General features: G+C 42.1%; 94 protein-coding genes (2 of these 94 cut by a window edge). 51 read left to right on the top strand and 43 right to left on the bottom strand.

The annotated features are described in order from the left end of the window. Window positions 1-546 carry the 5' portion of an MBL fold metallo-hydrolase gene (locus tag J2W55_RS24610; protein WP_310102780.1) on the bottom strand. Its footprint begins 450 nt before the window's first position, so 546 of the gene's 996 nt are visible here — the first part of the coding sequence; it begins with the start codon at window positions 544-546; the stop codon falls past the left edge of the window. A 221-nt stretch (window positions 547-767) separates the two neighbouring features. On the opposite strand from J2W55_RS24610, the gene J2W55_RS24605 reads away from it, so the two are divergent. From J2W55_RS24605 to J2W55_RS24590, 4 genes are all read left to right on the top strand, one after another. Then, window positions 768-1865, top strand: coding sequence for a hypothetical protein (locus J2W55_RS24605; RefSeq protein ID WP_310102776.1), 1098 nt, complete (start codon window positions 768-770; stop codon window positions 1863-1865). A 32-nt stretch (window positions 1866-1897) separates the two neighbouring features. Next, a complete protein-coding gene (locus J2W55_RS24600) occupies window positions 1898-2968 on the top strand; it encodes a hypothetical protein (RefSeq protein WP_310102772.1) in 1071 nt (356 codons plus the stop codon). A gap of 321 nt (window positions 2969-3289) precedes the next feature. After that, window positions 3290-5227 (top strand): molecular chaperone DnaK, encoded by a 1938-nt coding sequence (gene dnaK, locus J2W55_RS24595; RefSeq protein WP_310103042.1) that lies wholly within the window; start codon window positions 3290-3292, stop codon window positions 5225-5227. Between the two features lie 311 nt (window positions 5228-5538). Further along, the gene (locus tag J2W55_RS24590; RefSeq protein WP_310102769.1) at window positions 5539-5922 is read left to right on the top strand and encodes a hypothetical protein; all 384 of its coding nucleotides are present in this window, start codon (window positions 5539-5541) and stop codon (window positions 5920-5922) included. Window positions 5923-5995: 73 nt separating this feature from the next. Here J2W55_RS24590 and J2W55_RS24585 read toward each other — a convergent pair whose 3' ends face one another. Together J2W55_RS24585 and J2W55_RS24580 are read right to left on the bottom strand one after the other, a co-directional pair. Beyond that, window positions 5996-6898 carry a nucleotidyltransferase family protein gene (locus J2W55_RS24585; RefSeq protein WP_310102767.1) on the bottom strand — a complete coding sequence of 301 codons (903 nt, stop codon included), beginning with the start codon at window positions 6896-6898 and terminating at the stop codon, window positions 5996-5998. A 78-nt stretch (window positions 6899-6976) separates the two neighbouring features. After that, window positions 6977-8092, bottom strand: a complete 1116-nt coding sequence (locus J2W55_RS24580) for a M42 family metallopeptidase (protein WP_310102764.1) — start codon at window positions 8090-8092, stop codon at window positions 6977-6979. A 278-nt stretch (window positions 8093-8370) separates the two neighbouring features. On the opposite strand from J2W55_RS24580, the gene J2W55_RS24575 reads away from it, so the two are divergent. Then, window positions 8371-9237, top strand: a complete 867-nt coding sequence (locus J2W55_RS24575) for a DUF6340 family protein (RefSeq protein WP_310102762.1) — start codon at window positions 8371-8373, stop codon at window positions 9235-9237. On the opposite strand, the gene J2W55_RS24570 is transcribed toward J2W55_RS24575, so the two are convergent. After that, window positions 9206-9640 carry a GNAT family N-acetyltransferase gene (locus J2W55_RS24570; RefSeq protein WP_310102759.1) on the bottom strand — a complete coding sequence of 145 codons (435 nt, stop codon included), beginning with the start codon at window positions 9638-9640 and terminating at the stop codon, window positions 9206-9208. The two genes, J2W55_RS24575 and J2W55_RS24570, sit on opposite strands and share 32 nt — an antisense overlap. A 236-nt stretch (window positions 9641-9876) precedes the next feature. Here J2W55_RS24570 and pruA point away from each other — a divergent pair, with 236 nt between their 5' ends. Next, window positions 9877-11514, top strand: a complete 1638-nt coding sequence (gene pruA / locus J2W55_RS24565) for an L-glutamate gamma-semialdehyde dehydrogenase (RefSeq protein ID WP_310102756.1) — start codon at window positions 9877-9879, stop codon at window positions 11512-11514. A 106-nt stretch (window positions 11515-11620) separates the two neighbouring features. On the opposite strand, the gene can (J2W55_RS24560) is transcribed toward pruA, so the two are convergent. The 5 genes from can (J2W55_RS24560) to J2W55_RS24540 all read right to left on the bottom strand — a co-directional run bounded on the left by can (J2W55_RS24560) (window position 11621) and on the right by J2W55_RS24540 (window position 16009). Then, on the bottom strand, window positions 11621-12277 hold the full coding sequence (gene can / locus J2W55_RS24560; protein ID WP_310102754.1) for a carbonate dehydratase: 657 nt from the start codon (window positions 12275-12277) through the stop codon (window positions 11621-11623). 19 nt (window positions 12278-12296) lie between these two features. Continuing rightward, window positions 12297-13046, bottom strand: coding sequence for a YoaK family protein (locus J2W55_RS24555; RefSeq protein WP_310102751.1), 750 nt, complete (start codon window positions 13044-13046; stop codon window positions 12297-12299). Between the two features lie 217 nt (window positions 13047-13263). Then, window positions 13264-13983 (bottom strand): carbonate dehydratase, encoded by a 720-nt coding sequence (can, locus tag J2W55_RS24550; RefSeq protein WP_310102748.1) that lies wholly within the window; start codon window positions 13981-13983, stop codon window positions 13264-13266. Window positions 13984-13992: 9 nt separating this feature from the next. Further along, a complete protein-coding gene (locus J2W55_RS24545; protein WP_310102745.1) occupies window positions 13993-15597 on the bottom strand; it encodes a SulP family inorganic anion transporter in 1605 nt (534 codons plus the stop codon). 79 nt (window positions 15598-15676) lie between these two features. Continuing rightward, window positions 15677-16009: a hypothetical protein gene (locus tag J2W55_RS24540; RefSeq protein WP_310102742.1), complete on the bottom strand. Its 333-nt coding sequence runs from the start codon at window positions 16007-16009 to the stop codon at window positions 15677-15679. Window positions 16010-16115: 106 nt separating this feature from the next. On the opposite strand from J2W55_RS24540, the gene J2W55_RS24535 reads away from it, so the two are divergent. From J2W55_RS24535 to J2W55_RS24520, 4 genes are all read left to right on the top strand, one after another. Continuing rightward, on the top strand, window positions 16116-17657 hold the full coding sequence (locus J2W55_RS24535; protein WP_310102739.1) for an acyl-CoA carboxylase subunit beta: 1542 nt from the start codon (window positions 16116-16118) through the stop codon (window positions 17655-17657). 76 nt (window positions 17658-17733) lie between these two features. Next, window positions 17734-18081 (top strand): MmcQ/YjbR family DNA-binding protein, encoded by a 348-nt coding sequence (locus tag J2W55_RS24530; protein ID WP_310102736.1) that lies wholly within the window; start codon window positions 17734-17736, stop codon window positions 18079-18081. A 108-nt stretch (window positions 18082-18189) separates the two neighbouring features. Beyond that, window positions 18190-18600, top strand: coding sequence for a VOC family protein (locus tag J2W55_RS24525; RefSeq protein ID WP_310102734.1), 411 nt, complete (start codon window positions 18190-18192; stop codon window positions 18598-18600). A gap of 175 nt (window positions 18601-18775) precedes the next feature. Further along, window positions 18776-19921 carry a redoxin domain-containing protein gene (locus J2W55_RS24520; RefSeq protein WP_310102731.1) on the top strand — a complete coding sequence of 382 codons (1146 nt, stop codon included), beginning with the start codon at window positions 18776-18778 and terminating at the stop codon, window positions 19919-19921. Between the two features lie 128 nt (window positions 19922-20049). Here the strand turns inward: J2W55_RS24520 and rpsJ are convergent, their stop codons facing one another. The 12 genes from rpsJ to sucD all read right to left on the bottom strand — a co-directional run bounded on the left by rpsJ (window position 20050) and on the right by sucD (window position 31945). Further along, complete coding sequence (rpsJ, locus tag J2W55_RS24515; RefSeq protein ID WP_022830652.1) at window positions 20050-20355, bottom strand: 30S ribosomal protein S10; 306 nt, start codon at window positions 20353-20355, stop codon at window positions 20050-20052. Window positions 20356-20489: 134 nt separating this feature from the next. Continuing rightward, window positions 20490-22601, bottom strand: a complete 2112-nt coding sequence (gene fusA / locus J2W55_RS24510) for an elongation factor G (RefSeq protein ID WP_310102689.1) — start codon at window positions 22599-22601, stop codon at window positions 20490-20492. 181 nt (window positions 22602-22782) lie between these two features. After that, entirely contained in the window at window positions 22783-23250 is a 468-nt protein-coding gene (rpsG, locus tag J2W55_RS24505; protein WP_090462876.1) for a 30S ribosomal protein S7, read from the bottom strand. Window positions 23251-23269: 19 nt separating this feature from the next. After that, window positions 23270-23683, bottom strand: a complete 414-nt coding sequence (rpsL, locus tag J2W55_RS24500; protein ID WP_002993550.1) for a 30S ribosomal protein S12 — start codon at window positions 23681-23683, stop codon at window positions 23270-23272. A gap of 266 nt (window positions 23684-23949) precedes the next feature. Then, the gene (locus J2W55_RS24495) at window positions 23950-24129 is read right to left on the bottom strand and encodes a hypothetical protein (protein ID WP_310102684.1); all 180 of its coding nucleotides are present in this window, start codon (window positions 24127-24129) and stop codon (window positions 23950-23952) included. Between the two features lie 187 nt (window positions 24130-24316). After that, the gene (locus J2W55_RS24490; protein ID WP_310102681.1) at window positions 24317-25045 is read right to left on the bottom strand and encodes a hypothetical protein; all 729 of its coding nucleotides are present in this window, start codon (window positions 25043-25045) and stop codon (window positions 24317-24319) included. Between the two features lie 78 nt (window positions 25046-25123). After that, complete coding sequence (locus tag J2W55_RS24485; RefSeq protein WP_310102676.1) at window positions 25124-25330, bottom strand: cysteine-rich CWC family protein; 207 nt, start codon at window positions 25328-25330, stop codon at window positions 25124-25126. A gap of 218 nt (window positions 25331-25548) precedes the next feature. Next, the gene (locus J2W55_RS24480) at window positions 25549-27921 is read right to left on the bottom strand and encodes a ribonucleoside-diphosphate reductase subunit alpha (RefSeq protein ID WP_310102675.1); all 2373 of its coding nucleotides are present in this window, start codon (window positions 27919-27921) and stop codon (window positions 25549-25551) included. A 47-nt stretch (window positions 27922-27968) separates the two neighbouring features. Then, on the bottom strand, window positions 27969-28334 hold the full coding sequence (locus J2W55_RS24475; RefSeq protein WP_310102672.1) for a four helix bundle protein: 366 nt from the start codon (window positions 28332-28334) through the stop codon (window positions 27969-27971). A gap of 47 nt (window positions 28335-28381) precedes the next feature. Continuing rightward, window positions 28382-29353, bottom strand: coding sequence for a ribonucleoside-diphosphate reductase small subunit (locus J2W55_RS24470; protein WP_310102669.1), 972 nt, complete (start codon window positions 29351-29353; stop codon window positions 28382-28384). Window positions 29354-29912: 559 nt separating this feature from the next. Beyond that, the gene (locus J2W55_RS24465; protein ID WP_310102666.1) at window positions 29913-30284 is read right to left on the bottom strand and encodes a methionine-R-sulfoxide reductase; all 372 of its coding nucleotides are present in this window, start codon (window positions 30282-30284) and stop codon (window positions 29913-29915) included. Between the two features lie 776 nt (window positions 30285-31060). Further along, entirely contained in the window at window positions 31061-31945 is an 885-nt protein-coding gene (gene sucD, locus J2W55_RS24460) for a succinate--CoA ligase subunit alpha (protein WP_310102663.1), read from the bottom strand. A gap of 191 nt (window positions 31946-32136) precedes the next feature. Between sucD and J2W55_RS24455 the strand changes: the two genes are divergently transcribed. Next, the gene (locus J2W55_RS24455) at window positions 32137-33150 is read left to right on the top strand and encodes a hypothetical protein (RefSeq protein WP_310102661.1); all 1014 of its coding nucleotides are present in this window, start codon (window positions 32137-32139) and stop codon (window positions 33148-33150) included. 330 nt (window positions 33151-33480) lie between these two features. On the opposite strand, the gene J2W55_RS24450 is transcribed toward J2W55_RS24455, so the two are convergent. Then, a complete protein-coding gene (locus tag J2W55_RS24450; RefSeq protein WP_310102658.1) occupies window positions 33481-34728 on the bottom strand; it encodes a dicarboxylate/amino acid:cation symporter in 1248 nt (415 codons plus the stop codon). Window positions 34729-35283: 555 nt separating this feature from the next. Between J2W55_RS24450 and J2W55_RS24445 the strand changes: the two genes are divergently transcribed. The 10 genes from J2W55_RS24445 (at window position 35284) to J2W55_RS24400 (ending at window position 44372) form a co-directional block, all read left to right on the top strand. Then, window positions 35284-35499 (top strand): hypothetical protein, encoded by a 216-nt coding sequence (locus J2W55_RS24445; RefSeq protein WP_310102655.1) that lies wholly within the window; start codon window positions 35284-35286, stop codon window positions 35497-35499. Window positions 35500-35557: 58 nt separating this feature from the next. Continuing rightward, window positions 35558-36322: an ABC transporter ATP-binding protein gene (locus tag J2W55_RS24440; protein ID WP_310102653.1), complete on the top strand. Its 765-nt coding sequence runs from the start codon at window positions 35558-35560 to the stop codon at window positions 36320-36322. Between the two features lie 137 nt (window positions 36323-36459). Next, on the top strand, window positions 36460-37557 hold the full coding sequence (locus J2W55_RS24435; RefSeq protein ID WP_310102650.1) for an ABC transporter permease: 1098 nt from the start codon (window positions 36460-36462) through the stop codon (window positions 37555-37557). Between the two features lie 166 nt (window positions 37558-37723). Further along, complete coding sequence (locus tag J2W55_RS24430) at window positions 37724-39229, top strand: TonB-dependent receptor (RefSeq protein ID WP_310102647.1); 1506 nt, start codon at window positions 37724-37726, stop codon at window positions 39227-39229. Window positions 39230-39280: 51 nt separating this feature from the next. Beyond that, window positions 39281-40003 carry a DUF2490 domain-containing protein gene (locus J2W55_RS24425; RefSeq protein ID WP_310102645.1) on the top strand — a complete coding sequence of 241 codons (723 nt, stop codon included), beginning with the start codon at window positions 39281-39283 and terminating at the stop codon, window positions 40001-40003. A 95-nt stretch (window positions 40004-40098) separates the two neighbouring features. Next, the gene (gene eno / locus J2W55_RS24420) at window positions 40099-41394 is read left to right on the top strand and encodes a phosphopyruvate hydratase (protein ID WP_310102642.1); all 1296 of its coding nucleotides are present in this window, start codon (window positions 40099-40101) and stop codon (window positions 41392-41394) included. A gap of 60 nt (window positions 41395-41454) precedes the next feature. Continuing rightward, window positions 41455-41775: a DUF7683 domain-containing protein gene (locus tag J2W55_RS24415; protein WP_310102639.1), complete on the top strand. Its 321-nt coding sequence runs from the start codon at window positions 41455-41457 to the stop codon at window positions 41773-41775. 65 nt (window positions 41776-41840) lie between these two features. Next, entirely contained in the window at window positions 41841-42380 is a 540-nt protein-coding gene (gene lspA / locus J2W55_RS24410; protein ID WP_310102636.1) for a signal peptidase II, read from the top strand. A 247-nt stretch (window positions 42381-42627) separates the two neighbouring features. After that, complete coding sequence (locus J2W55_RS24405) at window positions 42628-43950, top strand: DEAD/DEAH box helicase (RefSeq protein ID WP_310102633.1); 1323 nt, start codon at window positions 42628-42630, stop codon at window positions 43948-43950. 122 nt (window positions 43951-44072) lie between these two features. Continuing rightward, on the top strand, window positions 44073-44372 hold the full coding sequence (locus tag J2W55_RS24400; protein WP_310103039.1) for an FtsB family cell division protein: 300 nt from the start codon (window positions 44073-44075) through the stop codon (window positions 44370-44372). Between the two features lie 107 nt (window positions 44373-44479). On the opposite strand, the gene J2W55_RS24395 is transcribed toward J2W55_RS24400, so the two are convergent. Both J2W55_RS24395 and fabG read right to left on the bottom strand, forming a co-directional pair. Beyond that, window positions 44480-46561, bottom strand: coding sequence for a vWA domain-containing protein (locus J2W55_RS24395; RefSeq protein WP_310102630.1), 2082 nt, complete (start codon window positions 46559-46561; stop codon window positions 44480-44482). Between the two features lie 263 nt (window positions 46562-46824). Further along, window positions 46825-47568 carry a 3-oxoacyl-[acyl-carrier-protein] reductase gene (fabG, locus tag J2W55_RS24390; protein WP_310102625.1) on the bottom strand — a complete coding sequence of 248 codons (744 nt, stop codon included), beginning with the start codon at window positions 47566-47568 and terminating at the stop codon, window positions 46825-46827. Between the two features lie 249 nt (window positions 47569-47817). Here fabG and purH point away from each other — a divergent pair, with 249 nt between their 5' ends. The 6 genes from purH (at window position 47818) to rodA (ending at window position 55323) form a co-directional block, all read left to right on the top strand. After that, complete coding sequence (purH, locus tag J2W55_RS24385; protein WP_310102622.1) at window positions 47818-49344, top strand: bifunctional phosphoribosylaminoimidazolecarboxamide formyltransferase/IMP cyclohydrolase; 1527 nt, start codon at window positions 47818-47820, stop codon at window positions 49342-49344. A gap of 244 nt (window positions 49345-49588) precedes the next feature. Then, window positions 49589-50611, top strand: coding sequence for a rod shape-determining protein (locus J2W55_RS24380; RefSeq protein ID WP_310102619.1), 1023 nt, complete (start codon window positions 49589-49591; stop codon window positions 50609-50611). Between the two features lie 94 nt (window positions 50612-50705). Beyond that, window positions 50706-51539, top strand: coding sequence for a rod shape-determining protein MreC (mreC, locus tag J2W55_RS24375; protein WP_310102616.1), 834 nt, complete (start codon window positions 50706-50708; stop codon window positions 51537-51539). Then, entirely contained in the window at window positions 51532-52050 is a 519-nt protein-coding gene (locus J2W55_RS24370) for a rod shape-determining protein MreD (RefSeq protein WP_310102614.1), read from the top strand. The genes mreC and J2W55_RS24370 overlap by 8 nt, the downstream gene beginning before the upstream one ends. Next, window positions 52047-54059, top strand: a complete 2013-nt coding sequence (gene mrdA / locus J2W55_RS24365) for a penicillin-binding protein 2 (protein WP_310102613.1) — start codon at window positions 52047-52049, stop codon at window positions 54057-54059. The genes J2W55_RS24370 and mrdA overlap by 4 nt, the downstream gene beginning before the upstream one ends. Window position 54060: 1 nt before the next feature. Continuing rightward, window positions 54061-55323 carry a rod shape-determining protein RodA gene (gene rodA / locus J2W55_RS24360; protein WP_310102610.1) on the top strand — a complete coding sequence of 421 codons (1263 nt, stop codon included), beginning with the start codon at window positions 54061-54063 and terminating at the stop codon, window positions 55321-55323. Between the two features lie 54 nt (window positions 55324-55377). On the opposite strand, the gene J2W55_RS24355 is transcribed toward rodA, so the two are convergent. After that, window positions 55378-56394 carry a DUF8457 domain-containing protein gene (locus tag J2W55_RS24355; RefSeq protein ID WP_310102607.1) on the bottom strand — a complete coding sequence of 339 codons (1017 nt, stop codon included), beginning with the start codon at window positions 56392-56394 and terminating at the stop codon, window positions 55378-55380. Between the two features lie 72 nt (window positions 56395-56466). On the opposite strand from J2W55_RS24355, the gene J2W55_RS24350 reads away from it, so the two are divergent. The 3 genes from J2W55_RS24350 to J2W55_RS24340 all read left to right on the top strand — a co-directional run bounded on the left by J2W55_RS24350 (window position 56467) and on the right by J2W55_RS24340 (window position 58062). Beyond that, window positions 56467-57039, top strand: a complete 573-nt coding sequence (locus J2W55_RS24350) for a thymidine kinase (protein WP_310103036.1) — start codon at window positions 56467-56469, stop codon at window positions 57037-57039. A 159-nt stretch (window positions 57040-57198) separates the two neighbouring features. Continuing rightward, window positions 57199-57567 carry a response regulator gene (locus J2W55_RS24345; protein WP_310102603.1) on the top strand — a complete coding sequence of 123 codons (369 nt, stop codon included), beginning with the start codon at window positions 57199-57201 and terminating at the stop codon, window positions 57565-57567. Between the two features lie 303 nt (window positions 57568-57870). After that, window positions 57871-58062 (top strand): cold-shock protein, encoded by a 192-nt coding sequence (locus tag J2W55_RS24340; RefSeq protein ID WP_091145844.1) that lies wholly within the window; start codon window positions 57871-57873, stop codon window positions 58060-58062. A gap of 119 nt (window positions 58063-58181) precedes the next feature. On the opposite strand, the gene J2W55_RS24335 is transcribed toward J2W55_RS24340, so the two are convergent. The 7 genes from J2W55_RS24335 to J2W55_RS24305 all read right to left on the bottom strand — a co-directional run bounded on the left by J2W55_RS24335 (window position 58182) and on the right by J2W55_RS24305 (window position 70431). After that, window positions 58182-59042 (bottom strand): sigma-70 family RNA polymerase sigma factor, encoded by an 861-nt coding sequence (locus J2W55_RS24335; protein WP_310102600.1) that lies wholly within the window; start codon window positions 59040-59042, stop codon window positions 58182-58184. Window positions 59043-59351: 309 nt separating this feature from the next. Beyond that, a complete protein-coding gene (locus J2W55_RS24330; RefSeq protein WP_310102598.1) occupies window positions 59352-61808 on the bottom strand; it encodes an AsmA family protein in 2457 nt (818 codons plus the stop codon). Window positions 61809-61934: 126 nt separating this feature from the next. Further along, window positions 61935-62525: a DUF4202 domain-containing protein gene (locus J2W55_RS24325; protein WP_310102595.1), complete on the bottom strand. Its 591-nt coding sequence runs from the start codon at window positions 62523-62525 to the stop codon at window positions 61935-61937. Window positions 62526-62550: 25 nt separating this feature from the next. After that, entirely contained in the window at window positions 62551-64014 is a 1464-nt protein-coding gene (locus tag J2W55_RS24320) for a rubredoxin (protein WP_310102593.1), read from the bottom strand. 10 nt (window positions 64015-64024) lie between these two features. Continuing rightward, window positions 64025-67561 carry a molybdopterin-dependent oxidoreductase gene (locus J2W55_RS24315; RefSeq protein WP_310102591.1) on the bottom strand — a complete coding sequence of 1179 codons (3537 nt, stop codon included), beginning with the start codon at window positions 67559-67561 and terminating at the stop codon, window positions 64025-64027. A 6-nt stretch (window positions 67562-67567) separates the two neighbouring features. Beyond that, window positions 67568-68863 carry an MFS transporter gene (locus J2W55_RS24310; protein ID WP_310102590.1) on the bottom strand — a complete coding sequence of 432 codons (1296 nt, stop codon included), beginning with the start codon at window positions 68861-68863 and terminating at the stop codon, window positions 67568-67570. A gap of 26 nt (window positions 68864-68889) precedes the next feature. Further along, complete coding sequence (locus J2W55_RS24305) at window positions 68890-70431, bottom strand: alginate export family protein (protein WP_310102589.1); 1542 nt, start codon at window positions 70429-70431, stop codon at window positions 68890-68892. A 504-nt stretch (window positions 70432-70935) separates the two neighbouring features. Here J2W55_RS24305 and J2W55_RS24300 point away from each other — a divergent pair. Further along, the gene (locus J2W55_RS24300; RefSeq protein ID WP_310102587.1) at window positions 70936-71634 is read left to right on the top strand and encodes a Crp/Fnr family transcriptional regulator; all 699 of its coding nucleotides are present in this window, start codon (window positions 70936-70938) and stop codon (window positions 71632-71634) included. Between the two features lie 6 nt (window positions 71635-71640). Here J2W55_RS24300 and nirD read toward each other — a convergent pair whose 3' ends face one another. Next, on the bottom strand, window positions 71641-71991 hold the full coding sequence (nirD, locus tag J2W55_RS24295; RefSeq protein ID WP_310102584.1) for a nitrite reductase small subunit NirD: 351 nt from the start codon (window positions 71989-71991) through the stop codon (window positions 71641-71643). A 93-nt stretch (window positions 71992-72084) separates the two neighbouring features. Beyond that, window positions 72085-74574, bottom strand: coding sequence for a nitrite reductase large subunit NirB (gene nirB, locus J2W55_RS24290; protein ID WP_310102581.1), 2490 nt, complete (start codon window positions 74572-74574; stop codon window positions 72085-72087). Between the two features lie 277 nt (window positions 74575-74851). Here nirB and cobA point away from each other — a divergent pair, with 277 nt between their 5' ends. Further along, window positions 74852-75580, top strand: a complete 729-nt coding sequence (gene cobA / locus J2W55_RS24285; protein ID WP_310102578.1) for a uroporphyrinogen-III C-methyltransferase — start codon at window positions 74852-74854, stop codon at window positions 75578-75580. 28 nt (window positions 75581-75608) lie between these two features. Next, entirely contained in the window at window positions 75609-75965 is a 357-nt protein-coding gene (locus tag J2W55_RS24280; protein WP_310102575.1) for a DUF7009 family protein, read from the top strand. 7 nt (window positions 75966-75972) lie between these two features. On the opposite strand, the gene J2W55_RS24275 is transcribed toward J2W55_RS24280, so the two are convergent. Both J2W55_RS24275 and J2W55_RS24270 read right to left on the bottom strand, forming a co-directional pair. Next, window positions 75973-77820, bottom strand: a complete 1848-nt coding sequence (locus J2W55_RS24275; protein ID WP_310102573.1) for a chloride channel protein — start codon at window positions 77818-77820, stop codon at window positions 75973-75975. Between the two features lie 83 nt (window positions 77821-77903). After that, a complete protein-coding gene (locus J2W55_RS24270; protein WP_310102570.1) occupies window positions 77904-78596 on the bottom strand; it encodes a Crp/Fnr family transcriptional regulator in 693 nt (230 codons plus the stop codon). Window positions 78597-78898: 302 nt separating this feature from the next. Between J2W55_RS24270 and J2W55_RS24265 the strand changes: the two genes are divergently transcribed. After that, window positions 78899-80725, top strand: coding sequence for a chloride channel protein (locus J2W55_RS24265; RefSeq protein WP_310102567.1), 1827 nt, complete (start codon window positions 78899-78901; stop codon window positions 80723-80725). 23 nt (window positions 80726-80748) lie between these two features. Here J2W55_RS24265 and J2W55_RS24260 read toward each other — a convergent pair whose 3' ends face one another. Further along, window positions 80749-81105, bottom strand: a complete 357-nt coding sequence (locus tag J2W55_RS24260; RefSeq protein ID WP_310102564.1) for a DUF488 domain-containing protein — start codon at window positions 81103-81105, stop codon at window positions 80749-80751. A gap of 116 nt (window positions 81106-81221) precedes the next feature. Between J2W55_RS24260 and J2W55_RS24255 the strand changes: the two genes are divergently transcribed. The 4 genes from J2W55_RS24255 to J2W55_RS24240 all read left to right on the top strand — a co-directional run bounded on the left by J2W55_RS24255 (window position 81222) and on the right by J2W55_RS24240 (window position 84627). After that, on the top strand, window positions 81222-82286 hold the full coding sequence (locus J2W55_RS24255) for an LA_2272 family surface repeat-containing protein (protein WP_310102561.1): 1065 nt from the start codon (window positions 81222-81224) through the stop codon (window positions 82284-82286). Between the two features lie 107 nt (window positions 82287-82393). Continuing rightward, window positions 82394-82966 carry a porin family protein gene (locus J2W55_RS24250; protein ID WP_310102558.1) on the top strand — a complete coding sequence of 191 codons (573 nt, stop codon included), beginning with the start codon at window positions 82394-82396 and terminating at the stop codon, window positions 82964-82966. Between the two features lie 105 nt (window positions 82967-83071). Further along, complete coding sequence (locus J2W55_RS24245; protein WP_310102551.1) at window positions 83072-83647, top strand: RNA polymerase sigma-70 factor; 576 nt, start codon at window positions 83072-83074, stop codon at window positions 83645-83647. Further along, entirely contained in the window at window positions 83644-84627 is a 984-nt protein-coding gene (locus J2W55_RS24240; protein ID WP_310102546.1) for a FecR family protein, read from the top strand. The genes J2W55_RS24245 and J2W55_RS24240 overlap by 4 nt, the downstream gene beginning before the upstream one ends. Before the next feature lie 119 nt (window positions 84628-84746). On the opposite strand, the gene J2W55_RS24235 is transcribed toward J2W55_RS24240, so the two are convergent. Further along, on the bottom strand, window positions 84747-86573 hold the full coding sequence (locus J2W55_RS24235) for a peptidase associated/transthyretin-like domain-containing protein (RefSeq protein WP_310102543.1): 1827 nt from the start codon (window positions 86571-86573) through the stop codon (window positions 84747-84749). Window positions 86574-86854: 281 nt separating this feature from the next. Here J2W55_RS24235 and J2W55_RS24230 point away from each other — a divergent pair, with 281 nt between their 5' ends. The 3 genes from J2W55_RS24230 to J2W55_RS24220 all read left to right on the top strand — a co-directional run bounded on the left by J2W55_RS24230 (window position 86855) and on the right by J2W55_RS24220 (window position 88832). Further along, a complete protein-coding gene (locus tag J2W55_RS24230) occupies window positions 86855-87220 on the top strand; it encodes a DUF2200 domain-containing protein (RefSeq protein WP_310102540.1) in 366 nt (121 codons plus the stop codon). 134 nt (window positions 87221-87354) lie between these two features. Then, window positions 87355-88110 (top strand): glucose 1-dehydrogenase, encoded by a 756-nt coding sequence (locus J2W55_RS24225; RefSeq protein WP_310102537.1) that lies wholly within the window; start codon window positions 87355-87357, stop codon window positions 88108-88110. Window positions 88111-88247: 137 nt separating this feature from the next. Further along, window positions 88248-88832, top strand: coding sequence for a TetR/AcrR family transcriptional regulator (locus J2W55_RS24220; RefSeq protein ID WP_310102534.1), 585 nt, complete (start codon window positions 88248-88250; stop codon window positions 88830-88832). Here the strand turns inward: J2W55_RS24220 and J2W55_RS24215 are convergent. Together J2W55_RS24215 and J2W55_RS24210 are read right to left on the bottom strand one after the other, a co-directional pair. Further along, on the bottom strand, window positions 88829-89302 hold the full coding sequence (locus J2W55_RS24215; protein ID WP_310102532.1) for a CYTH domain-containing protein: 474 nt from the start codon (window positions 89300-89302) through the stop codon (window positions 88829-88831). The genes J2W55_RS24220 and J2W55_RS24215 overlap by 4 nt on opposite strands. A gap of 5 nt (window positions 89303-89307) precedes the next feature. Beyond that, a complete protein-coding gene (locus tag J2W55_RS24210; protein WP_310102530.1) occupies window positions 89308-90099 on the bottom strand; it encodes a CHAD domain-containing protein in 792 nt (263 codons plus the stop codon). Between the two features lie 447 nt (window positions 90100-90546). Here J2W55_RS24210 and J2W55_RS24205 point away from each other — a divergent pair, with 447 nt between their 5' ends. Then, complete coding sequence (locus tag J2W55_RS24205) at window positions 90547-93120, top strand: BamA/TamA family outer membrane protein (protein WP_310102527.1); 2574 nt, start codon at window positions 90547-90549, stop codon at window positions 93118-93120. A gap of 281 nt (window positions 93121-93401) precedes the next feature. On the opposite strand, the gene J2W55_RS24200 is transcribed toward J2W55_RS24205, so the two are convergent. Next, window positions 93402-96188, bottom strand: coding sequence for a substrate-binding domain-containing protein (locus J2W55_RS24200; RefSeq protein WP_310102525.1), 2787 nt, complete (start codon window positions 96186-96188; stop codon window positions 93402-93404). A 353-nt stretch (window positions 96189-96541) separates the two neighbouring features. Between J2W55_RS24200 and J2W55_RS24195 the strand changes: the two genes are divergently transcribed. From J2W55_RS24195 to J2W55_RS24170, 6 genes are all read left to right on the top strand, one after another. Continuing rightward, window positions 96542-97867 (top strand): sugar porter family MFS transporter, encoded by a 1326-nt coding sequence (locus J2W55_RS24195; RefSeq protein WP_310102523.1) that lies wholly within the window; start codon window positions 96542-96544, stop codon window positions 97865-97867. 10 nt (window positions 97868-97877) lie between these two features. Further along, window positions 97878-98792 (top strand): carbohydrate kinase family protein, encoded by a 915-nt coding sequence (locus tag J2W55_RS24190; RefSeq protein WP_310102520.1) that lies wholly within the window; start codon window positions 97878-97880, stop codon window positions 98790-98792. A 15-nt stretch (window positions 98793-98807) separates the two neighbouring features. Further along, window positions 98808-101912, top strand: coding sequence for a SusC/RagA family TonB-linked outer membrane protein (locus J2W55_RS24185; RefSeq protein WP_310102518.1), 3105 nt, complete (start codon window positions 98808-98810; stop codon window positions 101910-101912). A gap of 20 nt (window positions 101913-101932) precedes the next feature. Then, window positions 101933-103651, top strand: a complete 1719-nt coding sequence (locus J2W55_RS24180; RefSeq protein ID WP_310102514.1) for a RagB/SusD family nutrient uptake outer membrane protein — start codon at window positions 101933-101935, stop codon at window positions 103649-103651. Window positions 103652-103746: 95 nt separating this feature from the next. Continuing rightward, window positions 103747-105279: a glycoside hydrolase family 32 protein gene (locus tag J2W55_RS24175; RefSeq protein ID WP_310102511.1), complete on the top strand. Its 1533-nt coding sequence runs from the start codon at window positions 103747-103749 to the stop codon at window positions 105277-105279. A gap of 23 nt (window positions 105280-105302) precedes the next feature. After that, window positions 105303-106832: a glycoside hydrolase family 32 protein gene (locus J2W55_RS24170; protein WP_310102508.1), complete on the top strand. Its 1530-nt coding sequence runs from the start codon at window positions 105303-105305 to the stop codon at window positions 106830-106832. A gap of 66 nt (window positions 106833-106898) precedes the next feature. Here the strand turns inward: J2W55_RS24170 and J2W55_RS24165 are convergent, their stop codons facing one another. After that, entirely contained in the window at window positions 106899-107552 is a 654-nt protein-coding gene (locus J2W55_RS24165) for an RNA polymerase sigma factor (protein ID WP_310102505.1), read from the bottom strand. Window positions 107553-107706: 154 nt separating this feature from the next. Here J2W55_RS24165 and J2W55_RS24160 point away from each other — a divergent pair, with 154 nt between their 5' ends. The 3 genes from J2W55_RS24160 (at window position 107707) to J2W55_RS24150 (ending at window position 113917) form a co-directional block, all read left to right on the top strand. Then, window positions 107707-108849, top strand: a complete 1143-nt coding sequence (locus J2W55_RS24160) for a FecR family protein (protein ID WP_310102502.1) — start codon at window positions 107707-107709, stop codon at window positions 108847-108849. A gap of 214 nt (window positions 108850-109063) precedes the next feature. After that, window positions 109064-112369, top strand: coding sequence for a TonB-dependent receptor (locus J2W55_RS24155; RefSeq protein ID WP_310102499.1), 3306 nt, complete (start codon window positions 109064-109066; stop codon window positions 112367-112369). A 27-nt stretch (window positions 112370-112396) separates the two neighbouring features. Then, complete coding sequence (locus J2W55_RS24150) at window positions 112397-113917, top strand: RagB/SusD family nutrient uptake outer membrane protein (RefSeq protein ID WP_310102496.1); 1521 nt, start codon at window positions 112397-112399, stop codon at window positions 113915-113917. Between the two features lie 127 nt (window positions 113918-114044). On the opposite strand, the gene J2W55_RS24145 is transcribed toward J2W55_RS24150, so the two are convergent. Further along, window positions 114045-115343 carry the 3' portion of a vanadium-dependent haloperoxidase gene (locus J2W55_RS24145; protein ID WP_310102494.1) on the bottom strand. Its footprint extends 30 nt past the window's final position, so only the last 1299 of its 1329 coding nucleotides appear in the window; the start codon falls outside the window, past its right edge — the gene reads right to left on this strand; it ends in the stop codon at window positions 114045-114047.

Raw genomic sequence — 115343 nt, 5'->3', positions numbered from 1 at the left:
TACAATATCATTACCTATCATTATGCTGTCGCCCCAATCCATTTCGGTAATATAGTTTTCAATAATGCCCCATTTGCGCAGATATTGTCCTACGCCAATTGAGCAGTAAAAGGGGATGGTTGACCCTGCAAAGTATTTAATGGTATCCCTGTCAAAATGGTCATAATGATCATGTGATATAATTACTGCATCCAATGGCGGCAGTTCGCTTAACAAAAGCGGTGGTTTAAAAAAGCGTTTAGGGCCCATGAATTTGGAGAACGAAGCTCGTTCGCTCCAAACCGGGTCAGTTAATATGCGTTTTCCATCAATCTCTATCAATATGCTGGAGTGCCCTATCCAGGTAATGCGCAAACCGCTTGCTGGTGGCTTTTGATAAATTGTAGTATCGGTTTTAAAAGGGCCTAATGTTTTCTTTGGTGTATTTTCGGCTTTATTGTTAAGGTATTCCCGTAAAATCGGGACAATTTTGCCAAAGCCTGCCTCGTCTGTGGGTATTACATTGATGTATTTTTTTCCTTCTTTTCGTGATCCTTTCAAACTCATAATAACAATTATAGTACTATATTATTCAAATAGATATATGCAGCACTAAAAAGTTACGATGATTAACGGGGGTTGGTTTTAATTGACACAGGGATGATGTATCATCGTAAAAAACCTGTGAGGGCTATACTTTAAATAAACTGGTTCGGCTGGATAAACCCGAACGATGCATATGGCAATGCCCGGTAATATTGTGTTATAACCTTTATATTCTCATTGTTATGACACAAAAATCTCATTCACACGCTTTAGCCTGCTTTATGGCGGGTATTGTTGGCTCAATTGTAATTATGCGCATTGGTCATCGGTTTTTAATTAACTGGATACCTTTTGTGGTGCAAATAGCCATAGCTGCTTTTTATTTTACAGGTACGCTGGTTTACATATTCATCTGGAAAAGAAAAGCGGCCCGGCAGCAGATCGACTCGGGGGCTGTTTTAGGTTTCTGGCATGGAGTACTCCGATATTTTATAGCCCTTGACCTGTGCATGTTTGGCTTTCAAAAGATATTTCATTTGCAGTTTGCTATTCCGCTGGGAATGCTCGACAATCCTTTCAGCAGCCTTTCGGGCGAGGAGATGATGTGGGCTTTTTTTGGCCATTTTTATGCTTTTACGGTAATTATTGCGTGCCTGCAGTTTATGGGAGCAATTATGCTGCTGTTCCGAAAAACCAGGCTCCTGGCAGTTATTTTTCTTTTGCCATTATTGTTTAACATCCTCCTGCTCGATTATTTTTATAATCTGGGCATGGTAGTAAATGTATACATCACCATTTTAGTGATCGCCATGATCTATTTGCTGCTGCTGGATTATGACCGGTTGGCTGAATTTTTTCTTAAGGCGAAGGATAATGCGCCAGTACTGAAACTTAAAAGCCCTCTGTTAAAAAATGTTATCCGGCTTTCAATTTTTTATATCCCTTTGTTACTGTTAGCCGGTTATAAATTCCCTAAAAGCTATCCTCGAATAATGGGCAAGTATGAAGTGAAAAGTGTGCTTGTTAATAATACCGATCAAAAATTAAAGCCTTGCCGCGACAGTTTATTAACCAAAATATTTATTGATAATTATGATTTTGTGATGGAATACAATAACTATCAGGCACGATTAATTGGCAGCTACCAATATAATGAGCAAACGCGGCAGCTTAAAGCTATATGGCGGTACCCGGTGAATATGCATGACACGCTTAATGTACACGTTGCAGATGGTAAAATACCCGGCAGCCGGATAATGAGCGGGCGTATGGGCAAGGATGTTATTAAGATTGATATGCAAAAGGTAAATCCGAACGATGCATATGGCAATGCCCGGTAATATTGTGTTATAACCTTTATATTCTCATTGTTATGACACAAAAATCTCATTCACACGCTTTAGCCTGCTTTATGGCGGGTATTGTTGGCTCAATTGTAATTATGCGCATTGGTCATCGGTTTTTAATTAACTGGATACCTTTTGTGGTGCAAATAGCCATAGCTGCTTTTTATTTTACAGGTACGCTGGTTTACATATTCATCTGGAAAAGAAAAGCGGCCCGGCAGCAGATCGACTCGGGGGCTGTTTTAGGTTTCTGGCATGGAGTACTCCGATATTTTATAGCCCTTGACCTGTGCATGTTTGGCTTTCAAAAGATATTTCATTTGCAGTTTGCTATTCCGCTGGGAATGCTCGACAATCCTTTCAGCAGCCTTTCGGGCGAGGAGATGATGTGGGCTTTTTTTGGCCATTTTTATGCTTTTACGGTAATTATTGCGTGCCTGCAGTTTATGGGAGCAATTATGCTGCTGTTCCGAAAAACCAGGCTCCTGGCAGTTATTTTTCTTTTGCCATTATTGTTTAACATCCTCCTGCTCGATTATTTTTATAATCTGGGCATGGTAGTAAATGTATACATCACCATTTTAGTGATCGCCATGATCTATTTGCTGCTGCTGGATTATGACCGGTTGGCTGAATTTTTTCTTAAGGCGAAGGATAATGCGCCAGTACTGAAACTTAAAAGCCCTCTGTTAAAAAATGTTATCCGGCTTTCAATTTTTTATATCCCTTTGTTACTGTTAGCCGGTTATAAATTCCCTAAAAGCTATCCTCGAATAATGGGCAAGTATGAAGTGAAAAGTGTGCTTGTTAATAATACCGATCAAAAATTAAAGCCTTGCCGCGACAGTTTATTAACCAAAATATTTATTGATAATTATGATTTTGTGATGGAATACAATAACTATCAGGCACGATTAATTGGCAGCTACCAATATAATGAGCAAACGCGGCAGCTTAAAGCTATATGGCGGTACCCGGTGAATATGCATGACACGCTTAATGTACACGTTGCAGATGGTAAAATACCCGGCAGCCGGATAATGAGCGGGCGTATGGGCAAGGATGTTATTAAGATTGATATGCAAAAGGTAAATTGAAAAACTCTGCCCGATGCGTTGTACAGGTATTTGACTTTGGAGGAACAGGCATGTAATCTGTAGTTATAAACTACAGGCATAGTCGTTCGAAGTCTGAGACTTCGAACAGCGCGGTCTCTGACTTAAGATGATGCGGTAACCAATGCTTTTCTCCGTTGACAAGCCTTCACCGGCAACTTTTAATGCAATCATTTTTTACAAAATTCTGCCAACCTGTCACCAACATGAATGGTTTTCCTGACGTGATATTTGTCATCCTGACTATAATCCTGCCAAATAGATATTGGCACAAACGTTGATAAATAGCTGATGTAGTAAAATATTAAATCAAGAAAACACAATCATATGTCTAAAATAATTGGAATCGACTTAGGAACAACAAACTCCTGCGTAGCTGTAATGGAAGGTAATGAGCCTGTAGTTATAGCAAACAGCGAGGGAAAACGTACTACGCCGTCCGTAGTAGCTTTTATTGACAACGGCGAGCGTAAAGTTGGCGATCCTGCAAAACGCCAGGCAATCACTAACCCTACAAAAACCATTTCGTCAATTAAACGCTTTATGGGTAACCAGTTTAACGAAGTTACAAGTGAAGCCGCCCGCGTACCTTACAAGGTAGTTAAAGGCGATAACAACACTCCGCGTGTTGAAATTGGCGACCGTAAATACACTCCGCAAGAGATATCAGCAATGATACTTCAGAAAATGAAGAAAACAGCTGAAGACTTTTTAGGAACCGAAGTTACGGAAGCTGTTATTACAGTACCTGCTTATTTTAACGATGCGCAGCGCCAGGCAACTAAAGAAGCCGGTGAAATTGCGGGTTTAAAAGTACGTCGTATCATTAACGAACCTACTGCTGCTGCCCTGGCTTACGGCTTTGATAAAGCGCACAAGGATATGAAAATTGCCGTATTTGACTGCGGTGGTGGTACTCATGACGTATCTATCCTTGAATTAGGTGACGGCGTTTTTGAAGTAAAATCAACTGATGGTGATACTCACCTGGGTGGTGACGACTTTGACCAGGTAATTATTGACTGGTTGGCCGACGAATTTAAAAGCGACGAAGGCATTGACCTGCGTAAAGACCCAATGGCTTTACAACGTTTAAAAGAATCTGCCGAGAAAGCTAAAATTGAGTTGTCAAGCTCTGCTCAAACAGAAGTTAACCTGCCATATATCACCGCTGCCGATGGTATGCCTAAGCACCTTGTTAAAACTTTAACACGTGCCAAGTTTGAACAACTGGCTGATAGCCTGATCAAACGTACCATTGAGCCTTGTAAATCAGCATTGAAAAATGCAGGTTTAAGCACTTCTGATATTGACGAAGTTATCCTGGTAGGTGGTTCTACACGTATCCCCGCCATACAGGAAGCTGTACAGAAATTTTTTGGTAAAGCCCCTTCAAAAGGTGTTAACCCTGATGAGGTTGTTGCAATAGGCGCTGCTATACAAGGTGGTGTATTAACCGGCGAGGTTAAAGATGTGTTGTTACTGGATGTTACCCCGCTTTCATTAGGTATTGAAACCATGGGTGGCGTAATGACCAAACTGATAGAGTCAAACACAACTATCCCAACAAAAAAATCAGAAACTTTCTCAACCGCATCTGACAGCCAGCCGTCTGTTGAGATCCACATATTACAGGGTGAACGCCCAATGGCTGCGGGTAACCGTACTATAGGTCGTTTCCACCTGGATGGTATACCACCAGCACCACGCGGTGTGCCACAAATTGAGGTAACTTTTGATATTGATGCCAATGGTATATTGCATGTATCTGCTAAAGATAAAGCAACCGGCAAAGAACAAAAGATACGTATCGAGGCTTCATCAGGCTTAACTGACGAAGAGATCAAGAAAATGAAGGACGAAGCTGAAGCCAATGCTGATGCTGACCAAAAGGCAAAAGAAGAAGTTGAAAAACTGAACGCTGCTGATGCCCTGATCTTCTCGACCGAAAAACAATTGAAAGAGTACGGCGATAAAATTTCGGCTGACAAAAAAGGACCTATCGAAGATGGCCTTAAAAAGTTGAAAGAAGCTTATGCATCTAAAAACTTAGCTGAAATTGAAACCGCTCAAACTGAACTGAACGCTGCATGGGCTACAGCATCTGAAGAGATGTACAAAGCATCAGCCGAAGCAGGTCAGGCTCAGCCAGGTGATGGTAACCCAGGTGCAGGTCCGCAGGATCATGGCGATACCGTAACCGATGTTGACTTTGAAGAAGTAAAAGACGATACAAAATAATAAGTGTTGTTTATAAATTAAAAAGCCCGGTCAGGATTTCCTGAACCGGGCTTTTTTGTGTTTTATGATACTTTGAGCATTGATTTTCCTCCTAAGATCGACGAACGGCAAAAATTTACCTGCAAACAGCCAATAATAAACTACAAGAGCTGTAATGTGTTGATTATTAGCTAATTTATTGGTTTGGCGATTGCAATTGCTCTTTTGTCTACATAAATATGGCGGTGGTCTAATTGTTTTTTTTGGCGTTTAAAAATGTTGTTTTTTTGATTGAAAAAAAGAATTCAACAGCATTTTTAAATTAAAATATCATGAAAAATTCAATAAAATTGTCGGCATTATTTCTTTTGTTAAGTTTCGGTGCTTTTGCCGCGAAACCTGTAAAAGCTAAAGAAGACCCTGCAAAATCCAAAGACGTTATTACTTTATCTGCAATGAAGGAGAACCGGGGCGTTTATGTAAATGTTTTAAAAGCGGGCTCCCGTAAACCTTATGTATTGGTTTATGACAGGGATTCCAATATGCTCCTGAAAGATGTATTACCTAATAAGCCGGAGGTTACAAAAGGATATGTTTTAACCAATCTGGATAATGGAAATTATACCATCATGGTCATCTCAAACAACGAGGTGGTAAGGAAGCAAGTTCATGTTTACGAAGAATACAATCAAAAAACATTTTTCTTCATTAACTGATAACAGCCTTATATAAAACGAAAAGATCCCGCCTTCTGGCGGGATCTTTTCGTTTATAACAATTGGGTTTCAATTAGTCCCAAAGCTTTTCCGGATAGACGCCGTTGGCCACCAGTTCCGAAATGCTTTTTTGTACAATAGGTTTATCTTCTTTATAAGTTACACCAAACCATTTTGATCCGGTTGGGATCACTTTAAATGATGCTGTTCCAGCTTTTATAAGCTCGTCGGCAACCAAAGGAATAAAAAATTCCGATTTAGGGTTGGTTTCATTCGCTTCAACAAAAGCCCTGAACATGTCTTCGCTTTGCTTAAACACAGCTGGGGTAAAGCCCCAAAAGTTCATGGATACACGGGTATCGTTTGGCAGGGGATGTTCGCCGGTCGCATCCTTGTAAGCTACGCTGCCGTCTTCTTTAAAGTAAACTTCAGTACGCTCATTAATTTCAACCATATTGCCTTCGTCATTAACCTTGCAAACACCACGCGATACGGAACCATAGTCAGACAGGGTCCTGTCAATCTGGTAACCTATCAGTGAATAGGTATCATCAGCTACTTCAGTGGTTAAAAATTTGGCCATTTTTTCAAATGAATCATAACCATAAAAGTCATCGGCATTAATAACGCAAAAGGGTTCGTTCACCTGGTTGCGTGCGGCAAGCACAGCATGTGCAGTGCCCCATGGCTTGGCACGTTCAATGGTTTTATTGATGCCAAATGGGGTAAGGTCAAAACTTTGAAAAACATAATCGGTTTCAATGCGTCCCTTAAGCTTTGGCTCAAAAATAGCTTTAAAATTGTCAGCAAATTCTTCGCGTATAATAAAGCTTACCTTGCCGAAGCCTGCTTTTATAGCATCATAGATAGAATAGTCAATAATTGTTTCGCCGTTGGGGCCAAAGCCGTCAACCTGTTTCATGCTGCCATAACGGCTGGCCATACCAGCGGCCAAAATAAGAAGTGTTGGTTTCATAGATATATGTGGGGGTATTTGTTAATAACTATATGCCTTGACATAATTAATTTACAACCAATTTGATTAAAAGTCCGGTTATTTGATGTACCTGAAATCCTGACCGGCTTTAATATTTAGCAAAGCCTGGTAAATAAGACGTATCACGTTGTCAACATCTTCTTTATGGATCATTTCAACAGTAGTGTGCATATACCTTAATGGTAATGAGATCAATGCCGATGGAACACCGTCGTTTGAGTAAGCAAAAGCGTCGGTATCAGTACCTGTAGAGCGTGATGACGCCTGCCGCTGAAAAGGGATATCTGCCTTTTGCGCTGCTTCAATAAGTAATTTGTTGAGGTTATTTTGAACTGCCGGCGCATAAGATACCACCGGGCCCTTACCGCAAGCCAGGTCGCCCTGGGTTATCTTGTTGATCATTGGGGTTTGGGTATCATGTGTAACATCTGTTACAATGGCTACATTGGGCTTTATCTTATGGGCTATCATCTCGGCCCCGCGCAATCCTATCTCTTCCTGTACGGCGTTAACAATGTATAGGCCAAACGGTAATTTTACTTTGTTCTCCTTAAGCAAACGGGCAACTTCGGCTATCATGAAACCACCTGCGCGGTTATCAAGGGCACGCCCTACATAATACCGGTCATTGAGGATCATAAACTCGTCCTCATAGGTAATTACACAGCCTACATGGATGCCCAGTTTTTCAACTTCTTCTTTGGAGGTACAACCACAATCTAAAAAGATGTTTTTCAGGGTTGGCGCCTCTTCTTTTTCGCCTCCCAGGCGGGTATGAATGGCCGGCCAGCCAAAAACTGCTTTTACAATACCGTTATCGGTATGTATGTTAACCCTTTTTGAGGGGGCTATCTGGTGGTCTGATCCGCCGTTGCGTATCACATATATTAAACCATCATTGGTAATATAATTTACAAACCATGAAATTTCATCGGCATGGGCCTCAATAACTACCTTGTAATCAGCTTTGGGGTTAATTATCCCAACTGCGGTACCGTAATTATCAACATAATGCTCATCAATGTAAGGTTTCAGGTAATCAAGCCACAACTCCTGGCCTTTCCATTCAAAACCGGTAGGAGAGGGGTTGTTAATATATTTCTCGAAAAAAGATATGGAGGCGTCGTTTACAACAGGAATATGCGATGGTGCGTCAGATTTTTTTTTAGCCATGTTTTATTGAGCAAACTATAATATGCAATAAAGCAAATATAATAAAGTAAGTGGTAAACCCCCAATATAACCTGCCAAAATGGAAATAAAAACATGTTTTTATTATTAATTTAATACTAAGGTTATAGTATTAGCGTTTTTTTTTCAAAAATGCAAAATTTTGCCCCCTTGGTTAATTAGTTGTGATTAACTGTAAGTTTTACATTAAACATGAATTGTTCATTTCAAATTCATTGTTGTTTGTTAATTTTGTATTATTTATAATTTACTCCACTGCCGTGAAACTGTTTAAGCTTATTTTTATACTATTAATAGCCGGTTTAACCTCGTGTAATGTATTGCAATATGCTACAGTACCGGTTGATTATGCCCCCAAACTGGTTTTTAACGCTGATACCTCGCGTATCCTGTTAGTTAACAGACTTACCTTTGATTCAACCCGCATAAATAAGCGAAAGATACAGGCGCTTAAAAGTGCTGCATATAGCGCTGTGGCCGGTGCCGAAAAGGAACTGAAGTTGCTGCCCGGTGTTAAAGTTTCAAGCCTTATAGACTCTATACCTTTTAATGTCAATAAAGACTCGGTAAAGCATCTTGCTGCCAAATACAAAGCAAATTATGTTTTAACGCTGGATGACTTCAACGCAGGGGTGGTGCTTGATAATGTGGCGTATGATGGCAATGCACAAGTGGCTTACTACAGTACCAAGGCAACGGTTATGTTTACCCTGTATGAAAGTAATGGTATTTACTTTAAAAAATTAAAAGGACAGGCTACTGAACCGCAGGACGGCAGAGCTGGGTATTCCATTTATAATGTAGCCCGAAACGCTGCTTTAGATGCTTTAAAAGATTATTTACCATATACTATAACCAATTACCGGCCGCTTTATAACCAGTCTGACGCGCTGAAGATATCAGTACGGCACATACTGGCCGGCCGATTTGATTTGGCCTACAAAATATTAAACCCGCTAATTGATGGCGCCGACCGTAAGCTGGCCAGCAGGGCAGCCTATAACCTGGCTGTAGTTTATGAGGCGCAGGGCGATATTGACGAGGCACTTGAACTGGCTAAAATATCAAACCAAAAGCAGCAGAATGACTATGCTACTACGTTAATTGCGGCGCTAATAAAGGAGTGAGGTTTTTTTCAAGAATCTCATAATCAAAGCCCTGCCGGGTAAAAAACTGACCGGTATGCTCAAACCCGGCCTTAAGGTAAAACCCCACGGCGGAGAGGCGTGCATTGCACCACAGCCGTTTAGCACCATTTGTTTTTGCAAAAGCGGTTATATGGTCAAGCATTTGTTTACCTATACCCGTACCCTGCAGGCTATCATCAACCGCGAACTTGCGGAACTGGTAATCATCACCCTTGGCAAAAAGTGATATTACCGCAACAATGGCATCGTTTTTAAAAGCGGCAAAGTGCAGGCCATGTTCATCTTCTTCCATCACCATTTCATACAGTTTTTGTTCCGGATATAAAACTTTTTGCCTCAGGCGCCAGGTAAGTTCAGGTCGTATTTGTTCGATGTGGATCATGGGATCGTTCAATTTCAAGGAGTCAAGCAACACTTAATCGCGGTATGCTAAGCTATCCATGCGGGGACTTAGTTACTTTTATCTTGATACAAAAATATACTTTTGGTGCAACAAAAGTAAAAGGCACCCGCGGCCATAGCGGTATTGAACTGTTTTAGCGTCCCATATTTTTGACATTCACTCAATTTCCCATCCCTGTAAAATCCCTATCTTTGCGGCAACATAAATCACCATCTATGCTTAAAGGATTTTTTAATGTTCCGGTACCGCAAAACGAGCCTGTTTTAAACTATGGCCCGCGCAGTTTGGAACGTGCAGCCCTTAAGGCCGCTTTAGAGCAGGCCCGGGCTCAACAACTGGATATACCTATGTACATCGGCGACAAAGAAGTACGTACCGGCAATAAGCTGGAGATCCGTCCGCCACATGATCATAAACATTTACTGGCCACTTTTTCTGAAGGTGACGCCAGCCACGTTACTGCTGCTATTGATGCAGCCCTGGCTGCCAAAGCCAATTGGGAAAACTTACCCTGGGAACAGCGTGCCGCCATATTTTTGAAAACTGCAGATTTACTTGCCGGTCCGTACCGGGCAAAAGTAAACGCGGCTACTATGCTGGGCCAGTCAAAAAACGCTTACCAGGCCGAGATCGATTCTGCCTGTGAACTGATTGACTTTTTGCGCTTTAATGTGCAATACATGACCGAAATTTATCAGCAGCAGCCCCCAATATCAGGCAAAGGTGTTTGGAACCGTGTGGAGCAACGCCCACTGGAAGGCTTTATATTTGCCTTAACCCCGTTTAATTTTACCGCTATTGCAGGTAACCTGCCAACATCCGCCGCCATGATGGGCAATGTAGTGGTTTGGAAACCAGCTTACACACAAATTTACGCTGCAAACGTACTGATGCAGGTGTTTAAAGAAGCAGGCGTACCTGATGGGGTTATCAACCTGATATATGTTGACGGCCCTGTTGCCGGCGAGGTAATTTTTAACCATCCTGACTTTGCCGGTATCCACTTTACCGGATCAACCAAAGTGTTCCAGAATATCTGGCAAACCATTGGTACCAATATCCATAAATACAAAACCTATCCGCGTATTGTTGGCGAAACCGGGGGTAAGGATTTTGTACTGGCCCACCCAAGCGCTGATGCCGATGTGGTAAGTACCGCGCTTGTTCGCGGCGCTTTTGAATATCAGGGGCAAAAATGTTCGGCAGCTTCCAGGGCTTATATCCCTGCTTCGTTATGGCCGGCGGTAAAAGCCAATATGCAGCGCGATATTACTTCATTTAAGATTGGTCCGGTTGAAAATTTTGAAAATTTCATCAATGCCGTCATCAGTGAAGTATCGTTTGATAAGCTGGCTAAATATATTGATGCAGCCAAGGCCGACGATGGTGTTGAAATTGTTGCCGGTGGCAATTATGATAAAACCAAAGGCTGGTTTATTGAGCCTACGGTATTAAAGGTTAATGATCCGTACTACGTAACCATGTGCGAGGAGCTATTTGGGCCTGTATTGACCATTTACGTGTACGAGGACGCTCAGTTTGATGAGGTGCTTAACATTGTTGATAAAACCTCCATCTACGCGCTTACAGGCTCTATCATATCACAGGACAGATATGCTATTGCCGAGGCAACTTATCGTTTACGTAACGCGGCCGGAAACTTTTATATAAATGATAAACCAACCGGCGCGGTAGTTGGACAGCAGCCCTTTGGCGGCGCCAGAGGGTCGGGCACCAATGACAAGGCCGGATCTATGATCAACCTGTTGCGTTGGGTATCGCCCCGTACCATTAAAGAAACCTTTGATCCGCCTAAGGACTACAGATACCCATTTTTGACAAAGGAAAGTTAGCCCCACAGCTCCCTCAAGGGGAGTGCCTAAAATAAAAAAGCGATGAATTATACTCATCGCTTTTTTTATAAAATCATATTTTTAAACTCCCCTCAGGGGGCTGGGGCTATTTAAATTTAAACACCTCATCCATATTTTCATTATTGAGGGTACTCACTTTCATATCGTTTATTAGTCCGGTACTCAAGCTATATACCCAGCCGTGAACGCCCAGTTGCTGCCCGTTTTTCCAGGCATTTTGAACAATGGAGGTTTTGCACAGATTGTAAACATTCTCTATTACATTAAATTCTACCAGGCGGTTGGTGCGCTCCTGCTCATCTGCAATGGCATCAAGTTCTTCGGCGTGCAGGCGGTATACATCCTTAATGTGGCGCAACCAGTTATCAATAAGGCCAAACTGTTGGTTGCTCATGGCTGCTATAACGCCGCCGCACCCGTAATGACCGGTAACTATCACATGTTTTACTTTTAAAACATTAACCGCATAATCCAGCACGCTCAGCATGTTCATATCAGAGTGAATCACCATGTTGGCAATATTACGGTGTACAAATATTTCGCCCGGTGATGTATTGGTGATCTGGTTGGCTGGCACACGGCTATCCGCGCAGCCTATCCATAATACAGGCGGTTTTTGGCCGTTGGCCAGTTTTTCAAAATAATTGGGGTCTTCCTTTAATGTATCGGCAATAAACTGTTTATTACCTTCTAACAGGCTTTGATAAGTGATATGGCTGGTGTCGTGAATTTGAGAACTCATATTTTTAAAGATTGATGTTTTAAGATGCAGTTTGGCGTTTGCCCGATGCAAACATACGGCTTAGTTTATGCAAAGCAAGCGGCGAAATATCATAATACATAATGGTGAGCAAAATTATCGGGATAAAATAAAAAATGGCAAACTCGTACAGATTAAAGAAGTAACCGCCCGCTAATCCTCCAAAAAGGTAAAAGCCAAGTACCGTGCACCTGATCAGTATTTTATTACCCGCAGTCTCGGTATTTTTAGTTTTAGGATGAAACCATTCGGCCACTTCACTGCCCAAGTCAGTAAACAGGCCTGTTAAGTGGCTCGATTTAATCAGTCCCCCCGAAATATTTGAAACGAGGCTATTCTGCAAGCCCATTGAAAACAGGATGGCGCTGATCACTATCTCACGCTCTGTATCGGTTTCCTTGTAAAAATTATGTCCGTAAATTGCTACAGCCAATAAAACAAGCGCCTCAATGATCATTGGAATTGAATTTGCCCGCCACTTGCTTTTATCCTCAAAAGAGCGAACAATAAAACTGGATACGAAAGCCCCTGCAAAGAACATCATCAGCCAAATCAAAAAAATGATCATCTGATGGTAGTTTTGTTCAACAATGTGCTTTGCAAGGTTTGCCACATGCCCGGTAATGTTTGATGTAAAAGCCAGAAAGGCCAGCATTCCCGCTACATTAGTAACTCCGGCCACAAATGCGGTGGATGAGGCCAGCATTAAATTTTCTTTTAAGGTACGTTCTTCTTTTACAGCTTTCAGCATGATGTATTATTAGTAGTACTCAACACTAAAAATAAAATAAAGTTTATAAAAGCTAAGGCTTTGGCAACTTAATGTGATAAGTGCCGGAACCGTAGTAACAATAAAAGTCAAAATTATCCGGCATAAAAAACCCCGGCCATTTTCATGAACCGGGGCAATCAAACATAAACCTCTCCATGCATGTAGCAAAGGGAGACTTTGGTATTAGCAGGGGTTATTAATGTGCTAAAGCTGCAACGTTATTAAACTCATATACGTAACCTAAATTGTGCGGACTGCTGCTGGAAACCTTAAGATCCTTGATCAGGCCGGTGCCCAGGTCAATCACCCAGCCGTGAACTTCCAGGTCATGACGTTCCATCCAGGCGTTTTGAACAATGGAGGTCTTGCACAGGTTATATACCTGTTCGCTCACGTTAAGTTCTACCAGGCGGTTTTGCTTCTGAGTTTCGTCGGTAATACGGTCAAGTTCATGACTGTGCAGGCGGTAAACATCTTTAATGTGCCTTAACCAGTTATCAATAAGGCCAAATTGCTTATTGCTAAGGGCAGCGGCTACGCCGCCGCAACCGTAATGGCCGGCTACAATAATGTGTTTTACTTTTAAAACATTCACCGCGTAATCAAGCACGCTCAGCATGTTCATGTCAGAGTGTACCACCACGTTGGCAATATTGCGGTGAACAAACACCTCACCTGGTTTGGTGCCGGTTACTTCATTGGCAGGCACACGGCTGTCTGAGCAGCCTATCCACAACACCTGCGGGCTTTGACCTTTGGCCAGTTTCTTAAAATATTCAGAGTCTTCTTTTAATTTAAGCTCAACCCACTGGCTGTTGCCGTGCAATAATGCGTTATAGCTATCGCTTTGTGCCAGTTTTAAATTATTGGTATCAATGGCTGGTTTGCCATTCTTTTTATCATCTATTAAAGTCATGTTTTTTTCTTAATTAGGATTATACATTAATTCTTTTAAAGGGGGTACATCGTACTTTTCCTTTATATCATGTAATTGCACAATAATACCTTTGGTATACGCATTGTGCTTGTAATTATGGATGATCTCTATCACATCAGGGTCAATATACCGCGAGTTGGAGCCATCAATGATTACATCAGTGCCTTTTGGCAAGCTGGTGAGGGTAATTTGTATGGCGGCTTTATTTAAAAACGAAACCTCTTCGGCAAGCCTTATCCTGATCACCTTTTTATCGCCATTGTGGGTTATCTGGTAAAAATATGGGTTGCGCAAATTGGTGCGTAGTATATAAAATATACCAACCAGCATCCCAATGCCTACACCTATCAGCAAATCGGTTAATACAACCGCAACAATAGTTACCACAAATGGAATAAACTGGCTTAGGCCCAGCTGCCACATGTGTTTAAATAAGCTGATACGGCATAGTTTATACCCCGTCATGAGCAGTATGGCTGCCAGGCACGACAGCGGGATGTGATTTATAAGCGCCGGGATGCAAAGCAATGCCACCAGCAGCAGTGAGCCGTGTATTATAGCGCTCATTTTGGTACGGGCACCAGCATTAACATTGGCCGATGAACGTACAATTACAGCTGTCATTGGCAGCCCGCCTAACAGGCCGCTGGTGATGTTGCCAATTCCCTGGGCTACCAGTTCGCGGTTGGTTGGCGATATACGCTTTATCGGATCGATCTTATCAACAGCCTCTAAGCTGAGCAAGGTTTCTAAACTGGCAACTACGGCTATAGTGAAGGCGGTAATCCAAACTTGTTTGTTGCCAATAGCACTAAAATCTGGCGATTTAAACAGCGCGAAAAATTCGTTGCTGCTGTTTACTATTGGTATGCGTACAAACTGTTTATCCAATAACGCAAAACCTGTACCTGCAAATGCAAGGCTTAGGCCAATACCTGCCAAAACAACCAGAAGCGGAGCAGGCACTATTGCCAGCTTTTTAAACCTTGGCCAATAAATAAGCAGCAGTAAAGAAACCACGCTGATAATAATAGCCCCGTAGTTAACCTTGGCAAATGCGCCCAGTATTCCCGAAAAAGTATTGTGATCATCCGTTTGATTAAACCTTTCGTCGCCTTCGTAATCGGCGTCATATCCCACAGCATGCGGAAATTGCTTCATGATCAGGATGATCCCGATAGCGGCAAGCATACCCTCAATAACCGCAGAAGGGAAATAGTTGGCAATGGTACCTGCCTTTAATATACCCAGCAACATTTGAAAGATACCGGCCAGGAAAAGAGCAAGCAAAAATGTTTCATATGTTCCAAGTCCGGTTATGGCGTTTAATACAATAACGGTTAAACCGGCTGCAGGTCCGGCTACGCTAAGCTGCGAACCACTTAATGTACCTACTACAATACCTCCAATAATGCCTGTTAACACCCCGGCAAACAACGGGGCCCCTGATGCCAGCGCAATGCCCAAGCATAGTGGCAGTGCTACCAGGAATACAACAATACTTGAGGGAAGGTCCTTTTTTAAGTTTTTGGATAAAAAATATTTTTTCAGGTTGAGATTGCCCACAGCAAAACCACCTTGCTTAATTTGCATAAGATCGATAATTTGAATAAAAAATTTAAATGAATTGTAAAGCGGTAACATCCGGATAGGGAAGTATCCGGTTAATCATTTAAACGTTGGGCGGGGGAGTGGGGACAACAGGATGATATACCTGTTTATATAAATTATGTTCGAGGTTATGGAGTACGTTGGTTTCTACAACAAATGTAAGGAAGGCTACACTGTGCAGATCATATTCATCAAAGACTTTTTTCTCCTTAAAAGTATCCTTATCAGGCGTATCCTTCTCGGTTTTAGTTTCCTGTTCAAGCTGAAGGATAACCGCGCTTACGGTTTTATTATCAAGATATAAAAATACAGGCGCTAATGATATGGCCATCTTTAATACAAAGACACCCATAAACAATACCACTATCAGTATTTTAAAATTCCTGATCCTCATTATTACAAATATATAAAAAATAGGTCTTAATAAGCATCGGCATGTAGTTTTAAGCTAATCTTACAATTTAATTACTATTTTTAACCTATTACAAACAACCTGAATTGTGAATAAAAAGCTCGGATTACTAAGGGAAAAGCGCCAGAAAGCGTTTGAAGGCGGCGGCACGTTACGTATTGAAAGTCAGCATAAAAAAGGAAAACTTACCGCGCGCGAGCGCATACATTTTCTGATGGATGAAGGCTCGTTCCAGGAGATAGGGATGCTGGTTACACACCGCTCAACCGACTTTGGCATGGAAAAGGAAAAATATCCGGGCGATGGTGTAATAACCGGTTACGGAACTGTGAACGGCCGTTTGGTATATGCTTTTTCGCAGGATTTTACCGTTTTTGGCGGTTCCCTGTCAGAAACCCATGCCGAAAAGATATGTAAGATCATGGATCTGGCTATCAGGAACGGCGCCCCGATGATCGGGCTCAATGATTCGGGCGGCGCCAGGATACAGGAAGGAGTGGTATCATTAGGCGGATACGCCGATATTTTTTACCGCAACACCATGGCATCAGGCGTTATTCCTCAGATATCAGCTATAATGGGTCCCTGTGCCGGCGGGGCGGTGTATTCGCCTGCCATAACCGATTTTATTCTGATGGTAGAAAACACTTCCTATATGTTTGTTACCGGCCCAAATGTGGTAAAAACGGTTACTCATGAGGTGGTAACTTCGGAGGAACTGGGAGGAGCAACTACACATGCTACCAAATCGGGCGTTACTCACTTTGCCTGCGCTAATGAAATTGCGGCCATTCAAAATATTAAGGACCTGCTGAGCTATATGCCGCAGAACTGCGAAGACAGGGCGCCGGCACTGCCTTATGATACACAAAACGAACTAAGGCCCGAACTTAATACCTTATTGCCCGAAAACGCCTCGACACCCTATGATATCCGCGAAATTATTGACCACGTAATTGATACAGGCTCGTTCCTGGAAGTGCATAAAGATTTTGCCGAGAACATTGTAGTAGGTTTTGCCAGGCTTGCAGGGCGCAGTATTGGTATTGTAGCTAATCAGCCCGCTTTTTTGGCTGGTGTGCTTGATATCCACTCGTCTATTAAGGCAGCGCGTTTTGTTCGCTTTTGCGATAGCTTTAATATACCGCTGTTGGTGTTTGAGGATGTACCCGGATTTTTGCCCGGTACCGACCAGGAATGGAACGCTATTATAACCAACGGCGCTAAATTGCTTTATGCTTTTTGTGAAGCCACCGTACCGCGCATTACCGTGATCACCCGGAAGGCCTATGGCGGTGCCTATGACGTGATGAACTCCAAACATATAGGCGCTGACATGAATTTTGCATGGCCATCTGCAGAGATTGCCGTAATGGGCGCCAAAGGGGCGGCCGAAATTATTTTTAAACGCGAAATAAATACTGCCGAAGATAAGGAAGCCAAATGGAAGGAAATGGAACAGCTATACTCAGACATATTTGCCAATCCTTACCGTGCAGCGGAGCGTGGTTTTATTGATGAGGTAATTGAACCTGCAGAAACACGTACTAAGCTGATACAGGCCTTTAAAATGCTGGAAAATAAGGTGGTGAATAACCCCAGGAAAAAACACGGCAATATGCCGTTGTGATTTTAGGATAGAAGACCTGGGATAAAGAATTTAGTAGCTTTGGATGGCGCAGTCTAACATTTTAGTTATTACATGAATGACCATTGAGGATATACAAAGCATTTGTTTGCAGTTACCGGGTGTAACCGAGGAGTTTAAACTTGGCGATCATTTGTGCTTTAATGTGGGTGGCAAAACATTTTTGTTTACGGGTCCTGACAGTGTGCCGCCAACTGCCTCGGTAAAAGTTCCGGATGATGAGTTTGAGGGAACGCTGCAAAAGGAATGTTTTTCGCCCCAGGCATACATAGGCCGCTATAAATGGGTGCATATTGCCAATATCAGCTGTCTTAATAAACAGGAATGGGAGTTTTATATCAAACAATCATACCGCCTTATTGCAGAAAAACTTCCTGCTAAAATTAAAAAACAAATAGGGTTATAAGCCCGTGAGCACCGCAGGTATAATTTGCCCTCAATTTGTCGTTTTTACACCCGCTGCGGTTCAGGTAAAGCCTTTATGTTTGTGTCATAAATCAAAACGAAAAACATTATGGCAACTCAAATTTTTGTAAACCTGCCGGTTAAAGACCTGAACAAATCAATTGAATTTTTTACCAGCCTTGGTTATAGTTTCAACCCCCAATTCACCAACGAGCAGGCGGCATCATTGATTATTAGCGATAACATATTTTTTATGTTGCTAACCGAACCTTTCTTTAAATCATTCATCAAAAAAGACATGGCCGATGCTACTAAAGTAGCCGAAACCATCAATTGCATTTCATTAGACAGTCGCGAAGCGGTTGACGAAATGATTAACAAAGCCGTAGCTGCAGGCGCAACCACGCCAAACGAAAAGCAAGATCATGGCTGGATGTACGGCTGGGGTTTCCAGGATCTTGACGGTCACCTTTGGGAATTTGTATATATGGATGCAAGTGCTGCGCCCGGGCAGATGTAAGCAACAGCGCTAAAAGAGGAGCTTTTGATCCTTGTTTTTGTATAGGGAACTAACATCTCAGGATAGCAAAACAACGCCGGCCCCGCCCATTACAAAGAGCGGGGCCGGCGTTGTTTTATATGCTACCACGTATTATTATATATAATAAACAATTATATTTATTAAAAAAAAGGAGATGAAAAAGCTTTGTTTGTTTATATGCTGTTTACTGCCCATGTGGTTAATGGCGCAGGATACATTTAAAATAAACGGTAGGGTAAAAGGTTTAAAGAACGGCGATAAAGTTTACCTCTTTTACCAGTTGGGCGATCAAATAAAAAGCGACTCTGCCAATGTGCAGAACGGTAGTTTTTATTTTACCGGTGCCGTAACTAATCCCGTGCAGGCATCGCTTTACCTTAACAAGAATCCTTTAGTGAGCAAAGCTGTTAAAGGTGAGAAACTGGATATATTTCGTTTTTATGTAGAAGCCGGTAAATTAACCCTTAATGCTGCTGATTCCCTTAAGCACATCAAGGTTACCGGATCGCCTATAAATAAAGACTATACTGAATGGAAAGCTTTACGCAAGCCTGCTGAAGATAAACTTGATGCCTTAGACAAAGAATTTGCTGCGCTAACTGATTCGCAAAAAAAGGACAAGCAGATTTTTGACGGAATGGTGGCTAAGGAAAAACAATATATGAAGGAATTAAATACCGCGGGCCTGGAATTTGCGGAAACTCACCCCAACTCATATCTCAGCCTTATCACTTTAAAGCAGGCCGCTGCCGAGGGGGAAACGGCTGAAGCGGCAGCCCAGGCATATCATAATCTTTCGGCTCGATTAAAAAATACAGAGATCGGGAAAAGTATCCCTGTTTTGTTGGCTTCATCGTCAAAAACTAAAATTGGCAGCCCGGCCATTGACTTTACACAAACTACTCCCGATGGCAAAGCAGTAAAGCTGTCTGATTTTAAAGGCAAATATGTACTGATAGACTTTTGGGCAAGCTGGTGTGGCCCTTGTCGTGATGAAAACCCCAATTTAGTTGCCGCTTATAATAAGTATAAGGATAAAGGTTTTACCATATTGGGCGTATCACTTGATAATCCGGGCAAAAAAGATGCCTGGGTAAAAGCAATAGCCGACGACAAGCTTACATGGACACAGGTTTCTGATTTGAAAGGCTGGGATAATGCGGTTGCACTGCAATATGGGATACGGGGAATTCCCGCCAATTTCCTGGTGGATACTGCCGGAAAGATCATTGCCCGGGACCTCAGAGGTGATACCCTGAATAGCAAACTTGCTGAACTATTTGACGCATCAACAAAGTGAAATTTAATATTCAGGAAAGACTTACAATTTTTAAAACTTTGTAAATCTCTTCAAACAAAAAGACCATCCGGTTACCGGATGGTCTTTTTGTTATGTTGTCCCACACCTTTCAGTGGGCCGGTCGTCTATCAAACTTTGATCTCAACTTCAACACCGCTTGGCAATTCAAGCTTCATCAGGGCATCAACAGTTTTTGAATTTGAACTGTAAATGTCTAACAAGCGCTTGTATGAGCATAATTGAAATTGCTCACGTGCTTTTTTGTTTACGTGTGGTGAACGTAATACAGTGAAAATTTTCTTTTCAGTTGGTAACGGAAGTGGTCCGCTAACTACAGCGCCTGTTGGCTTTACTGTTTTTACGATCTTCTCGGCAGATTTATCTACCAGGTTGTAATCGTAAGATTTTAATTTGATCCTGATTCTTTGGCTCATGTTAATTTGATTTTAAACCACCCTAAGAGCTATTTATTAGGGCAATTATTGATTTATTAATTTATTGAATTACTGAACCGGCTTTTTTGTGTTCTTGATTCACGCAATCGCTAATTCAGTAATTCAAAATTGTTTTATGCGTTAGCAGCAGCTTTTTTGCCTCTTGCTTTGGCAACTACTTCGTCCTGTACGTTACGTGGTGCTTCAGCATAGTGATCAAACTCCATGGTTGAAGTAGCACGGCCAGAAGTAATGGTACGTAACTGGGTTACATAACCAAACATTTCTGAAAGTGGTACAGTAGCTTTAATTACCTGTGCACCTGCGCGCGAGTCCATGCCCAAAAGCTGGCCACGACGACGGTTCATGTCACCGATAACATCACCCATGTTTTCTTCAGGGGTAAGGATCTCGATCTTCATGATCGGCTCAAGCAATACTGGTTTACATTTTGGTAATGCCTCACGGTAAGCCATCTTAGCAGCTAACTCAAAAGAAAGCGCATCTGAATCGACCGCGTGGAATGAACCATCAATTAAACGAACTTTTAAGCTTGTTAATGGGAAACCGGCTAATACACCGTTTTGCATTGAAGCTGCAAAGCCTTTTTCAACAGATGGGATAAACTCACGTGGGATAGCACCACCGCTAATTTCATTTACAAACTGTAAACCTTCTTTACCTTCGTCATTTGGCGACAAGATAACTTGTATATCAGCAAATTTACCACGGCCACCGGTTTGTTTCTTGTATGTTTCGCGATGTTGAATGGTACCTGTGATTGATTCTTTGTAAGCAACTTGCGGAGCACCCTGGTTAACCTCAACTTTAAACTCACGTTTTAAGCGGTCCATGATGATATCCAGGTGAAGCTCGCCCATACCTGAAATTACAGTTTGGCCGGTTTCTTCGTCAGAATTTACACGGAAGGTTGGATCCTCTTCGGCTAATTTACCTAACGCCATACCTAATTTATCTACGTCGGCCTGTGTTTTAGGCTCAATAGCTAAACCGATAACCGGGTCAGGGAAGTTCATCGATTCAAGAATGATCGGGTGTTTCTCGTCGCAAAGGGTATCACCAGTTTTGATGTCCTTAAAGCCTACTACCGCAGCAATATCACCTGCACCTACATTAGGGATAGGGTTTTGCTTGTTAGCATGCATCTGGAATATACGTGAAATACGCTCTTTGTTGTCTGAACGCATGTTATGTACATATGAACCGGCCTCAAGGTTACCTGAGTAAACGCGGATAAAGCACAAACGACCTACGAACGGATCGGTTGCAATTTTAAATGCCAAAGCAGCAAATGGCTCTTTAACATCCGGTTTACGCAGTATTTCTTCGCCAGTATCAGGGTTAGTACCAACAATACCTTCAACATCCATAGGTGAAGGAAGTAATTCCATCACATAATCAAGCATGGTTTGTACACCTTTGTTTTTGAAAGATGAACCGCAAACCATAGGAACTATCTTGGCATCTAAAACAGCTTTACGTAAAGCATCAAGTACTTCGCGTTCAGTGATAGTTTCAGGAGCATCAAAGAATTTTTCCATCAGGCTTTCGTCATACTCAGCTACTGATTCCAATAATTTCTCTCTCCACTCGGTTGCTTCTTCAACCATATCGTCAGGAATAGGCACTTCAGTAAAGGTCATACCTTTATCATGCTCGTTCCAAACAATACCTCTCCAGTTAATCAGGTCAACAACACCTTTAAAATGCTCTTCAGCACCAATAGGTAACTGCAATGGCACTGCGTTGCTGCCCAACATGCTTTTTACCTGTTTTACAACATTTAAAAAGTCGGCGCCAGAACGGTCCATTTTGTTAACGAAACCTATACGGGCAACGTTATAGTTGTTGGCAAGCCTCCAGTTGGTTTCAGATTGTGGTTCAACACCATCAACCGCGCTAAAAAGGAAAACCAGACCATCCAGTACACGTAATGAACGGTTTACCTCAACGGTAAAGTCCACGTGTCCCGGGGTATCAATGATGTTCATGTGATAGTTGTGGCCTCTGTATTTCCAGTTTACTGTTGTAGCAGCAGATGTAATGGTAATACCACGTTCCTGCTCCTGTGCCATCCAGTCCATTGTTGCGGCACCTTCGTGCACTTCACCAATTTTGTGGCTAACACCGGCATAATAAAGGATACGCTCGGTTGTTGTAGTTTTACCGGCATCAATGTGAGCGGCAATACCTATGTTTCTTGTATATCTTAGATCTCTTGACATTTTAATTATTGAGTTGTTGAATTATTGAATTAGTGATTGAACCGAATTTTAGAAGTAATCTTAGTAATTCTCATTCATTAATGAATCCACCGATTGTTACCAGATGAATTGACGAAATAATGAATTATTGATTAGTATAGTGTTACCAAATCAATAATTCACTAATTCAATAATTCGCTAATTAGAATCTAAAGTGTGAGAACGCTTTGTTGGCCTCGGCCATTTTATGCGTATCTTCTTTTTTCTTCACTGCTGCACCTTCACCTTTAGCTGCTGATATGATCTCGCCGGCTAATTTCTCCATCATGGTTTTTTCACCACGACGACGGGCATAGCTGATCAGCCATTTCATACCTAAAGCTATTTTACGCTCAGGACGAACTTCTGTTGGCACCTGGAAGTTTGCACCACCTACGCGACGCGATTTAACTTCAACTGCAGGCATTACATTGTTTAAAGCTTTTTTCCAGGTTTCTAAACCGTTCTCGCTGGTTTTCTTTTCAACAATGTCAACAGCATTATAAAATATAGAGTATGCGGTTGATTTTTTACCATCATACATCATGTTGTTAACAAACCTTGTTACCAAAGTATCATTGAACCTTGGATCAGGAAGGATAATTCTCTTTTTTGGTTTTGACTTTCTCATTGCTATCTATCCTCCTTAATTATTTCTTTTTACCTTTTGCAGGGGCAGCAGCTGCTTGTCCTGGTTTAGGGCGTTTAGTACCATATTTAGAACGACGTTGATTCCTGCCGGCAACACCTGATGTATCCAATGCACCACGGATGATGTGGTAACGTACACCTGGTAAATCCTTAACACGACCACCGCGGATCAAAACGATAGAGTGCTCCTGTAAGTTGTGACCTTCACCCGGGATATAAGCATTTACTTCTTTTCCGTTGGTTAAGCGCACACGGGCAACTTTACGCATTGCTGAGTTTGGTTTCTTAGGGGTAGTGGTATACACACGGGTGCATACGCCTCTTCGCTGTGGACAGCTGTCCAACGCTGGCGACTTACTCTTGTCAACCAGAGCTACTCTACCTTTTCTAACTAATTGCTGAATAGTAGGCATTTTTCCTTTTTTGTATTTACAGTTTTATCCTTATTTTAAGGACTGCAAAAGTACGGACTTATTTTTTGATTTTCAAGCGGTTGTGTAAAAAAGTTTTTGTAATGTGTTGATGGAGTGCGGGGCTTAAGGGAACAGCCGCGAATTTTGCCTCAAATAAATTGATAATTAGGAATATATTTGATATTGTACAAACAAAAAAAGAGCGGTGATCACACTCACCGCCCTTCCATCATTTATCAAATCAATCAACTCACTTTTGTTAAAAATTAATAATTACGGTCATGGGTACTGTCATGATAATGGTCATAACCATTGTTATAACCGTTATGGTACCTGTCATGATGGTACCGGCGGCTGTAACTGTATCTGTCATGAACCACGCAGCCAGACGTTACCGATACGATGGCCGCTAATAAAAACGCGTATGCAAGAAATCTCTTTTTCATGGTTTTAATCTTAATCATACATCTAACTAAAAGACGTATACCTGTTTGACTTGATAAAAATGAAAAGGATTAATTGAAGCTCAGAAGACTACAGGTATAGTTATTCGAAGTCAGCCACTTCGAATGGCCTGGGGGTGTCTTATATGGGATTATCTGTAAAAGATGGTATTGGCCATTGGCAAATATCTTACAGCGAGGGTGGCAGGGTAATAGAAACAAGATTGTTTTGCTCATAGCCATAAAGGGTATCGCCACGAAGAAAATGAGGCGAACGATAATTAAACAAATGATTAAACAAAGCATTGTATAAAGTGGAGTCTTCACCAATGCTGTCCGGCGTTTTAAAATCCTTTATATAATGCATTGCAGTACGAAAAGGTACAAACGTATAGTCCTTAAACTGTTCTTCTATTTTATTTTGCAGGTAGTTAAAGTCTTTTTCAAACTCTTCATAAGGCGATACAGTAGCAACGTTTATTGCATTATATGACCTTTTAAGTTCGTCGTTTTTTTCTTTAATAAACGTTTCATCTATTCCACATATTGAAAAAAATGGACCTATCAAACTTATTGCAAAGGATATCTTTTTTATTCTGACGAGCGATTCATCCTCATATTTCTCCAGTATAAGGTCTGCGCTAAAACCTGGCACAAATCCGTAAGTAGTACTAAGGATGGTTTTATCTAACTGTTGTTCCAGTTCGTTTATGAATGAACCCCATCTTTCCTGATAATTATTGGCATTCGCGATGTTTTCATTTATAATATCTCCCCTTTTTATATAGCCGGGTTGCTGGTGATACTCGGGCAAGTCCGGATCAAAACCAATAGGATAGTATTTTTCAATGGCCTGTCCAATATCATTCAAAAGCTTACTTCTTGAAGGATCAAACTCTAGCGAGAAATAATATTTCATAAGGAATGGATAATAAACAGTGTACTATAAAGATAATTTATTTGTCTTATTGCACCAATGTTATCACCAAATATTGGCCTACACCAACCCCATACTCACCCTATATTCCTGTTGAATAATCAGCAGGCATTTAGCGCACAGGCATCCTTCATACAGTTCGCTTACGTATTGCACCTCGTTGAGGCTAAGCTGCACGGTGCTGCACTGGCACTTCGTGAATGAATTGGCTTTACACTCAAAAGGGGCCTCGCAGCGTTCGCAATGGATGATCTCGTGTTTGGTCATTTTTAGTTAATGGTACGTAGTTGATTGATCACAGTTTTATTTAGCTAAAATAGCGAAAGTTTGCTGAGAGGGGGTAACACCAGTCATGTGTATAAAGTAAAACCTCAATGTCATGGAATAAAAAAGTCCACAAACCGCAGTTCATGGACTTTAAATCATTGTCTTTTATCCTTTAGTCCTTCGTCCCGTAGTCCTCAGGTCCTAAGAGATCTAAAAAATTATGCCGAGCAGGTTACGCAGCCTTCTTCCATTGAGCATGATGGGCCAGCAGGTATCTCGTCAGCCACGGCATCAACTACTGCAGGTATTACAGGTTCCATGTTTGAACCGCCCTGGTTTTCAACCGTAAACTTAACGGCTTGCGATGCTGCTTGTGTACGCAGGTAATACATGCCGGTTTTTAAACCTTTTTTCCACGCGTAGAAGTGCATTGATGTTAGTTTCGATGCGTTTGGCGAATTGATGAACAGGTTTAATGATTGCGACTGGCAAACATAAGCACCCCTGTCGGCAGCCATATCAATAATGTTGCGCATTTTGATCTCCCAAACAGTTTTGTACAGTTCCTTGATATCGGCAGGTATTTCGGCGATATCCTGAATTGATCCGTTTGCCGAGATGATCTTATCTTTCATGGCCGGGGTCCATAGGCCAAGGTTAACCAAGTCGCGCAGCAGATATTTGTTTACTACAATAAATTCACCGCTTAGTACACGGCGGGTATAAATGTTTGAGGTATATGGTTCAAAGCACTCATTATTACCCAGTATTTGCGAGGTTGAAGCGGTTGGCATAGGTGCTACAAGCAGGGAGTTACGTACACCATGGTTCATTACATCCAGGCGCAGATTTTCCCAGTCCCAGCGGGTGCTGGCAGGTGATACGTTCCACAGATCGAACTGGAACTTGCCTTTTGACAGCGGCGAGCCTTTAAATGTCTCATACGGGCCTTCGGCAATAGCCAGATCTTTTGAAGCCGTCATGGCCGCAAAATAAATGGTTTCAAATATTTCTTTGTTCAGTTGCTTAGCTTCTTCGCTTTCAAATGGCATGCGCAGCTGTATAAACGCGTCGGCCAAACCTTGCACACCTAAACCGATAGGGCGATGCCTTAAGTTAGAGTATTCTGCCTCGGCAACCGGATAGTAATTGCCATCAATAATACGGTTAAGGTTAATGGTAGCCTGGTAAGTCACCTCGTACAGTTTTTGATGGTCAAAAACACCGTTGATCACATAACGCGGCAATGCTAACGAAGCCAGGTTACAAACCGCAATTTCATTGGCATCGGTATATTCCATAATTTCGGTACAAAGGTTTGAGCTTTTTATAGTACCTAAATTTTGCTGGTTTGATTTGGCGTTTGCGGCATCTTTGTATAACAGGTATGGCGTACCGGTTTCAACCTGGGCATCAAGTACGGCAAACCAAAGTTCCTGGGCTTTGATGGTTTTGCGTGCACGGCCTTCTTTTTCATATTTAGTATACAGGGCTTCAAACTCGGCGCCAAAACAATCGGCTAAGCCGGGTGCTTCATGCGGGCAAAACAGGCTCCAGTCTTCATTGGCCTCAACACGCTGCATAAACAGGTCTGATACCCAAAGAGCATAAAACAAGTCGCGGGCACGCATTTCTTCTTTACCGTGATTTTTACGCAGATCCAAAAATTCAAATATATCGGCATGCCATGGCTCCAAATAAATAGCAAAGGCGCCTTTACGTTTACCACCGCCCTGGTCAACATAACGGGCAGTATCATTAAATACGCGCAGCATAGGGATAATGCCATTGCTGGTGCCGTTTGTGCCGCTGATGTATGAGCCTGTGGCCCTTACATTGTGTATGCTTAAGCCAATACCGCCGGCGCTTTGCGATATTTTGGCGGTTTGTTTCAACGTGTCATAAATGCCGTCAATGCTGTCATCTTTCATGGTGAGCAAAAAGCATGACGACATTTGTGGTTTTGGCGTACCGGCATTAAACAGGGTAGGTGTAGCGTGGGTAAACCAACGCTCGCTCATTAAATGGTATGTTTTAATGGCGCTGTCAATATCATGTTTATGAATACCAACCGATACACGCATAAACAGGTGCTGCGGGCGCTCGGCTATTTTGCCGTTAATTTTTAACAGGTATGATTTTTCAAGTGTTTTGAAACCGAAGTAATCAAAACCAAAATCGCGGTCATAAATGATGGTACTATCCAGCAGCTCGGCATTGGCCTCAATAACTTCCCATACGTCATCAGCAATTAACGATGCATCCTTACCGGTTTTAGGGTCAATATAGTCATGCAGTAAGCGCATGGTTTCTGAAAACGATTTGATCGTATTTTTGTGCAGGTTTGATACTGCTATGCGCGAAGCAAGCAAGGCGTAGTCAGGGTGCTTTGTTGTTAACGAAGCCGCGGTTTCGGCAGCAAGGTTGTCAAGCTCGGAAGTGGTTACACCGTCAAACAAGCCTTCAATAACCTTTTTGGCCACATCAATAGGGTCAACTAAATTAAACCCATAGCACAGTTTTTCAATACGTGCTGTGATCTTGTCGAATTTTACGGATTCTTTTCTACCGTCTCTTTTTACTACGAGCATATTAGTGAGTTGTGAATGGTGAGTAGTTAGTGTTAATTGTAAATTTGTTAATTGATTCTGATTGAACTAATAAGAGCACTTAGATATTTAAAGCACTTAACCAGTATCTCGCCAAGTGTGCTTAAACTTTCAGCTGAACAATATCCTAAGTCTGAAGCTACATCAAATGCAGCGTCAACTTCAATAATTGATCCTCTGGCTATCTCATAATATCTTTTTCTTTCAATATCAGATTTTCTTGAACTTCCTTCTGCCGGATTTAAATGGACAGAAAGGGCGGCTCGTTTTATTTGTTGTGTTAAATTAAATTTTTCTTCGTGGGGGAATTGACTTACAGCTAAATAACATTCTTTTATGAATTGTCTGGTAATCGTATAAGCATCTAACTTAGTGTGCCCTAATTGTAAAAACATGCTCGCGATTATTAATAACTCACTGCTGCCAACTCACCACTCACTATCTAAAAGTCTTCGTCCAGTGAAAACGCTTTGCTTTCGGCGTTGTTCATTACACCGCTTTTCTGGTAATCGCCTACGCGTTTTTCAAAGAAGTTGGTTTTACCCTGTAATGATATCATTTCCATAAAATCAAACGGATTGCTGGCGCCATAATGTTTTTCGTAACCCAATTCGCCCAACCATCTGTCGGCCACAAATTCAATATACTGGCTCATCATTTTGGCGTTCATACCAATAAGGTTAACCGGCAGGGCATCAGTAACAAATTCCTTTTCAATCTCAACCGCGTCGGTAATGATCTTGGTAACCTGTTCGGCGCTTAAGCGGTTTTGCAGCATTTTATAAAGCAGGCAGGCAAATTCGCAATGCGAACCTTCATCGCGCGATATCAGTTCGTTGCTAAAGGTAAGCCCGGGCATCAGGCCGCGCTTTTTAAGCCAGAATATAGAGCAAAAGCTGCCCGAGAAGAAGATGCCTTCAACCGCAGCAAAAGCCACCAGGCGTTCGGCAAAATTGCCGTTATTTATCCAGCGAAGGGCCCATTCTGCTTTTTTACCTACGCATGGTACGGTATCAATAGCGTGAAACAAGCGGTCCTTTTCGGCAGGATCTTTTATGTAAGTATCTATAAGCAGGGCGTATGTTTCTGAGTGAATATTCTCCATCATGATCTGGAAACCATAAAAACAGCGTGCTTCGGGTAACTGAACCTCGCTCATAAAGTTTACAGCCAGGTTTTCATTCACTATACCATCGCTGGCAGCAAAAAAAGCCAGGATGTGCGAAATGAAATGTTTTTCGCCCGAGTTAAGATTTTCCCAGTGTTTCATATCGTCCGAAAGATCGATCTCTTCGGCGGTCCAAAAACTGGCTTCGGCTTTTTTATACATTTCCCAAATGGCGGGGTACTTAATAGGCAGTATCACAAACCTGTCTTTGTTCTCTCTCAGTAATATTTCATCTTCCTGTTTCATAGATACTATTTTTTATATCGTTTTTTCCTTTACTTAACCTCACCGGACACGAAAGCCAGCCTTACTAAAAATAAAGCTTTATTGTTTTTGTGATTAGCTTGACCAATCACTTGTGTTATTGTATAACTTACTGACAGACAAGTTGTTGAATGTTGGATGATGAATACATCCCGCTGTCTTTCGAATGCCTTGCACAACAAAGTTAATGTTTGAGTACTTAAGATTTTAGTGTTAGTTTTTAACAAAGGGGTAAGTTATTAACACTTTGCACGATTATTTTTAATGTGGCTTAAATCATATGAAAATTAATGAACTTGATTACAGCTAATTAAAAAACACCTGAAAAAGTAGCGGCCTAAATACTTGCAAAAAACAATAATTTAACATTACAAATTACTTGACTTAACACCGACAATTGTTGCAAATAGCATAATGTGTTTGCTAAGTGCTGATTAAAATTTGGAAATTTGGATAAAAAATGAGGCCGGATTACCCGATTGTGGAAAACAAAACATCCTGAAAACCGGCCATCAATTAAATATTCTTAAAAGTTGTTGTTTTATTTTACATCGCCGGCCGGTACAAATTTCATTGATACCGAATTAACACAATGGCGAATGTTTTTGGGTGTCAGGTATTCTCCCTCAAATACATGGCCCAGGTGCGCCCCGCAATTGGCACATACAATTTCCACACGGCGGCCATCGGCATCCGGTACCCTTTTTACGGCACCCGGTATCTCGTCGTCAAAGCTTGGCCAGCCACAATGCGATTCAAATTTTGATGCAGATGTGTACAAGGGAGTGTCACAACGTTTACACACATATAAACCTTCGGCCTTATTGTCAAGCAAAGCGCCGGTAAATGGTCTTTCGGTTCCTTTATATAATATTACCCGTTCTTCTTCGGGCGTTAATTGATTGTATTCCATTAATTATTGAGTTATTGAATTAGCGAATTATTGATTGAGGATTATCCTTTTATTTACTTAAATATACGACATTTTACCGGCATGGATTGTTTTAAAGGACAGTGTTTACATTGATTTGACGCTATTAGGAGCTGGCTAAAATCTTTTTTTTTTACTCATAGTTTAGTTTCGATGAAGTTCAGGCAGGCTACGTCGTTTATAGGATTTGGATCACCAGAAGTAAAAGTGCTGTTTGACTGTATGTATGCCGGCGAATAGATGCTTCACTACGCATAGCATGACAGTTTTTTTTATTTTGTCATCCTGAGTTTTAAAAACCGCGGACTTTGAAAGTGGAATGACACAAAAAAGGGCTGTCATCCTGAGCCTGTCGAAGGATAGCGGGGAAAGGCCTCTGCGCGCGCCCTTCGACGGGCTCAGGGTGACAGGCCCGTCCGTCTATGGGTAGCCGGCGTTTAGCAGGACCAAGAAGATCCTTCGCTATCGCTCAGGATGACATATGTGAGTAAGAATGTGTGAGTAAGACCGTCATTGCGAAGTACGAAGCAATCGCGAACTACACAGGGCTGCCCTGTAATGCCGGATTGCCACGCTGTCGCCTGCAATGACATAAAAGCAAGCCGTCATGGGTAGCATAGCGAAGTATCTTCTTCAACATTCAATGCCGCAGAACAGATGCTTCACTGTGTTCAGCATGACAAACAAAAAAATCCCGGCCAATCAGACCAGGATTTCCTATATATTTTCCAGTTCCCCTTTTTGGGGATTAGGGAGCTTTAAGCTTTAACCAACTTGGCTATTTCCTCTGCCATGGCAGCGCCAATTTCGGCAGGCGATTCCACTACGCGGATACCGCATTCGGCCATGATCTTCATTTTAGCAGCAGCAGTATCGTCCGCACCGCCAACAATGGCGCCGGCGTGGCCCATACGGCGTCCCGGAGGCGCTGTTTGGCCTGCAATAAAGCCTACTACAGGTTTGGTTCCGTTAGCTTTGATCCAGCGCGCAGCGTCGGCTTCCATGCTTCCGCCTATTTCGCCTATCATAATAATGCCTTCGGTTTCAGGATCGTTCATCAGCAGTTCAACAGCTTCTTTGGTAGGCGTACCGATGATCGGGTCGCCGCCAATGCCTATAGCAGTAGTGATACCTAAACCAGCTTTAACCACCTGGTCAACCGCTTCATAAGTTAAAGTTCCTGATTTTGATACTACACCCACATTACCCTTTTTAAAGATAAAGCCTGGCATAATGCCAATTTTGCTTTCGTCAGCAGTGATAATGCCCGGGCAGTTAGGGCCAATAAGGCGGGCGTCCTTATCAGTAAGGTATTCTTTTACCTGTATCATATCCTTGGTAGGGATACCTTCGGTAATGCAAACGATAACTTTTATACCGGCTTCGGCAGCTTCCATAATAGCGTCAGCAGCAAAAGCAGGAGGCACAAATATGATAGATACATCTGCACCGGTTGCTGTAACGGCATCTTTAACGGTATTAAAAACTGGCCTGTCCAAATGGCGCTGGCCGCCTTTACCAGGCGTAACACCACCAACCAGCTGGGTTCCGTACTCAATCATTTGTGTAGCGTGGTAGGTACCTTCGTTACCTGTAAAACCCTGTACTATAACTTTAGAATCTTTATTTACGAGAACACTCATTGGCTTTTTTCGTTTAGTACGGCAAAGCTAAAGTTTTTGCGCAAATGTCAAACCCTTAAACCCGCTAAAGGGCCAATAATTTTACATGTTAACAAAAACGTGACTTTTTATTAATCAAAAACTCTAAGCGGAGATTAAATAATTTACCTCAAATTTAATTAATTTAGCAGCACACTGTATACCTGCCTTTTATGAAAAAAATCAACAAAAACCTTATCCTTGGCCTTATAGCCTGTCTGTTTTATACAACCGCCGCACAAGCTCAATTTGGCGGTTTCGGAAAAAAATTGCTTGACAAAGGCACCGAAATGGCTTCGGGAGGCGGCTTAAACAAGATCCTGAAACAGCCTCAGGCTATTACCACCAATTTTAAAGATGTAAACAAAACCGGCTCAAAACCACCGTCGTTTATGGAGGGACAAACACCTGAGCCTTTATATCTTTTACCAAAAACTCCCGAAGGCGCCTACAAGCTTTGCGCCGGATTTTATGAAATGACCAACAAAAGCTATTGCCTGCACGCCGGTACACGCGGACCCAGCACCGGCGATGGCTATATGCTTGCGCCCGTACTTGGCCCAAAGCGCGATGTGGTGATACTGATATTAAAACATGCAGAAACCCATCCCGATGTTAACCAGCGCAGCATACAGGTATTATTATGGGCTATAATTGCCCGTACCAAGTTTGCCGATTTTGGTACCGATATTAAACTAACCGCCACAAGGCTGTTATCGCCAAACGAACTTTTGATGCTGGAGGGCGGGGCATTAGGCGTATTGCCCGCCAGTTTAATGGAAAAAGCAAAGAACCAGTTGCCGCCTGCCGCGCAAAGCGTTTTTGAGGCCGAAAACAATATCCGTCAGCTGGCTGCGTCGGGCAATGCCTCCTACGAGGAAATGGAGAAATATGCCATGCTTGCCGGTTTGGCTCCCGCTCCTGATCCGGAAGTACCGTCGGGGATATGGTCGCTTCACCCGGATGGATATTATATAAGGTTTTACCCGCATGGTTATTCACAAACCACCACGCAAATATATGTACCGAAAGAACTGGTAGATGCTAAACCGGGTTTAACTTATGATGGCCCCAATGGCATTGCCTGCCCGGCCAATGTAGGCGCGCAACGGCTGGCCCAAACCAACGAGCCGCTAAATCCGGATCATACTAAGAAATTGAAAACGATTTGCGCCCCGGCCCCCTGAAGCGGGAGCTTTTGATCAAGCATACTGATATATTTATGCAGTCACCCGGCCGAAGCCGGGTGACAATTATTACCAGGCTAATGTTTTATTGCATGACAATAAGTATCGGCTGAACGCGGCGTAATAATGTTTTGTTTTAATGCTGTATAAGTAATTGCCTGATTATTAACGTGTTCATTTGCGTTCACGGTGTTCACGGCGCGTGAACGTGAACATCATGAGGTTTTCTGTTACACCCCGGGGCCAACGCCTATGGGCTGGAACCGGGTAATGGCATGAGACTGTGGATTTGTGCGATTCGTCCTTAAGAGAAAAAAAAAGCAGGTTTAGCTAATCCAAAAGCTCCCCCTTCGGGGAGGCTGGAGGGTGGAACTCTTTTTCACTTTTAGCAACAACAATGGTGGCCACGCCATTGCCTATTACATTGGTAATGGCCCGCGCTTCGGACATAAACCTGTCTACACCCAGCAATATCGCCACACCTTCAACCGGTATAACCTTAATGGCAGCCAGTGTACTGGTAAGTACTATAAAGCCGCTGCCGGTTACGCCTGCCGCGCCTTTGGACGTGATCATGAGGATGCCGATAATGGTAAGCTCCTGATAAAGGGATAAATCGATATGGAATACCTGCGCCAAAAATATAACCGACATGGACAGATAAATAGTAGTGCCATCCAGGTTAAAGGAATAACCCGTAGGGATAACCAACCCAACAACCGATTTGGAGCAGCCGAATTTCTCGAGCTTATCCATCATTCCCGGCAGGGCCGATTCTGAGGAAGAAGTCCCCAATACAATCAGTATTTCCTCCTTAATATGCCCGAGATACCGCCAAAGGCTAAATTTAAACAGGTAACAGATGAGGTTAAGCACCACAAAAATAAACAGGAACATCGTAAGATAAACCGAGCCCATCAGCATGGCCAGCGGGGCCAATGTTTTTAACCCGTACTTGCTGATAGTGAACGCCATGCCGCCAAACGCACCTATTGGGGCTACCTTCATTACTATCTTCATAATATTAAAGAACACCTTTGACAGCTTATCAAACAACTGGATAACAGATTGGCCGGTATCGCCCATGCGGCTAAGGCCAAAGCCAAACAGTATCGCAAAAAATAGTATTTGTAAAATATCGCCTTTGGCAAAAGCATCAAATGCGTTGGCAGGGATAATGTGCATAAAAAAATCGCCCCAGTGCATTTCCTCTGCTGCTTTTTGGTAGGTGGCCAGTTTGCTGGTGTCAACAGCGGTATGGTTCACAAAACCTGCGCCGGGTTTTATAATGTTTGCAACCGTAACTCCTATAATGAGCGCGAAAGTGGTCACCACTTCAAAATAAAGCAAAGCCTTGCCGCCAACACGGCCCACCTTTTTCATATCGCTCATGCCCGCAATGCCCAAAACTATGGTGAAAAATATAATAGGCGCTATCAGCATAGTGATCAGGCTGATGAACATTTTGCTGATCATTTCGGCAGTTGGCCCAAAGGTTTTAAAATTCAGCCCCACAATGATACCCAGGGCAATAGCAACAAGTACCTGGAAAGTTAGGTTTGATAAAAGGCGTTTCATTAATCAATGATACGGTTTTACGTTTAGGATACAAAGGAACGTTTTAATAGTGATCTTCTTTCTGCTACCTCTTCTGCCCCATAGATGAAATATTTTACCCGGCGTTTTCTGCCATTCACCGAAAATTTCCTGCGCTTGGTCAAAAAGCTTTGTCAACTATAAGCCCTGCGCCGCAATTTTGAAGAAAACAACACGGCTATGAAAACATTAATTACTTCCATTATATCATTGATAGTTTATCTGCAGGAGCGTTCGCCCCTGTTTACGCAGCTGATAGGAAGCCTGGTCACTTAACAAACAAGTTTGCCGGTAAGCCCGAAAACGCACAGCTAAAGCGGTGCATTCATCGGGAATTTCCCGCTGTTTACCGGAAGTTTGGCCGCCTTCGCCTAAAAGCATTGTATAAAAATTTATTCTGTTAGCATTTTTGAATTGTAAAACCACCAACATCATGAAAACTTTACTTGCCATACAAATTGTTCACCTGCTAATGAAAGCCGCAGAATATGCCGAATCATTATTGCACTCTATTGGCCATCTTGTAAAATAACTATTATGAGGTACCTTTTGTTAATATCAGTACACTCAACCTACTTCATCGTGAAAAGCGGCGATGCTGTAAATGTGGGTAGGGGAGACTTTACCAATGAAAATGAAATTGTAAAAAAACAAAAGGAACCTGCTGATAAGATGATAAAAAGGGCCAAAGCTAAGCCCAAAGCCCAGGAGGATCACAAAGTTTATGAGTTTGAACCAGATGTTAACTGGTGAAAATCTACAATACAAAAAAACTCATTGTTAATTCATTATTGTAACGCATTTTTACTGTATGACAAAACAACCCATCATCACTGTAAATGACCTGGTAAAAAACTATGGCGATTTTGCAGCCGTAAAAGGCATTAGTTTTGAAGTATATGAGGGAGAAATTTTTGGATTGCTTGGCCCTAACGGCGCCGGCAAAACCACTACCCTTGAGATTATTGAAACCCTGCGCGAAAAAACATCAGGTCGGATCATTGTTGATGGCTTTGATATTGAAACCGATGCCGACGATATAAAAAAACGTATAGGCGTGCAGCTGCAGGCAGCGGGATATTATCCTAACCTTAACCTTTCTGAACTTATTGTGTTGTTTTCGGGTTTGTACGGAATTGATAAAAGCCCCATGGAGATGCTTGAAAAAGTAGCTTTGACAGATAAAGCCAAAGCAAAGTATAAAGACCTTTCGGGCGGCCAAAAGCAGCGTTTCTCCATCGCTACAACTCTTATAAACAACCCCAGGATCATTTTTTTGGATGAACCAACCACTGGTCTTGATCCGCAGGCCCGCCGTAACCTCTGGGATCTGATCCGCGGGATCCGGGACCAGGGCACAACCGTTGTGATAACCACACATTATATGGACGAAGCCGAAGTGCTGTGTGATCGGGTAGCCTTTGTTGATGGCGGGCACATTATCGGTATCGATACCCCGGATCACTTTATTGACCAGCTGGTTGCATCGGGCTTTGAACGCAAAAAGCAGGTAAAACTGGCCAATCTGGAAGATGTATTTATTAGCCTTACAGGCAAGGAATGGCGGGAAGGATAGGGCGTAATTCAAACCCCTCCAAAAAGGAGGACTTTAAATAAATATTTTACCTTCTTGAATAGTAGCTTTTAGTAAATGAAACGCTTTATCTCCCTTGCATTTGAAAGGGGGGGCGAGGCGGCTAAACAACTGAACTAATGAACCAAAAACCATACAGCAACACCAAAGCAACCCTGGCCATAGCCAAAGCAAGTTTCCGGTCAATACTGCGCAGTCCGTCGGCAGTGGTATTTACATTGGCTTTCCCTTTAATATTTATTATTGTTTTTGCCAATATTGGGGGTGGGGGCGTTACTGTTGACGTGGGTGTGGCTAAAACCAGCGATACTATAGGGCCGTTTTATCAGGCCTTGAAAAATATAAAGGTTGTACACCTGATACAGGATCAAACAACCGCCGAAATGAACGCCAACTTATCAAAAGGCAGCATTGATGCCATAATCAATATACAGAAAAACAATAGCAGGCCACCATTTACGGTTAATGTTCAGTATACAAAAGCCTCGGCCGAAAAAGGGAATATACTGAGGTCAGTACTCAGCAATATTTATTATAATATCAATAACCGGTCGCTGGCTGATGCCCCGCCGGTAGCAGAGATCAGGGAAACCACCATACAAGGCCGCGAATATAAATATATTGATTTCATACTGCCCGGGCAGTTGGGTTTCTCATTACTTAGCAGTGGTGTTTTTGGTACAGCTTTCGTATTTTTAAGTCTCCGTTTAACCCTGGTTATAAAACGATTTTTTGCCACACCGGTTAAGCGTTACAGCATTGTATTGGGCGAGGCGCTGGCCCGGCTTACTTTCTCGCTGTTAGGGTCATTGTTTATAATATTGGTTGGTCATTATATGTTTGGCTTTACTTTGGTACACGGGGTGGTTACGGTGCTCAATATGCTTGTCCTCTCGGCCATCGGGCTTATTATTTTTATGGGTTTTGGTTTTACCATATCGGGCATTGCCAAAAATGAAAGCACGGTTCCGCCATTGTCTAACATCATTACACTTCCCCAGTTTTTATTATCCGGAACTTTCTTTTCTGTTACAGCTTTCCCCAGGTGGCTGCAAGGCATAAGTAACGTATTACCGCTCACTCACTTAAATAATGCTATGCGTAAAGTAGCTTTTGAAGGTGCGGGCCTGGGCGATGTTACCCATCAGTTGCTTATTCTGTTAATATGGTTTGTTATAATATATGCAATAGCGGTTAAAACCTTTAAATGGGAGTAAGCACCAAGAGGGAATAAGTTTAAATCAATATGCATTTTATATAAACTTAAGGATAATTTTCCCGCTTTCTTGCTAAGCAATCCACCGTATACTTGAAAAAGTCGTATTTTTGGGGTATGTTATCAGATCGTGATACTGGCAACGTTAAACTATAAATAATTGACTTATGAATGTGATTCATAATAAAGATATCGGGACCAAACAGAAAGCGCTTGCCATTAATCTGGATCCTTCCATTTACGGCTCATTTGCCGAAATTGGTGCGGGGCAGGACGTAGCTGCCAACTTTTTCAAGGCGGGCGCTTCATCAGGCACCATTGCCAAAACCATGTCGGCTTATGATATGATATTTTCTGACGCCATTTATGGTGCACTGCCAGGCCGGCGTTACGTAAGCGAACCACGGCTTATATCAATGCTTGAACATGAATATGGCTTGTTAATTGAACGCCTGGCTGCACAGCGTGGCGATACAACAACTTTCTTCGCTTTTTCTGATACCGTTTCTGCGCTTAACTACCACAAAACAAACGAAGGACATGGATGGATGGGTGTACGTTTTCAGTTAAAGCCGAACGGGCCGTTTAATGATGTAGTGCTTCATGTTAAGCTATTAGATAACGATAATAATTTACAGCAGCAGGCGGCGGGAATTTTGGGTGTAAACCTGATATATGCCTGCTTTAACTATTATGAGATACCCCCTGTGTTTTTACTTTCGTTGATGGATAACCTGTCGCGGGATAGGATTCAGATAGATATGATCCGGTTTGAAGGGCCCGATTTTAGTAAAGTAGATAACCGGTTGATGAGCTTGCACCTGGTAAAATATGGTTTTTCAGATGCGGCGCTATTTGGCCCCGACGGTAAAAACCTGCAGCCTTCAGAAGTTTTGTATAAAAAACATACTGTGGTGGTACGTGGTCGTTTTCGCCCTATCATCAATGTACACGCAGACATGCTTAACAAAGGTGTTAAACAGTTTTTACAGGAACCTGATGTCGATAAAACAAATGTAATAGTGCTTGCTGAGCTTACATTGCAGTCATTGAAAGAAAGAAATGCCAATTTAACCGATGAAATTGATGAAAAGGATTTTCTTGACCGTGTAGACATTCTTTGTTCGCTCGGACAAACGGTAATGATCTCTAACTTTCATGAATATTATAAATTGGTGGCCTACCTGTCAAAGATCACCAAATTGAAACTCGGTGTGGTTTTAGGTTATCCCAACCTGGAATACATTTTTGGAGAGGAGCATTATCAGGACCTTCCCGGCGGTATCCTGGAGTCTTTCGCCACATTGTTCAGTCGAAAAGTAAAGCTTTTTATTTACCCTACCTTGCGCAATGGCGTGATTTGGAATTGTTTAAAATTTTCGCCGCCACCGCACTTGATCGATTTGTTTCGGTATTTGATCGCTAATAACAAAATTGAGGACATCAGGCATTACAACGAGAATAATCTTAATGTAGAAACCGATAATGTATTGCAACTTATAAAACAAGGTGCAAAAGGATGGGAAGAATACGTGCCGACCGAGGTGGCTGCCATAATCAAAGAGCGGTGCCTGTTCGGATTTCCGCGTTCAACAGATGATACGGCCGACCAAAAGCTGGCTGTTCCGGGTGAAGATCCGGGTATGGAGGATCAAAACAAAATAACACTTTAATTTCATGTTAAATAATGGCACATTTGCGGCTTAATTTAACAATGAATTATTATGTCAAAAATTTACCGCCTTTTAACGCTGTTAATGCTTGTATCGTCAGCCGTTTGTGCTCAGGACTCCAAGACCGGTACATGGGGCATCGCTACTGTAGTGTTACCCGGCGATAGCAGTCATAAATGGGGTGGTTACTCCGAACTGCAATTACGTGCCAACGGTGCCTTTAGTCAGTTTCAATATTATGAGGCCAAGGCGGGCATAAGTTATGACCTTGACAAAAATTTTATTGCGTTATTTGGAACAGGTACATACCACACTTATGATTATACCGACCTGAGCGCCGGACCAACAACCAACGAATTCAGGATATGGGAGCAAATGACCGTTAACCAGTTTTTGTACCGCCTCAAATTTGAACATCGTTACCGCATTGAACAACGATGGGTCAATGGTGATTACCGCAACCGTTTCAGGTATAGGCTAAATATGTTTATTCCGTTAAATAACACTAAAATAGTAGCCAAAACCTGGTTTATATCTGTTTTTGACGAAGTGTTCTTTAATAATAAAGCGCCTAATTTTGAACGTAACCGCATATCCGCAGCGTTAGGTTACCAATTTGACAAAAAATGGATTTTACAGGCTGGTTGGATAAACCAGCGTAACTACACTGTAACCCAAAGCAGTGGCAAAAATAATATTATGTTGATGCTCATGTACCGGATAAACCGCAAAAATGCCGGGGAAAGTGAACATATTCCAACAACAACCGATTAATAATCATTACAAATCAAAAATTCTAATTGCGATTTCCTGATTTTGCTGTTAACTTAGCCCGCGGTTTACAAATTACAAATATCTGACAATAAACTATGAGCTTAATAATTGACGTACACGCCCGCCAGATTTTAGATTCGCGCGGTAACCCCACTGTGGAAGTAGAAGTTTTAACCGAAAACGGCGCTTTAGGCCGTGCAGCTGTGCCATCAGGTGCTTCAACCGGTGCACATGAAGCTGTTGAGCTTCGCGATGATGATAAATCAAAATACATGGGTAAAGGCGTTTTAAAAGCGGTTGCCAATGTAAATGACATAATAGCACAGGAACTGAAAGGTATTGATGTATTTGAACAAAATAGCATTGATGCGCTGATGATAGAGATCGATGGTACAGAAAACAAGGGCAAACTTGGGGCTAATGCTATTTTAGGTGTTTCTTTAGCAGTTGCTAAAGCAGCAGCACAAGAAAGCCGCCAGCCTTTATACCGTTATATTGGTGGTGTAAATGCAAATACATTGCCTATCCCCATGATGAATATCATTAATGGTGGTTCACACTCTGATGCTCCTATTGCTTTCCAGGAATTTATGATCATGCCGGTTGGCGCTCCATCTTTTTCAGAGGCATTACGCTGGGGTACTGAAGTTTTTCATAACTTGAAAAAGATATTGCATGACAGAGGCCTATCTACCGCCGTAGGCGATGAAGGTGGCTTTGCTCCAACTTTTGATGGAACCGAAGATGCAGTTGAAACTATTATTAAAGCAATTGAAAAAGCGGGTTACAAAGCTGGCGAAGATATTTTCTTAGCGTTTGACTGTGCTGCATCTGAGTTTTACAAAGATGGTAAATACGACTACACTAAATTTGAAGGCGACAAAGGCGCGGTACGTACAAGTGCAGAACAGGCAGAGTACCTTGCTCAATTATCTCAAAAATATCCTGTTATTTCCATAGAAGACGGGATGGCTGAAGATGACTGGGATGGCTGGAAAATATTAACCGATAAGATTGGCGATAAAGTTCAGTTAGTGGGCGACGATTTATTTGTTACCAACACTAAACGTTTACAAAAAGGTATCAGCGAAGATATTGCCAATTCGATCCTTGTAAAAGTTAATCAAATAGGCTCGTTAACCGAAACTATTAACGCGGTTAGCTTAGCCCAAACCAATGGTTATACTTCTGTAATGAGCCATCGTTCTGGCGAAACTGAAGATGCGACTATCGCTGATCTTGCTGTAGCATTAAACTGCGGTCAAATCAAAACCGGTTCGGCTTCACGTTCAGACAGGATCGCTAAATACAATCAGTTACTTCGTATTGAAGAGGAATTAGGCAGCAATGCCAAGTTCATTGGTAAGGATTTTAAATTCTACAAAAAATAATTTCAAACTTAAAAAAGAGCCATCCGTGTAAAAACAGATGGCTCTTTTTAATTGATGCAGATGGGAAAGAACAAACAGCCAGAGTGGTTAAAGCGCGAAATACAGTACTTTAACAAAGCTGATGAATCTTTGGCCGGCAGAGCTGAGCTTACTCCTATCGAGCTGTCCATACTGCAAAACTATTTTGAAACAGACCAGGACGATCCCATATTTGATATGTATCAGATTGAACCTGTTGATGCTACTTTTTTAAAACCATACACCAGCCTGCAGTTTGATTTTGAAACATATGATTACTGGTTGGCTGCCTATACTGATAACTGGGAGCAAACCAAACGTGATAAGGGGTTTATGGGGCAATATCCGCCACCTAAGCAATGATCCCTTAATAATCAAATCATACCAACCCACGTTATTATTATAACAACAACTGACAAAATATATTGATGAATAGAAAAGGGATCGTAAGAAGCCTGTCCATATTATTTATCTTAATTATAGATATAGGATTTGACCGGATTACAAAAAATTATATACGCAGCAATTTTCGATATTATGAGGAGATACTGCCCTTTAAATACAATTATCATTTCCTGATTACCCGTACAGAAAATACCGGCGCATTTTTAAGTCTTGGCGAATCCCTTACAAACCCCTGGCGGTTTATGCTCCTTACCCTTATGCCAGCAGCGGTGCTCCTGTTTGGGCTCATATATATATTGCTGAAAACTAACCTGCACAAATTAACCGTGCTGGGAGTAATTTTGGTACTTGCAGGTGGTATGGGCAATCTTTACGACAGGTGGGTATATAACGGTGTAACCGATTTCATGTTCATTAAATTTAAATGGTTTCAAACAGGGGTGTTCAACGTTGCCGACGTATCTATAGTGATTGGCGTGGCGTTGCTTTTGATCCAGTCATTTTTAAAGGATAAACATAAAAATGAAAACCCAAAAGATAGTGAAGAAAAGATAGAGGTATGATTCGGCATGTATTGCGTTATGAAAGCAAACCGCCATTTGCGATGATGAGCCTGATTTCCGTTATATCGTTTTCAACCGGTAAATTTCCTTCCTAAATAATCCAACAAAATACTCGTTCCTGCACATCTGATATAAAAAACATATCTTTGCAGAAAAAATACTCATTCGCCTACGGTTTTGATCACCGAAAATTCTTCAGATCCGCTTATGCTTTTGGCGACAGCACAATATATATTACAATCATTACATGTCATTCGAAAATTTAAAATTAATTGAGCCCTTACTCAAGGCCTTAAAAACTGAGGGATATACCACACCTACACCAATACAGGCCCAGGCCATCCCTATTATATTACAACGGCAGGACCTGCTGGGCTGCGCACAAACCGGTACCGGTAAAACAGCAGCCTTTGCCCTGCCTATTTTACACTTATTGCACCAGGACAGGATTGCGCATAAAGAGCAAAAAACCATTAAAGCGTTAATATTGACCCCAACCCGCGAACTGGCCATACAAATTGCCGAAAGCTTTACGGCTTATGGTAAACATACCGGCTTAAAAAACCTGGTTATTTTTGGCGGCGTTTCACAAAACCCACAGGTTGACGCTTTAAGACGTGGCGTTGATATTTTGATTGCCACCCCCGGTCGTTTACTTGATTTGATGAACCAGCGTTACGTTCATCTTGAGCATATTAAAATGCTGGTGCTTGACGAGGCCGACCGTATGCTTGATATGGGTTTTGTGCATGATGTTAAAAAGATCATCAGCAAAGTACCTGCAAAAAGACAAACATTGTTTTTTTCGGCTACCATGCCCAAAGAGATCCAACAACTGGCCGATACCATATTAACCAACCCCGAAAAGGTAGAGGTTACTCCCGTATCATCAACGGCCGACACTATTCAGCAGTCACTTTTTTATGTTGATAAGGGCGACAAAAAATCGTTGCTTATCCATGTATTAAAGGATAAGAACATTAAAACCGCACTTGTATTTACCCGTACCAAACATGGCGCCGATAAGGTAGTGAAAGACCTGGTACGTGTAGGCATCACCGCTGAAGCTATCCACGGTAATAAATCACAGAACGCGCGTCAGCGTGCTTTAACTAACTTTAAAAACCGCACCACACGAGTGCTGATAGCCACTGATATTGCTGCCCGGGGTATTGATATTGATGAGCTTACCCATGTTATTAATTACGAAATTCCGAACATTCCTGAAACCTATGTGCACCGTATTGGCCGTACAGGCCGGGCCGGGGCAAATGGGATAGCATTTTCATTTTGCGATGAAGAAGAGCTGGAATTTTTAAAGGATATCCATAAGTTAATTGCTAAAGAGATCCCTGTAGAAGAGGGGCACCCATATCCAATGAGCCCTGTTGCTATGGCGGCCAAACTGGCATCATCACCTAAAAAAGGCGGTGGCGGCGGCAATCACCGTGGTGGTTCGTCATCAAACAGAAATGGCGGCAACAGGCGTAATGGCGGTGGCGGCAAACACGCTGGTGGCGGTAGCGGCCTAAGCGGTGTAAGCCGTTCATCGGGCAGAAACAGGCACTGATTATCTAACCCTTCCCAAACGGGAGGGGTTAAACTAATTTCATTGTTAATAAGTTAATAAGCATATTTGTACCTCTAAATTTTTTTAAATAGTTTTAAATGAAATTCACAGAGCTTATATCAATGAAACGCCTCATTAACCTTTTAAAGAATAAGTTTTTTTTGGCTACCCTTGCCTTTTTGGTGTGGATGATATTTTTTGATAAGAATGATCTTTTCTCGCAATACGAATATCGTAAACAGGTAAATAAACTGAAACAAGAACGTGATTTTTATAAAAAGGAAACCGATCAGGTTAACAAAGAACTTGGTGAGCTAACCTCAAACCCCCAGCAGCTGGAAAAATTTGCCCGCGAAAAATACCTCATGAAAAAAGACAATGAGGATGTTTTTGTAATAGTGCATGAGAAGAAAGATAAATAGTTTTTGAGAAGAGGCAAGACTATTAGAAATAAAAAAGATGTTTATAGAAGCGACGAGTTTAAATTTGTCGCTTTTTTTAAATAAAGTAAGAAGCCCAAAGCCCAAGCCTAAACTTCGCCCTCTCTTTTTCTCAAAAACCACTCACCTGACAACAACAATAGTATCAATACAAATAACCATTTTACATCAATAATATCACTGTAATGTTTATCTTCATAAACCACAGTTTTAATATTATCGTTTTTACGGATCAGATTAGCCAACTGGCCAATCTGTGTGGGGTATAGCATTTTACCGCCGCTTTGTTTGGCAATAGTATTTAGCAGTTGATGATTGGCAGCACTTTGACGAGTTTCAAGGTTGAGTGGCTTCACAGTTAGCTGTCCCGAGGCTTGATATCGCTGCGGTCCGTTTTGAATATTGGCGGTGTAAGTATATTCGCCAACAGGCAGAGTACCTGCATCCAACTGGTAGCTTTGACCATTACGGCTAAATAAGAAACTGTAGTTTTTACCAGCCTGATTTTTAAGCTCTATCTTTACATCAGGAGTGTTGATCAGCTCAAGGGCATCATTATAAAATTCGGCATTAAGTATTACATTTTCGCCTTCGTCAAACACATTGTGCGCCGGATATACGCGAAAGCGCTGTCGGTTGGCATTGGCTGTTAAATATTGTACGGTTTGGCTTAGCAATTCGTTGGTGGCATTGCGGTTGCTATAGTTTTGATATTCGGCCAGTTGCCACCGCCAAAGGCCTTCGCCTGTTAATACTGCGATGCGCCGGCCAGCATCATCTGCGAGAGCAAGTAAGGGATAAATGGTGGCAACGGCGCCTATTTTTTGCTTTAATAGAACAGCGGTATTGGCTGATGTGCTATAATTACCAAATGGAGCCAGCAAAGGCGGTAGCAATGCAATTTTTTTACGCGAAGAATCGGATAAGGTGAAGGCCGGAAAACCGGCTTCGGGCAGGGCAAATACTTCCTGAGATTCTGTTCTGCCGGCGTTGATCTTTACATTGTTTTGTTCCGCGTTAAATGCCTGCAGATCGGTTTGCGAGCCCAATATATACCAAACGGGCGTTTTGCTTTTGGCAATGAAGTTTTTTAAATTGACTGAACTTGCGATCGAAGTCTGGTAGAGTACCATCAAGCTATAATCGGCCAGTTTAATATTTGTTATATCAGCTAACAGGCTGGTTTTTACCTCGAAATTCTTATTGGTTTCAATAGCCTGCTTGATAACTGTAATATCCGGGTGCGGACTTTGGTATATCACTAATATTTTTTGCCGGGCATCCAGCACATCTACATAAATGGTTTCGGTATTGTTTTGGGTTGATAACTCATTTTTAACAGGAGCAATGCTGATATTATATTTTCTTAACCCCTTTTTATCAGCGGTCAGTTTAATGGGGATAACCTTTTTTAAGTCGCCTGCGGTTACCGGTATAGTTTGAGTGTGCACTTGTTTGTCATCTTCAGTAACAGAAAGGCGTATGTTTTCCCCCTTTCCCTGGTAGGCCGCGGCTAAAACTTCTATCTCAAAATCGTTACCCAAAAAGGCAGTTTTGTTATAATTCACGTTACCAATCAGCAGGTCGCGTTTGGCAACGGTATCACCAAGGGCAATAGTATAAATACTGGTTTTAATGTTTTTGGCTTCATATTGTGGATCATTACCCTGATTATACAAGCCATCGGTGGCCAGCACCAATGCGCCTATGTTTTGATTTACAAACCGATTGTTCAACTGCTGCAGGGCCCCTGCAATATCCGTTTGTTTACCGGCAAACTTGTATGATAGGCCATTGCTCAGGTCCTTGCTGAAGTTAAATTCCTGAACATCATATTTGTCTCCAAGTTCCTGCTTTAAGCTGGCAAGATCGTTTATGAACCTTGTGGTGTTAAAGCCCGTAGGTTTGAATGTGTTAACAGATGATGAATTATCCTGTGCAATTAAAACCAGGGGCTTTTGAGGTGAGTACTTGATTGTTTTTACCAGTGGCGAAACCAGCAGCATGGCAATAATAAATATTACAACAGCCCGGATAACGGCCAGCCATAACCTGAATTTTTTTTGCAGGTTTACCGGTTGCCGGTACAATAGCCAGGCATATAGTATCCCCAGTATTAAACAAACAGGTACCCACCATCCGGAAACTGACCCCCAGGTTATTGAAAACATTTTCTTGTACGTTGTAAATAATACTTAATACGTTCAGTCGCAAAATGCGAAATTATTGTGAAATAGGCGGAACAAGTTTTATCCCGAATAGAAGGAAAGTAAATAAGGCCAGCTTTTGCTGGCCTTATTTACTTTATATTTTATTTGCCGTGCCGACCTTGTTTCAACAGCCTACATGCAAAAGTATGCAGCTTGCTGCATACTTGTTCTGTGAGATCCTGAAACAAGTTCAGGATGACCGCACTTTCGTTTTTTGACTTGTATTACAACATCCCGCCATCAACAGGGATCACCTGACCAGTGATATAAGCGGCCATGTCAGATGCAAGGAAAACGCAGGTATTGGCCACGTCTTCGGGCTGCCCGGCGCGTTTAAGCGGAATGCCAGCCTCCCAACCTTCAACCACTTTAGGGTCAAGTACCTCGGTCATCTCGGTTTTGATGAAACCCGGCGCAACAACGTTGGTACGTATGTTACGCGAGCCCAGCTCTTTAGCTATTGATTTGGAAAAACCAATGATGCCTGCCTTTGAAGCCGCGTAATTGGCCTGACCGGCATTTCCCTGTACACCCACAACCGAACTCATATTGATGAACACGCCATTGCGGTTTTTCATCATAATTTTAGAGGCAGCTTTGGTAACATTAAATATTGATTTAAGGTTTACTTCTAAAACCGCGTCCCAGTTTTCTTCGGTCATACGCATCAGCAAACCATCTTTAGTAATGCCCGCATTGTTAACTACTATATGTAAAGTGCCAAAATCTGCTATAATATCATTGATCAGTTTTTCAGCCTCGTCAAATTTGGAAGCATCTGATCGATAGCCTTTTACCTGGGTTCCAAAGCTTTGCAACTCCTGTTCCAGAGCCTGGCCTTTTTCAACCGACGATAAATAAGTAAACGCCACGTTGGCACCGTGCTCGGCAAATTTTTCTGCTATTTTACGACCTATCCCTTTTGACGCACCAGTGATAAGCGCTGTTTTTCCTTCTAATAGTTTCATAATCTGAGTATGAGTATATGATTTCGGGCGGTGAAGTTAGTTAATTAGTGTGAAAGTGCATAGATTTTAGTCTTAGCCAATGGTTCATTAGTCCCCGATAAAAATGCCGACAGGCGGGAATCATTGCTGCTTCGCAATCGTTATTGGAATATCAGCTATAGTCTGCTGGCTTTCCATTATTTTCCTCCAGAAAAAATTAATCAATTCACTAAATATCACTACCTTTGCGGCTCAAAAAATTACGTGTGCATGAGCCAGTCTGTTCAAATAAAAAATGCTTTAATTTCAGTTTACTATAAAGATAATTTAGAGCCAATTATTCGGGAGTTAAACCGCCTTGGTGTTAATATCTATTCAACCGGTGGTACCGAAACTTTCGTTCGCAATTTAGGCATTGATGTTATACCTGTTGAGGATCTTACATCTTATCCTTCTATTTTGGGCGGACGTGTTAAAACCCTGCATCCCAAAGTGTTTGGTGGTATTTTGGCCCGCAGGAGTTTTGATGGTGATGAACAGCAACTTGCACAATATGAAATCCCTGAAATTGATTTGGTAATTGTTGACCTTTACCCGTTTGAAGAGACTGTAAAATCAGGCGCCGCTGAGGAAGATGTGATCGAGAAGATCGATATCGGAGGTATTTCCCTGATTCGCGCCGCGGCCAAGAATTTCAAGGATGTAGTAATTATTGCCTCAAAAAATGACTATGGAACGCTTGAAAATATCCTGAAAACCCAGGAAGGTGCAACCACTATTGATCAGCGCCGCTCATTTGCCCATAAGGCATTCAATATATCATCACATTATGACAGCGCAATATTCCAGTATTTTAACCAGGAAAACCCGCTGCCGATGTTTAAACAAAGTATACAAAGCAGTCAGGTTTTGCGTTATGGCGAAAATCCGCATCAGGCAGGTGTTTTCTACGGCAATTTAGATGCCATGTTTACCAAACTGCATGGTAAGGAACTATCTTACAACAACCTGGTTGATGTAGACGCCGCTGTTGCCCTTATTGATGAATTTACCGAACCAACTGTTGCTATATTAAAACATACCAATGCTTGCGGCATAGCCTCACGCTCTTTTATTAAAGAAGCATGGATTGATGCCCTTGCCTGCGATCCGGTTTCTGCATTTGGCGGAGTGATCATTGCTAATGATGAAATTAACGCTGAAACAGCAACCGAGATCAGCAAAATATTTTATGAAGTGCTGATAGCGCCGGCTTATACCGACGAGGCTGTGAGTATATTACAAGAGAAAAAGAACCGTATAATTTTGGTTCGCCAGCCGGTAGCTTTACCAACAAAACAGTTTAAAACCTTACTAAATGGGGTTATTGAGCAGGATAAAGATGCTGTTATTGAAGGCCCTGCGCAAATGACGCCTGTTACCAACAGGCAACCCACAGAGCATGAACTGCACGATCTTTTCTTTGCCAACAAAGTTGTAAAACACACTAAATCAAATACCATTGTGTTTGCTAAAAACAACCAGTTAATGGCAAGCGGTGTAGGGCAGACTTCAAGGGTTGACTCACTAAAACAAGCTGTTATTAAAGCTAAAAGCTTTGGATTTGACCTGAATGGCGCGGTAATGGCATCTGATGCTTTTTTCCCGTTCCCTGATTGTGCTGAGCTGGCTGCCGAAGCTGGTATAACTGCTATATTGCAACCGGGTGGTTCTATAAATGACAAGCTGTCTGTAGCCATGTGCAACGAAAAAAATATTTCGATGGTGGTTACAGGTGTCCGTCATTTTAAACACTAAATATTAACATAAATTGAGCTAATTAAGGCGTATTTTTTTACTTATTTAGCTCGAATTTTGTTAAATAATGCCAATTTTAACAAAAAAAAGAACGGAATAGAAAATTGGAGAGTACGAATTATTAAAAATAAGAGTTATTAGTACTTATTAGTTTTAATTCGTGAAATTAGTAGCCGGCTGACACATCAGTGGAAGTTTGGATGCTATATTATTAAATTGCAGATTATTTGAAAGAAACATATAGATGGGTTTATTTAATTTTTTTACGCAGGAAATCGCTATCGATTTAGGTACCGCAAATACCCTCATTATACATAATGATAAAGTTGTTGTTGACGAACCGTCTATCGTGGCGTTCGACAGAACTACCAACAAAGTTATCGCCATTGGCCGTCAGGCCATGCAAATGGAAGGTAAAACACATGATAACATCCGCACGGTACGGCCGCTTAAGGATGGTGTAATTGCCGATTTTAACGCCGCCGAGCACATGATACGCGGCATGATCAAAATGATTAACCAGGGTAAAGGCTGGTTTTTTCCATCGCTGCGTATGGTGATCTGTATCCCGTCGGGCATTACCGAGGTGGAGAAACGTGCCGTGCGCGACTCGGCCGAGATTGCCGGCGCTAAAGAGGTTTACCTGATACATGAGCCAATGGCTGCCGCGGTAGGTATTGGTATTGATGTGGAGGAGCCAATGGGTAACATGATCATTGATATTGGCGGTGGTACAACCGAAATCGCGGTTATAGCCCTGTCGGGTATTGTTTGTGATCAGTCTATCCGCGTGGCGGGTGATAACTTTGACTCTGACATTGTACAATACATTCGCCGTCAGCATAATATTATGATAGGAGACCGTACAGCCGAGAAAATTAAAATTGAGGTAGGTGCCGCGTTGCCTGAGCTTACAGACCCACCTGCTGATTTTGCGGTTCAGGGCCGCGATCTGATGACCGGTGTGCCAAAGCAAATCATGGTATCTTATACAGAGATTGCACATTGCCTTGATAAATCTATTTCAAAAATTGAAGAGGCTATTTTAAAGGCCCTGGAAATTACCCCGCCCGAGCTATCGGCAGATATTTACCAAACCGGGATTTATTTAACCGGCGGCGGCGCTTTACTGCGCGGGCTTGATAAACGTGTGGCTGCTAAAACCAAACTGCCTGTTCACGTAGCCGAAGATCCTCTGCGTGCCGTAGTGCGCGGAACCGGCACCGCCCTAAAAAATATAGGTAATTTTAAATTTTTAATGCAGTAGTGACAATTATTGAATTACTGAGTTATAGAATTGGTGGTTTTAATATCATCTTCATTCAATAATTTAGTAATTCACTAATTCAATAAATAAGCCAATGCGTAACCTCTTGATTTTTATCACTAAGTATAACGCGTTTTTTTTATTTCTGATTTTTGAGGTAAGCTCGCTGCTCATTTACGTAAAATACAATTCTTTTCAGAGGGCCACTTTTATCAACTCAACCAATAAGGTTACGGGCACCCTGTACTCGCAGGTTAGTCAGTTTTACGGGTATTTGTCGCTGAAAGAAGTGAACGACAGCCTTGCGCGCGAAAACGCGAATTTACGCGGCATGCTAAAATCGTCCTATTACATTGATACCGTTGAAAAGCACAAGGTTGTTGACACAACCTATAAACAGCAATACACGTATATTGTAGCCAGGGTGATCAACAATTCTACCAACAGGCGCAGCAATTATATCACCATAAACCGCGGGAGTAGAGATGGTATTGCTAAAGACATGGGGGTAATTTGCGGAGCCGGCGTAGTAGGGCAGGTAATTGATGTTTCGGAGCATTTGGCTATCATACAATCGGTGCTGCATAAAAATACCCGGTTTAGCGCTATGCTGGTTAATAATAAAGAAATTGGCTCATTTGTATGGGGTACTGATCTTGACCCTACTAAAGGTTTACTGATTGATATACAAAACAACGCCCAGCCCAAACTGGGCGAGCAGGTGGTTACATCGGGCTATTCACTTTTTCCTACCGGCATACCATTTGGTAAAATAACAAACTTGCATGCCAAAGGCGGGGGCTTGCTGCTAAACGTGGAAGTTGCCCTTGCGGTTGATTTTAGCAAGCTGCAATATGTTTACGTGGTGAACAATAAGTTTGCCCAGGAACAATCGGGACTGGAGGCCGTGCAAAACAAAAATGAGTAGAACTATTTTAGTAAACATTGTAAGGTTTTTGGTTTTGGTGTTTATGCAGGTTTTTTTATTAAAAAATATAACCTTTTACAACCTGTCAACCCCGTACCTGTACATACTGTTTATTTTGCTGCTGCCTTTTGAGGTACCCAATTTGTTATTGTTTATACTGTCATTTATATTGGGTTTAACCATTGATGCCTTTTATGATACACCGGGCCTGCACGCGGCCGCATGCGTGGTGCTGGCCCTGGTACGTGTGCTGTTTATAAGTATAACCGTGCAAAAAGAAGGGTTTGATAACGAACCCGAACCAACCTTAAGTATTATGGGTTTCAGATGGTTTTTTACCTATGCCCTGGTACTCACCTTGTTTCATCATTTTTTCCTGCTTAATTTAGAAGTTTTTAGTTTTTCTGAACTTCAATACACACTAAGCCGTGTTGTTTTGAGTTCATTATTTACAGTATTTTTGATGCTGATATCAGGACTGCTATTTTTCAGAAGGAAAGAACGTAAATGAACAGGTTTTTTGAACGTCGCTACGTTATTACAGGTATTTTCATTACTATTATCCTTATGCTGCTGGCAAGGCTTTACTATATCCAGATAGTTGATGACCGTTACCTGCTGTATGCCAATAAAAACGTTATCCGCCAGTTTGTACTGTACCCCGCGCGCGGCCCGATATTGGATCGTAACGGCAAAATACTTGTTCAGAACGAACCTATATATGACATTACCGTTAACCCAAAAGAGGTAAAACCTTTTGACACGCTGGCCTTTTGTAAATTAATAGGGATTGATAAGGCCGGTTTTGATAAACGTTTCGCTAAAGCGGTAAGATACTCGCCCAACCGCGAATCGATATTTGAAAAGCAATTATCGGTTGAGCTTTACGCCTCGTTTCAGGAAAGACTATTTGAATTTCCGGGATTTTATGTACAGCCCCGTACGGTACGTGCCTATCCCGACTCGGTAGCGGCGCAGTTTTTAGGTTTTATTGGTGAGGCGCAGGACCGCGATATTAAACGATCAGGCGGCTATTACCGTCCTGGCGATTATATAGGCGTTACCGGTGTTGAAAAGGCCTATGAGGAGGTTTTGCGCGGACAGCGGGGCGTGAAAAATATGATGGTTGATTCGCGCGGCGTACCAAAAGGATCTTACGCTAATGGCGCCTTTGATACGGTTGCGCGTTCGGGCGAGCGGCTTACCTCGTCACTTGATATCGACCTTCAGAAACTGGGCGAAAAGCTGATGAAAAACAAGCTGGGAAGTATTGTAGCCATTGAACCATCAAGCGGCGAAATACTATGCTATGTAAGCAGCCCAACGTATGACCCTAACCTGATGGTTGGCAGGGAGCGTGGTAATAATGCTGCCAAAATGTATAATAATCCGTACAAGCCGTTCTTTATAAGGCCTATTCAGGCGCAGTATCCGCCAGGATCATCATTTAAGCCTTTAAGCGCTCTTATAGCTTTACAGGAGGGGATTATCAACCCGCAGGTTACTTATTATTGCACAGGCCATTACAGGGCGGGGAATCGTTTGGTGCCCTGTAGCCATGGCGAAGCGCATGGTTTGGTTAACCTAAGCAGCGCGGTAGCGGTATCATGTAATGGATATTTTTCAATGGTTTTTCAAAAAATAATTGACCGGAGCGGGGCTAAGCGCACCGAAGCCGCTTTTGAAGATTGGCGAACCAACGTTACCAAATTTGGATTGGGGACACGGCTTGATCTGGATATGCCTGCTGAAAGCCGGGGAAACGTGCCTACTCCTTTGCATTATGATAATGTTTATAAAAAAGGCGGATGGCGCTCAAGCACCATTATATCATTGGCCATTGGACAGGGCGAACTTTTGGCCACCCCATTGCAGCTGGCCAATCTTGAATGTACCATAGCTAATCATGGGTTTTTTTATAAGCCGCATTTAATTAAAGCCATAGGAACTGAAAACGTAATTAAAAAAGAATACACCCAAAGAAACTACGTTGGTATAAATTCGGAATATTTTGAACCGGTTATTAACGGAATGCAGCTTGTGGTTGATAATGGTACGGCCAGGCGATCAAAAATACCCGGCATTGTAATGTGCGGTAAAACCGGAACAGCGCAAAACCCGCGCGGAGAAGATAACTCGGTTTTTGTAGCCTTTGCTCCGCGCGAAAATCCGAAGATAGCGATAGCCGTAGTGGTTGAAAATTCTGGTGAGGGCGCGCATTGGGCTGCTCCTATTGCCAGCTTTATAGTTGAAAAATATTTAAAAGGGAAGATCACTCCGCGTGAATCGGGAATTACGGTAGATTATTACGCAAATGCCAACCGCCTTCCTGATTTGAGTATTTATCAACACGACTTGCAAAAAGAGCGGAGAAGAGATAGCATCCGAAGCGTTAGGGCCGATTCGATAAACAAGATCAAAGCTGATTCAATAAAGAAGGCCGCCCAAACGAAAACGGCAAAAAATAACAAACCGGGCAGTTTGGCCGATCTTTTAGCAGGCAGGAGGACTGGCAAATAACATGCATAACCAACGCAGTTTCTTTTTTAATGTAGATTGGGTAACCGTACTCCTTTACCTGGCGCTGTGTATTATTGGGTGGTTTAATATTCATGCCGCCGTGTTTGATGAAAAGCACCCCAGCATTATAGATGCATCTACCAATTACGGCAAACAGTTTATTTATATCAATGCATCAATTGTAATAGCCATTATCATATTGCTGCTCGAAAGCCGCTTTCTTACAGCGCTTGCGCCGGCTTTTTATGTGGTAACCATATTGCTGCTGATATTGGTGCTGGTGGTGGGCCGTAACGTTGGCGGTAACCAGGCCTGGATAAACATAGGAGGGGGATTCAGGCTGCAGCCATCTGAGTTTGCCAAGTTTTCAACCTGTTTGCTGCTTGCCAGGTACCTGAGCTCTGTTAATGTAAAGGTTACCGAGGTAAAATCATTTGTAATAGCCGCGGGTATCATATTATTGCCCATGGTGCTTATAAAGCTACAGCCCGATGATGGGTCAACACTGGTATTTTGCTCGCTTATATTTGTGTTATACCGCGAGGGCTTGTCGTCGTACTTTTTAATAACAATAGGGCTGCTGGTGACGCTCTTTTTAACATCACAGGTATTTAATGAATTTTATATTATAGCGGTAATAGCCGTAATTGCCGCTTTTTTTGCCATTACCATAAAAAGGAACCGCCCGCTTGTTTTTAAAATAATTGCCGGGGCAGCAATAAGCATAGCTTTTGTACTGATAGCTAAACCGCTTTACAACCACGGACTAAAATCGCATCAAAGGGCGCGGATAGATATTGTGCTGGGACTTACAAAAGATAACAAGGGGGTTGGCTATAATCAAAATCAATCCAAAATAGCTATCGGCTCGGGCAGGCTATGGGGCAAAGGTTATTTGCAGGGAACCCAAACCAAATATTCCTTTGTTCCTGAACAAAGCACGGACTTTATTTTTTGTACCGTTGGCGAGGAGTGGGGCTTTGCCGGCTCGGTAGTGGTATTAGGGCTATACCTATTTTTAATTTTGCGTATTGTTATGATTGCCGAAAGGCAGCGGGCGCCATTTTCGCGCATATATGGCTATGGCGTAGCCTCCGTATTATTTTTTCACGTGGTGATCAATATAGCTATGGCCATTGGTGTAATGCCGGTAATAGGTATCCCATTGCCATTTATAAGCTATGGCGGTTCATCATTACTTAGCTTTACCATACTGCTGTTCATCCTTGTTAAGCTGGATTCCAACCGGATGGGGATCGTTTAATTTTAAGCTTTTATTGGAGCTGCCGGGAAATATAATGCGGTATACCGCTTTATTTTAACCGGTGGGATACCTGCGTTTGAGCAAAGCGAAAAACTTCTCGACTGTGGCCTGTTTGCTTTCCCAGTTGTTTTTTACAACATAATTGCTTTTCAAAAAGCGTTCGGCTTCGTCAAACGAATTAAAGCGGTTCAAAATTTCAATAGCTTCGCTGTAAGCCAGGCTGTAACCGTTAAAAAGATCTTTTATATAAAGCAGCTTATCATTCAGGTTAATGGCCGATTTAAGGTCAGTAACAGGCAAAACATTTGCCGGCGAGGTTGCGGCTTTTTCTTTTTCGGCCTTGAGCGCTGATATTTTTTGATTAATGGTAAGCACTTTATTTTCGTCGCTCGCTTTGGTATCATTTGCATCAGCTGCAATTTGCTCTGCCGGTGCTTGGGGTGGTAACGGTTCGACCGAAGGTGCGGTTTCTGCAACCTGGGCAGGCAGTTGTTCAGTTAATTCTTCCTGTTCAAACTGATCGCCCTCATCTTCCCATTCGGCGGCCTCATTAATTTCCAGTTCCTGTTTTACCGGTTCTGGTTCCTGCCGTTCAAACGAGTAGGTGTCGCCTGAGCTGTCAGCACCCAGGTCAATCAGCGGAACCGGTTGCTGTTCTTCTGCCTGAGGAATAATTGGTTCAACCTTAGCCGGGTTATATGGAGCCTGAACCGGAGGCTCCACTTCGGGCGTTAGTTCAAGTTTAGTTTCGGCAGCAGCTTTTTGCTGCACAACAGGTTCAAAGTATCGTTGTTCATGTATGGGATCCTGTCTTTTTTCGGCAGGTGAGGGCTCGCTTTTTTCTGCAGGTGTATGAGGTGTTTCGGCAGGCGGCAACTGCAAAGGCAGGGCGCTGCGTTCATGCAGTCTGCGCAGTATTTCGGCATGGTCCTTTAAAAAATGAGCATTGGCAACAAAAAGCTCAAGTTCAAGCTCATTTAGTTCACTGCTTTCGGCTTCAAGGTAATCATATTGGTCATTAAGCTCTTTTAAAATACCACCTATCTTTTTAAATACATCCATTTGCTTCATGGCTTCAATGTTAGAAAAATGCTTACCAAAAATAGGATTAAATTCTGATATTTGCCCTCCATAATAGTTAGAATGGTATTTAGCGAGGAAGTTTTTAAAAGGAAAAGTGAGTTTGGCGGAAGCATTGAACTGATCTGCGGGTCGATGTTTTCGGGCAAAACAGAAGAGTTGATCAGGAGGCTTAACCGTGCCCGTATTGCAAAGCTGAAAGTTGAGATATTTAGCCCCAAAGCTGATACGCGCTTTATGGAAGACGCCCTTGTATCACACAATTCCAACTCCATACCTTCAACACCGGTTGACAGTGCTTCGGCCATACTATTGCTTTGTAACGGTGCCAATGTTATTGGCATTGACGAGGCCCAGTTTTTTGACGATGAATTGCCCGATGTGTGTAATGCTTTGGCCAATAAAGGTATACGGGTAATTGTTGCCGGTTTGGATATGGATTTTAGAGGCCGTCCCTTTGGCCCTATGCCGGCTATTATGGCCATTGCCGAATCTGTTACCAAGTTGCAGGCCGTTTGCGTTAAATGCGGTAACCCGGCCCTCTACTCTTATCGCCTGGTGCCTGATAGTGCTAAAATATTATTAGGCGAAAAGGAAAGCTACGAGCCCCGCTGCCGTATCTGTTACAACAGTTAAGCTTGTTTTAAATAATATTTTAATCAAGTTGCTGTTTTTCAAAACAAAAGGACATACTCTGAGTGTTTATGCTTAAGAACGGGTTAAGGTAATCTGTAATTGAATATTATAATTATAAATTAAACTTTAAGCTTATTTTGTACTTAAGTTAAGCATCTTATGTCAAAAAAAATTTTAGTGATTGAGGATGATACTGACATCCGGGAAACCATTGTTTATGTTTTGGAAGAGGAGAATTATGAGGTGCTTGCCTCAGATAATGCCAGGATACTAAAAAAAATAAATGAGTTTAACCCCGATCTGATATTGCTTGATAACTGGCTTACCGACTGGGTAAGCGATGCAAACGGGCAACAGTTAAGCAAAGCTTTAAAAAATGACCCGGTTACCAGTCATATCCCGGTGATTATAATTTCGGCTGTTAACAATATAAAGGAAATTGCTGAAGCCGGCGAGGCTGACGGTTATTTAAAAAAACCATTTGATTTAACCGAATTGCTCAGTGTGGTAAAACAGTATACCCAATAGTTTTACAAAGCTCGTGTTGCCTATACAGCCGTGGCCAGATAAAATGCCCGGCTCCGGGGACATATTTGTACGCCGGATAAAATATTTAACATTATTATTTGATAATTAACCGTATGATTTTGGTGGTGTTCTTTTTACACTATCGGTCATGCTAAAAGCTTTGTGGCAAGGCCATCAGCCCTGTTTTGTAGGGCATTTTTAAAAGTTTTTTTGAGGCTGTTATTTTGTATTTGAAACTTAATTGCCTTATTTATAATTAATTGTTGATTATTAAGTGTACCTTTACTTAATTAAATAAAAATTATAATGCAAGGAACAGTAAAATTCTTCAATGAAAGCAAAGGTTTTGGATTTATTACACCAACTAACGGTGGAGCCGAAGTTTTTGTACACGCCTCAGGCCTTATTGACACTATCCGCGAAAACGATAGCGTTACCTACGATGTAGAACAAGGCAAAAAAGGCTTAAATGCGGTAAATGTAAAAGTAGGTTAATAACTCTATTATTATAATCGTACAAGCATCTGCACAACGTGCAGATGCTTTTTTTATGCAACAAAAAACGCGGATGGTTTACCATCCGCGTTTTGATAAGTTGTTATATCAATCGTCAATTAGTTCAGGTACGATTGTAACAGATTTGATTTTGAATTGTGGCGTAAACGCATCAACGCTTTATCTTTTAACTGGCGTACACGCTCACGGGTAAGGTTAAATTTTTCGCCAATTTCTTCTAACGAGTGAGGGGCGTAACCACCCAGCCCAAAGAAAAGGACGATAACCTCGCGGTCACGTTCGGCAAGCACGCTCAACGAGCGTTTTATTTCCTGCGACAATGAATCAAGCATCAGGTCGGTATCAGTTGCAGCATCGGTACTTTGCAATACATCAAGCAAAGTATTTTCTTCGCCCTGGATAAAAGGAGCGTCCATTGATATCTGCCTGCCGGCATTACTCAATGAATCAGATATTTTATCAACTGATACTTCAAGGTCTTCGGCCAACTCCTCAGGTGTTGGTTGCCTTTCAAATTCCTGCTCTAATTTTGAAGCAGCTTTGTGTATCTTGCTCAATGAACCTATTTGGTTTAAAGGCAAGCGCACAATGCGTGATTGCTCAGCTACGGCTGAAAGTATTGACTGGCGGATCCACCATACGGCGTACGAAATGAATTTAAAGCCCTTGGTTTCGTCAAAACGTTTGGCGGCTTTAATTAAGCCTAAGTTGCCTTCATTTATAAGGTCGCCTAAGGTTAGGCCCTGATTTTGATATTGTTTTGCTACCGATACCACAAAGCGAAGGTTAGTTTTTGTTAACCTTTCCAGTGCGGCCTGATCGCCCTCACGTATCTTCTGCGCCAGGATCACTTCTTCCTGCGCGCTGATTAAATCTACCTTGCCTATTTCATGCAGATACTTTTCAAGCGACTGAGACTCGCGATTGGTAATGGATTGGGATATTTTAAGTTGTCTCATTTTTTTGAATAGATTTTTTTCAAGCTAATAAACAGTCCGATAAGATTTTGTCCGGTTGGTTTAACCGGCTGATATAAAAAATAAATTAAATTAAACTTTGCTTCTGTAATTTTTCTATACCCGGATAGTTAAAATGAGGGTTGGCTAATGCTGTTATTGCAGTACGAAGCGTGGTGTTAGTAACCAATAATTGTTTAATCAATATATGATCTCTTAAATGGATGGACAAAGATACACAATTCAATGCCATTATTGTGTCACAAATACATGGCATTGTTATTTAAATATATAACGTTCTTGTAATGGTTTTTAATTAACAAATTCGGTTGCGGGTTTGTTTTTTTTACCATGATTTTTATTCCATTTAATTTTTATTTTGCCGTCTTCGCCATCAGTTGCCAGTATATGCAGTACAATACCGCGCATCCTCTTTTTATTCCGTTCGGCCAGATCAACTATAGCTGTATCTTTTTTAGGGTTGCGGAGCGGGATATCCAGCGCAATATTTGTCCCTGTTGACAAAGAGTAAACACCGGCAACATCCATGTTAAGTACGCTGGAATTAATTTGCATAGGGCTGATAGTTATTTTGTCGCCATTGATGTCAAACCTGCCTTTAAGGTTTGAAAAAGTGATATTGTCAAGGTCACGGAAAGGAAATGCAAATTTACCCACAAGTTGGATAGGCGAAAAATTAACCAGCGCGCCTTTTTTCAGGTCAAACGTTGTTACTCCGTTTATTGACCGTGGCACCAGGTTGCCCTCATTGTTTATGCTGCCTGTGATATGGGCCTGGGCCGACAGAAAACCCTTTAAATTTTTATAAGTGAAACTCTGCAGTCCGAAATTATTAAATGAGTAAAAAAAGTTACTGGTATTTACATTATCAATTTGAGTGTTGAGCAAAAAAGTATTGACAGCACCTTTCTGAATAATATTGCCGGCTAACTTTAATGAACCTCCCGCATGTTTTACACTCACATTTTTAACCCGTATGCTGTTATCGGCTAATAATAAATCGGCATTAGCATTAGTGGCCAAAAACTTTTTGTAGTAAACTTTATCAACATGCAGGTGAAGCTCCGCCTTTCCTTTATCAAAGGCGGTGTTCAGCTGGTTATTTAAATTGGTCTTTCCGTTCCGGGTTTTAACCGGCGCTTTGCCTCTCCGGGTATTCAAAAACCCCAAAAATTCGCCTATATGCAATTGCGGACTGTGTATTTGCCAGCTTATCAGTATTTTTTCAGGATCGGTATAATACAGGTTTAAAAAATTGTTTACACGGCCTTCCATATACACTACGCTCTGGCCGGTTTGCAGCCGTATGTCCTTCATCAGTAAATCATTCTCCGTAAGTTTTAAGGAGATGCCGGTATTTTTAAAATGGAGGTTACGCGGCAAGTAACTTACATCGGCATTTTTAATAATTACAGTTCCGCTTAGTTTTGGTTTATTTAACCGGTAATTCACAAGGTCGGCTTTATAGGCAAGCTTAAGATCAGCAGTGCCTTTGGTAAACCTGAGGCTTTCTTCGCCAATTACTGAATTGAGGTTATCAACATTAAAATGCGATTTAAACACGCCTGTTGCCACGGGCACATTTAAGTTATTAATAAAAGCGGTATCAACAGTAAACGGTAATTGCTTGTAACTTCCGTTAAAATGATAAAGTTTTATTATCGAGTTATCGTCATTTAATCCTTTGCCATTAATGTAATTATTGGAGAACACACCGTTAAAGCTGCAATGCTCAACCTTGGCGCCAGGGATAGTGACAGTATTGTTTTTTACATTGCAGGTAACCAAAATCAACGGATCGCCTGGTCCAAAGCTGCCTTTCAGATCGCATTTTACCGCTATCGGATCGTCAATATTAAACATGTTCAGGCTTTTGGTAATGTTTGGGGCAAGCAGGTTTGCCGCACTTTTCCAAAGGATATTATCATTCACAATATTCAGTGTAAAATCTACCGGATCAGTGGCCAGGTTAAATTTGCCGCCAATGGTAAAAATGTCATCGCCAATATGAAGCTTGTTAGGTGCAACAACAATAAGTTTGCTTTTATTATTGTAATTAATGTCAAATGGCCCCTGGAGTAACTTGTCTTTCAAAAAACTTCCCTTTTTTGTATTAAACGAAAAGCTTTTAACCAGTGTTTTTAGTTGGAGATGCGTATTCCACCCGGTAGCAGGGTAATCCATTTTACCTTTAACATCGTTCGCTTCAAACTTAAATAGCTTCTGCGCTCTCCTGTCGTCAACAACAAATTTAACATTACTCAGCTCAAAACGCTTAATTTGTGTTGGTGAATCGGCATTTGTTTCGGGTGTTTTATTTGTTTTGCTTTTACCTTTAAAAACAGAGGTATTGCTATATCCGGTACTGTCAGTAAACAGATCAATACTGGCGTTGCGTATCTCAATTTTGTTGATCTCTACCTTGCCTTTCATCAGGGCCATGGCATTTACAGAAACGTGAAAATCTTTTGAATCCAGCAACGTGTGGTGATGCGTTGCCCACAGCTTATCTTTGATCGTCACGTTTTTTAACGTTACCGAAACACCCGGAAAACCGCTGAAAAGGGTAGGGTCAATGTTGCCGATAGACAGTGTGCCGTTCAGGTTTTTATTAAGTTCGGCAGTGATCAGGTTAAGTACTTTTTGCTTATTGTAAACTACATATATGGTTATTGCAATAAAAGCTACTATAACTAATGCTATAATACCACCTACTACTTTTAACAATATTTTAACCCATTTAGGCATTTCTGATAATTTACCAATAAAGGTTTAAATAGCCTAATTGTTTGTGTATAAAGCCTGTGGTTGTTAAAAGTTTCTGATTTGTTACAATAGCAGGAGGTAGCGCAATTGAACGGATATGTATTAAAATTATTTATTTAAAAGCTTCAAAGCCTCTTTAATATAATATAAACCCGTTTCTGAATAGGTTAAGCCCAAAGCAAACTGGTGGCCGTGTGCGTCCATTTTTAACAGGGATTTTTTAAGGATATTGATCACCTTATCGGGTTCGTATTTAGGATAGAAGTCCTCATACTGGAATTGCAGAAAAACCAGGCACAACGCGTTTTCCATAGTCTGCACGTCATGGTCAACCTTGAGCTTTTGTTTAAGTAGTATCTGTTTTACTCTTGCAATTTGTTCCGGACCGTAACCAACCTGTTCCATAATAGCACCCGCTTTTTCGGCATGATATTGGGCAAGATCCTTGCGCCACTTTAAATAAGCTTCCCTTCCTTCGGGATAAGTATTGCGCGGTATTTCCCAACGGCCAATATGCTGACTTCTGGACGCCAGCAACAGTTCTTCGTCGGCATCAGGATTGAGTTTTTTAACCCAGTCATACAGTTTTATGGCTAAAAAATATTCCTGTGGCCAGGACGAGCCATCCCAAACAAGGGTATTCGGATCTTTTTGGTTGTAGGCATCAAAATGCTCAAAGGCGGCGCTTAATTTACTCATGGTTATAAATCAGCGTAAATATAATTTATTTAAAGGTGGTTATCCTGTTTTCGATTAGTATAAAATTGTCCTTTGACGATTCGCAAACCGGACAGCAATAGTTAGCGAGTGTTTCAAAGTCAGTGCCCGGAGCAATACCGTTCACCATATCGCCATAAGTCTTATCATAAATACTGAAACAGTTTTTGCATTGGTAAACATGGTGTGTTTCCTTATCCACGTTTTTATCGTCAGCTTCAACGGATAAAACCGGTAATGCTACGTTGTCGTCAATCAAAATGCCATAAAAATAATCGCACAGTTCAATTAAACATTTACCCAGGTCGGTAACCTGTACGTTTTCTTTGTAAACGACATAATCTTTTGAGTTAGGATTAAAATCAACCGTGTGCAACACATCAAACACACCGGGTGCCTGTTTTTTGATAATGATGGAACCGGGCAAACCTGTTTTAGGTTGCATTTTAATGGCAAAACAGAGCCGGTAAGTACGCAGGTCATATTCCTCAAACTCACGTACCAGTTGCTGCTTTAATTCCAGGCTTTCGCTGTTTAGGTTTTCCAGCTGCCAGTTCAGCTCATTAGAAGCATGCCTTACGTTTATGCGATATTTATTTAGTATGATGCCCCATTCTTTACGGTCGACTTCATTAATGCCTTTGATCAGTATTGATTTCCAGGGTGTGGTATATAATTGTCCGATGCGGTTTTTGAGGCAAATGGTACAAATATCCTTCATAAATGCCAGCGGGAACAGCTCATTGCGGCGGTATATGCCCAGCCAGTATTTATTGTTAACATACCGGTTTAGGCCTTCATAATAAGGAAGCTGAAAATCCGGTAATTTTAAAGGCTCGGATATGGGCTGGTCAACAAGGTCACTTTTCGTTTTCACCAGGTTGTAAAACCGGGTATGATCTACCTGCAGCTGGTCGTAAAACAAAGCCTTATGATGCATAATCACCTCTTCGGCTGTTTTACTCAGCGTTGGGATATCATCTGAATAAACCAGCGAAGGCCAGCAATAAATTTCGTTTGTTTTAGGGAAACGGATATACAAATACCAGTAATTGCTTATATCTGATGTGATAAAATTAAAATTACCGCTAAAAAAAGGTATAAAAGTTTGGTTTTTGTCGACCAGGTTAACTTTTAACTTTGGTTTAAAATTAAACAGGTCAAATATATCCTTGTAAACCCCTTCCTTTATCCAGCTTTCGGTATTGAAAATAGCATCTGTTACATAAGAGCTAATGATGTTTGGAAATTCATCCTCATTTATCTCATAACTAATCTCGGCGCGCAACATATCCATTTCCATATCTTCCAGGCTACCCGCCTCAATACAGAAGAACAATTGCTGCCTGTTACCGATACGGATGGCTTTGGCGCCCGCGTTTTCCGCGATCAGCAATAGTTCATATAAATCGCCGGCAGATATTACGCCACCCGGCAAATTAACTTTGATACAATAGGTTTTCGTTTCCATTTGTAGCCTCTTATTTTACTAAAACATCTGTTCCCAGCATCTCTTCCAGCAGGCGTTTTACCTCGGGCCTGCATGATCCGCAACCGGTGCCTGCACCGGTTGTATTGCACAGGTCTTTCAGGTTATTGCAACCCGATGCTATTTTATTACGGATATTGTCGCTGCCTACATTATTGCAACTGCAAACCAGCTTACCCAGTACTGGTTCGGCCTTGTTGCCGCTACGCAGGAGTTGTATCCTCTTTTCGCTAAGTTCGGTCTTGTTGGCTATCAGTTCCCTAAACTCGTTGAATTCGCTTTTATCACCAATCAGGATAGTGCCTACCAGGCGGTCTTCATGGATAATGCACTTTTTATAATAGCGCTTGGCCTTATCAATAAACACAATCTCTTCGTAATTTTGATTGTCAGGGCATTCTGACAGACCAATGCTGCAGAGGTCAAACCCATGTATCTTGATGATGTTCATGAACAATGTGCCTTTGTAATAGCTGGCAATATCGCCGTTCATGTATTTGGCCATTACCTCGGCTTGTTGCTCGGCGGCCGCGGTAATTCCGTACATGGTGCCTTCAAATTCCGCAATTTCACCAATGGCATATATATCCGGGTCGCTGGTTTGCATCCGTTCGTTCACTATAACGCCGCGCTTGCATTCCAGCCCGCAATCTTTGGCAATTTCCAGGTTGGGGGTAGTGCCAATGGCCAGTATCATGGCATCACAGTCTATTTTGTTGCCGCTTTTTAAACCAACCCCGGTTAATTTTGAGCGACCGTAGAATAACTGCACCTCATCATCATAATAAATATCACAACCCTGGTCGGCCATCTCCTCGGCCAATAGCTGACTGCCCAATACATCTAACTGACGGTTTAAAAAGCGCGAAACACGCTGAACAATAGTGATCCTTATGCCAATTTCGCGCAGGGAAGCGGCCATTTCCAAACCCAGTAAACCGCCACCTACAATAACCACGTGGCCTCCATGCGGCACATGTTTTATAAAACTATCGGCATCGTTGCGGCTGCGCATGGTAAAAATACCCGGCAACGACGGCACATTTTTAGGAACCGAAGCCCGGCTGCCGGTTGCCAGCAGTAAAACATCGTAAGGGGTTTTAACCCCTCTTGAATCGGTAACCTGTTTGTTGGCGCGGTCAATTTTATCAATACTTACGCCACGCAGCATTTTTATTTTGTATGCAGGCTCTTCCGAGTCCTTCATTTTTACCAGTTGGTCCCATGATTGCTCACCGCTGATATAGTCAGGCAGCATAACACGGTTATAAAAAGGGTAATTCTCTTTGCTGAATATCGTGATCTCATCATCAGGATTCAGCTCCCGGTATGATTTTACAAAGCCATATGCCCCCGCACCCGCGCCTACCACCACAATACGTTGAAATGGCTTTTTATACTTTTGCAGGTTTACTGCACAATATTTAAAATCGGGTTCTTTTGATATAGGGTCAACCTGATCGCTGGTAATGTTATTGGCACGGTTAAGATCGTTATTTAAAATTTTACCCCAATGCATGGGCAAAAACACCACACCGCGTTTTATCTGGCTTGTTAATTTGGCCTGTACCTGTACTTCACCTCTTCGTGAGGTTACCACGGTAATATCGCCGTCATTAAGCTGCAATATGATGGCATCATCCGGGTGTATCTCTAAAAAAGCCTGTTTATAATGCTGATTAAGTTTATTTACCTTGCCTGTTTTGCTCATGGTATGCCACTGGTCGCGTATGCGACCGGTAGTCAGTATAAATGGAAAATCATCATCTGGCTTTTCGCTGGTCAGGGTATCCTCAACCGGGCTGATCACCGCTTTTGCTGAAGGGGTATAAAACTGCTTATCGGTAAATAAACGCGGCGTACCTTTTTGGAGACTTTTCTTTTTATAAGGCCATTGTACCGTTTTTTGCTCTTTTAAAATTTCATAATTCAGTCCGCTTATATCAATATTGGTTTTGGCGGTTAGCTTTACATGTTCAGCGTATATAGCGGCCGGGTTTTCAAAATCGAACCCTTTATAACCCATTTTGCGGGCAAACCTGCAAATGATCTCGGCATCGGGCAGCGCTTCTCCCGGCGGGTCAATGATCTTGTTCAGGTAGCTGATGCGGCGTTCAGAATTAGTCATGGTGCCTTCCTTTTCGGCCCAGGCAGCAGCAGGTAATATCACATCTGCATAAGCTAAAGTTTCGGGCTTGTTGCTTATCTCCTGTAGTACCACAAACTTCGCTTTCTTTAGGGCTTCCTCGGCCAGGCGTACATTTGGCAAACTGGTTAGCGGGTTGGTGCACATGATCCAGATAGCTTTTAACCGGCCATCATTAAGGGCCTCAAACATTTCGGTAGCTGTTAAGCCCGGTTTGGGCTGAATAGCGGTACCGCCCCAGAATTTTTGTACCTCCTCGCGGTGCAGCGGATTATTGAGGTTGCGATGGGCCGGAAGCAGATTTGCCAGGCCGCCAACTTCCCTGCCGCCCATTGCATTGGGCTGCCCGGTTAATGATAGCGGGCCCGATCCTGGTTTGCCAATATGGCCGGTAATTAAATTTAGGTTAATGAGGCTTAAATTTTTATTTACCCCTATGGCACTTTGGTTAAGCCCCATGGTCCACATGGTAATAAAGCCTTTTGCTTCGCCAATGTACTTGGCAGCAAGGCGGATACTGCTTTCGCTTAACCCGCAAATATTTGCAGCTTCGGCCAGTGTTTTTTGGAAAACTATGGTGCTGTATTGTTCAAAACCTTCGGCATGGTTATTAATAAAGTCAATATCAATATCGCCGTTCTCAATCAGTAACCGGCCAATGGCATGGTTAAGGGTAATATCGGTACCCGGATTTATCTGCAGATGCAGATCTGCAATGGCACAGGTATCGGTAACCCGCGGGTCAACAACGATGATCTTTGCATTGGGGTTTGCAGCTTTGTGTGCCTCAACTCTTCTCCATAAAATGGGGTGGCACCAGGCCGGGTTACCACCCATAATATAAAAGCAATTGGCAAGTTCAATATCATCATAACAGAGCGGAACGCTGTCTTCGCCCAAAGCGGTTTTATAAGCCACTACCGCACTGCTCATGCATAGGCGCGAGTTGGTATCGAGGTTATTGCTGCCGATAAACCCTTTCATTAGTTTGTTAACCACATAATACTCCTCGGTTAAGCACTGTCCCGATGCATAAAAAGCCACGGAGTCGGGCCCGTATTTGTCAATAAAAGTTTTAAAAACAGCGGCGGTACGTTCAAGCGCCTCATCCCAGCTTACCTGCTGCATGGGCATGCTTTTGTTATAACGCATTTGCGGATAAAGCAGGCGGTCGCTTTTGTCATTTACGGTATAATGCAAATTCATCCCTTTGCTGCAAAGCATTCCCTTATTTACTGGATGCTCTGCATCGCCCTGCAGTGTAATGGTTCCGTTTTTTTCTTTGTTTACCACAACGCCGCAACCCACCCCGCAATAACAGCAGGTGGAGGTTACGGCATTGGCGGTAAACCTGTTTTTAGATGTTGATGCTTTTACGCTCATGATTTATTATGCCATGCTGCCTGCTATTACAGGGTCAGTTTCTTTACTGGGAACTGATTGTTTGTAAAAACGGGTTATGAAAACAATGATGGATACCGCAATAACGGTGTAGCCTATATAAGTAAATGCCTGTACGTAAGTAATGGAATCAGACTTGAACAGGAAGCCGAATAACATGCCGCCGAAATTGCCCCCGGCACCAACTATACCGCTTACCAGGCCTACATTTTTGGTATTCACAAATGGTACTATACCATAAGTAGCACCGTTTGCCATTTTAAGGAACAGCGCGAATGAAAGCATAGAAACAATAGCGGCCAATAACGAGCCTGATTGTGCAAATAATATTAACAATGCGCCTTCACATAATAAAACACCGGCAAGTAATAAGCCTTTACCCCGCATACCGAATTTGTTGCCAACCTTGTCAGATACAATGCCACCCAAAGCGCGGGCAAATATGTTCATGAAGCCAAAGATTCCGGCCCAAAAGCCAGCAGAGCTTTGTGAAAGATGAAAGGAGTCGACAAAATGAAGCGAGGCCACGTTGTCAAAAGTGATCTCCATACCAAAGCACATGGCATAGGCCATAGTTAAGGCCCAGATACGCCAGTCGGCCAGCACGCTCCAGTCTGTTTTTGATGACTTGCCCTGGGTATAACCAACCTCGTCATAGTTTCCGTTAGGGGTATCTTTCGTGTATTTTGAATATAAAAAAGCAATAACCAGCATCATTACGCCGGGAACAATCATAGCATAACGCCATGCCTCGGCTTTGGTATAGCCAAAACCTACAATAGCTGCAAATATTAAAGGCATTACCATGTTAGTTACGCCGCCGCCCAGGTTGCCCCAGCCACCGGTTACCGCGTTTGCAGTACCTTTTAATTTTGGCGCGAACATCATGGAAGTATGGAACTGTGTAATTACAAACGAAGCCCCAATAACCCCAATAGCCAGCCTGAACAATAAAAAGGTGGTATAATCATGTGCCAGTCCTACAAAAAACACCGGCAATGAACCCACCAGCAAAAGCCTGATGGCTGTTTTGCGCGGCCCCCAGGTATCGCAAAGCTTACCGATGATAAGGCGGGCTATAATGGTTGCCGATACTGATGCTATAATAATATTACCTATTTGCCCTTTGGTAAGGTGAAGTTCCGCACGAATGGTAGGCATTAAAGGCGCCAAACCGAACCATCCGAAGAAACAAACAAAAAACATGAGCCAGGTGATGTGAAATGTGCGCATTTGAACACCTTTCAGCGAAAATATGTTGAGTTTGGTGAGTTGATTTTCCATGGTTCTAAATTTTTAATGTAAGGGGTTTATTTATTTAAAAATTCGGGTTTAATGTTTATCTGCAGGTAAGCCCATACTGGTTTTAAATTGGCAGTGCCAGGCGTTATATTTTTGGCGTACTCCATGCTGTGCGTGGCCGCCATGTATGACAGGCCAAGATCAAGACCTGTAAATTTATTGAGCTTGTAGCCGGTAGTAAGGTCAAACTCGGTACCGAGGTATTTGCCTACTGGCTTGCCACTAATGTCTTTTTGATTCTGTGCCAGCATAAAATAATGGTTGGCAAGTTCTGTTGTGAAGCGGTTGTTGGCCGACGCATACTTTATTTTTAAGTATGGGTTGCTTAAACCTCCTGTTGGCGAGCCGCTTACTGCATAAAAATAATCCATGTATCCCCAAAACTTATGCGGCGTGCCATATAAGGGGTCAAAGCGGTGGTTGGTTTTTGATGTTGAAAAAGCGTCATTACCCGACAAATAATCCCAACCTGCCGCGTAGCTTATAGTACTGGGCTTATAAGTTATGGATGTAGTAATGGTATAGGCGCTTAACGATAGCCCATCGCGATCATGACCACCCTGGTAGTAAAAGCCACCGGTTAATGCCAACTGGTTTTTATCGCCAAAGGCTGGATTTACCAATAAGCCTGTGGTATACCTGGTATTTACCCCGGTTTGATTAAAACGTTTGCCATATAAATAGCCAACCTCAGTTCCGGAAGTATTTTTAACCGAGTCTAACACGTATTTGCTAAACTGGTCGGCCAGGAACAGACCTGATATTTTGGTTTTGTTGAATTTTTTTGCGGCGTATAAATACTCCAAAGCCTTGTAGTTTTGGGTTGACGCGTTGGAGCCGGGAGGGTTAAGATAAGCCGGACTTCCATTTTTAGCACTGATACCGGCAGCATTAATAAGCGGAATAAAACCTGTGGGTGTGTTTATGAGGTTGCCCTTGCTGTCTTTTACAGTAGCAGGTACGTTGGCCGGTGTGTAATAGGTACCATTATAATTAATGGCGTCGGAGTTTTGATTAAATGCCGCGCCAAGATCAAGCTGCCAGCCATTTTGTAACATTTTTAGTACAATGGCGTCATGGCGGCGCCCCTGCTGTGTCCAGTCTAAGTTACCAAGCAGGCGCTCATCATCATAAACCAGTTCCTGGCGGCCAATTTTAACGGCAAAATAATCAAGCGGCGATGATTTAAAAGAAGTGTCTTTTTTGTTGGATAAAATAATTTCGGCCCAAGCCTCGTGCAACCCTAATTTATTACCATCGGCAACAGTTGTGGTTGATGCGTCCTGTCCCCATAGGCGAACATCCTGAACGGCTGTGTGGAAAATAAGTTTACTTGATTTGTAATCAAGCGTTAAACGCGTTCGTTGCGACACGAAAGCTGCATCTTTGTACCCCGTGGTTTGAAGGGTACCATAACCATCCCTTAATTCACCCCTTGTTCTTAATTGTCCTGAAAAAGTTACCTGGGCATCTGCATGTAAAGAGGAAAAACTGAAAACAATGAATGCAATAAAAGGAATAGTGTATTGGTTTAATACATTTTTGTACATTTGAGATAGTTTTTTATTTGTTAAAGCAATGAAAACTGTTTAACCCTGTCTGGGAATGCGACCTCCCGGCAGGGCTTTTTTATATCTTATATTTAAAGTTTCTATCCATAGGCATCTAATTTCTATTTTTTTCAGATTATTTGACTTTCATTGTGATAAATATATCTAAAATGGCATTATATATCAATAATTGCGCAATCATTTGTGTCTTTTTATGATTTAAATCATGGAAACTCCATTTTTTTATTAAATCATCAATTTTATAACGGCTTAAAACTGATTAAATAACATATTTATAATGTAAAAAGATGATTATGTTAATTTTTATTGTTAAAAAAACAATTTATGTTCATTTAAAATGCAGTTTTATCACTTAATTTCTGTTCAACTACGATAAAACTGCATAAATTATGACATTTATCATGCTATTGTTATGTTTAATTTGTGATATTTATTAATTAATATTGCAAAATGTGTTGTTTTGGAAAGTAAAAAATGACGTTGATGAAAAAAAGTCAAAATATTTGTGATAATAAGAGTTGTTTTTTATGTAAAAACAGTTTAAAGGAGTGGTTGCCCGCGATTGCAGCGCATAAAACCAATTTTAAAGTAAAAAAGGGAGAGGTTATTTTTAAAGAAGGCGATCCCGTGACCGGAATTTATTTTGTTAACTCCGGTAAGGTAAAAGTTTATAAAAAATGGGATAAAGATAAAGAGCTTATTGTGCGGTTTGCTAAAGAAGGCTCTCTTTTTGGCCATAGGGGGCTAGGAAAAGGCGGTAATTATCCTATATCGGCTTCTGCACTTGAACCCACAGTTGTTTGTTATGTAGATATTGCTTTTTTTGAAGCTTCATTAAAAGTTAATCCTGATTTTACTTACGAGCTGCTTATGTTTTTAACCGAAGAGCTAAAGCAATCAGAAAGAAAAATGCGTAACCTGGCCCACATGCCGGTTAAGGGCCGTGTGGCCGAGGCGCTGATCTCGCTTCAAAACCAGTTTGGCACCACTGCCGATGGTTTTATTAATATTGACCTCAGCCGGCAGGATCTTGCTTCATACGCCGGGGCTACCTATGAAACCGTTTTTAGAATGATGAATGAACTTGTAAGTGAAAAACTGATCAGTTTATCTGGGAAAAGCATTCGCCTTGTTAATCGCGATGAGCTTTTAAAGCTGGCCCAGGATGTTGTTTTTCTTTAAACGCATTTAAACAATACCTATGTAAACCTTCCCGTCGGTTACTTTTACCGGATAAGTTTTAATTTGGTACTCTTCGCCGGTCAGGCATTCACCGGTTAAAAGCGAAAATGATTTTTTGTGGAACGGACAGGCTACTTTGGGGTTGCAATCCTCACCGGTGCTGCCTATCATTCCGCGCGAAAGCACCATCTGTTGCTTATGCGGGCAAAGATTTTGTGTGGCGTACCATTCGCCGCGGCGTGAAAAATTAAATAAAGCTATTTGCTCATCTCCATGTTTTACACAGGCTCCTCCATTTTCGGGTACATCATCTGTGTAGCAAGCTAAAACCCATTGAATATCTGCTATTGTTTCCATGTTTTTATATTTTTTACTTTATCATTCTGAGGGCCTGATTTTAAATCAGGCAGTTACATTCGGTACAAAAAGCGTTTTTAATTATAAATTATATTACCACTGTGCTTTTACCTGCTCGCGCATGGTTTCAAATTTTATAGAAGGATCTTTCTCTTCCGGGGCGTTCACAAAATGGGCAAAGCGTTTGCGCAGGTTAGGGTTTTCAACCACCTCTTTCCATTCGCAATGGTAAGTATCTACCAGTTGCTGCATTTCTTCGTCTAGTTTTTCGGCAATTCCCAGGCTGTCATTAATAATTACATTTTTCAGGTAGCTCATGCCGCCTTCCATTTTATTTAGCCATGTAGCTGTCCTGGTTAATGGATCGGCTGTTTTAATATAAAACATCAGGAATCTGTCAATGTATTTAATGCAGGTAGCGCTGTCAACATCGGTAGCCAGCAATTGTGCATGCTGTGGTTTTGAGCCGCCATTGCCGCAAACGTACAGGTTCCAGCCTTTTTCAGTAGCTATTATGCCAAAATCTTTTGATTGGGCTTCGGCGCATTCGCGTATGCAGCCACTTACGCCGCCTTTAAGTTTATGTGGTGCACGAATGCCTTTGTATCTTTCTTCAATTTCAATGGCAAATGATACGCTGTCATGTAAGCCAAAGCGGCACCAGGTGCTGCCTACGCAACTTTTAACAGTACGCAGCGCTTTACCATAGGCGTGGCCGCTTTCGAAGCCGGCGTCAATCAATTCTTCCCATATTTCGGGCAGGTCATTTACGTGGGCGCCAAACATATCAATACGCTGGCCTCCGGTTATTTTAGTATAAAGCCCGTATTTTTTTGCAACCTGACCTATTACTATCAATTTATCAGGTGTTATTTCGCCACCCGGAATACGCGGCACAACCGAATAGGTTCCGCCTTTTTGTATGTTGGCCAGGTAGCGGTCATTGCTATCCTGAATGGTATCCTGTTTTACGATCACATCATTCCACAGGCTTGATAGGATGCTGGCTACCGCGGGTTTACAAACCTCGCAGCCATCGCCTTTGCCAAAATGATCAAGCACCAGGTCGTAGTTTTTAACCTTGTTTATTTTTACAAGGTCATACAGTTCCTGGCGCGAGTATTCAAAATGCTCGCATATTACGTTTTTAACATATTGTCCGTTGGCCTTCATAGTACCTGCTATCAGGTCTTTAACCAACGGAACACAGCCGCCACAGCCTGTGCCGGCTTTTGTGCATTTCTTGATCTCGTCAATGCCGCAGGCCCCGTCGTTAACAGCCGAACAAATGGCTGATTTGCTTACCGCTTCGCATGAGCAGATGAGAGCGTCGTCGGGTAAATTCATTACACCGGCGCCTTCGTTCGCTTCGCCACCCCTGGAGCCCAGTATCAGGTCTTCCGGGTTTGGTGGCAATGCTATCTTGTTGTTAACGGTTTGCAGCAGCATATTATAAGCATCGGCATCGCCAATTAAAATACCGCCAAGCAGGTATTTGCCATCGTTGGTAATGTTGATGCGTTTGTATATGCCTTTATGGGTGTCTTCAAATACAATGGTACGGCAATCGGGTTCGGTAATAAAAGCATCCCCGAAGCTGGCTACGTCAACGCCAATTAATTTGAGCTTGGTGCTCATATCGTATCCATAAAAGCCTTTTTCGCCACCTGTTAAGTAAGAGGCTACAATATCAGCCATTTCATATCCCGGGGCAACAAGTCCATATATCATACCTTCGTATAAGGCACATTCGCCTATGGCAAAGATGTTCTCGTCGCTGGTTTGCATCCTTTCATTTACCACAATGCCGCCACGGGTGCCGGTATGCAGGCCTGCCAGTTTTGCAAGTTCATCCCTTGGGCGTATGCCGGCCGATATTACCATTATATCAATAGGCAGGCTGGTATCATCATTAAAGCGTAATGCTTCAATCTTGCGTTCGCCAACAAAGGCTGATGTGTTTTTATTAAGATGGATATTTAGTCCGAGGCTTTTTAATTTGGAAAGGAGCATGCCGCTGCCTGCCGAATCTATCTGGCGGGGCATCAGGCGAGGTGCAAATTCAATTACATGAGTTTCCTGTATACCCAGGTCAATCAGTGCTTTTGCAGCCTCAAGACCCAGAAGGCCGCCTCCCATTACAGCGCCTACTTTGGCATTTGTAGCATATGACTTGATCAGGTCAAGATCTTCAATGGTGCGGTAAACAAATACGCCCTCTTTTTCAACGCCCGGAATATCAGGCACAAAGGCTGATGATCCGGTAGCGAGCACCAGATAGTCATATCTGATGGTAACGCCTTTTAAGGAATGAACTGTTTTTTCGCCGCGGTTTATTTCCTGAACTGGATCATTAAGATGTAACTTTATCCCGTTGTCGGTATACCAGGAGGCGGTAGAGAGTGATAGGTCACTTGCTGATTTGCCATTAAAATACTCACTGAGGTGAACCCTGTCATAAGCTATGCGGGGTTCTTCGCCAAAAACAATGATATTGAAATGAGATGATTTGGCTATTAGTTTTTCGCAAAACTTATAACCTACCATTCCATTGCCGACAACTACGATGGTTGGTTGAAACATATCTTAATTTTTTAAATGTTAAAGCAAAAACTGTATTTACAATGCATTTAGTTGCGACCTCAAAGCATTATGGTAACAATATTAACCAAATAAATCAGTATTTGCAATATTTGACACTGATAAAAATTAAAATTTTGGTGATTTTTATGATATTTATAATATTTAATGATGTTTTGCCTTTAATTTTTAGATTATTTTATGACTTGTATTGTTTTTAAACCATTCGAATTGATTATAATTGGCAATAATTAAGTTTTTTCTGAAATTTAACTGATATATGGATAACAAAATACCATTTCCGGAATTGTTTGTGCTTGGTGCCGGTCCTGGCGACCCGGAATTGATAACTTTGAAGGGCTATAAGATATTACAAGAGGCAGATGTTATATTATATGACAACCTGGCTAACAAAAGTTTATTGGATATTGCCAAAACCGACTGTGAAAAGGTTTATGTAGGCAAACATCCTTATGGCAGCTACACCCCGCAGGAAACTATTCATGAAATGATAAAGCATTATGCTTTTACCAGGGGCAAAGTGGTACGTTTAAAAGGCGGGGATCCGTTTATATTTGGCCGCGGTTTTGAAGAGATCATGTACGCGAGAGAGCAGGGTATAAAAACACATTACATACCGGGAATAACCAGCATGCAGGCTTCGGGTTTTTTGGATATACCCTTAACCCACCGGGCTATGAGCGAAGGGGTTTGGATAATAACCGGTACCAAAAAAGATGGCACATTATCTGCCGATTTAAAACTGGCCATGCAAAGTAATGCTACTGTGGTTATTTATATGGGCATGAAGCAAATTGCCTCTATTGCCGAAACCTATATATTGGAAGGGAAAGGAGAGATGCCCGCGGCAATTATTCAGCATGCGTCGTTGCCGCAGCAAAAATCGGTTAAAGGGTTGGTAAAAGACCTTCCCCAAATGGCAGCTAAAGATCAGTTTACTCACCCCTCCATTATTATTATAGGTGAGGTTGCTGGTTTATCTGTATGATGTGCATACCTATTATATATATAGCATTATGAAAATTAGGATAAAAGGGAATTCGTTAAGGTACAGGCTTACCAAAACCGATGTTGAGCGCTTTTTAAACAATGGTTATTTGGAAGAACAAACGGTTTTTGGCAGCAGCGTACTAACATACGCAGTGAAGGTTTATAATTCAAGCCATCTTTCGGCAAGTTTCGACGATAATAAGATTACCTTGTTCATGCCTGAGTCAATGGCTAATGAATGGGTTTCAACAGATAAGGTAGGATTTGAAGAAAACAACGGCCAGCTTTATTTATTGATTGAAAAAGACTTTAAATGTTTGGATAATGTGGCCGAAGATCAGAGCGATAATTATCCAAACCCGCTATCTGGCAAAATTGTTTAGTTGTGAGTTAGCTTGAATATTCTTTCAATAATTGGCGGTATTGATTTAGTATAGCTGATTTTGAAATAAAACCAACAAATTTATGGCCGTCAACAACGGGCAGGTTCCAGGTATTGGTTTCGTCAAATTTTTTAACTATTTCGCGTACATCGTCGTCAACATCAATGATGGCGGGCGGTGTAATCATTACCTTTTGAACGTTTAACTCATCGTGCAGGTCTTTGTTAAACATTACCGGCCTGATGTCATCAAGCATGACAATGCCTTCCAATACATGGTCATCATTGGTTACGGCGATGAAGTTCTTCTTCCCCTTGCTGATCAATTCTATCAGCTCATTGAATGATGCATAGATACTTATCTCCTGCACATCTTTATCAACCAGTTGAGAGGTATGTAGTAAAGAGAGCAGGTTTTGGTCATGCTCACGGGTGAATATCTTGCCTTCCTGCGCCAGTTGTTTCAAATCGGGCGATATAGATGAAAATCGTTTGGCTATCAGAAACGATACTACAGAAACTATCATGAGCGGAATAAACAGATCATACCCTGAGCTTGATTCGGCTATAAGAAATATTGCTGTCAGCGGGGCGTATAATACACCGCTCATTACGCCGGCCATGCCCACTATTACCATATTGGTTACCGGTACATTCGGAATCCCTAATTGTGTACATAATGTGGCAATAAAATAACCTAAGGTTCCGCCGGCAAACAGCGCAGGGGCAAAATTGCCGCCATTGCCGCCTCCATAAATAGTAATTGAAGTAGCAAAAGCTTTTAACAGGCAAATAAACCCCAAAAATAACAGGATGAACCACTGGTGAAAAGTGAAATACTTAAAAAAGCTCACTGCCATAATGCTCTGCACATTGCCGGTAGCCCAGCCTTTAACGGTAGAGTAACCTTCGCCAAACAACGGAGGGAATAATACACAGAGCAAAGAAAGCAATGCTCCGGCTATAAGGGCTTTTTGTAAACGGCTTCTTTTTAAATGTTTAAACTGGTGCTCAACCCACTGTGATATAACAACAAAATAACGAGCGTATAAACCACAGGCAATACCCAGTACAATATAAAATGGTATATTCTTATAATTAAAGGGGTTTCTTGTCGTAAATTGAAACAAGGCCTCTTCATTAAGGATTATTCGTGATATAAGGCTGCCGCAAACGGCTGCAACAACCAACGGAAGAAAGTCCGTGAATACTACACCGGTAAGCAATATTTCAAACGCAAACATCATACCTGCAATAGGTGCGTTGAAGGCCGATGCGATACCGGCGGTAGCGCCGGCAGCAAGCAAAAGGGTGCGGTCTTTATAATCCAAGTTATAGGTTTTGGCAAAGTTTGAACCTATGGCTGATCCGGTTACCGCAATGGGGCTCTCTAAACCTGCGGAGCCGCCCAGACCTACGGTGATGGCGCTCTGTACAATTTGAGAGTACATTTTTACAGGTGATACCAGACTGGAATTTTGGGCAATTTCATACAATATGGCCGGGATTCCCTTGCGGTCGTTGCCGCGATAAATATATAATACAACCAGTGTAGTAAGCACAATGCCTAATAATGGAAATACGATGTAAAAAACAATTTGTTGTTCGAACTGGAATTTGGAAGTTATAAGATAATGGATATAATGCACCAGCATTTTTAAAACTACGCCGGCAAGACCAGCTGTGCAGCCAACCAGGATGCCTGATAATATCAGGAAATGGGTATGTGAAAGATAACTGCGTACCCAAAGCAGGATGATCTCATAGCTTTTAACTTTTTGTACGCTATTGGCCCTAAAATCTCTTTGAAATTTAAAAAAATTATGAAAGCGTTTTAATTTACTGTATTTGCTCACTTTGAACCTCCGCGTGCAATTTAAGCATAAATTAAGTGTGATGTTTTAAAAAGGCTTATTTGTAAATGTTAAATGCAGATCTGCTATTTCCGGTCAAGCGTCATTTCCTTCAGGGCATCTTCATTTAAGAGCTTAAAATTTTTGCCGTTAAATTCAATCACCTTGCTTTGAGTAAATTCCTGCGTTACCTTAAAAAAGGTTTCATAAACCACACTGGCATATGATGATATATCCTGCCGGGTCAATTCTATATCCACATAACCATCGGGTTTTAAACCAAACTGGTACCGGAGCGATAACAGTGCCTGCGCTATTCGCTCTTTTACCGGCATGTGAGCAAGATTGCGCATCCTTTTTTCAGATTCCTGAAGCTCATTGGCAAAAAATTTCATCAGTTTATACGTGAGCTGACTATTGACGTTGAGCGATGACTCAAAAAAATCCATCTTAACATAACAAACCACTCCTGATTCAATAGCCGTTGCCGACACAGGATATGTTGAGGTATCACCCAACCCCAGGTGGCCAAAAATGTCACCGTCTTTGGCAAATCTCAGTATCAGGTCTTTTTCCTGCCCCCATTGTTTATGCACTTTCACAATGCCTTTATACATAAAATATATGCCGGTAACCGCGTCGCCTTCTTTAAATAGCGATTGTCCTTTTTTTAATATAAAATTCTCTTTATTGACGCCGATGGCCGGTAACCAGTCTTTTAAACAGTTCCGGCACAAAAAGCAGGTGTTAAGATCGCATTGGTGCGTAGTTTTTGTCATAAAATGTTTGCTTGCGGTAACATTGCAATATTAATTATTTGCCTATAAACCCCAGTTTGAATGCGGCACAAGTTAACAAATTAAATCTTTATGAAACTGATTTATATTGTTTGTGTAATATAATTTATTACTTAAATCTTATATATATAAGATTTAATATTGTTTATACAATATAATAATTGAATTTTCACTTCTTTTTAACACTAACAATCCTTAGCTTTGCAACCCGAAAAGCAGGCTATAAATTAGCCGTATAGAAAAAGATGAAAAAAGCAATTCCCCTTTCGCCCGCATTAAATTACATGCAAACTCCACCTGATAGTTCTAAAAACAGCAAGTTTTTAAAGCAACGATTGGTAATTATTTCTTGTTTATCAGTTGCGGTGGCTTCGGCAATTAGTGTTGTGGCCAAAATTCTTATTTATCTTATCAACCTGGTTACCAATGTCTCTTTTTACGGTTCATTCAATTTAAATTTTCATTCACCAGCAAATAACCACCTGGGCGCATGGGTTATTGTTATACCTGCAATAGGAGGGGTGCTTGTTGGAATTATGGCTTTTTATGGCTCAAAGGCTATAAGGGGGCACGGCATCCCCGAGGCTATGGAGCAAATATTGGTTAATGAAAGCAATATCAAACCATCAATTACCTTTTTTAAACCTATATCATCGGCAATAGCTATTGGTACAGGTGGCCCGTTTGGCGCAGAGGGCCCTATTATAGCAACAGGCGGGGCATTAGGTTCAACCCTCGGTCAGTTATTCCGGATAACGGCCAATGAGCGTAAAATTATTTTGGCAGCGGGAGCAACAGCGGGCATGGCAGCTATTTTTGGTACCCCTATAGCCGCGGTATTCCTGGCCATTGAATTATTGTTGTTTGAGTTTTCTCCTAAATCAATATTGCCCGTAGCTTTAGCTTGTATTACGGGTGCCGCGGGGCATCATTTACTATTTGAACAAGGCCCGGTATTCCCCATGCCTGATCTGCTTACTCCATCTAATCTGGCTTTAGGAATTTATAGCTTTATGGGTATCGTCATCGGGTTTTTATCTTTGGGCATTACCAAAATAGTATATTTTATTGAAGATAGTTTTGAGAAGTTGCCCATTCACTGGATGTGGTGGCCGGCCATTGGCGGCCTGGCGGTAGGAGTAATCGGTTTTTTTGCACCGCACACCCTTGGTGTTGGTTATGATAATATAACAGGTTTGTTATCAGGTAAATGGCCGTTAACGCTCATTTGCAGCCTGCTGTTTTTAAAGTTCCTGTCATGGGCCATTGCTTTGGGCAGCGGTACATCAGGCGGAACGCTGGCGCCTTTATTAACTATGGGTGGAGCGGCTGGTGCCCTCACAGGTACTGTAATATTGGCTTTGTTCCCTAATTCGGGTGTGAATATACCTATGGCCGCGCTGGTTGGTATGTCGGCTATGTTTGCAGGGGCTTCCAGGGCTTATTTGACCAGCATAACCTTCGCGTTAGAAGCTACTATGCAGTCACATGCTTTACTTCCTTTACTGGGTGCCTGCACGGCAGCCTATATGGTTTCGTTCTTTTTGATGGAAAATACCATCATGACCGAAAAAATTGCCCGTCGCGGGATTTTTACACCAGATTCTTTTGAGCCTGATCTTTTGCAAAAAATGGTGGTTTCGCAGGTGATCCGTGAGGAAGGTACTGTGATTAATGTTAACAACAGCATAGCCGACGTGAGAAGCTGGGTTAATATCAACAATATTCATGACAACCATTTTATTATAGTTAACAATGACGGTGAGTTTAGCGGCACTTTAAAATTAACGGATATTTATAGCAGCAACCTTGATGAGACATCGTCTTTACAGGATCTGCTAAAAAAAGAGCTTGGTGCTTCGGTTAGCAGTAATGATACACTAAGGTTTGCTATGGAAACCATGTCAAACGCCGACGTTGAAGTATTGCCGGTATTGTCGTCTGACCTTAAAGTAATTGGAATATTATCTTACCTGGATATTATATCGGCCTTCAAAATTGAAGCTGATAAAACCCAACAGCCTTATGTTAAAATTTCGCTTAAGCGTCAGCGCATGAAAATGCTGGTAAGGGGCCGTAAATTGGTTAATGTTAATACTGCCGGTAAATAGTTTAATTTACGATTCTTAAAAGTTTATTTTTTCTCCTGTAAAAACTGCTTTAATATCAAAGCATGATTATGTTCCTGATTATTGGTCGCATATAGTAAGGTAACAACCTGGTTGTTTTTCACCAACTCGGCCAGTTCCTGAACGCTTGCTTGCGCTTGCCGTAATTCTGCCAGATAGTCGTGCTGAAATGCCGCCCAATTTTGCGGGTTTGCATGAAATTGCTTACGCAATTCGGTCGACGGGGCAACTTCCTTCATCCACCGGTATAGTTGGGCGCGTTCCTTTGTTATTCCCCGTGGCCATAAGCGGTCAACCAAAATCCTTATGCCATCTGCCTTATCAACAGGATCATATATTCGTTTAACAAGTAAGTGTCCCATGGTTTTGTCGGTTATATTACCAAAGATAAGATAGCGGGCTTATTTTTTTAAATAACAGTAAGGGTAAAGTTCATATAGCGTGTTACAGCTCCAAATACACGATAAATATCATACATATGGACTTAAAAGAATACCAAAACAGCATCTTATCTATTATCTTAAAAATCTGGACATTTTTTTTAATAGTGTTTGCAAGCACCAATATTTACGCGCAGGATAGCGGCCGGGCCAGAACAAATGTCGGTTTGGTTTACCCCTTAAGCAGTAACTGGACAAATGCGCCGAAGGATACCAATAGCTTTTCGCTGAACCTGATAGCCGGGGTATCAGCAGCCGAACGCGGCATTAGCCTGGCAGGCATATCAAATATTATTCGGCATGATGCAAGAGGTTTGCAGATAGCCGGTTTTTCAAATCATATAAGTAAAACAGCGGATGGAACCATGCTTGCCGGGTTTCTGAATACTTATGGTAGCGGCCGCGGGGTGGCAATTGCCGGCTTTGCCAACATAGCCGGCAGCAGCAGCGGTGCCCAGATAGCGGGATTTATGAACAAGGGCGGCGATGTTTCTGCTTTACAGCTCGCCGGCTTTATGAACCTGGCCCGCGATATGAAAGGTACGCAAATAGCCGGTTTCATGAACCTGGCCAAAAAAGCTAAAGGCGCTCAAATTGGTTTTATAAACATTGCCGACAGTGCCGGTACGCAGATAGGCATTGTTAATATAGCCAGGAATGGTGAAAGAAGTATTGGTGCTACTATTGATGAAAATCAAACCACGCTGTTAACCTTTCGCTCGGGAGGTAAAATATTTTATGGCATAGTTGGCGTTGGTTATAATTTCAACAATAAAAAACAAAAATATGCTTATGAAGCAGGTTTTGGCGCGCATGTGTTAACCATCAAATCGTTCCGCTTAAATACAGAGTTAGTTAACGGCGGTTTAGAAAGTTTTAAAGGCGGCGAGTATGAGAAATCGTCATTAAGGTTATTAACTGCCTTCAAAATTACGCGCTCTGTTGAACTATTCGGAGGCCCATCCTTCAACTACGTGAATACCAATACAGAAGATGGTAAAAAGCTCACTACAAAATATGTTAACAGCTGGACCCGGAATAATGGCCGTGACCTTTACGGATTTTATTTTGGTTATACCGCCGGTGTACAAATAGGCTTTTAATCAACAATAATTTTTTAAAGTACAGTAAGGGTAAGGCCCATGCTGCGTGTTATAGTAGCAAAATGATATAGAACGATTAATAGAACAATAACAAACAAAATCAACAAATGAAAACAATTAAACTATTTGCAACCGCAATCCTGTTTACGTTAGGAGTAGGTTCAGTAAAGGCTCAGTCGTCACCTGATCTTGAATTCGGTATTAAGGCCGGGGTCAATTTTTCAACCTTAAAAACAGGCTTAAATGCCATTACCGATAAGTCGGGAAAAATAGGGTTTAACGCCGGGGTATTCGCCCGGGCCGGTAAAACGCTATTCTTTCAGCCCGAACTTAATTATGTTACCTTCAGCGATAAATACCGTTTTAACTCAAATTCATACGAAGCTAAATTCAGACAACTGAACGTTCCTTTAATGGTTGGTTACAAAATATTGAATACCGAAGATCTGATCTTCAGGGTATCGGCTGGTCCCGACCTTTATTATAACCTTAAAAAACCAATTGCTCCGGGTGGCTTTAAATATAAAGACTTTACCGCCGGGGGAGTTATCAACGCGGGTGTTGACATAGGCAGCTTAACTTTTGACGCGCGTTACAGTTTAGGGTTAAGTAAGTTTAATAAAGAACTTGGACAAAAAGCCAATATCTTTAGCCTGGGAGTTGGTTTTAAATTTCAATAATAATTAAGTTTGATAAAGCGGATAGCTATAAAACAGCTATCCGCTCTCTGAAAAAGATCAGTTATATCGATTATACATTTACCTTACCGAACCCAATAACCGATAATGGATAATAAAGAGACGGCGACCGATTTGATCAATGAAAGTGAGGTTGTTTTTGAGCAGCTGTTCAAAAAACATTTTAGGGAACTACACGCGTATGCCTTTTCTTTATTGAAAGACTGGGATGTGGCCGAGGAGATTGTACAGGCCCTGTTTCTTAAACTTTGGGAAAAAAATGAATGGGCGCGCATACAAAGTTCCATAAAATCATATCTCTACAAATCGGTATATCATGACAGCCTTAATTATATAAGGCGGCAAAAAGTTCAATTAAAATATCAAACCACAACCGCGTATTCCATGAAAAATCATACAGACGATGCTGCCGGTAAACTTAAGCTGGGCGAACTGGAACAGCATCTGGAAAAGGCGCTAAGTAAGTTGCCTGAAAAATGCCGGGCTATATTTCACCTGAGCCGGTTCGAGGAATTAAAGTATCAGGAAATAGCCAATCAGCTTGATATATCTATAAAAACAGTAGAAACGCATATGGGAAAAGCTTTACGCATATTAAGAAAAGAGATGAAGGAATTTTTACCATTAATTGCATTGATGTTATTTAATATGTTTAGATCATGAAACAGGATATGAGCGAAGATATACTGATCAAATATATTCTTGGAGAGGCAAGCCCATCCGAAGTGCAGGATGTTGAAGCCTGGGTGGGGGTAAGCAGTGCTAATGCCAAAAAATTTGAAGATGTAAAAATTATCCTGGAAACCAGTAAGCTCCTGGCGCAGGTTAGCCCGCTGAACGAAACCGAAGCCTGGGAAAAGTTCAAGGAAAAAAGAGCAGCCGCGAAAGCCGAACCAACTCGTATTGTATCTATTAACCGTAATACAAGCTGGTTGCGTATAGCCGCGGCTGTGGTGTTTTTAATAGGAGGCAGCTGGATAGCATACCAGTTATATCAGCAAAGCAATACATCGACACAACTGGTAAGCATCAAAGCCACAAATACGGTGCGCGTAGATACTTTGCCCGATGGCTCCATAGTGCACATTAATAAAAACTCAGGCATAAGTTACACAGGCAACTTTAAATCGAATAGGAACATCCGGCTTACCGGCGAAGCCTTTTTTGAAGTTAAGCATAATGAGCAAGCACCATTTACAGTGCATGTGAATGATGTTGTTATCAAGGATGTTGGTACCGCGTTCAATGTGAAAAGCGCGCGGCAAAGTACCGAGGTTATTGTTGAAAGCGGCATAGTACAGGTGAGTAAAAGCAATAGTTCGGTAAGGTTGAACCCTAATGAAATGGTGAGAATAAAGCCTGGAGATAAGCAGCTTAAGGTTGAAGTGAGTACTGATATGTTATACAACTATTACAAGAATAACATATTTAACGCTAACAATATACCGCTGGGACGCCTGGTTGGCGTACTTAATGAAGCTTATAACGCTGACATTAAAATTGAGAACACCGCTTTGCGCAACATACCGATCACAGTAACTATTAAGTGGGACGACCCGCTTGATACCATATTGGGTGTAATAAAGGATACTACGCCAGAGATACACGTAATTAAAACTGATCACGGCATAGTAATTAAATAAACACCATCCGCAATGATGCTAAAAAGCCGCTTCATACAAATTATGAAGCGGCTTTTTGCTTTGAACAAATAAAAGAGAACATCATATACCCCGCGGTTTTTATGGGGTTTCCGGATAAACTACCACACAAATTGCAGCCCTCCGGTTATGCCAAAGTTCAAGGCCGTCATTTTGTTGTTGCTGATATGTCTGTTAAGTATCCAGCCATTGATTTTTGCGTCATCGCTTACGTCGGCAGACGTAATATTAAAGGTGGGGCCGGCATATATCACTAACAGTTTGTTGAGCTTATAACCCGGCAACACCCTGAACGAACTGATTTGATAAAATTTCTTTTTTAAATCTGTGATCATTTGCTCTACATATTCTCCGTTTAAAGAAAAGCGGCGACTATTAACAACATGGGCGCCAAAACCTACGTTAAGCGCGTATTTTGCCTGCGTATTATTATCAAATTTATATCCGGCGCCTATCAATCCATATAGCACCCTGCCACCCGATCGGTAATCTAAATGAGTGAGGAGTGTTTCATCTGTACTTAAGGAAAAGCTTTTTTCGCCATTTTTAATAAAGTTGATGATCCCTATAGGGTAATCACTGCTATCGGCTACATTTACCAAACCAAATTGAAATTTTTTTACTTTTTTTGATACATTAAAAAGCGTTGCAAACTGCGCTCCCGATTGCTCAGTTGACCAATTAAAAAGACCAGCAAGCTGAAACCCCTTTGATTTTTGCCCTGCGTTAAATACGCCCGCTATCTGCACGCCGCCGTTAAAACTTTCAACATTGTTAAATACACCTGCTATCTGCACACCACCATTGAAGTTATCAACGCTGTTAATTACCCCCGCTATCTGTAACCCGCTGGCTTGCTCATCAATATTGGCCACACCCGCTGCCTGTAGTGCACCGGTAAAATGGTTTGTTTTGTTTAATACTCCGCCGATTTGCACGCCAGTGCTGTTATTAAGTACATGGTTGTAAATGCCTGCTGCCTGGAAACCGCTTACACTACCACCAACCACATTAAATATGCCTGCCACCTGGAAAAAGCTGACATTCTTACGGTTAATATTGAACAAGCCGGCTGCCTCAAACCCTTTAATGCCGGCTGTGTAACCGCCCAACAGGTTAAGCGAAAAATGATCAATTACCTGGCTGTTATACATGCCCTGTGAGCTTAAACCCGGAGTAAGCGAGATTTGGTAGGGATTGGAAGCGAAGAAGTTGCCCAGGTTCATACCCTGTATCAATTGTTTTGAGCTGATAAAAAAACGGGCGAAGCGACTATGCTCAACACCGTTCTCTGATCCTTCATCAGGATAGTATTTATATTTTCTGTTATTATGCCTGGCATCTACGTTAACTACAGGCAGTACATAAAGGGATGTATCACGGTAGTTTTCCTTGGTCACTGAGATTAAAAGTGAGCCATTCCAGTTTTTTAATTTAAGTTCAAAATATCCCCTGTCGTCCGTGAGGGTTGATATCAGCAGGTTTTTTTCATAAACACTGGCCTGTGTTAACTCTTTCTGCGTTAAAACATCCTTTACATAGCCTTTTATCACGGTTTGTTTCCCCGGGTCCTTATCAACTTCAACCGTTATGTACAGTTTGCCCGGCGCGTGCCTTAGCACAATGTAGCCGGGTACTTCTTTAAATTCGTAGCTTTCGCCCAAAAGTTTATCCAGCAAGCTAAAAAGTGTTCCCCGGTAGCCCGAAATAGATACGATGCTATCTGCAGGAATGGTTTTATTATTATAAGCGAAATAAAAATCCCCTTTGCTGGCAATTTTATCCAATACACTACCCATGCGTTGCTGTTTTATTTCACCTATGGATACTTCTTTCATCAAATTACCCTGAGCAAAAACAGTTGACTCAAAAAGCACGGGCATAAAAAGAGACAGGATGATGGTTAATGATTTTAGGTTTATAGTCATTTAAGTTATATGCTTTAGAAAGTAGATGTACCGGCTTTAACGCCAAAATTATCCGATTACATAATACGGTGCGTATTAAAACACGTATAGTATGGTTTTACCCTTACTCTGTTTTTAATTATTTTTTGTTAGATTGTAGCTTGCATCTATTGATGACCGGCATTTACATCATAATGGCCTGAAATAATTTGGAGAATACAGCACTTTCTTATGGGTTTGTTTTGGTTATCAATGTTTTATAGATATTTTGATAATGTAGATCAAGTCAGTTAATATAAGGTATGAGCAACACCGATATACACAATGAGCGTATTGCAAAAATGACATTTGCTTCGGTCTATCCATTGTATCTCGCAAAAGTAGAGAAAAAAGGTAGGACAAAAGAAGAGCTAGATCAGGTTATAGAGTGGTTAACCGGCTTTAATAATGAGATGTTAGAAGACCTGATTATAGAAAATGTAACTTTTGAAACCTTCTTTCAACGGGCTTCGCTAAATCCTAATGCATACCTCATCACTGGAGTAATTTGTGGTTATCGTGTGGAGGAAATTGAGAACACTTTGACGCGGCAGGTTCGGTATTTGGATAAGCTGGTGGATGAGTTGGCAAAGGGGCGGAAGATGGAAAAGATATTGCGAGGTCTGTGAGGAAATAAGTAATTATCATCTGACTGTCAATTATATACCATAAATGAATAAAAGAATATAGCAATTTTGAAACGATCGTTTCAAAATTGCTATATTTGATCATCATTTCAAACAACGATCAAAAAATTAAGAAAATGAATAATTTAACAAACAAGGTGGCCGTAGTTACAGGCGGTAACAGCGGTATTGGATATGCAGCCGCAAAAGAACTAATTGCACATGGTGCAAAAGTTGTTATTACAGGCCGTAACAAAGAATCGGTAGAAAAATCAGCCGCTGAGCTCGGTGCAACAGGTATTGTATCTGATCAGGGCAAAATAAGCCAAATAGATGAACTGGCATTAGCGGTAAAGGAACAATTTGGTAAAGTTGATATCCTATTCCTGAATGCCGGCCTGGCAGCTTTTAGCCCGGTTGAAAGCGCGACGGAAGCTCATTATGATAACTTGATGAATGTCAATGTAAAAGGTGTGTATTTTACTGTTCAAAAATTCTTGCCAATATTGAACGATGGTGGTTCAATAATTTTTAACACTTCGGTAAACGCCGTTTTAGGCATGCCCGATAGTAGCGTTTATGCAGCAAGCAAAGCCGCTGTATTATCATTTAATAAAGTATTGGCCCGTGAGCTTGCTTCGCGTAAAATTCGTGTTAATGCAATTTCACCTGGCCCGGTTGAAACCCCACTGTACGGGAAGCTTGGTTTGGAACAGGAGCAGGTTGATGGCTTTGGTGATATTTTAGGACAACGGATATTGCTTAGTCGTTTTGGAAAGCCCGAAGAAATTGCCAATGTAGTAAGGTTTCTGGCTTCTGACGATGCATCATTTATTACCGGTACCGAAATTACTGTTGATGGCGGTTTAACTGTAAATGCTGTTGTATATTAATTTTTGTCTCCAACTGGAACAATCGTTTCAATTTAAGATTTATTATTACACCTGTATTGTTGCCTGATCAACTCATCTCTCCTGATGACAGATCGGGCAGCAGGTGTTGTTGGTTTACCTGTTTAATTTTGTTCAATATGGCACGTAAAAAAGAGTTTGACGAAGATGCATTGCTTGATAAAGCGGTTGAGTTATTTTGGAGAAAGGGTTATAATGGCACATCGGCTCAAGACCTGGTTGACGGCCTGGGGATAAACCGGTCAAGTATATATAATACTTATACCGATAAAAGGACGCTGTTTAAAAAATCCTTAGAGAAATATCAAAAAGCACAAACCGGCGCTATGCTTAAGGTGGTTGCCCAAGCTGACGACCCAAAACAAACTGTGAAGCAAATTTTTAATGGTTTAATTAAAGAAAGCATAGAAGATACCTTATTAAAGGGATGTTTTATGGTAAACACAGCTGTTGAACTTGCCGGCCATGATAAAGAGATAGGGGATATGGTTATCAACAATAACCAGAGTGTGGAAGATGCTTTAACCAAACTATTAGAAAAAGGGCAGCAGAGCGGGCAACTTTCAACTAAAAGTACAGCCCGTACTTTGGCAAGGTTTATTTTTGCAAATATTACTGCGATAAGAGTGGCCGCTCGTACCGGCGCTGATGAAAAAAAGCTCAGGGATATTGCTGATGTTGCCATATCGGCCGTATCCGGTTAATCCCAATCTTTAAATGGGTGAACTGCCAAGTTTGAGTTGAAATAACGTGCGTCGTCAGTTACTTCTTTTGTAACCCAATAGGGTTTTTCAAATTCGTCGTGTTCGTCTTCAAGCTCTATCTCAGCTACTATTAACCCTTTATTATCGCCTAAAAATTCATCTACTTCCCAGGTAAAGCCATCATAAGGTATGCGGTAGCGTGTTTTTTCTGTACCGTTTTTGGTAAACTCCTTTAATAGCTCCCTGCCGTCTTTAAGAGGTATTTCATATTCATATTCGGCCCGGCTCATATGGCTTGTTCCGCTGCCTTTTAGGGTAATATAGCCTTGTGTATCAGTGATCCTTACCCTTACAGTACGGTTATTGTCATTCAGGATATAACCCTGCTGATAGTGTACCCCGGCGGGTTTTTCTAATTGATGCCATTTTTCATGGTCAACCAAAAACTTTCTTTCAATTTCCACCCCCATAGCTATTAACTTAATTGTTCAACTGGCACCTCTACAGCAGTGGTAGCCTGGTTATAAAAGTCGGCGGTAAGGCCACTGATATGCTCTCTCAACCTTTTATCGGGCTGTTTCAAGTTGTTAAAGGCTGCCTTGTTCTTTACGTTATCATCTGCAAACAATTCCATGGCCAGTACATGGTCATGCCAGTCGCCAATAGCGGTTTGTACCTGCTCCAGATAATTTTCATTAAAACCGGTATTAAGTACTTTATGTGCTATTTTGTGGTTGTATATCAATATTTTAACCTGTTTACGGTTTGTATGCAACTGGTCGTTAAATTTAAGTTGTGCCAAAGAATCCGCGATCTGCTGCAGTTGATGCTGATAAAAAAGATTGATGTGCACATCGCTTACAGGCTTTATTTTTTCTCTGATGTTTTTATGTGCTTCTTTTATATCTTCAAGATACTCAGCGTGGTGCAGTTTGAATTTTTCATTAGCCGTTACCTGCAATTGGTGCTGGTTATGCATAAATTCATCGCTGGCTATCTGGTGTATTTTCCCCAGTTTTTGGTTCATATAAGCATTTCGTATTTCGCCGGCCTTTTTAAATATCTTTCTTACCGGTTTAAAATGCTTGATCAGGTCGGGATGATGGCCTGCGCTGTCTGACAATATCAAAAAAGCACGTATTTTCTTAACCTGGACCCTGAATTTGTGCAGATCTTCCTGTTGCTCCCTCTTTAAATAGGATTCAAGACTGGTTTTCATTTCTTTCCACTCCTTATCAAAGTATTTTCTTTCTTCCTTTTTTTTCATTGCACAATTGCCGGTTCCGGGGCATTACCTAAAGATAACAGTTTACCCCGATTATTGGTTTTTATACCACCATTTTTGCACAAAAACCGCACTTAATTTTAATCTTTCATGATGTTTTTAGTTAAAATGAAACGCATTTTAACAAAAAAACACAAGCTTTTTTAAAGGCCCTTATCCGGAGCGCCATTTGCGATTTTTATGCAATTCATTTGGTAAGTTTTCAAACGGCGACAGTCCGGAAACTGCGGAGTTTTATTGAAATTTTCTTTTACATATTTAACTTAAAATTTTGTGTTATCTTAAACACTGTTAACTTTGGTGTGCATATGCTATTTGCATCATGCATCTGCGGTTATGTAAGGTTTCCCTACTTATGATACCCATTGTCAAAAAAGACTGGCCTGGTTAAAAACTTTCGGAAGTAAGCATTTAAGAAAATTTAATTATATGAGTAAAAAATTACTTGTCCTGCCGCTTATTATGGCGTCGGCAATACACATACGGGCCCAGGAAATTGCCCCTGCATCGTGGCAGATATTTCCGGATAGTGTGGTGGCTAAGGTACACCCATCCTATAACGATGTAAGCGGGGTGCACCGTTGGTTGTTTGGCGAAAACTACCGGAAGGAATGGGCCATGCCGGTTAAGCTGCCAGTGATCAGGCTGTCAAAAATTAATGGTGGATTAACGCCAATTAAGCAGGGCGGGGGTATGGAGTCAAAATCGTTGCGGCTGCAGGATAAAACCGGCCGGGAGTGGGTACTGCGAAGTGTGGAGAAAGTTCCGGATAAATTGCTGCCTGAGAATTTGCGGGGCACTTTTGCTGTTGACTGGGTTGGCGATGAATTTAGCGGGCAGCACCCCTATACTGCTCTTATTGTCCCGCCGCTGGCCGCTGCCGCCAAAGTGCCGCATGCCAACCCGGTTATTGGGGTGGTGGCTGACGACCCAGCGCTGGGTCAGTATAGTAACTTATTTATAAACACCGTATGCCTGCTGGAAGAACGCGAGCCGATAGGCGAATCTGATAATACCCTTAAAATGGAGCGCGAGCTGGTGGAAAGTACCGATAACCGGCTTGACGGCGAAACGTTTTTGCGGGCGCGGTTGCTTGATCTGCTCATAGGGGATTGGGACCGGCATGAAGATCAATGGCGCTGGGCTGTAACAAAAAAGGGTAAAAGCAAAAACTATGTGGCCGTTCCGCGCGACCGCGACCAGGTGTTCCACGTTAATCAGGGTTTGTTCCCTTCTATAGCCGCGTTGCCATGGATAAGTCCGGTATTGGAGAATTTTGACGGCGATATCCCCTCGGTAAAATATTCCCTGTTTAAAACAAGGTTTATGAAGGAATATCCCGACGCGCAATTGAGCTATGCCGACTGGATGCGGATTACCAATGAATTTGTAAAGGCCGAAACTGACGAAGTACTGGAAGCCGGTTTAAAACGCTTGCCGGTAGAAACTTATAACCTGCGCCATACAACATTGCTTGCCAAACTTAAAAAGCGCAGGGACAATATACCCGCGGCTATGTCTGAGTATTATCACTTCATCAACCGCATAGTTGACCTGCACACCACTGATAAAGATGAGCAGATAACCATAAGCGATGGCCCCGACAATGGGATGCGGGTACTTGTTGAGCGGCTTAATAAGGAAGGGCAACCTAAAAATACAGTATGGGATGTAACGTATCAGCCTGATATAACAAAAGAAGTAAGGTTATATACAGCAGCCGGCGAAGATCATGTCATTATAAACAATAAAACATCAAACATTAAATTAAGGGTGGTTGACAGTGCAGGCAATAAAGCTTTTGATGTACAACAGGCCAGTCGTAAAGTAAGCGTTTATGGCCCTGTGGATAATACCAGTTTCACCGGCAGCGTAAACCGCCTGAGCAGGCATCTGTCAAACGATACATTGAATAACAGGTTTGTACCTACCAATCTTTATAACGTTTGGATGCCGCTGGCAACAGCCGCGGTTAATGCCGATGATGGCTTTTTACTGGGACTGGGCTTTAAATACACAGGTGTGGATGGTTTCAGGAAATTGCCTTATTCAACCACGCAGCAGGTAATGATAACCCATTCTTTTGCAACAGATGCTTTCCGGATAAAATATAACGGCGAATGGATACAGGCCGTAGGTAAGGCCGATTTTACCTTGCAGGCCTTTATGCAGGCGCCCGATAATACCATGAACTTTTTTGGCCTGGGCAATGAGTCGCAACTGGTTAAATTTAGTGGCTACCGCAGGTATTACCGTACGCGGTTTGATACCTATCAGTTAGATCCGGCCCTGCGCTGGCATACCGGCAAAGGCAGTACGCTTAGTTTTGGTCCGTCGCTGCAGTTTTATCACATGAATTTGGCCGATAATGCGGGCAGGTTCATTAATCAATCGTCGTTTATAAACTCTTATGACAGTATCACTTTAAATAAAGATAAAGCACATGCCGGCCTTATTTTAAATTTTACCAGCAACCGTCGAAATAATAACATATTGCCAAGTCAGGGTTTTTATGTAAATATCCAGGTACAGGGATATACCGGCCTTAACAGCTACTCAAAAGCTTTTATGCAGATAAGACCGGAGTTTACCTACTATCAAAAATTGAATTCGGGGGGTACCGTAGTACTGTCTGACCGTGTGGGCGGCGGGATAGGTTTTGGCAACGCCGCATTTTACCAGTCGATGTTTTTGGGCGGACAGGGTAATTTGTTAGGATTTCTGCAAAACCGCTTCGCCGGCAAGCATATGGTGTTTAATAATTTGCAGGCGAGGATAAAGTTAGCTGATATAGCCAGCTATATATTGCCCGGGCAATTGGGCCTTACCGGTTTTTATGATGCAGGCAGGGTTTGGATAAAAGGCGAGCACTCTGATACATGGCACCAGGGAACCGGTGGCGGCTTATATTTTTCGCCGGCCGGTTTAACGGTACTGCAGGTTTTGGCTGGTCACTCCAACGAAGGCTGGTACCCGTATATATCCCTTAATTTCAGGATATAAGGTTTTGCAGATAGCGGGCTTGCAGCGGCGTAAACGCGGTTATTCAGGCGATGGGTTATATCCGCTTATATCCACGCGTCATTTATATCCGCCCGTCATTGCGAGGTACGAAGCAATCTCTACATAGGCGGAGCGACCTTTTAAACCTCTCTGTATAGCATAGAGATTGCTTCGTACCTCGCAATGACGCGTAATATGTGCTTCATTAGAGCACCCTGAGGTATACCAGCAGAGCGAAGAAGATCCTTCGTTTCACTCAGGATGACAAGAAGGAAAGAGGTTTAAGAGTGCTGCTGCTTGCGTTTATATTCGCTTGGGGTACAGCCGTATTTTGCCTTAAAAACGGTAGAGAAATAATTAGGGGTAGAGAACCCTACCATATAAGTGATCTCGGATATAGGCAGCCCCTCGTTTATCAGTAAATACTTCGCCTTTTTTAATCGCCGGTTCAAAATATAATCAGAAATGCTGCAGCCAAGCAATGCCTTAACCTTGCGGTAAAGCTGTATCCTCGAAATGCCTATCAGCTTGCATATTTCATCAACATTAAAGTTTTCGTTAGCCAGGTTTTGCTCAACAATACCGGCAAAATCATTCAGGAATTTTTTATCCAGGTTTTTTGATACCGGTACGCTGCTGCCGGTTACATCGCTCGTAAAATGCTCTTTGAGTATTATCCTGTTTTTGAGCAGGTTTTTTATAGTAGCCAGTAAGTGATCATAGTTAAAAGGCTTAACAATATAGGCATCGGCCATACTGGTCATGCCATCTATCTGTTGTTCAACACTGCTTTGCGCGGTTAGCAAAATGATAGGGATGTGCGACGTGCGCATGTCGGTTTTAAGGTTTTGGGTGATGTTTTTTCCTGATATGCTGGGCAATACCACGTCAGATATGATCAGGTCGGGCACGCGTTCAAATGTTTCTGTCAATCCGCTTGTTCCGTTATCGGCGGTAAATATTTCATAGGTTTCACCCAGTTTTTCTTGCAGGTAATTCAGCAGGTCCTTATTGTCTTCTATAATCAAAATAGATTGTTCTTTTGGTGTGCCAAATTGCTGCTCTTCGTTTTTTATAACGGGCTCTTCCAGGTCTGTAACATATATTTTTGCACGCTCCTCAATTTGGGCATGGTTTGTTTTGATATTTGCTTGTTCCTGTTGTTCAAGCTGGTCGCTCAGCAGCGGGAGTTTAATGGTAAAGGTGGTTCCCTGCCATTTTTTACTATTCACGGTAATGGTGCCATGGTGAAGCGTAACAATTTCTTTTGATAACGCCAGCCCCAGGCCCGAGCCCTTTGAAGCGCTGTTATCGGCCTGGTAAAACTGCTCAAACACATGTGCAACCTCTTCGGGCTCCATGCCTGTGCCGTTGTCCTGTACGGCTATATCAATGGTATCATCGTCGTTCTTATGCAGGCTGATGTGTATCCGGCCATTGTCATTAGTAAATTTTAAGGAGTTGGATATTAAGTTAAAGAACACCTTGTCGAGCAGATTGGCATCGTACCAAACCATAATACGCGGTTCACTGGTGGTTAGGGTAAGGCTGATGTTGCGTTTTTGGGCATTATCGCTAAAGCTGTTCATAATATCCCGCACAAACTCTACGATATTACTGAGCGATGAATTGATCTGCTGTTTATCATACTCAATTTTGCGGTAATCAATAAGCTGGTTTACCAGGCGCAATAGCCTGAATATGTTTTTATGGATGAGTTTTAGGCTTTTACCGGCAATAATATTCAACTTCTCATTACCCATCATATCTTCAACGGGCGAAAGGATCAGGGTAAGCGGCGTACGGAACTCATGCGATATATTGGTGAAAAAATTGAGCTTGGCTTCGGTAGCCACCTCGGCCCTGGCCGACATTTCTATCAGTTGGTTGCGCTGCAACAATATTTCGTTGTTTTTGGCTTCCAGGCTTTTATTGATCTTGCGGTTCTCCATCAGCGAGTAAAAGGCAAGTCCGCCAAATACAATGGCCAGCACCAGCGTTATGACAATAACATTCAGAATAACCTGCTGGTTATTGTAGATCTGGCGCTGTTCTTCCAATAATGATTGCTGCCGTTCAATATCTTTTTGCTGGCTATTGATCTTGCTCCATTGCAGTTTCATCAACTGTACGTTGGTGGAGTCAATTACCACTGATTGCAAAAGGTTTTCGCGCGTAAAAGATTCCTTGTTCAGTATCCTGAACGCCGTTGTGATGGCTTCTTTACCGCCGGTTGGATAAAGAAGGCTGGCATTAATTATTTTAGATGCCACCATTTGCAGCCCGCCGCCGTTGCCCGGCAAAGCATCCACACCCAATACCTTAACCCCTTTACTTATCTGAAGTTTATTAAGCACATCCCTCGTGCCCGATGCCATTACATCATTATGGGCAAATATGGCGTTTACGTTTTTTAAGGCAGGCTCAATTTTAATTAGCTGTTTTTGGGCATTTGCTTTCAGCCAGTCGCCATATACCTGTACCGTAATATGTATGCCTGGGTGTTTTTTTATGCCATCATTAAAGCCGCGGTCCCTTTCAATAGCAGGCGAGGAGCCCGGCAACCCCATCACCTCAGCAACGTTCCCTTTTCCTTTTAGTACCGATCCTAAATATTCGCCCGCCATACGGCCTATCTGGTAATTGTCGGCACCTACATAGGCTGTATACAAAGCCGATGATGTTTTACGGTCGATCACGATAACCGGTATGCCCTTATTATAAGTTTGCTCCACAATATCGGTAAGCGGTTTGGCCTCATTTGGCGAAATAATAAGCAGGTCGATGCCATCATCCAGCATTTTTTTTACCTGTTCTGTTTGTTTTTGGCTGTTGCCGCCGGCATCGGTATAAATAAATTTCACATCGGGATGCAATGACAGTTCCATCTTCATTTCATCAAGCATAGTGCGGCGCCACAGGTCTGACCCTATGCATTGTGAAAAACCTATGGTGTATTGAGATGTCTTGTCGGCCTTTTTACAGCCGACTGCCATGAGCATGACCATCACGATCAGCATGGCTTTCGTCAGCATGTTTTTAGCGTACCATTTAATTTGAAAAGTCATTAGCCCCCTTATTATAAAGGTGAAAAGTAATTTACAGGTTTATGTTACTGGTTTATGACGCCTTTTTTAAGGCTATTAAAGTAAAGGTATCAATAAATGCTTTTACAATACAAATACGCGCCCTGTTCAGAATTGTACGGCAGGCAACCCGATGTAACAAAACTGAAAGTAACAGGTAACAAAACCGAAGGTTTTGATTTTAATTTCGTGACTATAAAATTTATTTGGTTGATAATCAATTAGTTGTATAAGGTTTAATTTTTATACTTTTTTGGTACAAAATCAATAACGGGCGCCTGGCCAATTGACATACTTTGCGACAGTAAATCCAATAACACCTTTAGTATTTTATTATGAGAAAACATTCCGTCCTGGCTTGGTCCATGGTCGTAGCCCTGGGTGGCTTTCTGTTCGGGTTTGATACCGCTGTGATATCAGGCGCCGAAAAATCAATTCAACAATACTGGCATCTTTCGGCATTTGAGCACGGGCTTACCATTTCAATTGCTTTAATAGGTACTGTTATCGGGTCATTATTCGGCGCCAGGCCATCAGACGCTTTTGGGCGTAAAAACACGCTGTATTTTGTGGCCGCTGCTTATTTATTATCATCAATAGGTACTTCGCTTGCCGATAACTGGTACCTGTTTTTAATATTCAGGTTGCTGGGAGGTTTGGGAGTAGGCATATCATCGGTTACAGCCCCTATCTATATATCAGAAGTTTCGCCGGCCGACCGCCGCGGAAGGCTGGTAGGCTTGTTCCAGTTCAATGTGGTATTGGGCATATTAGTTTCCTATTTATCCAATTATCTCATCAGCCAGGGTGGCGAGGCCTCATGGCGCTGGATGCTGGGCGTGCAGGCTTTCCCTTCGTTGCTGTTTTTGGTGCTCATACGTTTTATACCAGAAAGCCCGAGATGGCTCATCCTTAAAAAAGGCGCAACTGCCAAGGCCCTTGAAATATTACGGGTGATCAATCCGCTTAATTGTGAGCAGGAACTGGAGGCCATCAAAAATTCTGAATTGAATGACGCCGGTAAAAGCGAAAACCTTTTTTCGGGCCAGTACAAAACGCCGGTGGTGCTGGCTATGCTTTTTGCATTCTTTAACCAGGTATCGGGCATTAATGCTATCATTTATTACGCGCCGCGCATATTTGAAATGGCCGGCCTGGGCGCTCATTCGTCCCTGCTTTCTACCGTAGGCCTCGGCCTCATCAATTTTATATTTACGCTGCTTGCCATTAATGTTATTGATAAGGTTGGCAGGCGTATGCTCATGCTGATAGGGTCTGTAGGGCTTATCAGTTCATTATTCCTGGTAGCCTTCACATTTTATTCGGGGCATGTAGGTGGTTTTGCCATACCCATATACATGATGGTTTTCATCGCTTTTTTTGCCTTTTCGCAGGGAGCGGTCATCTGGGTATTTATTTCAGAGATATTTCCGAACCAGGTACGTGCCAAAGGACAAACACTGGGCAGCTCAACGCACTGGATCATGGCGGCGCTCATCGCGTTTTGCTTCCCTTACCTGGCCGAAACACTGGGCGGGGCAACAACATTTTCCTTTTTCGGGGTCATGATGGTGCTTCAGCTGGTGTTCGTGTGGAAGTTTATGCCCGAAACCAAAGGGAAATCATTGGAGCAGATTGAAACAAACATGGTAATGCACTAAAAATATGATTATGAACGCACAAACCAATACGCTTACACCGGCCATTTGCTATGGCGAAATTCTTTGGGATGTTTTGCCAGACGGGCCGCAGCCCGGCGGGGCATTGCTCAATGTAGCATACCATTTGAATAAGCTGGGGGTACCAACCAGCCTGGTAAGCAAGGTGGGGAATGATGCCAACGGGCAAAAACTGGAAAACCTGCTTGATGACTGGGGCATAAAAAAGCATTTGCTTCAAATTGATAATGAACACCCTACCAGCCAGGTGCTGGCCAAAATGAATAATGGCAACGAGGTATCATACGAGATAGTTTTTCCGGTAGCCTGGGATTTTATAAATGACAGTCAGGGTATCAGCAGCCAGATAAAGCCTTCGACTTATCTGGTTTATGGCAGCCTTGCTTCAAGGAACAGTGTATCGCGCAATACGCTTTTTGAGCTACTGGAAAATGATGCTATTAAGGTATTTGATATTAACCTGAGGCCGCCCTTTATAAGCCGCGACCTGCTTGCCGACCTGTTGAGCAAAGCCGATATAGTAAAGTTTAACCAGGCCGAGCTGGAAATGGTGCAGGGGCTTTTCAGGGGTTCGTTCTGGAAGGAGTCTGAACAGGTTAAGTTTATACAGGACCATTTTAACATCTCCGAAATTGTGGTTACCAAGGGCGAGTTCGGCGCTTCATATTATAAGCAGGATAAAGCCTTTCATGTGGCCGGCCGCGAAGTTAAGGTTACCGATACCATAGGCAGCGGCGATTCTTTTTTAGCCGCGTTCATAGCAAACCATTACCTGGGCGAACAGCCTCAAACCATATTAAAAAATGCCATAGCCATGGGTGGGTTCATCGCCACCAAAAAAGGCGGCTGCCCCGATTACCAGTTAGAAGAGTACCTGAATTTCAAAATCCAAATATTTAAACAATAAAACCAAACACTAATTATGAGAAAATTATTACTAATTGCCTTTGTAATGCTCTTTATGGCATTGCAGGGGTTCGGGCAATCCCGGAGTATTACAGGGCGGGTAACCGATAAGTCGGCCGGCCCGTTAGAAGCTGTTACCGTTGTGGTAGTTGAAACACAAAAAGCCGCATTAACAGATAAGGACGGGAAGTTTACCATACAGGCTGTTAATGGGCAAACACTAAAGTTTTCATACATTGGCCTAAATACTCAAACGATTAAGGTAGCCGCCGATACCAAAAATATACAGGTTACGCTGGAAGGAAACTCCAACCTGAATGAGGTAGTTGTTACCGGTTATCAAAAAGAACGTAAGAAAGACATTACAGGAGCTGTTGCTGTTGTGAATGTAAGTGAAATTAAAGATATCCCCGTAGGTAACCCCATTAAAGCATTACAGGGCAGGGTACCCGGCTTGTTCATTACTTCAGATGGCTCTCCAAACGGAACCGCGACAGTGCGGGTACGCGGTAACACCACACTACCGCTGCCGGGCCTTCCGGGTAATGACCCGCTTTATATTATTGACGGTGTGCAAACCCAGCGTGGTTTACAGGAAATAAATCAAAGCGATATTGAGTCGATACAAATACTGAAAGATGCCGCATCGGCTTCCATTTATGGTTCGCGCGCTGCCGCGGGGGTAATTATTGTTACCACCAAAAAGGCAAAAGCCGGTTACAGCCGTATCAATTTTGATGCGTCGACCTCATTGCAGTTTTATACCACCAAATTAAAAACATTAAATACCCAGCAGCGCGGCGAGGCTTACTGGCGCGCGTCTGTAAATGATAAATTAGATCCAAACCTCAACCAGACCTATCAATACGACTGGAACAAAGATTACAACAATCCGGTACTTAACCAGGTGATACTGCCTGAGTTTTTGGATGCCGCCAAAACCATGAAGCCCGCCAATACCAACTGGTTTGATGAAATTGGCCAAACATCGGTTATTCAGTCATACAACATGTCGGTGGCCAATGGCAATGAAAAGGGCAATTCACTGTTTTCTGTAAGTTATTATGACAACAAGGGCGTAATTAAAGAAACACACGACCAAAAGATCACCGCGCGCTTTAACTCCGAATACAACTTTTTTAATAACCGTTTAAAGATCGGCGAAACCTTTACCGGCACTTATATGAAAGATGTACTGATCCCTACGGGCGATGTTACCAGTCTTTCGCAAATTGAAGAGCCTGCCGTTCCGGTGCACACCATTGACGGCATAGGCTGGGGCGGTCCCGGCCCGGGCATGGCCGACAGGCAAAATCCGGTTAGGCTTATTGAGGATAACAAACAGAACAAAAACAACTTTGGCCGCATACTGGGTAATGCCTATGCCGAGTTGAACATTATTAAAGGGCTAAACTTTCGTACCAGCATCTCTGCCGACTACAACGGTAATTATGCCCGTACTTTGCGTAAATCATACGTGTCGGGGTTTTTGTCAGACCCTACCAATTTGGTAAATACCAATGCCAATTATGAAGGCAACTGGATATTCAGCAACACATTAACCTATAATTTAAATAAAGGCAAACACAAGCTTGACGTTTTAGCCGGCCAGGAAGAGCTTAAATATATAAACCAGGGCTTTTACGGAACCAGGCAGGGGGTAGGCGAGGAAAATATTGATTATGCCTATTTAAGTTCAGGGTCAACCAATATTGATAATGGCGGCTCAGGCGGTAATTATTCCCTGCTGTCTTATTTTGGTAAAGCCAATTATTCGTATGATGATAAATACCTCGCGTCTGTTACGGTAAGAAGGGACGGTTCTTCCAGGTTTGGAGCGAATAACAGGTATGGTGTTTTCCCTTCAGTTTCGGTGGGCTGGCGTTTAAGTCAGGAAAGTTTTATAAAGGATAATATTTCGGCTGTATCTGATCTTAAATTAAGGTATTCTTACGGCCAGACGGGTAACCAGGCAAGTCCGTATTATGCTCCTTATACCCTTTACTCGGCCATTTACGGCGTTAATCACATTTTTGGCTATGAGTCCGGATCGGCTTATGATATAACCGGCGCGGGTACCGGTCAGCTGCCATCGGGCTTTACGCAAATACAACAAGGTAATGATAACCTGAAATGGGAAACCACCACACAATCAAACTTTGGTTTGGACTTTGGCTTGTTCAATAATACCATTACCGGATCGGCCGATTATTTTGTTAAGACCACTAAAGATATCCTGCTTACCCCGGCCTACCTTGCCGTTTTAGGCGAAGCGGGCAATCGCACTATCAACGCCGCGTCGGTACGTAATACGGGCTTTGAATTTTTGTTAAACTATAGCGGCAGGGTATCAAATGATCTTTCGTTTACCTTAACCGGTAACATAGCCGCATACCGCAACAAGATCACCAGTTTGCCACAGGACGCCATAGCTTCGTACCCGGGTAATGGAACCGACCAAACTATCCTGGGCCGGTCAGTTAACTCTATATACGGCTATGTTGCCGACGGCTTGTTCAAATCACAGGCAGAAGTCGACAACTCTGCCACACAGCCGGGTAAAGGTTTGGGCCGCATCAGGTACAAGGATTTAAATGGCGACGGTATAATTGATAGTAAAGACCAAAAGTTTTTAGGCACAACAGACCCCGACTTTACTTATGGCCTGAACGCTTCGATAAGTTTCCGCCAATTTGACCTGGTGTTCTTTTTACAAGGCGTACAGGGTGTTCAGGAGTATAATACTTATAAAGGCTTAACAGATTTTTCATCTATAGCGCCCGGCGCAAACTGGGGTATGAGAACGTTAAGCGCATGGACCCCGCAAAACCCAGGCTCCACCATCCCTGCATTAACCACTGTTGACAGGAATAATGAAGGCCGGTCCTCAACCTATTACATTGAAAACGGATCATATTTAAAATTAAGGAACATCCAACTGGGGTATAATCTTAAAGACGCGCTTAAAAGCATCAACGTTAAATCGGCAAGGATATATGTGCAAGCCAGTAACCTGTTTACCGTTAAGAGCAAGTCATATACCGCCACAGATCCCGAGAACCCCAATAATATTTACCCTATCCCTGTTATCGGCACCATGGGTATAAACCTTTCCTTTTAAATATTTAGAAAATAAAAGACATGAAAAGTAAAATATATATAGCAGCCATCATTTGTGTTTGCCTGCTGTCGTGCAAAAAAACACTCGATACCGTGCCCCAGGGTACAGCCGCGAGCAGTGATTTAAATACACCGGCCAATGTTGATAAAATGGTCATCGCAGCCTATTCGGCTTTAGGGAACGATGAATATATGACGCCATACAGCAGCATGTGGCCCTATGGCAGTATCAGAAGCGGCGATGCTTATAAAGGTGGCGATGGCCCAGGCGATATCAGCGAGTTTCATGGATATGAAACATTTTCGCTAAACCGTGTGGATTATGGCCCTACTGATGCGCTATGGTTTCGTATTTATGTGGGTATAGGCCGTGTGAATGATGCATTAAGCAGGGTGAACGCCATATCAGAAGCCGACTATCCTAATAAGACCATAAGGCAGGGCGAACTGCGTTTTTTACGCGGGCATTTTTATTTCCTGTTAAAGATTTTATTCAAATATGTGCCATATATAGATGAAAACGTTGCTAAAACTGATTATCCTACTATTTCAAACAGGGCACTAACCGATGATGCTTTATGGAAGAAAATTGAAGATGATTTTCGTGCCGGAGTAGCTGGTTTGCCAAAAACACAATCTGATATAGGCAGGGCCAACAAGTATGCTGCAGAAGCTTATCTGGCCAAAGCATTATTATATCATGCTTATACGCAGGATGAAAATAACAATGTGACGGGGATTGACCAGGCGAGGCTTACCGAAGTTAACAGCCTGTGCGATGATATTATCAACTCCGGCAGCTACTCGTTACTGCCCGACTTTGCCAACAATTTTCTTTCGCAATATGAAAATGGCAAAGAATCTGTTTTCGCTATCCAGTATTCAATAAATGACGGCACCCCGCAAGGTCGCGAAGATTTTGGCCACGAACTGGATTACCCGATGAACCAGGAATATGGCTGCTGCGGTTTTCACGTACCAAGCAATAACCTAATAAACGCTTTTAAAACAGATAATACAGGCTTACCCATGTTTGCCACCTATAATAACGCGGATGTTGAGCCAACCGGCGATTATAAAACCAACTCATTTGATCCGCGTATTGATCATACCGTGGCAACACCAGGGCACCCTTACAAATACAGGGCAAGCTTTATCTTTCAAACCTCATGGGCACGTGCACCGCAGGTTTACGGTCCGCATTTAAGCATGAAAGAAACCGTATTGCCTGATGATCCGGCCTTTAAAAAGTTCCCTCCGTTCATGTCGAGCGGGAAAAACTGGGCTATTATCCGCTATGCCGATGTACTGCTATTTAAAGCGGAGGCTTTGATTGAAATGGGAAGGCAGCTTGAAGCGGTGCCTTTGATAAACCAGGTTCGCCAGCGCGCGGCCAACAGCGAAACATTATTAAAACAAGCTAACGGAAGCGCGATATCCAATTACAAGATCGATATTTACAAACCGGGTGTTAATTGCACATGGTCACAGGATTTTGCAAGGCAGGCGCTTCGTTTTGAACGCCGCCTGGAATTTGCCATGGAAGGTTACCGCTTTTTTGACCTGGTGCGCTGGGGTATTGCAGCAGAATATATGAACAGTTATTTTGCAGTGGAGAAAACAAGGAAATCGCACCTGCAGGATGCGATATTTAAAAAGAACCGGGATGAATATATGCCGATTCCATTAAACCAGATCAATTTTAGTAAAGGATTATATAAACAAAACGCGGGCTGGTAAAATTACCGGGAAGCATTAGTAATAACCAGGGAAATTATTTTCCTGGTTATTACCTTTTAAGCAGGTTATTTTCAATTGTAAAAATTTTAGATATAATGGTAAAAGTTAATATTATCAGCGTGCTTTTTATCGCTTTGGCGTTAAGATCATTTGCCCAGGAAACCAAAGTTCCTACTCCGCAGTGGCGACCGGTTTATCATTTTTCGCCCCCGGCAAACTGGACAAATGACCCCAACGGACTAATATTTTTAAATGGCGAGTTCCAGTTATATTATCAGCACAACCCTTTTGAAAATAAATGGGGCCACATGAGCTGGGGGCATGCAACAAGCACCGATCTGGTACACTGGAAAAACCTGCCGGTAGCTATCCCTGAAGTGGTTACTCAAGATACCACCACCTGGATATACTCAGGATCGGTGGTTATGGATAAGGATAACACCAGCGGATTTGGTGTAAAAGGCAAAGCCCCGCTGATTGCTATTTTTACGGCCGACCAGCCAAAACAAAAAAAGGAATCGCAGTTTATAGCTTATAGCCTTGATAACGGGTTAACCTATAAATTATACTCCAACAACCCGGTATTGGATCTTAACAAAAGGGATTTTCGCGACCCTAACGTGTTTTGGTATGAGCCTACCAAGCAATGGATCATGACCGTGGCCATGGTTGATGAGCACATGGTACGCATTTACGGTTCAAAAAATTTAAAAGAATGGACAAAGCTGAGCGATTTTGGTCCGGCCGGGTATACAAAACATGGATGGGAGTGCCCGTCATTACTGCCGCTAACAGTTGATAACGATCCGGCAAAAATAAAGTGGGTGCTTTTTGTTTCATCGGGTGGCGAGCATGGCCCGTTAATGCAATATTATATTGGTGATTTTGATGGAACCACTTTTAAAAATAACAATGCGGATGATAAAGTATTGACTGTTGACTATGGCGATGCTTTTTACGCGGCCATAGCTTGGCGGGATGCACCGGGAAACAAAAAGATCCTGCTGGGCTGGCTGCAAAATGGCCGGCCTGAAACATATCCCTGGAAAGGGCAAATGTCAATACCTCATGACCTTACCGTAAAAACAACCGGCGAAGGGTTGAGGCTGTTTCAGGATGCGCCGGCAATGGTTAGCAAAAGTTTGTTGACCCGTGCAAAGGGCCGCGTGCTTTCTAAAAAGAGTGTCATTATTAATAACTCCAGTGTTACATTATCTAAAAAGGGGGCATTTGATAGCAATGCTATTTTAATAAACGCCGAATTCTTAACCAACGGATCAAAAAAGGTTGGTTTTAATGTTGCAGCACAAAATGGTGCCGGCAGTAATTTAAAAAAAGTAATTGTTGGTTATGATGTTGACAAGCAGGAGCTGTATGTTGATTGCAGTGCATCAGAAAAAGCCAATAAGCCGGTTGAAAACTTAGTTCAAACAGCCCCAATGAAGCCAAACAACGGCGCTGTGAGGATCAGGATTTTCTTAGACAAATCATCACTGGAAGTTTTTGGCAACGACGGGGAAAAGGTGATCTCCACCATGATCTACCCTGATAATGATGCTACCGGGCTTTCCGTATTTTCAGAGGGGAAAGCAATACTCAAAAACTTGAAAGTGTGGGACCTGAGGTGATAATAATATAAAAACCAATAATCATGAACCTGAAAAAGATATTTTTAATCTGCAGCTGCTTTTTTGTTGCCGGCCAGTTAAAGGGACAGGATAAAGATGCTGCATTTGTTGCCGACCCGCATCGCCCGCAGATCCATTTTTCGCCAAAGCAGCACTGGGTCAATGACCCTAACGGTATGGTTTATTACAATAACACCTACCACCTGTTTTTTCAATATTATCCATCGGGTACCACCTGGGGGCCCATGCATTGGGGACATGCGGAAAGTAAAGACCTTATACACTGGAAGGAGCTGCCCATAGCTTTATATCCCGATAGTTTAGGCTATATATTTTCTGGCAGCGCCGTGGTTGATTCAAACAATACCACGGGCTTTGGTAAAAACGGGAAAACACCATTGGTAGCTATATTTACGCACCATGACCCTGTGGGAGAAAAGGCAGGCAAGGAAAATTTTCAAAATCAAAGTTTAGCCTATAGTTTGGATGAGGGCAGCACCTGGACCAAATACACAGGCAACCCGGTATTAAAAAATCCGGGCATCCGTGATTTTCGCGATCCTAAAGTAATGTGGTATGCCCCGCAGAAGAAATGGGTGATGACACTTGCCACTAAAGACCATATTACTTTTTACTCGGCGCCTGACCTTAAAACCTGGAAAAAAGAAAGCGAATTTGGCCTTAAAACAGGGGCACACGGCGGCGTTTGGGAATGTCCTGACCTTTTTCCTTTAAAACTTAACGGGAAAACCTATTGGGTGCTCGTTGTTAACTTAAACCCCGGTGGACCCAACGGCGGCTCGGCAACACAATATTTTGTGGGTGGGTTTAATGGAAAAACATTCACCCCAATTGATACAGCTACCAGGTGGCTTGATTACGGCCCTGATGAATACGCCGGCATCACCTGGAGCAATACCGGCAGCCGTAAAATATTTTTAGGGTGGATGAGCAACTGGTTATATGCCAACCAGGTACCCACGGTGAAATGGCGCAACGCCATGACCGTTCCGCGCGAATTGAGCTTAAAACAGGTTAAGGGAAAGCTCCTGCTAACATCGGTGCCTGTAAGCGAACTTAACAATATCAGTTTAAATACACGTAGCAGAAAAAATTTGCTGGTGAAAAAAGTAACAGATATTACCGCCCTGGCCGGTAATGCCACCGGGCAATACCTTTTAAAAATGAATACAGCATCGCTTACTGATTATGCGATAACCATTTCAAATAACCTGGGCGAAGAACTGATTGCAGGCTATGACAAAAAAGCAAACCAATATTATATTGATCGTACAAAGGCGGGTAAAGATGATTTCCAGAAAGATTTTAATGGCCGGTTTGTTGCGCCGCGGTTAGCCACTGCAAATGGTTCTGATCTCACCCTGGTTATTGACGCCGCATCTGTTGAGCTTTTTGCCGATAAAGGACTTACGGTAATGACGGCTATTTATTTTCCAAACAAACCTTTTGATCATATATCTATAAAAAGCAATGGCGGGTTGCGTATAACCCGTTTAAAGCTTAGCGCATTGCGCACTATATGGAATAAATAAAGTTTGGGATTTTTGTTGATTTAAGCGCTTCCTGGTGAGAGGGAGGCGCTTTTTTTGTTATAAATATTAAAGCGCCGGCAATTTTATGGCTATGTTTGGTTTTATATCAGCCGGATGAGATAGGTGTTTATATAACGGGAACATGGTGGTTATGAGCATAATTATAGCGGTGTTCTTTAACAAAGACCTGAGGAATTTGAGGGCATGGGTTATTTGATTTTCTACCGTGCGTTTTGATATCCCAAGCTGATTGGCTATTTCGTCATTTGTTAAATTATCCATGCGGCTTAACCTGAAAATTTCACGGCAACGTTTAGGCAGATCATTTAATGATGCTTCAACCGAGCTTTCTAACTCTAAATAGGTAATATTTTCATCAGCCTCATTAATGCCCTGTGGCAAAGCTTTAACGTGTTCATAATCATCAACATAAAGTAAAGCAGATGATCTTTTAGCTTTCAGGTGTTTATAAACATGATACCTTGCAGCAGCAGTAAGGTAATTTTTAAAGCTGTTGATCTGGAATACATTCCGTTTTTGCCAAACATTTAAAAATATGTCCTGTACAATTTCTGAACAAGCTTCCCTGTCTTTTAAGTACGAAAAAGCGGTGCTGTAAACATTATCCCAATAACGTTCAAAAAGCGTTTCAAACGCTTTTGAGTTATCAAGCATTATAGCTTCCCATAACTCAGAATCGGAATAGTTGTTTAAAAACATATAATTGGTAAAATAAAATTAGACAAATTAATCCTGTAAATGAAATGTAATTATTACAATTAATGTCAAATGCGCTAAATGAAAAATAATTTTTTATTTCATGTGTGTGCCATGGCAAAAAAGTCTCTATACCTGAACAACCAGTTATTTTTTCATGACCCAGCAAGAATTTATAGATCTTTACGAGAGATTCGCGTCCGGCAATTGCACGCCTGAGGAATTAAAATTACTGGAAGAATATCGTGATGGATTTCAGCTGAAGGACTTGCCCTGGAATGCCGGCATGGGCGACAGAGAGGAAATCAAGAATGAAATACTGAAAAATTTAAACGAAAGAATCACTTCCCGGCCTAAAAAAAACTTTAAAAAATATTGGATCGCCGCGGCCGCCATTGCCGTTTTTGCTTTCAGCACAATATGGATGATCGAAAGAAAAGATCAAACTTTAACTGATACATCCAATAAAGTTTCATTGAACAAGAAAGGGCCCGTACTGCCAGGATTTAATAAGGCCACTTTAACACTTGCAGACGGCTCAAACATTGATCTTAACGATTCCAAAAAAGGGGTGCTTTCAAAACAGGGCGGCGCATCTGTTGGTAAATTAAATGATGGTAAAATAGCGTATCATGTAAAGGATGCTGGTGAAAAAGCACCAGTGGCCTCTTATAATACCATAACAACCCCGCGCGGCGGGCAGTACCAGGTGGTATTGTCTGACGGGACAAGTGTGTGGCTCAATGCGGCATCGTCCTTAAAATTCCCAACCGTTTTTACCGGGAACGAAAGAAATGTGGAACTAACAGGCGAGGCTTATTTTGAAGTGGCAAAAAATAAGAAGATGCCTTTTAAAGTAGCTGTCAATAAAATGAACATTGAGGTATTGGGGACACATTTTAATGTAAATGCCTATGCCGATGACGACGCTATAAAAACCACCCTGCTGGAAGGTTCGGTAAAATTATCAATTGCCGGTAGCCAGGCAATGTTAAAACCCGGGCAGCAGGCCACACTTGGACAGCAACAAAAATTTAATATCCAAACTATCAATACCGAAGAAGCCATAGCCTGGAAAAAGGGCTATTTTATATTTGACAATGAAAACATCCAAACCATCATGAAAAAGATATCGCGATGGTATGATGTTGAAGTTGTGTATAAAGGAAAGATAGATGAGCGGGATTTTGGCGGTACTGTTTCCCGGTTTGACAGCGTAACCGGCGTGTTGCGGTCATTGGAACTAACTGGTACCGTTCACTTTAAACTGGAAGGAAGGAGGATAACCGTTATGCCTTAAACTTACTTTTAAAGTATAAAATAGGTTACCAAATAAACCAGGAGCGATTGCGGCGCCCCCGGTTATAATAAATCTGCTTTGTTAAGCAGGTAAAAGGGTAACAATCAATTGTTTCTACAACCAATTTAATTAAACCTTTTTTCAAATGTATAAAGATAATATTGCATTTTCATGCAGGCGGATTCCCTGTGTGTCATTTAAAATTTTTAGGGTGATGAAACTTGTGCTAATTTTATTAATTACCACTATTATTCAGGCAAATGCCACTTCCAATGCCCAAACTGTAAGCTTAAATTTAAAAGATGCTTCCCTCAAAGAAGCTATCGAAAAATTAAGACAGCAAACGGGATATCATTTTTTGTATAAGATGGAGATGCTTAACGAAACTAAGCATGTTAGTCTGTCAGTTAATAACGAGCCTTTTGCGCAGGTGCTTGAAAAATGTTTTGCTGATCAGCCATTGACCTACACTATCAATCAAAACACGGTTGTTTTGCGGAAAAAGATCAATAATGTGAATGATCAGAAGCAAGCTGTAAAAGTTAGCGGAACGGTAACCGACGAAAAAGGCACGCCTCTTCCAGGAGTAAGTGTAAAAGTAAAGGGCACCACTGCCGGTATAATTACTGATGCCAATGGTAAATATAGTTTAACGGTTGATAATGCCAACGGTGTATTGGAATTTGCTTTTTTAGGATTTATTAAACAGGAAGTGCCCATTAATGGTCGCACCGAAATCAATGTAAAGTTGCAGGAAGCCCAAACCGCGTTGAACGAAGTAGTGGTAATAGGGTATGGAACGGTGAGGAAATCTGACCTTACAGGTGCTACCGCATCAGTAAAAGGCTCAGACATAAAGGCTCAGGGTGTAAGCGATATTACCCGGTCATTACAAGGTAAAATGCCGGGTGTAACTATAGAGTCTGCCGGTGGTGATCCCGGGGCCGGAACCCGGATCATGATCAGGGGTGTTGGTACATTAGGAAAAGGAGACCCATTATATATTGTTGATGGTGTGCCAACGGCCAGTATCAACTACCTTAACCAGGTTGATATTGAATCAATTGACGTATTAAAAGATGCTTCTGCCGCGGCCATATATGGTTCAAGGGCAGCAAACGGTGTGGTATTGGTTACTACTAAAGCCGGTAAAAACGGTGCGCCTGTAGTGCAGTTTACCGCAAATTATGGTAAGCAAAAAATAGGTAAGGAGATTGACGTTTTAAATGCACAGGAATGGGCCAATGTTAGTAACGCGGCTCATGATAATGCGGGCTTACCACGGCTTGATATTGCTAAAAATCCACAAACTTTAGGCGTGGGTACCGATTGGCAGGATGCCATATACAGAACAGCTCCTGTTCAACAGTATAATATGCTCGTAAGCGGAGGTAGTGAATTTACTAAATACAGTGTTTCCGGCGGTTATAATGATCAGCAGGGAATTGTGGATGTAACCGGTTATAAACGTTATAATTTACGTGTAAAAACCGAAACTACCAAAGGGCGGTTGAAGTTTGGCGAAACAGTGCTGTTATCGCGCGAGAAATTTATTACCATGCCTGGTGGCTGGGGTGGCCAGGGTGGTAACCCGGTAGGCTCAGCTGCAAAAATGATCCCGGTATTTCAAATTTATGATCCTACAGCTTTGGGCGGTTTCGCAGGTGCTTATGGCCCAGTGGTTAACGTTGCTAACCCGGTGGCCCAGTTAAACCTGGAAAACATTAACCGCGAGTTTACAAACATCATAACTAATGCTTATGGCCAGGTAAACCTTTTGCCCGGTTTAAACTATAAATTGAACCTGGGTTATACCAATGGCTTTACCAGCAGGTATGATTATGCTAAAAGATATGCCGTTGGTACCCTGTTCTCTCATCCAACTAATGATATTAATTTGAGCAAGGATCAAACGGTATTGGTTCTGTTAGAAAATACACTGAATTACGATAAACATATAGGTAAACACAGTATACAGGCTTTGGCTGGTTATGCGTACCAAAGCACCAAGTTTAATTATACTGCGGCAGGCAGAACAGATCTGCCTGATGGAATTGACCAGATAGATGCCGGCGCAGGTATATCTACCACTGCTGGTAACAAAACCGAAAGTAATTTGGTATCGATATTTGGAAGGGCCATATATTCTTACGATAACCGTTACCTGCTAACCGCCAGTTTCAGGCATGACGGTTCGTCAAGGTTTGGAAGCGCTCACCGTTACGGCGATTATCCTTCCATAGCTTTGGGATGGAATATTTCAAATGAGCGTTTTTTTGAATCATTAAAAAATACATTTTCAACTTTAAAATTAAGGGCAAGTTACGGTGTGCTGGGTAATCAGGAAATTTTAGATTATCAGTACAGTGCTGCCATCGCGTCAAATATAAATTATGTTATTGGTGCCGATCAGCAAAAATGGTTCGGAGCCATTCAAACAGCCTTTTCTTCTCCCAACATTAAATGGGAAAGCACCAAAACTTCAAATATTGGTATAGATGTAGGCTTTTTTCAGGATAGATTGAATGTAACCGCCGATTATTTTATTAAAAAGACCTCCGATCTACTGTTAAACGTTCCTATACCCGGCTCAGCAGGAGCTATATCAAACCCGGTAGTAAATGCAGGCGATCTGCGTAATAAAGGGATTGAGGTTGGTGTTAATTTTAACGACCATATAGGCAAATTAAACTATGGCGTTTTTGGTACCATAAGCGCGGTGAAAAATAAGGTAATTGCACTTGGTACAGGTTCACAGCAAATTTTTGGCGGCCAGCCAACCCATCACGGGGCTTCAAGCACCCTTACCGAAGCTGGCGGCTCAATAGGCTCTTTTTACCTGATAAAGGATATTGGCATATTTAATTCACAAGCCGAAGTTGATGCCTATTCTAAAAATGGTAAGCTGATACAGCCAAACGCTGCTCCGGGTGATGTTAAATTCCAGGATACCAATAATGATGGGCAGATAAATGATAATGATAAAGTTAACTCGGGCAGTCCGTTCCCTAATTTTGAGTACGGCTTTGGCATAAACGCGTCTATGTATGGTTTTGATATCAACATGTTTTTTCAGGGTTCTCAGGGTAACAAAATCTACAATGGCTTAAGGCAGGATCTGGAAAGCACAAACCTTGATTTTAATTATTCCAAATCAATGCTTGACGCCTGGACACCTACTAACCACTCTAATACTCCGAGAGCGATTACCAGTGATCCTAACTTTAATAACCGTACATCAAGCCGTTTCCTGGAAGATGGTTCTTATTTACGAATGAAGACTTTGCAAATTGGATACACCTTAAATAATGCATTGGCAAAGAAAATGAGGATAACTTCTTTACGTATTTATGCGAGTGCCGATAACCTTTTTACAATAACAAATTATACCGGTTTTAACCCTGATTTGGGCAGAGGCGGAACTAATCAGCTGAATATTCTTGACCGGGGTGTAGATTTTGGACATGTGGCTTATCCGCTGGCCAGAACCATATCTCTGGGTGTTCAATTGTCATTGTAATTCACAAGCGCTATTAAAATTTAAATTATGAAAAATTTAATAATCATATTTTGCATAGCTGCTATAGTTTGCAGCTGTAAAAAAAGCACATTAGAACTTCAAAATCCCAATCAAATAACTGCGGAAACTTTCTGGAAAACCGAAACCGATGTACAAAGCGCCTTTGCTGCTACCTATGGACTGTTAAGAGACGTAAATGGTGGTTTTTGGGGTGTAAGGGGTATTGAACTTGGTAACGGGCGCGGCGACGACTTTTTTATCAGGAACGATGTGGCCGACCTTTATAAGCTGTCGACATTTACTAACACGCCAGATAACGGACCAGCCAATGACCTGTGGAATACATCATTTCGTGCTATTTTCAGGGCAAATCAAATATTGGCTAATATTGACAGGGTTACTACTTTAGATGCCAACGCTAAAAAGGCCTATGTAGCTGAGGCCAAGTTTCTGCGCGGCTTAAATTATTTTATTTTAGCTATAAACTTTGGCGACGTTCCTTTGATCGTTTCTGTTCCCGCAACAACAGATCAATATTTTACAGCCAAATCACCGGAAGCTGATATCTGGAAACAGGTAATTGCAGATTTTACCGCGGCTGGTGCAGATCTGCCGGCTTCTTATCCTTCACAATGGATTGGCAGGGCAACTAAAGGTGCCGCGCTGGCATACCTTGGCAAGGCTTACGTTTATACTAAAGCATGGGCCAATGCAGAAACCACGCTGAAACAGGTAACAACCATGTCATATCAATTGATGCCTAATTATGGCGATAACTTTGTTGCAGCAAAAAAGAATAATCAGGAGTCGGTTTTTGAAATTCAGCTGGCAGATGTTGGCGGAACTAACCCCTGGGCAGGTGAAAACGCGAATCAGGCTTTAGGAGTTACCACCGCGCAGGAGTTTGCACCATCTGAAGTAAGCGGATGGTTTGAGGTGAGCCCTACAGATAAACTTTTTAATGAGTTTAAGAAAGAAAAAACAACCGACAATGATTTTGATCCGCGGATGTATGCTACCTTGATTTGGGATTACCCCGGAGCTACTTTTTACAGGAAGCCGTTTAGCAGTTTCGCACTGGTGTTTGGCTACCATTCTATGTTCAAAAAATATCAGAACTATGACCAGGTTAACGAGCTTACAGGATCAAGCGGCGCATCTGATTATGCCTCAAGCAATAATGAAAGGGCCTTACGTTATGCGGATGTATTGTTGCTGCTTGCCGAGTCATTAACCATGCAGGGAAAAGTGCAGGAAGCATATCCTTACGTAAAACAAATAAGGGACAGGGCCAAGCTTGCTAATTTACCTGGTGGATATTCTCAGGACCAGATGATGGCCGAGATCATGCACCAGCGGATGATTGAGTTTGCCCGTGAAAACCAACGCTTTTATGATCTGAAACGCTGGGGTAAACTGGCGCAGGAGATTGCTAATAGTGATAAAATTGGCAAGCAATTTTTTGTGGCCGGTAAGTATGATTACTTCCCAGTTCCGCAAAATGAGCTTAACAGTAACCCTAAAATGAAACAAAACCCGAATTGGTAACAGGGGTATTATAATTGATAACCCGGTTCCCTTTCTTCAACTGAAAGGGGCCGGGTTATTGTTTATAATTTCAAATTGCATGAATGATCAAAAAGATGACCCTTGTTTCAACGGTTATTGATAAGTGCTAATTAGACTTAAGTTTTAGTTTTCTAACCACCAATTGCCCTATCTCCCTTCCCTGTACATTACCAACTATGCAGGCATTTTTAAAATGAATACCCCCATATACCCTTGACATACCTGCTGATTTGGCAGCTTCCCTGAAAGATTTAAAAGATAACGGTTCAATTCCAAATTCCATTTCAGATGAATCAGTATAAGCAAAGTGATCGCCAAATTTACTGGTAAGCACTTCGGCTGCTGCCGATGAAATTACGGCGTGCCCGCTGCTGTATTCAGGAAATGGCGGCGTTTGAATATATGGGCGCCAATCTGCATTCATGTATTTGGTAATAATTGTTTCGGGCCGCACATAGTTGGAGCGGTATTTTAAATACCAGCAATTTATAAAGGCATCAAATAAGGCAATAGACGTTTGAGTATATATGCTTACAGTTGTGTTAAAATCCGTTTGTTTAGCCTTTGTAGCTATTCCCGTAATATTCATCCAGTGGCCCCCTGGCGAAAACTTTTTAGTGGCAAATGAGGCATGGCCAACTACATTTAATTTAAAAGCGTTATCATCCCAAAAATCGGCCTGGTGCTTTTGCTCTTTGGTTAAACTGTCAACGATAACTTTTACCTCAAGTGCCTGCCTGTAAAATTTGCTATTCTTGTCTTTTATATTGAATGGTGGCGGATCAGGCGGAATGAATTGCGCGGTTGAGTCAAGTACCATTGGCCTTATCTCGCCCCAGTGTGCTTCCAGAGCCTGAGCATACATAGGCGGGGTTGGTATCCAACGCCCATCCTGTTGTTTTACAGTATACTTACTTGCCGAGCGCGTTTGGGCATAATGATCGCCCTTGCTCCATTTTAGTATGAACTTAGCTATCTTATTGGCATAGTTTACGGAGCCCTCAAACAAGTCAGAAGGCATTCCGGCGTTTTTGGCCTTTTGTTTCAGGCCGTCAACATATTGGTCCATACTGCCTTCGGGAAATGTTACCGCGTTGCCAACATAACAAAAGGCCAGGAGGGAGGCAAACTGATAATCTACAGTGGTATCCTTTGCGGGTCTGGGTGTTGAAGGCAAGTGTTTAATTTGTCCCGATAATGACCGGTAATGTTCGGGGTCGCCCGCGGCTATAACTTCATAGGCCGCAATATTGGCATATACATAATTACGTGAGGCCGTAACCGGAGGGAAATTATTCTCTAATACAATATCATTTAATTTTTTTACTGTAATTCGGTATAAATCAGGATTATGTAAAACTTTTTCATAGTCGGGCTTTTTGCAGGATACAAACAGGCACAATAC

Origin of the sequence: Mucilaginibacter pocheonensis, assembly GCF_031456535.1 — a bacterium.
Classification (GTDB): domain Bacteria; phylum Bacteroidota; class Bacteroidia; order Sphingobacteriales; family Sphingobacteriaceae; genus Mucilaginibacter; species Mucilaginibacter pocheonensis.
Note: the sequence above shows the minus strand (reverse complement) of the source record. Positions and strands in the feature narration are given on the sequence as shown.

What these genes read in the sequence shown, in the direction of transcription:
- nirB (WP_310102581.1), bottom strand. Translation starts at nt 74,574, where the DNA reads ATGTTTCAACCAACCATCGTAGTTGTCGGCAATGGAATGGTAGGTTAT.
- J2W55_RS24435 (WP_310102650.1), top strand. Translation starts at nt 36,460, where the DNA reads ATGAACCAAAAACCATACAGCAACACCAAAGCAACCCTGGCCATAGCC.
- J2W55_RS24310 (WP_310102590.1), bottom strand. Translation starts at nt 68,863, where the DNA reads ATGGAAAATCAACTCACCAAACTCAACATATTTTCGCTGAAAGGTGTT.
- fabG (WP_310102625.1), bottom strand. Translation starts at nt 47,568, where the DNA reads ATGAAACTATTAGAAGGAAAAACAGCGCTTATCACTGGTGCGTCAAAA.
- J2W55_RS24155 (WP_310102499.1), top strand. Translation starts at nt 109,064, where the DNA reads ATGAAACTTGTGCTAATTTTATTAATTACCACTATTATTCAGGCAAAT.
- J2W55_RS24175 (WP_310102511.1), top strand. Translation starts at nt 103,747, where the DNA reads ATGGTAAAAGTTAATATTATCAGCGTGCTTTTTATCGCTTTGGCGTTA.
- J2W55_RS24230 (WP_310102540.1), top strand. Translation starts at nt 86,855, where the DNA reads ATGAGCAACACCGATATACACAATGAGCGTATTGCAAAAATGACATTT.
- can (WP_310102754.1), bottom strand. Translation starts at nt 12,277, where the DNA reads ATGAGTTCTCAAATTCACGACACCAGCCATATCACTTATCAAAGCCTG.
- J2W55_RS24265 (WP_310102567.1), top strand. Translation starts at nt 78,899, where the DNA reads ATGCAAACTCCACCTGATAGTTCTAAAAACAGCAAGTTTTTAAAGCAA.
- J2W55_RS24480 (WP_310102675.1), bottom strand. Translation starts at nt 27,921, where the DNA reads ATGCTCGTAGTAAAAAGAGACGGTAGAAAAGAATCCGTAAAATTCGAC.
- J2W55_RS24205 (WP_310102527.1), top strand. Translation starts at nt 90,547, where the DNA reads ATGAGTAAAAAATTACTTGTCCTGCCGCTTATTATGGCGTCGGCAATA.
- rpsL (WP_002993550.1), bottom strand. Translation starts at nt 23,683, where the DNA reads ATGCCTACTATTCAGCAATTAGTTAGAAAAGGTAGAGTAGCTCTGGTT.
- J2W55_RS24605 (WP_310102776.1), top strand. Translation starts at nt 768, where the DNA reads ATGACACAAAAATCTCATTCACACGCTTTAGCCTGCTTTATGGCGGGT.
- purH (WP_310102622.1), top strand. Translation starts at nt 47,818, where the DNA reads ATGAGCCAGTCTGTTCAAATAAAAAATGCTTTAATTTCAGTTTACTAT.
- J2W55_RS24240 (WP_310102546.1), top strand. Translation starts at nt 83,644, where the DNA reads ATGAAACAGGATATGAGCGAAGATATACTGATCAAATATATTCTTGGA.
- J2W55_RS24235 (WP_310102543.1), bottom strand. Translation starts at nt 86,573, where the DNA reads ATGACTATAAACCTAAAATCATTAACCATCATCCTGTCTCTTTTTATG.
- J2W55_RS24200 (WP_310102525.1), bottom strand. Translation starts at nt 96,188, where the DNA reads ATGACTTTTCAAATTAAATGGTACGCTAAAAACATGCTGACGAAAGCC.
- J2W55_RS24210 (WP_310102530.1), bottom strand. Translation starts at nt 90,099, where the DNA reads ATGAAAAAAAAGGAAGAAAGAAAATACTTTGATAAGGAGTGGAAAGAA.
- J2W55_RS24335 (WP_310102600.1), bottom strand. Translation starts at nt 59,042, where the DNA reads ATGAGACAACTTAAAATATCCCAATCCATTACCAATCGCGAGTCTCAG.
- J2W55_RS24255 (WP_310102561.1), top strand. Translation starts at nt 81,222, where the DNA reads ATGGACTTAAAAGAATACCAAAACAGCATCTTATCTATTATCTTAAAA.
- J2W55_RS24400 (WP_310103039.1), top strand. Translation starts at nt 44,073, where the DNA reads ATGAAACGCCTCATTAACCTTTTAAAGAATAAGTTTTTTTTGGCTACC.
- rpsG (WP_090462876.1), bottom strand. Translation starts at nt 23,250, where the DNA reads ATGAGAAAGTCAAAACCAAAAAAGAGAATTATCCTTCCTGATCCAAGG.
- J2W55_RS24585 (WP_310102767.1), bottom strand. Translation starts at nt 6,898, where the DNA reads ATGAAACCAACACTTCTTATTTTGGCCGCTGGTATGGCCAGCCGTTAT.
- J2W55_RS24320 (WP_310102593.1), bottom strand. Translation starts at nt 64,014, where the DNA reads ATGGAAACGAAAACCTATTGTATCAAAGTTAATTTGCCGGGTGGCGTA.
- J2W55_RS24165 (WP_310102505.1), bottom strand. Translation starts at nt 107,552, where the DNA reads ATGTTTTTAAACAACTATTCCGATTCTGAGTTATGGGAAGCTATAATG.
- J2W55_RS24160 (WP_310102502.1), top strand. Translation starts at nt 107,707, where the DNA reads ATGACCCAGCAAGAATTTATAGATCTTTACGAGAGATTCGCGTCCGGC.
- J2W55_RS24190 (WP_310102520.1), top strand. Translation starts at nt 97,878, where the DNA reads ATGAACGCACAAACCAATACGCTTACACCGGCCATTTGCTATGGCGAA.
- mrdA (WP_310102613.1), top strand. Translation starts at nt 52,047, where the DNA reads ATGAACAGGTTTTTTGAACGTCGCTACGTTATTACAGGTATTTTCATT.
- J2W55_RS24530 (WP_310102736.1), top strand. Translation starts at nt 17,734, where the DNA reads ATGACCATTGAGGATATACAAAGCATTTGTTTGCAGTTACCGGGTGTA.
- sucD (WP_310102663.1), bottom strand. Translation starts at nt 31,945, where the DNA reads ATGAGTGTTCTCGTAAATAAAGATTCTAAAGTTATAGTACAGGGTTTT.
- J2W55_RS24590 (WP_310102769.1), top strand. Translation starts at nt 5,539, where the DNA reads ATGAAAAATTCAATAAAATTGTCGGCATTATTTCTTTTGTTAAGTTTC.
- J2W55_RS24170 (WP_310102508.1), top strand. Translation starts at nt 105,303, where the DNA reads ATGAACCTGAAAAAGATATTTTTAATCTGCAGCTGCTTTTTTGTTGCC.
- J2W55_RS24580 (WP_310102764.1), bottom strand. Translation starts at nt 8,092, where the DNA reads ATGGCTAAAAAAAAATCTGACGCACCATCGCATATTCCTGTTGTAAAC.
- J2W55_RS24525 (WP_310102734.1), top strand. Translation starts at nt 18,190, where the DNA reads ATGGCAACTCAAATTTTTGTAAACCTGCCGGTTAAAGACCTGAACAAA.
- J2W55_RS24600 (WP_310102772.1), top strand. Translation starts at nt 1,898, where the DNA reads ATGACACAAAAATCTCATTCACACGCTTTAGCCTGCTTTATGGCGGGT.
- eno (WP_310102642.1), top strand. Translation starts at nt 40,099, where the DNA reads ATGAGCTTAATAATTGACGTACACGCCCGCCAGATTTTAGATTCGCGC.
- J2W55_RS24180 (WP_310102514.1), top strand. Translation starts at nt 101,933, where the DNA reads ATGAAAAGTAAAATATATATAGCAGCCATCATTTGTGTTTGCCTGCTG.
- J2W55_RS24345 (WP_310102603.1), top strand. Translation starts at nt 57,199, where the DNA reads ATGTCAAAAAAAATTTTAGTGATTGAGGATGATACTGACATCCGGGAA.
- J2W55_RS24250 (WP_310102558.1), top strand. Translation starts at nt 82,394, where the DNA reads ATGAAAACAATTAAACTATTTGCAACCGCAATCCTGTTTACGTTAGGA.
- can (WP_310102748.1), bottom strand. Translation starts at nt 13,983, where the DNA reads ATGACTTTAATAGATGATAAAAAGAATGGCAAACCAGCCATTGATACC.
- lspA (WP_310102636.1), top strand. Translation starts at nt 41,841, where the DNA reads ATGAATAGAAAAGGGATCGTAAGAAGCCTGTCCATATTATTTATCTTA.
- J2W55_RS24185 (WP_310102518.1), top strand. Translation starts at nt 98,808, where the DNA reads ATGAGAAAATTATTACTAATTGCCTTTGTAATGCTCTTTATGGCATTG.
- J2W55_RS24425 (WP_310102645.1), top strand. Translation starts at nt 39,281, where the DNA reads ATGTCAAAAATTTACCGCCTTTTAACGCTGTTAATGCTTGTATCGTCA.
- mreC (WP_310102616.1), top strand. Translation starts at nt 50,706, where the DNA reads ATGCGTAACCTCTTGATTTTTATCACTAAGTATAACGCGTTTTTTTTA.
- J2W55_RS24270 (WP_310102570.1), bottom strand. Translation starts at nt 78,596, where the DNA reads ATGACAAAAACTACGCACCAATGCGATCTTAACACCTGCTTTTTGTGC.
- J2W55_RS24555 (WP_310102751.1), bottom strand. Translation starts at nt 13,046, where the DNA reads ATGCTGAAAGCTGTAAAAGAAGAACGTACCTTAAAAGAAAATTTAATG.
- J2W55_RS24470 (WP_310102669.1), bottom strand. Translation starts at nt 29,353, where the DNA reads ATGAAACAGGAAGATGAAATATTACTGAGAGAGAACAAAGACAGGTTT.
- J2W55_RS24330 (WP_310102598.1), bottom strand. Translation starts at nt 61,808, where the DNA reads ATGCCTAAATGGGTTAAAATATTGTTAAAAGTAGTAGGTGGTATTATA.
- J2W55_RS24495 (WP_310102684.1), bottom strand. Translation starts at nt 24,129, where the DNA reads ATGAAAAAGAGATTTCTTGCATACGCGTTTTTATTAGCGGCCATCGTA.
- J2W55_RS24350 (WP_310103036.1), top strand. Translation starts at nt 56,467, where the DNA reads ATGGTATTTAGCGAGGAAGTTTTTAAAAGGAAAAGTGAGTTTGGCGGA.
- J2W55_RS24440 (WP_310102653.1), top strand. Translation starts at nt 35,558, where the DNA reads ATGACAAAACAACCCATCATCACTGTAAATGACCTGGTAAAAAACTAT.
- fusA (WP_310102689.1), bottom strand. Translation starts at nt 22,601, where the DNA reads ATGTCAAGAGATCTAAGATATACAAGAAACATAGGTATTGCCGCTCAC.
- J2W55_RS24215 (WP_310102532.1), bottom strand. Translation starts at nt 89,302, where the DNA reads ATGGGGGTGGAAATTGAAAGAAAGTTTTTGGTTGACCATGAAAAATGG.
- J2W55_RS24395 (WP_310102630.1), bottom strand. Translation starts at nt 46,561, where the DNA reads ATGTTTTCAATAACCTGGGGGTCAGTTTCCGGATGGTGGGTACCTGTT.
- J2W55_RS24150 (WP_310102496.1), top strand. Translation starts at nt 112,397, where the DNA reads ATGAAAAATTTAATAATCATATTTTGCATAGCTGCTATAGTTTGCAGC.
- J2W55_RS24450 (WP_310102658.1), bottom strand. Translation starts at nt 34,728, where the DNA reads ATGAAACGCCTTTTATCAAACCTAACTTTCCAGGTACTTGTTGCTATT.
- J2W55_RS24300 (WP_310102587.1), top strand. Translation starts at nt 70,936, where the DNA reads ATGAAAAAAAGTCAAAATATTTGTGATAATAAGAGTTGTTTTTTATGT.
- J2W55_RS24490 (WP_310102681.1), bottom strand. Translation starts at nt 25,045, where the DNA reads ATGAAATATTATTTCTCGCTAGAGTTTGATCCTTCAAGAAGTAAGCTT.
- J2W55_RS24225 (WP_310102537.1), top strand. Translation starts at nt 87,355, where the DNA reads ATGAATAATTTAACAAACAAGGTGGCCGTAGTTACAGGCGGTAACAGC.
- J2W55_RS24455 (WP_310102661.1), top strand. Translation starts at nt 32,137, where the DNA reads ATGAAAAAAATCAACAAAAACCTTATCCTTGGCCTTATAGCCTGTCTG.
- nirD (WP_310102584.1), bottom strand. Translation starts at nt 71,991, where the DNA reads ATGGAAACAATAGCAGATATTCAATGGGTTTTAGCTTGCTACACAGAT.
- J2W55_RS24545 (WP_310102745.1), bottom strand. Translation starts at nt 15,597, where the DNA reads ATGCAAATTAAGCAAGGTGGTTTTGCTGTGGGCAATCTCAACCTGAAA.
- J2W55_RS24305 (WP_310102589.1), bottom strand. Translation starts at nt 70,431, where the DNA reads ATGTACAAAAATGTATTAAACCAATACACTATTCCTTTTATTGCATTC.
- J2W55_RS24280 (WP_310102575.1), top strand. Translation starts at nt 75,609, where the DNA reads ATGAAAATTAGGATAAAAGGGAATTCGTTAAGGTACAGGCTTACCAAA.
- J2W55_RS24475 (WP_310102672.1), bottom strand. Translation starts at nt 28,334, where the DNA reads ATGTTTTTACAATTAGGGCACACTAAGTTAGATGCTTATACGATTACC.
- J2W55_RS24380 (WP_310102619.1), top strand. Translation starts at nt 49,589, where the DNA reads ATGGGTTTATTTAATTTTTTTACGCAGGAAATCGCTATCGATTTAGGT.
- J2W55_RS24195 (WP_310102523.1), top strand. Translation starts at nt 96,542, where the DNA reads ATGAGAAAACATTCCGTCCTGGCTTGGTCCATGGTCGTAGCCCTGGGT.
- pruA (WP_310102756.1), top strand. Translation starts at nt 9,877, where the DNA reads ATGCTTAAAGGATTTTTTAATGTTCCGGTACCGCAAAACGAGCCTGTT.
- J2W55_RS24540 (WP_310102742.1), bottom strand. Translation starts at nt 16,009, where the DNA reads ATGAGGATCAGGAATTTTAAAATACTGATAGTGGTATTGTTTATGGGT.
- J2W55_RS24430 (WP_310102647.1), top strand. Translation starts at nt 37,724, where the DNA reads ATGAATGTGATTCATAATAAAGATATCGGGACCAAACAGAAAGCGCTT.
- J2W55_RS24315 (WP_310102591.1), bottom strand. Translation starts at nt 67,561, where the DNA reads ATGAGCGTAAAAGCATCAACATCTAAAAACAGGTTTACCGCCAATGCC.
- cobA (WP_310102578.1), top strand. Translation starts at nt 74,852, where the DNA reads ATGGATAACAAAATACCATTTCCGGAATTGTTTGTGCTTGGTGCCGGT.
- rpsJ (WP_022830652.1), bottom strand. Translation starts at nt 20,355, where the DNA reads ATGAGCCAAAGAATCAGGATCAAATTAAAATCTTACGATTACAACCTG.
- J2W55_RS24325 (WP_310102595.1), bottom strand. Translation starts at nt 62,525, where the DNA reads ATGAGTAAATTAAGCGCCGCCTTTGAGCATTTTGATGCCTACAACCAA.
- J2W55_RS24520 (WP_310102731.1), top strand. Translation starts at nt 18,776, where the DNA reads ATGAAAAAGCTTTGTTTGTTTATATGCTGTTTACTGCCCATGTGGTTA.
- J2W55_RS24485 (WP_310102676.1), bottom strand. Translation starts at nt 25,330, where the DNA reads ATGACCAAACACGAGATCATCCATTGCGAACGCTGCGAGGCCCCTTTT.
- J2W55_RS24355 (WP_310102607.1), bottom strand. Translation starts at nt 56,394, where the DNA reads ATGAAGCAAATGGATGTATTTAAAAAGATAGGTGGTATTTTAAAAGAG.
- J2W55_RS24405 (WP_310102633.1), top strand. Translation starts at nt 42,628, where the DNA reads ATGTCATTCGAAAATTTAAAATTAATTGAGCCCTTACTCAAGGCCTTA.
- J2W55_RS24220 (WP_310102534.1), top strand. Translation starts at nt 88,248, where the DNA reads ATGGCACGTAAAAAAGAGTTTGACGAAGATGCATTGCTTGATAAAGCG.
- J2W55_RS24245 (WP_310102551.1), top strand. Translation starts at nt 83,072, where the DNA reads ATGGATAATAAAGAGACGGCGACCGATTTGATCAATGAAAGTGAGGTT.
- J2W55_RS24570 (WP_310102759.1), bottom strand. Translation starts at nt 9,640, where the DNA reads ATGATCCACATCGAACAAATACGACCTGAACTTACCTGGCGCCTGAGG.
- J2W55_RS24415 (WP_310102639.1), top strand. Translation starts at nt 41,455, where the DNA reads ATGGGAAAGAACAAACAGCCAGAGTGGTTAAAGCGCGAAATACAGTAC.
- J2W55_RS24260 (WP_310102564.1), bottom strand. Translation starts at nt 81,105, where the DNA reads ATGGGACACTTACTTGTTAAACGAATATATGATCCTGTTGATAAGGCA.
- rodA (WP_310102610.1), top strand. Translation starts at nt 54,061, where the DNA reads ATGCATAACCAACGCAGTTTCTTTTTTAATGTAGATTGGGTAACCGTA.
- J2W55_RS24445 (WP_310102655.1), top strand. Translation starts at nt 35,284, where the DNA reads ATGAGGTACCTTTTGTTAATATCAGTACACTCAACCTACTTCATCGTG.
- J2W55_RS24370 (WP_310102614.1), top strand. Translation starts at nt 51,532, where the DNA reads ATGAGTAGAACTATTTTAGTAAACATTGTAAGGTTTTTGGTTTTGGTG.
- J2W55_RS24465 (WP_310102666.1), bottom strand. Translation starts at nt 30,284, where the DNA reads ATGGAATACAATCAATTAACGCCCGAAGAAGAACGGGTAATATTATAT.